Origin of the sequence: Roseovarius sp. E0-M6 (genome assembly GCF_037083845.1) — a bacterium.
Taxonomy (GTDB): Bacteria; Pseudomonadota; Alphaproteobacteria; order Rhodobacterales; family Rhodobacteraceae; genus Roseovarius.
Window position 1 is genome coordinate 1 of record NZ_JBAPLA010000002.1, and the last position, 113128, is coordinate 113128.

At 61.3% G+C, this 113128-nt stretch carries 113 protein-coding genes, 2 tRNA genes and 2 pseudogenes (1 of these 117 cut by a window edge); 64 read left to right on the forward strand and 53 right to left on the reverse strand.

The genetic code is table 11. The annotated features are described in order from the left end of the window. Both V8359_RS06360 and V8359_RS06365 read right to left on the reverse strand, forming a co-directional pair. A pseudogene (locus V8359_RS06360) lies at window positions 1-194 on the reverse strand (hypothetical protein); the annotation flags it as partial. Window positions 195-738: 544 nt separating this feature from the next. Then, a complete protein-coding gene (locus tag V8359_RS06365) occupies window positions 739-933 on the reverse strand; it encodes a hypothetical protein (RefSeq protein ID WP_336427938.1) in 195 nt (64 codons plus the stop codon). Between the two features lie 318 nt (window positions 934-1251). Here V8359_RS06365 and phnC point away from each other — a divergent pair, with 318 nt between their 5' ends. The 5 genes from phnC (at window position 1252) to V8359_RS06390 (ending at window position 5956) form a co-directional block, all read left to right on the forward strand. Further along, window positions 1252-2076 carry a phosphonate ABC transporter ATP-binding protein gene (phnC, locus tag V8359_RS06370; protein WP_336427939.1) on the forward strand — a complete coding sequence of 275 codons (825 nt, stop codon included), beginning with the start codon at window positions 1252-1254 and terminating at the stop codon, window positions 2074-2076. 56 nt (window positions 2077-2132) lie between these two features. Continuing rightward, a complete protein-coding gene (phnD, locus tag V8359_RS06375) occupies window positions 2133-3035 on the forward strand; it encodes a phosphonate ABC transporter substrate-binding protein (protein ID WP_336427940.1) in 903 nt (300 codons plus the stop codon). An 81-nt stretch (window positions 3036-3116) separates the two neighbouring features. Next, the gene (gene phnE, locus V8359_RS06380) at window positions 3117-3992 is read left to right on the forward strand and encodes a phosphonate ABC transporter, permease protein PhnE (RefSeq protein WP_336427941.1); all 876 of its coding nucleotides are present in this window, start codon (window positions 3117-3119) and stop codon (window positions 3990-3992) included. 3 nt (window positions 3993-3995) lie between these two features. After that, the gene (phnE, locus tag V8359_RS06385) at window positions 3996-5339 is read left to right on the forward strand and encodes a phosphonate ABC transporter, permease protein PhnE (RefSeq protein WP_442970332.1); all 1344 of its coding nucleotides are present in this window, start codon (window positions 3996-3998) and stop codon (window positions 5337-5339) included. Further along, window positions 5339-5956, forward strand: coding sequence for a DapH/DapD/GlmU-related protein (locus tag V8359_RS06390; RefSeq protein ID WP_336427942.1), 618 nt, complete (start codon window positions 5339-5341; stop codon window positions 5954-5956). The genes phnE (V8359_RS06385) and V8359_RS06390 overlap by 1 nt, the downstream gene beginning before the upstream one ends. Before the next feature lie 329 nt (window positions 5957-6285). Here V8359_RS06390 and phnF read toward each other — a convergent pair whose 3' ends face one another. Further along, window positions 6286-7005, reverse strand: a complete 720-nt coding sequence (gene phnF, locus V8359_RS06395; protein WP_336427943.1) for a phosphonate metabolism transcriptional regulator PhnF — start codon at window positions 7003-7005, stop codon at window positions 6286-6288. An 81-nt stretch (window positions 7006-7086) separates the two neighbouring features. On the opposite strand from phnF, the gene phnG reads away from it, so the two are divergent. From phnG to V8359_RS06445, 10 genes are all read left to right on the forward strand, one after another. Beyond that, on the forward strand, window positions 7087-7542 hold the full coding sequence (phnG, locus tag V8359_RS06400) for a phosphonate C-P lyase system protein PhnG (RefSeq protein WP_336427944.1): 456 nt from the start codon (window positions 7087-7089) through the stop codon (window positions 7540-7542). Further along, window positions 7542-8105, forward strand: a complete 564-nt coding sequence (gene phnH / locus V8359_RS06405) for a phosphonate C-P lyase system protein PhnH (RefSeq protein WP_336427945.1) — start codon at window positions 7542-7544, stop codon at window positions 8103-8105. The genes phnG and phnH overlap by 1 nt, the downstream gene beginning before the upstream one ends. After that, a complete protein-coding gene (locus V8359_RS06410) occupies window positions 8105-9193 on the forward strand; it encodes a carbon-phosphorus lyase complex subunit PhnI (RefSeq protein ID WP_336427946.1) in 1089 nt (362 codons plus the stop codon). Before phnH ends, V8359_RS06410 begins: the two co-directional genes overlap by 1 nt. Then, entirely contained in the window at window positions 9190-10041 is an 852-nt protein-coding gene (locus tag V8359_RS06415) for an alpha-D-ribose 1-methylphosphonate 5-phosphate C-P-lyase PhnJ (RefSeq protein WP_336427947.1), read from the forward strand. Before V8359_RS06410 ends, V8359_RS06415 begins: the two co-directional genes overlap by 4 nt. Further along, window positions 10038-10808, forward strand: coding sequence for a phosphonate C-P lyase system protein PhnK (gene phnK / locus V8359_RS06420; RefSeq protein ID WP_336427948.1), 771 nt, complete (start codon window positions 10038-10040; stop codon window positions 10806-10808). The genes V8359_RS06415 and phnK overlap by 4 nt, the downstream gene beginning before the upstream one ends. Before the next feature lie 3 nt (window positions 10809-10811). Beyond that, the gene (phnL, locus tag V8359_RS06425) at window positions 10812-11495 is read left to right on the forward strand and encodes a phosphonate C-P lyase system protein PhnL (RefSeq protein ID WP_336427949.1); all 684 of its coding nucleotides are present in this window, start codon (window positions 10812-10814) and stop codon (window positions 11493-11495) included. Beyond that, window positions 11492-12103 (forward strand): phosphonate metabolism protein/1,5-bisphosphokinase (PRPP-forming) PhnN, encoded by a 612-nt coding sequence (gene phnN, locus V8359_RS06430; protein WP_336427950.1) that lies wholly within the window; start codon window positions 11492-11494, stop codon window positions 12101-12103. Before phnL ends, phnN begins: the two co-directional genes overlap by 4 nt. Continuing rightward, a complete protein-coding gene (locus V8359_RS06435; RefSeq protein WP_336427951.1) occupies window positions 12100-13293 on the forward strand; it encodes an alpha-D-ribose 1-methylphosphonate 5-triphosphate diphosphatase in 1194 nt (397 codons plus the stop codon). The genes phnN and V8359_RS06435 overlap by 4 nt, the downstream gene beginning before the upstream one ends. Before the next feature lie 532 nt (window positions 13294-13825). Then, the gene (locus V8359_RS06440) at window positions 13826-15091 is read left to right on the forward strand and encodes a hypothetical protein (protein ID WP_336427952.1); all 1266 of its coding nucleotides are present in this window, start codon (window positions 13826-13828) and stop codon (window positions 15089-15091) included. After that, window positions 15070-15273 carry a hypothetical protein gene (locus tag V8359_RS06445; protein ID WP_336427953.1) on the forward strand — a complete coding sequence of 68 codons (204 nt, stop codon included), beginning with the start codon at window positions 15070-15072 and terminating at the stop codon, window positions 15271-15273. The genes V8359_RS06440 and V8359_RS06445 overlap by 22 nt, the downstream gene beginning before the upstream one ends. A gap of 464 nt (window positions 15274-15737) precedes the next feature. On the opposite strand, the gene V8359_RS06450 is transcribed toward V8359_RS06445, so the two are convergent. After that, window positions 15738-17237: a di-heme oxidoreductase family protein gene (locus tag V8359_RS06450; RefSeq protein WP_336428589.1), complete on the reverse strand. Its 1500-nt coding sequence runs from the start codon at window positions 17235-17237 to the stop codon at window positions 15738-15740. A 110-nt stretch (window positions 17238-17347) separates the two neighbouring features. Continuing rightward, the gene (locus V8359_RS06455) at window positions 17348-18610 is read right to left on the reverse strand and encodes an imelysin family protein (RefSeq protein ID WP_336427954.1); all 1263 of its coding nucleotides are present in this window, start codon (window positions 18608-18610) and stop codon (window positions 17348-17350) included. Between the two features lie 871 nt (window positions 18611-19481). Between V8359_RS06455 and V8359_RS06460 the strand changes: the two genes are divergently transcribed. The 4 genes from V8359_RS06460 to V8359_RS19315 all read left to right on the forward strand — a co-directional run bounded on the left by V8359_RS06460 (window position 19482) and on the right by V8359_RS19315 (window position 23125). Beyond that, entirely contained in the window at window positions 19482-20261 is a 780-nt protein-coding gene (locus tag V8359_RS06460; protein WP_336427955.1) for an alpha/beta hydrolase, read from the forward strand. A 542-nt stretch (window positions 20262-20803) separates the two neighbouring features. Then, window positions 20804-21064 (forward strand): helix-turn-helix domain-containing protein, encoded by a 261-nt coding sequence (locus V8359_RS06465; RefSeq protein WP_336427956.1) that lies wholly within the window; start codon window positions 20804-20806, stop codon window positions 21062-21064. 76 nt (window positions 21065-21140) lie between these two features. After that, complete coding sequence (locus V8359_RS06470; RefSeq protein ID WP_336427957.1) at window positions 21141-22862, forward strand: SulP family inorganic anion transporter; 1722 nt, start codon at window positions 21141-21143, stop codon at window positions 22860-22862. After that, window positions 22862-23125, forward strand: coding sequence for a winged helix-turn-helix transcriptional regulator (locus V8359_RS19315; protein ID WP_442970333.1), 264 nt, complete (start codon window positions 22862-22864; stop codon window positions 23123-23125). Before V8359_RS06470 ends, V8359_RS19315 begins: the two co-directional genes overlap by 1 nt. A 415-nt stretch (window positions 23126-23540) precedes the next feature. Here the strand turns inward: V8359_RS19315 and V8359_RS06475 are convergent, their stop codons facing one another. The 7 genes from V8359_RS06475 to V8359_RS06505 form a co-directional block, all read right to left on the reverse strand. Beyond that, window positions 23541-24599, reverse strand: a complete 1059-nt coding sequence (locus V8359_RS06475; RefSeq protein WP_336427958.1) for an extracellular solute-binding protein — start codon at window positions 24597-24599, stop codon at window positions 23541-23543. After that, complete coding sequence (locus tag V8359_RS06480; protein WP_336427959.1) at window positions 24586-26319, reverse strand: chloride channel protein; 1734 nt, start codon at window positions 26317-26319, stop codon at window positions 24586-24588. The genes V8359_RS06475 and V8359_RS06480 overlap by 14 nt, the downstream gene beginning before the upstream one ends. Window positions 26320-26703: 384 nt before the next feature. Further along, window positions 26704-27693, reverse strand: coding sequence for a hypothetical protein (locus V8359_RS06485; protein WP_336427960.1), 990 nt, complete (start codon window positions 27691-27693; stop codon window positions 26704-26706). A gap of 544 nt (window positions 27694-28237) precedes the next feature. Continuing rightward, window positions 28238-28849, reverse strand: a complete 612-nt coding sequence (locus tag V8359_RS06490; protein ID WP_336427961.1) for a pyridoxamine 5'-phosphate oxidase family protein — start codon at window positions 28847-28849, stop codon at window positions 28238-28240. Then, window positions 28827-29567 carry a lysophospholipid acyltransferase family protein gene (locus V8359_RS06495; protein WP_336427962.1) on the reverse strand — a complete coding sequence of 247 codons (741 nt, stop codon included), beginning with the start codon at window positions 29565-29567 and terminating at the stop codon, window positions 28827-28829. Before V8359_RS06495 ends, V8359_RS06490 begins: the two co-directional genes overlap by 23 nt. Next, the gene (locus V8359_RS06500) at window positions 29564-30331 is read right to left on the reverse strand and encodes a cell division protein FtsX (protein WP_336427963.1); all 768 of its coding nucleotides are present in this window, start codon (window positions 30329-30331) and stop codon (window positions 29564-29566) included. Before V8359_RS06500 ends, V8359_RS06495 begins: the two co-directional genes overlap by 4 nt. A 146-nt stretch (window positions 30332-30477) precedes the next feature. Beyond that, a complete protein-coding gene (locus V8359_RS06505) occupies window positions 30478-31155 on the reverse strand; it encodes a cell division ATP-binding protein FtsE (RefSeq protein WP_336428590.1) in 678 nt (225 codons plus the stop codon). A gap of 173 nt (window positions 31156-31328) precedes the next feature. Between V8359_RS06505 and V8359_RS06510 the strand changes: the two genes are divergently transcribed. After that, window positions 31329-32219, forward strand: a complete 891-nt coding sequence (locus V8359_RS06510; RefSeq protein WP_336427964.1) for a zinc-ribbon domain-containing protein — start codon at window positions 31329-31331, stop codon at window positions 32217-32219. Window positions 32220-32230: 11 nt separating this feature from the next. Beyond that, entirely contained in the window at window positions 32231-33127 is an 897-nt protein-coding gene (locus V8359_RS06515) for a DMT family transporter (protein WP_336427965.1), read from the forward strand. A gap of 1 nt (window position 33128) precedes the next feature. Here V8359_RS06515 and V8359_RS06520 read toward each other — a convergent pair. Next, window positions 33129-33545: pseudogene (locus tag V8359_RS06520) on the reverse strand (group III truncated hemoglobin). Window positions 33546-33829: 284 nt separating this feature from the next. Between V8359_RS06520 and ileS the strand changes: the two are divergent. Continuing rightward, window positions 33830-36826, forward strand: coding sequence for an isoleucine--tRNA ligase (gene ileS, locus V8359_RS06525; RefSeq protein ID WP_336427966.1), 2997 nt, complete (start codon window positions 33830-33832; stop codon window positions 36824-36826). Window positions 36827-36930: 104 nt separating this feature from the next. Here the strand turns inward: ileS and V8359_RS06530 are convergent, their stop codons facing one another. Next, a complete protein-coding gene (locus tag V8359_RS06530) occupies window positions 36931-38820 on the reverse strand; it encodes an acyl-CoA synthetase (RefSeq protein ID WP_336427967.1) in 1890 nt (629 codons plus the stop codon). Window positions 38821-39032: 212 nt separating this feature from the next. Here V8359_RS06530 and V8359_RS06535 point away from each other — a divergent pair, with 212 nt between their 5' ends. Next, the gene (locus V8359_RS06535; protein WP_442970334.1) at window positions 39033-40058 is read left to right on the forward strand and encodes an extracellular solute-binding protein; all 1026 of its coding nucleotides are present in this window, start codon (window positions 39033-39035) and stop codon (window positions 40056-40058) included. A 58-nt stretch (window positions 40059-40116) separates the two neighbouring features. Here V8359_RS06535 and V8359_RS06540 read toward each other — a convergent pair whose 3' ends face one another. Then, the gene (locus V8359_RS06540) at window positions 40117-41535 is read right to left on the reverse strand and encodes an FAD-binding oxidoreductase (RefSeq protein ID WP_336427968.1); all 1419 of its coding nucleotides are present in this window, start codon (window positions 41533-41535) and stop codon (window positions 40117-40119) included. A gap of 540 nt (window positions 41536-42075) precedes the next feature. On the opposite strand from V8359_RS06540, the gene V8359_RS06545 reads away from it, so the two are divergent. The 16 genes from V8359_RS06545 (at window position 42076) to V8359_RS06620 (ending at window position 55889) form a co-directional block, all read left to right on the forward strand. Further along, a complete protein-coding gene (locus V8359_RS06545) occupies window positions 42076-43419 on the forward strand; it encodes a DNA-packaging protein (RefSeq protein WP_442970345.1) in 1344 nt (447 codons plus the stop codon). An 81-nt stretch (window positions 43420-43500) separates the two neighbouring features. Then, on the forward strand, window positions 43501-44685 hold the full coding sequence (locus V8359_RS06550; protein WP_336427969.1) for a phage portal protein: 1185 nt from the start codon (window positions 43501-43503) through the stop codon (window positions 44683-44685). Beyond that, entirely contained in the window at window positions 44682-44984 is a 303-nt protein-coding gene (locus V8359_RS06555; protein ID WP_336427970.1) for a hypothetical protein, read from the forward strand. Before V8359_RS06550 ends, V8359_RS06555 begins: the two co-directional genes overlap by 4 nt. 61 nt (window positions 44985-45045) lie before the next feature. Next, on the forward strand, window positions 45046-45600 hold the full coding sequence (locus tag V8359_RS06560) for an HK97 family phage prohead protease (RefSeq protein WP_336427971.1): 555 nt from the start codon (window positions 45046-45048) through the stop codon (window positions 45598-45600). 38 nt (window positions 45601-45638) lie between these two features. After that, the gene (locus V8359_RS06565) at window positions 45639-46820 is read left to right on the forward strand and encodes a phage major capsid protein (protein ID WP_336427972.1); all 1182 of its coding nucleotides are present in this window, start codon (window positions 45639-45641) and stop codon (window positions 46818-46820) included. 103 nt (window positions 46821-46923) lie between these two features. Then, a complete protein-coding gene (locus V8359_RS06570) occupies window positions 46924-47523 on the forward strand; it encodes a head-tail connector protein (RefSeq protein ID WP_336427973.1) in 600 nt (199 codons plus the stop codon). Then, window positions 47523-47864 carry a head-tail adaptor protein gene (locus V8359_RS06575; protein WP_336427974.1) on the forward strand — a complete coding sequence of 114 codons (342 nt, stop codon included), beginning with the start codon at window positions 47523-47525 and terminating at the stop codon, window positions 47862-47864. Before V8359_RS06570 ends, V8359_RS06575 begins: the two co-directional genes overlap by 1 nt. Next, the gene (locus V8359_RS06580; protein ID WP_336427975.1) at window positions 47861-48274 is read left to right on the forward strand and encodes a DUF3168 domain-containing protein; all 414 of its coding nucleotides are present in this window, start codon (window positions 47861-47863) and stop codon (window positions 48272-48274) included. Before V8359_RS06575 ends, V8359_RS06580 begins: the two co-directional genes overlap by 4 nt. Window positions 48275-48298: 24 nt before the next feature. Further along, window positions 48299-48712, forward strand: coding sequence for a phage major tail protein, TP901-1 family (locus V8359_RS06585; RefSeq protein WP_336427976.1), 414 nt, complete (start codon window positions 48299-48301; stop codon window positions 48710-48712). A gap of 4 nt (window positions 48713-48716) precedes the next feature. Next, entirely contained in the window at window positions 48717-49037 is a 321-nt protein-coding gene (locus V8359_RS06590; protein WP_336427977.1) for a gene transfer agent family protein, read from the forward strand. Then, window positions 49034-49237 (forward strand): rcc01693 family protein, encoded by a 204-nt coding sequence (locus V8359_RS06595; protein WP_336427978.1) that lies wholly within the window; start codon window positions 49034-49036, stop codon window positions 49235-49237. The genes V8359_RS06590 and V8359_RS06595 overlap by 4 nt, the downstream gene beginning before the upstream one ends. Further along, the gene (locus V8359_RS06600) at window positions 49230-49892 is read left to right on the forward strand and encodes a phage tail tape measure protein (protein WP_336427979.1); all 663 of its coding nucleotides are present in this window, start codon (window positions 49230-49232) and stop codon (window positions 49890-49892) included. Before V8359_RS06595 ends, V8359_RS06600 begins: the two co-directional genes overlap by 8 nt. Window positions 49893-49910: 18 nt before the next feature. Then, complete coding sequence (locus tag V8359_RS06605; protein WP_336427980.1) at window positions 49911-50543, forward strand: DUF2460 domain-containing protein; 633 nt, start codon at window positions 49911-49913, stop codon at window positions 50541-50543. After that, window positions 50540-51430, forward strand: coding sequence for a DUF2163 domain-containing protein (locus V8359_RS06610; RefSeq protein WP_336427981.1), 891 nt, complete (start codon window positions 50540-50542; stop codon window positions 51428-51430). Before V8359_RS06605 ends, V8359_RS06610 begins: the two co-directional genes overlap by 4 nt. After that, the gene (locus tag V8359_RS06615) at window positions 51427-51873 is read left to right on the forward strand and encodes an NlpC/P60 family protein (protein ID WP_336427982.1); all 447 of its coding nucleotides are present in this window, start codon (window positions 51427-51429) and stop codon (window positions 51871-51873) included. Before V8359_RS06610 ends, V8359_RS06615 begins: the two co-directional genes overlap by 4 nt. Next, window positions 51873-55889 (forward strand): baseplate multidomain protein megatron, encoded by a 4017-nt coding sequence (locus V8359_RS06620; protein WP_336427983.1) that lies wholly within the window; start codon window positions 51873-51875, stop codon window positions 55887-55889. Before V8359_RS06615 ends, V8359_RS06620 begins: the two co-directional genes overlap by 1 nt. 3 nt (window positions 55890-55892) lie before the next feature. On the opposite strand, the gene V8359_RS06625 is transcribed toward V8359_RS06620, so the two are convergent. Beyond that, window positions 55893-56231, reverse strand: coding sequence for a TraR/DksA family transcriptional regulator (locus V8359_RS06625; RefSeq protein WP_336427984.1), 339 nt, complete (start codon window positions 56229-56231; stop codon window positions 55893-55895). 85 nt (window positions 56232-56316) lie between these two features. On the opposite strand from V8359_RS06625, the gene cysE reads away from it, so the two are divergent. Beyond that, a complete protein-coding gene (gene cysE / locus V8359_RS06630; RefSeq protein WP_336427985.1) occupies window positions 56317-57123 on the forward strand; it encodes a serine O-acetyltransferase in 807 nt (268 codons plus the stop codon). Between the two features lie 392 nt (window positions 57124-57515). On the opposite strand, the gene V8359_RS06635 is transcribed toward cysE, so the two are convergent. The 5 genes from V8359_RS06635 to V8359_RS06655 form a co-directional block, all read right to left on the reverse strand. Next, window positions 57516-58871 carry a pyruvate dehydrogenase complex dihydrolipoamide acetyltransferase gene (locus V8359_RS06635; protein ID WP_336427986.1) on the reverse strand — a complete coding sequence of 452 codons (1356 nt, stop codon included), beginning with the start codon at window positions 58869-58871 and terminating at the stop codon, window positions 57516-57518. Next, window positions 58871-59125, reverse strand: a complete 255-nt coding sequence (locus tag V8359_RS06640; RefSeq protein ID WP_336427987.1) for a hypothetical protein — start codon at window positions 59123-59125, stop codon at window positions 58871-58873. Before V8359_RS06640 ends, V8359_RS06635 begins: the two co-directional genes overlap by 1 nt. Next, window positions 59122-60534, reverse strand: a complete 1413-nt coding sequence (locus V8359_RS06645) for a pyruvate dehydrogenase complex E1 component subunit beta (protein ID WP_336427988.1) — start codon at window positions 60532-60534, stop codon at window positions 59122-59124. Before V8359_RS06645 ends, V8359_RS06640 begins: the two co-directional genes overlap by 4 nt. A gap of 16 nt (window positions 60535-60550) precedes the next feature. Beyond that, window positions 60551-61546 (reverse strand): pyruvate dehydrogenase (acetyl-transferring) E1 component subunit alpha, encoded by a 996-nt coding sequence (pdhA, locus tag V8359_RS06650; RefSeq protein ID WP_336427989.1) that lies wholly within the window; start codon window positions 61544-61546, stop codon window positions 60551-60553. Between the two features lie 99 nt (window positions 61547-61645). Next, entirely contained in the window at window positions 61646-62647 is a 1002-nt protein-coding gene (locus tag V8359_RS06655) for a type I glyceraldehyde-3-phosphate dehydrogenase (protein WP_336427990.1), read from the reverse strand. A 114-nt stretch (window positions 62648-62761) separates the two neighbouring features. Here V8359_RS06655 and ttcA point away from each other — a divergent pair, with 114 nt between their 5' ends. The 5 genes from ttcA to yihA all read left to right on the forward strand — a co-directional run bounded on the left by ttcA (window position 62762) and on the right by yihA (window position 68648). Next, complete coding sequence (ttcA, locus tag V8359_RS06660; protein WP_336428595.1) at window positions 62762-63646, forward strand: tRNA 2-thiocytidine(32) synthetase TtcA; 885 nt, start codon at window positions 62762-62764, stop codon at window positions 63644-63646. A gap of 208 nt (window positions 63647-63854) precedes the next feature. Then, window positions 63855-65246: a putative bifunctional diguanylate cyclase/phosphodiesterase gene (locus V8359_RS06665; RefSeq protein WP_336427991.1), complete on the forward strand. Its 1392-nt coding sequence runs from the start codon at window positions 63855-63857 to the stop codon at window positions 65244-65246. Window positions 65247-65386: 140 nt separating this feature from the next. Further along, entirely contained in the window at window positions 65387-67246 is a 1860-nt protein-coding gene (yidC, locus tag V8359_RS06670) for a membrane protein insertase YidC (RefSeq protein WP_336427992.1), read from the forward strand. Continuing rightward, on the forward strand, window positions 67243-67995 hold the full coding sequence (locus V8359_RS06675; protein WP_336427993.1) for an MOSC domain-containing protein: 753 nt from the start codon (window positions 67243-67245) through the stop codon (window positions 67993-67995). The genes yidC and V8359_RS06675 overlap by 4 nt, the downstream gene beginning before the upstream one ends. Window positions 67996-67997: 2 nt before the next feature. Next, the gene (yihA, locus tag V8359_RS06680; protein ID WP_336427994.1) at window positions 67998-68648 is read left to right on the forward strand and encodes a ribosome biogenesis GTP-binding protein YihA/YsxC; all 651 of its coding nucleotides are present in this window, start codon (window positions 67998-68000) and stop codon (window positions 68646-68648) included. An 85-nt stretch (window positions 68649-68733) separates the two neighbouring features. Here yihA and V8359_RS06685 read toward each other — a convergent pair whose 3' ends face one another. Next, window positions 68734-69711 (reverse strand): zinc-binding dehydrogenase, encoded by a 978-nt coding sequence (locus V8359_RS06685; RefSeq protein ID WP_336427995.1) that lies wholly within the window; start codon window positions 69709-69711, stop codon window positions 68734-68736. 328 nt (window positions 69712-70039) lie between these two features. Here V8359_RS06685 and argB point away from each other — a divergent pair, with 328 nt between their 5' ends. From argB to V8359_RS06705, 4 genes are read left to right on the forward strand one after another with little or no spacing between them, the layout of a single operon-like run. Beyond that, window positions 70040-70903: an acetylglutamate kinase gene (argB, locus tag V8359_RS06690; RefSeq protein WP_336427996.1), complete on the forward strand. Its 864-nt coding sequence runs from the start codon at window positions 70040-70042 to the stop codon at window positions 70901-70903. Window positions 70904-70948: 45 nt separating this feature from the next. Beyond that, entirely contained in the window at window positions 70949-71743 is a 795-nt protein-coding gene (locus V8359_RS06695) for a sterol desaturase family protein (RefSeq protein WP_336427997.1), read from the forward strand. After that, window positions 71719-72372, forward strand: a complete 654-nt coding sequence (locus V8359_RS06700; protein WP_336427998.1) for a ferredoxin — start codon at window positions 71719-71721, stop codon at window positions 72370-72372. Before V8359_RS06695 ends, V8359_RS06700 begins: the two co-directional genes overlap by 25 nt. Window positions 72373-72389: 17 nt before the next feature. Beyond that, a complete protein-coding gene (locus V8359_RS06705; RefSeq protein ID WP_336428596.1) occupies window positions 72390-72863 on the forward strand; it encodes a SixA phosphatase family protein in 474 nt (157 codons plus the stop codon). A 99-nt stretch (window positions 72864-72962) separates the two neighbouring features. Here the strand turns inward: V8359_RS06705 and V8359_RS06710 are convergent, their stop codons facing one another. The 8 genes from V8359_RS06710 to crcB form a co-directional block, all read right to left on the reverse strand. Next, window positions 72963-73733 carry an amino acid ABC transporter ATP-binding protein gene (locus V8359_RS06710; protein WP_336427999.1) on the reverse strand — a complete coding sequence of 257 codons (771 nt, stop codon included), beginning with the start codon at window positions 73731-73733 and terminating at the stop codon, window positions 72963-72965. 16 nt (window positions 73734-73749) lie between these two features. Further along, a complete protein-coding gene (locus V8359_RS06715; RefSeq protein WP_336428000.1) occupies window positions 73750-75054 on the reverse strand; it encodes an amino acid ABC transporter permease in 1305 nt (434 codons plus the stop codon). A 1-nt stretch (window position 75055) separates the two neighbouring features. Next, the gene (locus tag V8359_RS06720) at window positions 75056-76270 is read right to left on the reverse strand and encodes an amino acid ABC transporter permease (RefSeq protein ID WP_336428001.1); all 1215 of its coding nucleotides are present in this window, start codon (window positions 76268-76270) and stop codon (window positions 75056-75058) included. 124 nt (window positions 76271-76394) lie between these two features. Beyond that, window positions 76395-77414: an amino acid ABC transporter substrate-binding protein gene (locus V8359_RS06725; RefSeq protein ID WP_336428002.1), complete on the reverse strand. Its 1020-nt coding sequence runs from the start codon at window positions 77412-77414 to the stop codon at window positions 76395-76397. A gap of 203 nt (window positions 77415-77617) precedes the next feature. After that, on the reverse strand, window positions 77618-78331 hold the full coding sequence (locus V8359_RS06730) for an ATP12 family chaperone protein (protein WP_336428003.1): 714 nt from the start codon (window positions 78329-78331) through the stop codon (window positions 77618-77620). Then, complete coding sequence (locus V8359_RS06735; RefSeq protein ID WP_442970335.1) at window positions 78328-79014, reverse strand: HAD-IA family hydrolase; 687 nt, start codon at window positions 79012-79014, stop codon at window positions 78328-78330. The genes V8359_RS06730 and V8359_RS06735 overlap by 4 nt, the downstream gene beginning before the upstream one ends. Beyond that, window positions 79011-80057 (reverse strand): RluA family pseudouridine synthase, encoded by a 1047-nt coding sequence (locus V8359_RS06740; protein WP_336428005.1) that lies wholly within the window; start codon window positions 80055-80057, stop codon window positions 79011-79013. Before V8359_RS06740 ends, V8359_RS06735 begins: the two co-directional genes overlap by 4 nt. Then, window positions 80054-80431, reverse strand: coding sequence for a fluoride efflux transporter CrcB (crcB, locus tag V8359_RS06745; RefSeq protein ID WP_336428006.1), 378 nt, complete (start codon window positions 80429-80431; stop codon window positions 80054-80056). Before crcB ends, V8359_RS06740 begins: the two co-directional genes overlap by 4 nt. 127 nt (window positions 80432-80558) lie before the next feature. Here crcB and V8359_RS06750 point away from each other — a divergent pair, with 127 nt between their 5' ends. Further along, a complete protein-coding gene (locus V8359_RS06750; RefSeq protein ID WP_336428007.1) occupies window positions 80559-81833 on the forward strand; it encodes a glycerate kinase type-2 family protein in 1275 nt (424 codons plus the stop codon). Between the two features lie 60 nt (window positions 81834-81893). After that, window positions 81894-82271, forward strand: coding sequence for a hypothetical protein (locus tag V8359_RS06755; protein WP_336428008.1), 378 nt, complete (start codon window positions 81894-81896; stop codon window positions 82269-82271). On the opposite strand, the gene rsmD is transcribed toward V8359_RS06755, so the two are convergent. Both rsmD and V8359_RS06765 read right to left on the reverse strand, forming a co-directional pair. Then, window positions 82256-82819 (reverse strand): 16S rRNA (guanine(966)-N(2))-methyltransferase RsmD, encoded by a 564-nt coding sequence (gene rsmD / locus V8359_RS06760; protein ID WP_336428009.1) that lies wholly within the window; start codon window positions 82817-82819, stop codon window positions 82256-82258. The genes V8359_RS06755 and rsmD overlap by 16 nt on opposite strands. Next, complete coding sequence (locus tag V8359_RS06765) at window positions 82816-84027, reverse strand: NAD(P)/FAD-dependent oxidoreductase (RefSeq protein ID WP_336428010.1); 1212 nt, start codon at window positions 84025-84027, stop codon at window positions 82816-82818. Before V8359_RS06765 ends, rsmD begins: the two co-directional genes overlap by 4 nt. Before the next feature lie 86 nt (window positions 84028-84113). Here V8359_RS06765 and V8359_RS06770 point away from each other — a divergent pair, with 86 nt between their 5' ends. Further along, window positions 84114-84602 (forward strand): peroxiredoxin, encoded by a 489-nt coding sequence (locus tag V8359_RS06770; protein WP_336428011.1) that lies wholly within the window; start codon window positions 84114-84116, stop codon window positions 84600-84602. Between the two features lie 84 nt (window positions 84603-84686). Here the strand turns inward: V8359_RS06770 and V8359_RS06775 are convergent. Both V8359_RS06775 and V8359_RS06780 read right to left on the reverse strand, forming a co-directional pair. Next, window positions 84687-84760, reverse strand: a tRNA-Gly gene (locus V8359_RS06775). Window positions 84761-84797: 37 nt separating this feature from the next. Continuing rightward, entirely contained in the window at window positions 84798-86018 is a 1221-nt protein-coding gene (locus V8359_RS06780) for a bifunctional alpha/beta hydrolase/OsmC family protein (protein ID WP_336428012.1), read from the reverse strand. A 398-nt stretch (window positions 86019-86416) separates the two neighbouring features. On the opposite strand from V8359_RS06780, the gene V8359_RS06785 reads away from it, so the two are divergent. Together V8359_RS06785 and V8359_RS06790 are read left to right on the forward strand one after the other, a co-directional pair. Further along, window positions 86417-86983: a hypothetical protein gene (locus tag V8359_RS06785; protein WP_336428013.1), complete on the forward strand. Its 567-nt coding sequence runs from the start codon at window positions 86417-86419 to the stop codon at window positions 86981-86983. Further along, the gene (locus V8359_RS06790; RefSeq protein WP_336428014.1) at window positions 86980-88053 is read left to right on the forward strand and encodes a CsgG/HfaB family protein; all 1074 of its coding nucleotides are present in this window, start codon (window positions 86980-86982) and stop codon (window positions 88051-88053) included. The genes V8359_RS06785 and V8359_RS06790 overlap by 4 nt, the downstream gene beginning before the upstream one ends. 17 nt (window positions 88054-88070) lie before the next feature. On the opposite strand, the gene dddP is transcribed toward V8359_RS06790, so the two are convergent. Beyond that, the gene (dddP, locus tag V8359_RS06795) at window positions 88071-89411 is read right to left on the reverse strand and encodes a dimethylsulfonioproprionate lyase DddP (RefSeq protein WP_336428015.1); all 1341 of its coding nucleotides are present in this window, start codon (window positions 89409-89411) and stop codon (window positions 88071-88073) included. A gap of 149 nt (window positions 89412-89560) precedes the next feature. Here dddP and V8359_RS06800 point away from each other — a divergent pair, with 149 nt between their 5' ends. Continuing rightward, window positions 89561-90289 (forward strand): heme-dependent oxidative N-demethylase family protein, encoded by a 729-nt coding sequence (locus tag V8359_RS06800; RefSeq protein ID WP_336428016.1) that lies wholly within the window; start codon window positions 89561-89563, stop codon window positions 90287-90289. 9 nt (window positions 90290-90298) lie between these two features. On the opposite strand, the gene V8359_RS06805 is transcribed toward V8359_RS06800, so the two are convergent. Both V8359_RS06805 and V8359_RS06810 read right to left on the reverse strand, forming a co-directional pair. Continuing rightward, a complete protein-coding gene (locus V8359_RS06805) occupies window positions 90299-90988 on the reverse strand; it encodes a hypothetical protein (RefSeq protein WP_336428017.1) in 690 nt (229 codons plus the stop codon). 26 nt (window positions 90989-91014) lie between these two features. Further along, the gene (locus tag V8359_RS06810) at window positions 91015-91515 is read right to left on the reverse strand and encodes a hypothetical protein (protein WP_336428018.1); all 501 of its coding nucleotides are present in this window, start codon (window positions 91513-91515) and stop codon (window positions 91015-91017) included. A 320-nt stretch (window positions 91516-91835) separates the two neighbouring features. Between V8359_RS06810 and V8359_RS06815 the strand changes: the two genes are divergently transcribed. Further along, complete coding sequence (locus V8359_RS06815) at window positions 91836-92456, forward strand: SH3 domain-containing protein (RefSeq protein WP_336428019.1); 621 nt, start codon at window positions 91836-91838, stop codon at window positions 92454-92456. Window positions 92457-92480: 24 nt separating this feature from the next. Here V8359_RS06815 and V8359_RS06820 read toward each other — a convergent pair whose 3' ends face one another. From V8359_RS06820 to V8359_RS06830, 3 genes are all read right to left on the reverse strand, one after another. Then, window positions 92481-93305: a lytic murein transglycosylase gene (locus tag V8359_RS06820; protein ID WP_336428020.1), complete on the reverse strand. Its 825-nt coding sequence runs from the start codon at window positions 93303-93305 to the stop codon at window positions 92481-92483. Between the two features lie 140 nt (window positions 93306-93445). After that, window positions 93446-94852 carry a type I glutamate--ammonia ligase gene (gene glnA, locus V8359_RS06825; RefSeq protein ID WP_336428021.1) on the reverse strand — a complete coding sequence of 469 codons (1407 nt, stop codon included), beginning with the start codon at window positions 94850-94852 and terminating at the stop codon, window positions 93446-93448. Between the two features lie 107 nt (window positions 94853-94959). Next, on the reverse strand, window positions 94960-95298 hold the full coding sequence (locus V8359_RS06830; RefSeq protein ID WP_336428022.1) for a P-II family nitrogen regulator: 339 nt from the start codon (window positions 95296-95298) through the stop codon (window positions 94960-94962). 170 nt (window positions 95299-95468) lie between these two features. Here V8359_RS06830 and V8359_RS06835 point away from each other — a divergent pair, with 170 nt between their 5' ends. Beyond that, complete coding sequence (locus tag V8359_RS06835; RefSeq protein WP_336428023.1) at window positions 95469-97025, forward strand: NAD(P)H-hydrate dehydratase; 1557 nt, start codon at window positions 95469-95471, stop codon at window positions 97023-97025. 18 nt (window positions 97026-97043) lie between these two features. Here V8359_RS06835 and V8359_RS06840 read toward each other — a convergent pair whose 3' ends face one another. Further along, window positions 97044-97541: a Hint domain-containing protein gene (locus tag V8359_RS06840; protein WP_336428024.1), complete on the reverse strand. Its 498-nt coding sequence runs from the start codon at window positions 97539-97541 to the stop codon at window positions 97044-97046. A gap of 146 nt (window positions 97542-97687) precedes the next feature. On the opposite strand from V8359_RS06840, the gene V8359_RS06845 reads away from it, so the two are divergent. Next, window positions 97688-97771 (forward strand) — tRNA-Leu (locus tag V8359_RS06845). 25 nt (window positions 97772-97796) lie between these two features. Here the strand turns inward: V8359_RS06845 and rfbA are convergent. The 6 genes from rfbA to V8359_RS06875 form a co-directional block, all read right to left on the reverse strand. Then, window positions 97797-98672, reverse strand: a complete 876-nt coding sequence (rfbA, locus tag V8359_RS06850; protein ID WP_336428025.1) for a glucose-1-phosphate thymidylyltransferase RfbA — start codon at window positions 98670-98672, stop codon at window positions 97797-97799. 139 nt (window positions 98673-98811) lie between these two features. Continuing rightward, window positions 98812-99666, reverse strand: a complete 855-nt coding sequence (gene rfbD / locus V8359_RS06855; protein ID WP_336428026.1) for a dTDP-4-dehydrorhamnose reductase — start codon at window positions 99664-99666, stop codon at window positions 98812-98814. A gap of 12 nt (window positions 99667-99678) precedes the next feature. Then, window positions 99679-100716, reverse strand: coding sequence for a dTDP-glucose 4,6-dehydratase (rfbB, locus tag V8359_RS06860; protein WP_336428027.1), 1038 nt, complete (start codon window positions 100714-100716; stop codon window positions 99679-99681). Beyond that, window positions 100713-101282 (reverse strand): dTDP-4-dehydrorhamnose 3,5-epimerase, encoded by a 570-nt coding sequence (rfbC, locus tag V8359_RS06865; protein ID WP_336428028.1) that lies wholly within the window; start codon window positions 101280-101282, stop codon window positions 100713-100715. Before rfbC ends, rfbB begins: the two co-directional genes overlap by 4 nt. Window positions 101283-101386: 104 nt before the next feature. Next, complete coding sequence (cobO, locus tag V8359_RS06870; protein WP_336428029.1) at window positions 101387-101998, reverse strand: cob(I)yrinic acid a,c-diamide adenosyltransferase; 612 nt, start codon at window positions 101996-101998, stop codon at window positions 101387-101389. 100 nt (window positions 101999-102098) lie between these two features. Then, window positions 102099-102935, reverse strand: a complete 837-nt coding sequence (locus V8359_RS06875; protein ID WP_336428030.1) for an FAS1-like dehydratase domain-containing protein — start codon at window positions 102933-102935, stop codon at window positions 102099-102101. Window positions 102936-103244: 309 nt separating this feature from the next. On the opposite strand from V8359_RS06875, the gene V8359_RS06880 reads away from it, so the two are divergent. Then, window positions 103245-104186, forward strand: coding sequence for a Hint domain-containing protein (locus V8359_RS06880; protein ID WP_336428031.1), 942 nt, complete (start codon window positions 103245-103247; stop codon window positions 104184-104186). A gap of 121 nt (window positions 104187-104307) precedes the next feature. Here the strand turns inward: V8359_RS06880 and V8359_RS06885 are convergent, their stop codons facing one another. The 5 genes from V8359_RS06885 to V8359_RS06905 form a co-directional block, all read right to left on the reverse strand. Then, a complete protein-coding gene (locus V8359_RS06885; RefSeq protein ID WP_336428032.1) occupies window positions 104308-105273 on the reverse strand; it encodes a Hint domain-containing protein in 966 nt (321 codons plus the stop codon). A 3-nt stretch (window positions 105274-105276) separates the two neighbouring features. Next, window positions 105277-105870: a toxin-activating lysine-acyltransferase gene (locus tag V8359_RS06890; RefSeq protein WP_336428033.1), complete on the reverse strand. Its 594-nt coding sequence runs from the start codon at window positions 105868-105870 to the stop codon at window positions 105277-105279. Between the two features lie 200 nt (window positions 105871-106070). Further along, a complete protein-coding gene (locus V8359_RS06895; RefSeq protein ID WP_336428034.1) occupies window positions 106071-106820 on the reverse strand; it encodes a formylglycine-generating enzyme family protein in 750 nt (249 codons plus the stop codon). Window positions 106821-106841: 21 nt separating this feature from the next. Beyond that, entirely contained in the window at window positions 106842-108065 is a 1224-nt protein-coding gene (gene nirK / locus V8359_RS06900) for a copper-containing nitrite reductase (RefSeq protein ID WP_336428035.1), read from the reverse strand. Between the two features lie 68 nt (window positions 108066-108133). Continuing rightward, the gene (locus V8359_RS06905; RefSeq protein WP_336428036.1) at window positions 108134-108565 is read right to left on the reverse strand and encodes a pseudoazurin; all 432 of its coding nucleotides are present in this window, start codon (window positions 108563-108565) and stop codon (window positions 108134-108136) included. 158 nt (window positions 108566-108723) lie between these two features. On the opposite strand from V8359_RS06905, the gene V8359_RS06910 reads away from it, so the two are divergent. After that, the gene (locus V8359_RS06910) at window positions 108724-109440 is read left to right on the forward strand and encodes a Crp/Fnr family transcriptional regulator (protein WP_336428037.1); all 717 of its coding nucleotides are present in this window, start codon (window positions 108724-108726) and stop codon (window positions 109438-109440) included. A 21-nt stretch (window positions 109441-109461) separates the two neighbouring features. On the opposite strand, the gene V8359_RS06915 is transcribed toward V8359_RS06910, so the two are convergent. Then, a complete protein-coding gene (locus V8359_RS06915; RefSeq protein WP_336428038.1) occupies window positions 109462-109677 on the reverse strand; it encodes a DUF1858 domain-containing protein in 216 nt (71 codons plus the stop codon). Window positions 109678-109799: 122 nt separating this feature from the next. On the opposite strand from V8359_RS06915, the gene V8359_RS06920 reads away from it, so the two are divergent. The 4 genes in view from V8359_RS06920 to V8359_RS06935 are tightly spaced (at most 13 nt apart) and all read left to right on the forward strand, a layout consistent with a single transcriptional unit that may run on beyond the window. Continuing rightward, window positions 109800-110252: a c-type cytochrome gene (locus V8359_RS06920; RefSeq protein ID WP_336428039.1), complete on the forward strand. Its 453-nt coding sequence runs from the start codon at window positions 109800-109802 to the stop codon at window positions 110250-110252. A 13-nt stretch (window positions 110253-110265) separates the two neighbouring features. Continuing rightward, the gene (locus V8359_RS06925; protein WP_336428040.1) at window positions 110266-111615 is read left to right on the forward strand and encodes a cbb3-type cytochrome c oxidase subunit I; all 1350 of its coding nucleotides are present in this window, start codon (window positions 110266-110268) and stop codon (window positions 111613-111615) included. 4 nt (window positions 111616-111619) lie between these two features. Continuing rightward, a complete protein-coding gene (locus V8359_RS06930; protein WP_336428041.1) occupies window positions 111620-112414 on the forward strand; it encodes a CbbQ/NirQ/NorQ/GpvN family protein in 795 nt (264 codons plus the stop codon). Between the two features lie 5 nt (window positions 112415-112419). Next, on the forward strand, window positions 112420-113128 hold the 5' end (the start) of the coding sequence (locus V8359_RS06935; protein ID WP_336428042.1) for a nitric oxide reductase activation protein NorD. 1178 nt of this gene lie beyond the right edge of the window; 709 of the gene's 1887 nt are visible here — the first part of the coding sequence; it begins with the start codon at window positions 112420-112422; the stop codon falls past the right edge of the window.

Below are 113128 nucleotides of genomic sequence, written 5' to 3' on the forward strand. Positions count from 1 at the left end.
CGCGAAAAACCTGAATCACAGATTTGCGCGAAACGCAGCGCAACATTCAGGCGTTGCACGCGTTTCGCCTTTCGCTGATGTCTCAGGTTAAAGGCGAAACGCTTGAGTTTGCGGAGGAACCGGCCGATCGCATCGGGGTGCGCCTGCACACCGGTTGCATCAACCAAAGCTCCGGCCAGTTCGGGCATGGTCATGTCGCCGTCCTGATCTATCAGCTCAATCAAAAAGGAACGATGCGGATCAAGCTTGCCCTTGCCGCAAGGCCGACCCTGAGGCGCGGCCCTTGCCTGACCCGTCCGCCGGATCGCGAGCCCCCAACGCGCCCCGGTGGCCGGCGAAAGTTTCAGGCGCAACGCTGCCGCCCGCCCGCTTAACCCTTCCTCAATCAACTGCTGAAACCGCGCCCGCAGCGCATCCGGCAAAGGTGCTGACATGATCCATCCTCCCAAACAGGATGAATCACAGATCAGCGCTCAAGGGAATCCCAACGATTCAGGTTTCGAGTCGGGCGCTTTAGGGTCAGCAACGCGGTGCCGAATAAACCCCACTGGCATTTAAAGCTTTTCGCGAAAAACTTGAATTACAAATTTTCCCGAAACGCTCTAAGCGAACCATCCCGGATCGCGCCGATACAGAACCTCTCGGGCCACAGCAGACATTCGCTCCGCATCCAGAAAACGTCCACTGCCCGACGGGACGCGTGGTAACGGCAAGAAGATGCGGCTGTGTGCCGAAACGTCAGGCTGGGCCCGAAAGCTCAGCTTCCCAGTGTTCGCCCATGGCAACAATGCAGGACGTGCCGTTCGCGTAACTGTGCACGATTATCCAGTCACCGCTGCTGCTGGTGACCCAGACCTCCAGCATCGTTTCGGGATCGCGCAGGCCCATGCTCTGACGCTCGGCACCAAGGACCTGTGTCAATGTCCGCGTCATGCGCGCCTTATCATCGCAGCTGACATCGGACATCTGTGCCAATGCCAACACCGGCAAAAAAAGACAGACCGACAAGGCGAATGCAAAGCGATAAATCATACCCGAAATCGTAACATCCCAAGCATGCTGTGTAACGGTTTTATGACATTTCGGGAACAAAAATACTGGATGTACCGAATGCGCTACATTGGATAGCACAGCCCGCATGCCCGGAGCGGACCATCACATTACTGTCGTGAAGTTGTATTAAATCTGAATCAAAAGCGTCACTCCGCTGTAATCTTGACCCTCTATCCGACTCTCAAAGATGGGGGCGATATGCTGCAAATTGACAAGCTGACCAAGCGGTTCGGTGACAAGGCGGCCGTAGACGCGGTCAGCATCTCAGTGGACAAGCCAACCATGATCGGGATCATCGGCCGTTCCGGCGCAGGCAAGTCCACACTGTTGCGCATGGTGAACCGTCTCAGCGATGCGACAACCGGGTCGATCACCTTTGCCGGCGAAGAGATCACCGCACTGCGCGGCGCAGCCCGGAGAGACTGGCAATCGCGCTGTGCGATGATCTTTCAGCAATTCAACCTCGTGCCGCGGATGGATGTGGTGTCGAACGTGCTGCATGGCACGCTGAACAAGCGCTCGACCCTTGCCACGATGTTCAACCTCTATCCGCAGGCGGACATCCACAAAGCGATCGAAATTCTTGATCGTCTGGGCATTGCCGAGCAGGCCCCGAAACGTGCCGAGGATTTGTCCGGCGGTCAGCAACAACGCGTGGCGATTGCGCGGGCGTTGATGCAGGACCCCAAAATCATTCTGGCCGACGAGCCCATAGCCTCACTTGATCCGATGAACGCGCAGGTCGTCATGCAGGCGTTGCGCACCATCCACGAAGAAGATGGCCGTATGATCATCGCCAATTTGCACACGCTGGACACCGCGCGGCGCTATTGCGACCGCGTGATCGGCATGCGTGACGGCCGGATCGTTTTTGACGGCACGCCGGAGCAACTGACGACCGGCGCGGCACGCGAAATTTACGGGGCCGATGCAAGCTTTTCCGAGGAAAGCACATCGACCTCCATCGAGACGCTGGACCGGGGCAACCTGCGCGCGCTGCGCGAGGCCGAAGCCGCGGTTTGACGACCCCCTGGCCCGCCGGGGGGTGGCGGGCCGACAACCCAACCGGAGAGAGACACATGACCAAACTGTTTGCTGCCATCTTGGCCACCACCGCTCTCGTCAGCCCCGCGCTGGCGCAGGACAAGATCGACGAATTCCGCATCGGCGTGCTGGGCGGCGAGAACGCCCAGGATCGTATGACATCCAACGAGTGCTACCGCGCCGCAGCCGAAGAGCTGCTGGGCGTTCCGGTCAAGCTTTTCACCCCCGCCGACTACGATGGTGTGATCCAAGGGCTTCTGGGCGGCAGCATCGACATGGCATGGCTGGGCGCTTCTGCCTATGCCAAGGCCTACCTCACAGACCCCGACGCCGTCGAGCCGGTGATGGTCAAGACCAACATGGACAAGTCCTACGGCTATTACTCGGTGGGCTTTGCCCGCAAGGACAGCGGGGTCACCTCGCTTGAAGACATGGAGGGCAAAGTCTTTGCCTTTGGCGATCCCAACTCCACCTCAGGCTATCTGATCCCCTCCATCGAAATTCCCGAAGAGATCGGCGCGACGATGGAATCGGGCGACTATTTCGGCGAGGTGAAGTTCGTGGGCGGCCACGAGCAGACCATCGTTGCCGTGGCCAATGGCGACGTAGAAGCCGGTGTGACTTGGGCCGACGGCATGGGCGCATGGGAAGACGGCTATAACTCCGGCGCTCTGCGCAAGGCCGCCGATGCGGGCCTCGTGGACATGAACCAGATGGTCGAAATCTGGAAGTCGAAGCCGATCCCCGAAGGCCCGATCGTGCTGCGCAAGGCGCTGCCCGAGCGCGTCAAGCTGGACATCACCACGCTGACCGCGTCGCTGCCCTATATGGACGCCGATTGCGCCTATAACTTCATGGCCGGTGAGGCGCTTGGATTCCAGCCGATCAACCACGACGCCTATATCTCGATCATCGAGGCGCGCAAGTCCAAGATGTAAGCCCCAACGGCACATCGCAAGGCCGGCCTCGACCGGGGCCGGCCCCTTCTTTTCCAGACTTCCAAACGAAGGCAGAGCCGCATGACCGACAGCACGCTGGGCCACTCCGTCGGCGCTCAGGGCACGGCCGACATCCAGAACGCCTACATGGCCATGGCGCGCACCAAGCGCATGTATGGCGGCATCATCCTGATCGTTTTCATCGCACTGATGGTGTCGGGCTTCATGCTGGCCGACAGCCGCAACGCGGGTGGTTTCTGGGATGGAATCCTCAACATTTTCCAGTTCCCCGGCGAGGTGCTGGCCGAGGCCAGCGAGAAAGCCGCGCTTATTCCCGCGCTGATGTGGAAATTCCTGCCCTCGATGATCGAAACGATCAACATCGCCGCCGCCGCCACCCTTGTCGGCGGGCTCATGGCGATCGTGCTGTCGCTGCTGTCCACCCGTGGTCTGGCGCGATTTCCCCGGCTGATCGGCCCCTTTCGCCGCGTGATGGACGTCTTGCGCGCGGTGCCGGAGATCGTCGTGGCGCTGGTGCTGATCTTCATACTTGGTGGCGGCCCGGTGCCCGCGATGATCGCCATCGCGCTGCACACCGCCGGCGCGCTTGGCAAGCTGTTTTCCGAAGTCAACGAGAATGCCAGCCTGAAACCGCTGGAGGGTCTTGAGTCCGTGGGCGCGACATGGGGGCAGCGCATGCTTCTGGGCGTCGTCCCGCAGGTCGCGCCGAACTGGCTGAGCTATGCGCTCTTGCGGTTCGAGATCAACATCCGCGCCTCCGCGATCCTCGGCTTCGTCGGTTCGGGCGGGATCGGTTACGACCTCAAGAACGCCTTCAGCTGGGGACAGGGCCGTTATGACGAGGTCGCGGCGATCTTCATCCTGCTGTTTCTGACCATCGTGTTCTTTGACCAGCTCTCCAGCCATTACCGCAACAAGCTTATCGGAAAGGCCTGAACCATGACCGTGACCGCAGACATGCCGCAGGCCACCGACCTCAAGCAGACCGCGACCGCGCTCATGGCGCGCAAGCGGCTGGTTGCGATCCTCACGCCCATCATGCTTCTGGGCTATTTCATCTATCTTTTCTTTGCCTTCGACATTCCCGGTCTGGCCGAGCGCGCGCGCATGGACAATGCCAAGATCCTTATTGCGGATAGTTACAGCTACAAGACCCATGTCACCCATGACAATCGCACCGGCGGGCTGGTCTATGCGATCGAAGGCGAAAACAAGGGCACCTATCCCGAAGGCATGATCCCCGATTTCGTCACGCCGATGGGTGAGAACGCCGTGCGCATCGCCCTGGACGCCGGCGAAACCGCCGAGATCGAAGGCTCTACCCTGCGCTATACGGTGCCCGACTACGGTACGGTGACCGTCACCGTGCAGGGCCGTGATATTGTTCTGGACACACCCGACGGCCAGACGCCCAACTGGATCAGCGCCAGCGGCGCACGCGTCAACATCACCAGTGAGGGCGGGCGCGCCACGGTCACCCGCGCGCGCACCGAGGTCTATAACTATTCCTTCGGCTGGGAGTTGTTCTGGTTCACCCTCGACAGCCCGTTCTACGGCAAAAGCTTTGGCGAGCTGGTGATGCTGGCGGTTTCGGGCGACCGGGTTGTCGCCGACAAGAGCAACTTCGCCGCGATGGTGCATGATTTCTGGAACAACCCCATGTGGCGGCACAAGGACGTGATCTGGGCCATATTCGAAACGATCCTGATGGCCTTTCTTGGCACGATGGGGGCCGCGCTCGTGGCCCTGCCATTCGCCTTTCTGGCGGCGCGCAACTTTACCCGCCTGATGAGCATCCGGTTCGCCGTGCGCCGTTTTTTCGACTTCGTGCGCGGCGTGGACGGGCTGATCTGGACGATCATCCTCAGCCGTGCCTTCGGCCCCGGCCCTCTGACCGGCGCGCTGGCGATCCTGATCACCGACACCGGCAGTTTCGGCAAGATGTTCTCCGAGGCGCTCGAAAACGTGGACAACAAGCAGATCGAGGGTGTCGCCTCCACCGGGGCCAAGCGTTTGCAGCGCTACCGCTTCGGGGTCATCCCGCAGATCACGCCGGTTCTGCTTAGCCAGGTGCTCTACTACCTTGAATCCAACACGCGCAGCGCGACCGTGATCGGCGCGATCACAGGTGGCGGTATCGGGCTTTTACTGACGCAGGCGATCATCACCCAGAAGGACTGGGAAGAGGTGAGCTATTACATCGTGCTGGTGATCCTGATGGTGATCGCGATGGACTGGTTCTCGGGCTGGCTGCGCGGCAAGCTGATCGGGCGCAAGGCGTGATGGTACGCCTGTCGCCTAACGAACCGTTTATCCATCCCGAGTGCGATATCACCGACAGCACGTTCGGAGCCTATGTCGAAATCGGGCGCGGCAGCCGCGTCGCGCATTCGGTGTTTGACGATTACAGCTACTGTGATCGCTACGCCGACATCGCCAACGCACGGATCGGCAAATTCGTCAATATCGCCGCCTTATCCCGCATCGGTGCGTCAGACCATCCGCTGCATACCGCCACGTGTCACCATTTCCTCTATCGCTCGGACGATTATTGGGATGATGCCGCGCGTGATGAAGCGTTTTTCGCCCACCGCAAATCCCGCATCACCCATATCGGCCACGATACCTGGATTGGCGCAGGTGCGATGGTGAAACCCGAAGTCACGCTGGGTCATGGGGCGGTTGTCGCGGCCGGGGCGGTCGTGACAAAAGACGCGGACCCTTACACCATCGTCTCCGGCACCCCCGCCACGCCCCTGCGTTTGCGCCAACCACGCGAGATCGCGGACCGGCTCATCGCGCTGGCTTGGTGGGACTGGCCCCATGCGACGTTGCGCATGGCGCTGGACGATTTCCGGTCACTGACGGCAGAGGCCTTTTTGGAACGGTATGAAGAGTAGGGCCCGTCACTATCTTATGTTACCGGCCTAAAAGGCGTCGGTTTGAGCCCGTGAGGCCCCAGCGCTGCATTCGCCAGCACAGACTGGTATTATGCTCGACCGGGTAAGAGACGCTGCGGAGTAAAGCGTTTCGCCTTCAATCTGAGACATCAGCGACAGGTGAAACGCGGGCAACGCCTGTATGTCACGCTGCGTTTGGCGGCAATCCGCGATTCAGGTTTTTCGCGAAACGCGTCAGGCCCAAAAACATTAAAAACAAAACAGAACTTCGCCATTCGACACCTCGATGCCGTTCACCCCCGCCAAGCGGACCTCATGCAATGTTCCGATTACCCCTCCAACGTCAGCGTCACACGATCCCCTGCGAACCATGTCCTGCCATATTCCACCGGCTCACCTGTCCCGGCCACGTTGACCCCTGAGGATCGAAGCAGCGGGTCGCCCTCGGTCACTTGCAGGTGAAGCGCTTGAGTGGCCGTCGCGCGCACCGCTGTCAGGCGGGTGGAGGCGCGGGTGTAGTCGGGCACACCCACCGCGCTCAGCGCCTCTGTCACGCTGCTCGTCTCTGATAAAGCAGAGGCGATGCCAGTAAGGCGCGCAAGTGGAAACAGGCTCTCGAACACGGCAATTGGCTGACCATCAGCGAGGGAAAGCCCATGATAAGCAAAGACCGGATCGCCGGGTGCAAGGTCCAGTGCCTTGGCCTCTCCTGTCGTCGCGGCGCGCTCTTCCAAAGCCAAAACGCGCTTCTCGGGACGGCGGCCTGCGGCGATCAGGTTTTCATGAAACCGCACGCGCCTGCCAATGGCATAGTCGGTGGGCGTGCCAGCCACAAAAGCCCCCGCCCCACGGCGCGTTCGGATCAGCCCCTCTTCAACAAGGGCAGACACACCATGGCGCACAGTGTGGCGATTCACCCCGAAGCGCTCCGCCAGCGCGGCTTCGGTCGGCAGCTTGTCGCCAGGCACATAGCGCCCCTCGGCCAGATCACTGCGCAGGGCATCCGCGATGGCCTTCCAAATCGGTGTTTTACCAGAGGTTTCACGCAAGTTTCACAAATCTCCACTGTCCCCAGCAGACATTTCTGCTAAGATATGTATAGTTGTATAGTAATTGGAAAAGTTGTCGAGATGAAAGACGCGTCCGGCGAAAGAAATCCCCGCAAGGCTTGGATGAGCCTGCTGGCCAAGGCCCCCGAGGGACGGGTGGCCGCGCTGCTGGATGCGGCCATGACCCGCCCCGCGTTCACATGGCTGCGCGCACCCGAAATCGGCAGCGCCATGGTGCGCGCCCGTGCAGGCGGAACCGGCGCACCGTTCAATCTGGGCGAGACGACGGTCACACGCTGTGCGCTGACACTGAAAAGCGGCGAAGTCGGCCATGCCTATATCCAAGGCAGACGCAAGACCGATGCCGAGGCGGCCGCGCTACTTGACGCGCTGATGCAAACGGAGGCCGCGGACATGCTGCGCGCAACTGTGTTGGGCCCGCTTGAGGACGAACTGGCGGCCACGAAAGCGGCGCGCGCAGCCAAGGCGGCGGCGACGAAGGTCGATTTCTTCACCATGGTCCGAGGAGAGGATTGATGCAGGCAGACACGCTTTCCGGCGGCTTTGCAGATCCGGCGATCCAATCGGCATATGCCTTTCGCAGCGTGATGGAGGCAATGGCGCGTCCCGGCACTCTCCACGACATTGCCGGCGCAGAACCACCTGCGCCACTGTCCCCCGCGGCGGGCGCGGTCCTGTTGACGCTCTGCGACACGGAAACGCCGGTTTGTCTGGCAGGTGCTGTGAATTGCGACGCCGTTCGTGCATGGCTCGCCTTTCACACCGGCGCACCGCAGACGGGCCCGTCGCATTGCATGTTCGCAGTTGGCACATGGGAGGCGCTCGCGCCCCTGTCGTCCTACCCTATCGGCACCTCTGATTACCCGGACCGCTCTTCCACACTCATCGTCGAATGCCCGAAACTTGTCGCATCCGGCATGACGCTAAGTGGCCCCGGCATCAAGGAAAACGCGGCCTTGTTGTTGCCGGAAACGCAGGCTTTTGCAACCAACCGCGGGCTCTTCCCGCTGGGTCTCGACTTCATCTTCACCAGCGGCAGCCAACTCGCGGCGCTGCCCAGAACAACGGAAGTGTGCTGATGTATGTTGCTGTCAAAGGCGGAGAGCGGGCCATTGAAAACGCCCATGCCTGGCTAGCCGAAGAGCGCCGCGGAGATACGGAAGTTACCGAACTGAGCGTCGCGCAGATCCGCGAACAACTAAGCCTCGCGGTCAATCGCGTCATGGCCGAAGGCTCGCTCTATGATCCGGACCTCGCGGCGCTGGCGATCAAGCAGGCGCGCGGCGACCTGATCGAGGCGATCTTCCTGATCCGCGCCTACCGCACCACATTGCCCCGTTTCGGGTCGTCCGAACCGGTCGACACCGGGGCCATGGCTTGTGATCGTCGGATTTCGGCCACCTTCAAAGACCTGCCGGGCGGACAGGTGTTGGGGCCGACCTTTGATTACACGCACCGTTTGCTGGATTTCAAGCTAGCGGCGGACGGGGACATTCCCGAAGCGCCTATGCGCGAGGCGGAGCCGGGCGATGTCCCGCATGTTACGGACTTTCTCAACCGCGAGGGCCTGATCGAGGAGGCCCCGCAAGACGACACTCCACCACCGGACCTGACCCGCGAACCGCTGGAGATGCCCGCCAACCGCGCCCTGCGCCTGCAATCTCTGGCCCGCGCCGATGAGGGGTTCACTCTCGGCCTCGCCTATTCCACACAGCGCGGATACGCCCGCAATCACGCCTTTGTAGGCGAGTTGCGCATTGGCACAGTGCCGGTGGAAATGGAGATCCCGGAGTTGGGATTCTCCATCGAGATCGGCGACGTGACGCTGACCGAATGTGAAACCGTCAATCAGTTCAAAGGCTCCAAGACAGAGCCGCCGCAATTCACGCGCGGCTATGGGTTGGTCTTTGGACAGAGCGAGCGCAAGGCAATATCCATGGCTCTTGTCGAACGCGCATTGCGGTGGGAAGAACTGGGAGAGGATTTCGAGGGCGCCCCCGCGCAGGACGCCGAATTTGTTCTTTATCACGCGGACAACATTCAGGCGACGGGCTTTCTCGAACATATCAAACTGCCCCACTACGTCGATTTCCAGTCCGAGCTGGAACTGATCCGCAAGCTGCGCCACGAGGCGGGCGCCGATCAGGGTCAGGAGGCAGCGGAATGAGCGACTACAACTTCGCCTATCTCGACGAACAGACCAAGCGGATGATCCGGCGCGCCATCCTCAAGGGGCTGGCCATCCCGGGCTATCAGGTGCCGTTCGCCAGCCGTGAGATGCCCATGCCCTACGGCTGGGGCACCGGAGGTGTGCAGGTCTCCGCGGCGGTGCTGACGCCGGACGACACCTTCAAGGTGATCGATCAGGGCGCGGATGACACGACCAACGCGGTCTCGATTCGCAGCTTCTTTGAGCGCACCGCAGGGGTGGAGACAACCACCGCGACCACGAAGGCCTCTGTCATCCAGACCCGCCACCGCATCCCCGAGGCCCCCCTGAGCGAGGGTCAGATTCTCGTCTATCAGGTGCCCATCCCCGAGCCGCTTCGCTTTCTGGAGCCGCGCGAAAGTGAAACGCGCAAGATGCATGAGCTGGAGGAATACGGGCTGATGCATGTGAAACTCTACGAGGATATCAGTCGTCACGGACATATCGCGACCTCATATGCCTATCCGGTCAAGGTGGAAGGGCGCTACGTGATGGACCCGTCGCCCATCCCGAAATTCGACAACCCGAAACTTGGCGGCATGGCGGCGATCCAACTCTTTGGCGCGGGCCGGGAACAACGCATCTATGCGCTGCCGCCCTATACCCGGGTGATCAGCCTTGATTTCGAAGACCACCCGTTCGAGCCGTCCAAGGCCGATCATCCTTGCGGCATGTGCGGGGCCGAGGACAGCTATCTAGACGAAGTGATCGTGGACGACGCGGGCGGGCGGATGTTCGTCTGTTCCGACACCGATTATTGCGAGGCGCGACAGGCGTCGGGCTTCAAGGGAAATGACGCGGCATGACACCTTTGCTTTCTGTTCAGGGCATCACCAAACGCTATGGCACGCATATCGGCTGCGCGGATGTCTCCTTTGACCTCTACCCGGGCGAAGTGATGGGGATTGTCGGGGAGTCGGGTTCGGGCAAATCCACCTTGCTCAACTGTATGGCCGGACACCTAAGCCCGGATGCGGGACGCGTGGTCTTTGATACGCGCACGGACGGCCCTCGCGACACGGTCACCATGTCCGAGCCGGAACGCCGAATGCTCAGCCGCACCGACTGGGCCTTTGTCCATCAGCACGCCCGCGACGGCCTGCGCATGGGCGTCTCTGCGGGTGGCAATGTCGGCGAGCGGTTGATGGCCATCGGGGCGCGCCACTATGGCGATATCCGGGGCAAGGCAACCGATTGGCTCGCGCGAGTAGAGATTGACGAAACTCGCGTCGATGACCGCCCGACAACCTTTTCCGGCGGCATGCAGCAACGCTTGCAAATCGCCCGCAATCTGGTGACCGGGCCGCGGCTGGTGTTCATGGATGAGCCCACGGGCGGTTTGGACGTATCCGTGCAGGCACGCCTGCTGGACCTGCTGCGCGGGTTGGTGCGCGATATGGGGCTGTCGGCGATCATCGTAACTCATGACCTTGCCGTGGTCCGCCTGCTGGCGGACCGGCTGATGGTGATGAAATCGGGCCGCGTGGTCGAGGCGGGGCTGACCGATCAGGTGCTCGACGACCCTCAGCACGCCTATAGCCAACTTCTTGTCAGTTCCGTTTTGCAAGTGTGAGCCATGATCGAACTTAACAACGTCTCAAAAACCTTCACCCTGCACAATCAGGGCGGCGCCGTGATCGAGGTTATCAGCGATGTGTCCTTTGCGGTCGCCAAAGGCGAATGCGTGGCGCTGACCGGCGCCTCGGGGGCCGGCAAATCGACGCTGATGCGGATGATCTATGGTAACTACCTCACACAGTCCGGCGAAATCCGCATAGGCGACGTGGACCTTGTGCAGGCCGAACCGCGTGATGTGATCGCCTTGCGACGCGACGTATTGGGCTATGTCAGTCAGTTCCTGCGCGTCGTTCCGAGGGTTCCAACGGTGGATGTGGTCGCCGAGCCGCTTCGCGGTGTCGGCGTCAGCGCCACTGAGGCTGAAGGCCGGGCCAAGGCACTGCTGAGCCGGCTTAACATTCCTGAACGGCTTTGGGGCCTCTCGCCCACCACCTTTTCAGGCGGGGAACAGCAGCGCGTGAACATCGCCCGCGGCTTTGCCCACACCTATCCCGCCATGCTGCTGGACGAACCCACAGCCAGCCTTGACGCGGCAAACCGCGAGGTGGTCTTGGAGCTTATCAATGAGGCGAAGGCGCGCGGGGCCGCGATCATCGGGATATTTCATGACAGCTCGGCGCGCGCGCGCGTCTGTGACCGGGACATCGACGTCAGCCGCTTCACGCCCGGGATGGTCGCATGACACAAGGGCGCCTCATCGCAGTGGTCGGCCCTTCGGGCGTGGGCAAGGACAGCGTGATCGCAGGTATCCATGACGCAAACCCCGCCATGCATCTGGTCCGCCGCGTCATCACCCGCGCGCCAGAGCTTGGCGGAGAGGATTACGATGCGGTGTCGGTTTCCGAATTCGAGGCCATGATACAAAACGGCGCTTTCACAGTGCATTGGGGGGCCCATGGGCTTCACTATGGCGTGCCAGTAACCGTAAAGTATCAACTGAACAAAGGCACCGATTGCCTCGTGAACTTCTCGCGCCAGGCTCTGACAAAAGCGGCGAATGTCTTTCCCCGCTTGTTGGTTTTGAACATCACGGCCAAGCCCGAAACGCTGGCCCGCCGTCTCGCTGAACGGGGGCGCGAAACCGAGGACGAGATTGTCGGGCGGCTGGCACAGGCGGACAAACCGCTGCCGGACGGGCTGAATGTGATCCATCTCTCCAACGATGGTCCGCTATCTGAGACACTTGCCCGGGCCACCGCGCTCCTGTCGTCATTGGACAGATCATGTGAGGTATCCGAAACACGCGCCTCCGCTGCGCCCGTCGCCGCGCACAGAAAGACACCACAATGACCGCCTTACACGATACCAACCGCCTGCACACTGGGGCCGGTCACGCGCCGCGGGATGACCTCTGCCTGGCCAATGCGCGGTTGGTGCTCCCGGATCAGGTGATCACGGGCGCGGTGACCATCGAGGCGGGCGTGATCAGCGGGATTACCGAAGGCGATCGGGTCACCGAGGGCGCGATTGATTGCACCGGCGATTTCGTCCTTCCGGGCCTGATCGAACTGCACACCGACAATGTCGAGCGCCATATCGAGCCGCGCCCCAAGGTTGATTGGCCGCATCTGCCCGCCCTGATCGCCCATGATGCCGAACTGGCCTCGACCGGCATCACCACCGTCTTTGACGCGATGCGCGCGGGCTCCATTCATGACAGCAAGGCGCGGTATGTCGACTATGCCCGCAAACTGGTGGATGAGTTGTTGGCCGCACGGGCCCAAGGACTGTTCAAAATAAGCCACTTCCTACATTTGCGGGCCGAGATCTGCTCGGAGACTCTGCTGGACGAGTTGGCCGCCTTCGGACCCAAAGACCGCGTCGGCATCGTCAGCTTGATGGATCACACGCCGGGCCAACGTCAATTCCGCGATCTGACGGCGCTAAAGACCTATGTGGCCAAGAAGCGTGGCATGAATGACGCCGAGTTCGCCGAGCACGTGGACAACCTGCTCGGCCTTCAGAGGCGCTTCGGCACCAAGCACGAGCGCGGCGCGGTGGCCGAAGCTGCCCGCCTTGGTGCGGTGCTGGCCAGCCATGATGACACCACAGCCGAACATGTTGCCATATCGGCGCGAAACGGCGTCGGCTTCGCGGAGTTTCCAACCACGGTTGAGGCCGCCGAAGCCTGCCGCGCCCACGGCATTCCTGTCATGATGGGCGCCCCGAACCTTATCCGGGGCGGCTCACACTCCGGCAATGTCGCGGCAGAAACACTCGCGAGATCGGACCTTCTGGACATCGTTTCGTCGGATTACGTGCCGTCGGCTCTGCTTTTGTCGGCTTTCCACTTGGCCCGGATCTGGGATGACCTGCCCCGCGCCGTCGCCACCGTGACGACCACCCCCGCCAAGGCCGCGCGCCTGACGGATCGTGGCGCTCTGAAAACCGGCCTTCGTGGCGATGTCCTGCGTGTCCGCACATCGGGTCAAACCCCCTTGTTGCGCGGCGTTTGGAGCCAGGGCAGTAAAGTCAGCTAAGCCCATGCGGCCAACATCAGGCCCGTCCATGCCGGTGACGGAGATGCCAAGCTGCACGCCGACAAGACCCCCGACCACAGTCGCGGCTCTCACATCATCGGGCCGGCGGCGGACGATCTCGGTCACGACGTCCGCGCCCCGATGGACTTCCGCACCCCGCCAAAACCCTCACCCTCACCCGCATCCCACCGTCTCCGAAGCGGTGCGGGTGGAGATTGACGAGTGCAGTCGGCTCGGGAGTGGACGTGGTTCCAGTGGTCATCGCACTTGCAGCATTTTTCAAAGAGGGCGGGAGGGGGAGTTTGCTGCAGATGCGTCAGGTACTCATGAAAGTTGTGCAAGCGGACTTTCAGACGATCTTTGGAAAGGCCAAGCTGCCTCGTAAGTAAATGACGTCACTGCCCAACTCGCATTGCGCGTACAGGTCGCCTACACTAAGGTGCGCGATACACCGCCTCGCTAAGTCTTTGGAACGCAATAATTAATGCTTAACAGCTTTCTCACTGAAATAATGCTTCTAGCGGGTCTTGGGGTGCTGCTCGATAGCGTGTTCATTACCGAAAAGGAGCGGGAGAAGATCGCCGCTTACCTCGAAAGCGACACCGACGACCTTACTCTGTCGCAACGGTTTTCAAATTTCTTGGCGAGGGCGCATTCCGTAATTTTCGGGCGGTTCTTCTCGGCTCGACTATTCTCGCGCGAATTCTTCTTTTCCGCCGCTGTTATTTCCGTCTGCTCGTTTTGCCTCGTCCTCGGCACTCAAGTGTACCTGTTTCCAGAGCAGTTCTCGCAATTACGATACGACACCAAGCAGCTAGTGCTCTTTCTCGTTTTCATTCTTTTCAATATCTCCTTCGACTACGCGACGATCATCCAGACGAAAATCTTCATTGAGACCGCGCTGAAGGTGAACAGCATCTTCCGGGCGCTTGTTCTGATCGTCTCCGACCTGATCGTGACGATGAACACTTTCATCCTCAGTTACGCGCTCTTTGTGCTCATCGTTGTGCAGGCATTCGTCGCCTCCCCCGAACCCGCCAGCCTTATTGCCACAGACAGCACGCCTGACGCCGAGGTCGAGCCTCGGACTGACCGGCAGGCTTTCGATGGTCTCGAGGAGCGTGAGTTCGCAGAACGGCTTGTCTACTCAGGCAACCTGACTGCTGCTCTGCTTTCGCGGGATGATGAGCAAGAGGCGGACGACATCCTCTTGCCGTATCTCTCGACATTCGATCCGCGAATGGCCGAAACGAAGGTGTATGTGTTCACCAGCTTGGCCCGCCTGAACATCAGCGACATCGACGCTTCGGTGATAGAGGGCGAAGCGGAACGCGAGGCGTATTTCGCCGCCCTCGACGAGTTGAAGTCCGACCTCCAAAGGCAACTGGACGGAGAACCTGACGGCGAGACGGGACTGGTGAGGCTGAACTTCTCCATCGACGCCTCCGTATTCGGAGGAGGCTCGCTGTCCGGCGCATACACGGCGGCGTTTTTCCTGACAGACCAGCTTGAAGATGGCTTCCCTGCCTCAGTGGCCGGTCCGATGGAATTGCCCCAACTTTCGACGTTAATAAAGAACGCCGTTGCCGCGCCGACCTCGCAGCACGCAACGGTCCTCTGCTTCAAGGACGGACTGCCGACGGCGCGCTTCAAATTGACCCCAGCCACCGTGGAGGTTCTGGGGAAGTGCAGCGACTTTATGGTCGTCGATTTTTCTGGGCCAACCAGGTCGACGGGGACTTCGCGCTTGTCGGCAGGGACACCGATGGCTACCGGGTGCCGTTCACCACCCTGCTGATTACCAGCATACTTCCGACAGCATTCTTCTATCTGGCGATCATCCTTCTCGCCATCGTCGCGGTGTGCTTCTCAAAGGTTGTACGAGGAACGAGCCGCATCAAGAAGTTCTTTCTCCGCGCCCCCTTTGCGATCTCCGGTGCGCTGCTGGGGGCGGTCATGTCTCTCGTCGGCCTGATCTAGTTTCCGAACTATGCAGAAGCCTGATCAGGCATGCTTCTTCTTCGGGAACATCTGGACCACGTTGTCCGCTGCTTCGACCATCGCGCTGTCGGTGAGGTGGGCGTGGACGCTGCACGCCCGACCTCTGGTCGCACAAAGTCCTGTGTAAGATATTAATGGCCGCTTCGGTGAAGCTGTGATGCGGCGTGCGATCTGGCGGCCAAGGTCCGCTCCGCCCCGGGAGCGTCGTAAAGAGCCACCATGGTTCGCAGTCTCGCCCCCCTGCGCATTACCGCCCTCCATGCATACCCCCTCGACCGCCCCCTTCCCGCGTCTCTCAGCAGATGCTCCACGGCCTGCCAGAGCCGCAGCGCTTGTGGCAAAGCCCTCGAAACTTGGCAGGATATGGCGGTTCAGGGCCGCTTCGACGCCTGCAATGGCTGGAGTCGCAAGGCCAAAGGCCAGGGCCATGGTGGGCAACAGTCTCATAGGCTCTCCAAGTAACGGATCAGGGCCTCGCAGTCCTCGGGCGGCATCTCGACCACGCGGTTGCGGGCGGCTTCGGCCTCGCCACCGTGCCAGAGCACCGCCTCCAGCAGTGACCGGGCGCGACCGTCATGCAGGAAATAGGTATGACCCGACACGGTTTCCGTCATGCCGATCCCCCAGAGCGGCGCGGTGCGCCATTCGCGCCCCGAGGCGCGGCCCTCGGGCCGGTTGTCGGCCAGCCCCGGCCCCATGTCGTGCAGCAGCATGTCGGTATAGGGCCAGATCAGCTGAAAACTGGCCGGATCGTTGCCCTCCAGCCGGTGGGTGACATAGTTGGGGCGATGACAATCGGCGCAGCCGGTCTTGAAAAAGACCTCGCGCCCTCGCAGAACGTCTGGGTCGCCCACATCGCGCCGGGCCGGAACCGCAAGGGTCTGGCTGTAGAAGGTCACGAGGCCAAGGCCGACCTGGTCTATCTCGAACCCGCCCTGTTCCGCGTCGCCGCCATGCAGCGCGGCAGTGCAGTCGGTTTGCGCGTCGGTGCATTCGCCCGAGCCTGCGGTGTGGATCGGGTTGGAAATCCCGATATCGCCCGCAAAGGCACTTGCGGTTTGTTCCTGAATGGTCGGGTTTCCGGCCTTGTGGCCGAAGCGGCCCAGCATCGGCTGGTCATAAACGTCCGACCAGACGATCTGCGGGGTCCCGGAAATCCCGTCGCCATCCGCATCCTCCGGGTCGGCCCAGGCCAGAATATCCTCGGTGGGGATGGCCTCCAACAAGCCCATCCCGATCATCTGCGGCGCCACGCGGGGGCTGAGCATCGCGCCCGGGTGCAGGGGGCCATAGCCAAGGTCGGCGGCGGTATAGGTCGGCTCTCGCAGGGTGACGGTCTCGCCGCCCGAAAGGGCCACCTCCACCTCCTCATAGTCGATCTGAAGCCGGTATTCGGGGGCATGACCCGGCAGGCTGAAATCTTGCAACTGTGTGCCATAGGTAGGGTCAGGGGCCGTCGGATGGGTGCCAGCGATATAGGCTTCCATCGCCTCGGTATCGGCCTGCTGCGTCGGAACCGAGACACGCAGGAACATCGAAACGGCGCTGTCCTCGGGGCCTTCGGGCGGGTGGCCGCGGCCGTCCTTGAGGTGGCACCGCTGGCAGGAGCGCGCATTGTAAAGCGGCCCCAGCCCGTCGGAGGCCAGTGTCGAGGCCGGGGCCGAGACCCAGACCCGCTCGAACATCCCGTTACCCAGTCGGAAATCCATCTCCTGCTCGAACGTCAGGTTCTTGGCGGGTTGGGAAAAGGCATCGGCAGTATCGCGCGCGCGCACGGTCTGACCGCCTGCGGGGTTCTTCTCGAAGGCCCAGGCCGAGGTGAAATCCCTCGGCGGCGCGGTCACATCGGCAATGCGGACGCGCTCTTCGTCGGTGCGAGTGATAATGTCGAGATGATAGTCCTCGAGCCCGGCCCAGGGCGGCCCTGCGGCGTCTTGCGCCATGGCTGAAACGGCGAATGCCGCGACAAGCGGCAGCTGGGCAATTAAGATCTTGTGCATGGGGCTCACGCTCGGTGGCGGGGGCGCGACCGGACCGCGCCCCTCTTTCGTGGTTACTGGAACACGGCGCCGGGATTGTCGAGGCTGTCGGAGCCTTCGATCTCGATCCCACCGAGGTCCAGGGCTGCGACGACCCGCTCGATGGACCGGGTCTGGTCGATCAACCCGTTCACGCCGCCCATGATCAGCGCCTCGCCGCCGTCATTGCCACGCGCCAGCATCTCATCATAGGCAAAACCCGCTTCTGCGGCCGTCTTGATCTGACCCAGCTTCATGATAGCGTGGGTAAGACGGGTGCGCATCTCCTTGTCGAGCTCGGGGTTCTCCGCAGCCACCATATCGGACAGGGACGGGCCGCTGACCGTGGTGCCGTCGGTGCGCACATAGCGGCCGAGATAGATGCTCTGGATGCCGATGCCGTTGTAGTAATGGTCGTTGTGGGTGTTGTCGGCAAAGCAGGACTGTTCTTCCTCCGGGTCGTTCAGCATCAGGCCGAGGCGCATCCGCTCTCCGGCCGTCTCGCCGTAGGACAGGCTGCCCATGCCCGTGAGGATCGCCGTCAGCCCGGCCTGTTCGTCGGTCATGAGGTTCTCGCGGGCATCGCCGCCTTCGGTCCATTGCGCGGTTATCCACTCCAGGTCCGAGATCAAAAGATCCGTCGCCGCGGAAAGATATTCGGCCCGGCGGTCACAATTGCCGTTCGTGCAATCCTCGCCCTGCGCATAGTCGGTCCAAGGGCGGTTGCCCGCGCCATCGCCATGGCCGTTCAGATCCTGCCCCCAGAGCAGGAACTCGATGGCGTGATAGCCGGTGGCCACGTTCGCCTCGATCCCGTCCGCCTCGTGCAGCTTTTCTTCCAGAAGCGCCGGGGTAATCTCGGTCGCGTCGATCTCCTCGCCCGACAGGGTGAAACTCGGGTTGGCGATCACGTTCAGCGCGGCCAGCTGGTTGGCGTCGGTCGGACCGCCATAGGCGCCATCGACATAGTCGATCAGGCCCTCGTCCAGCGGCCAGGCGTTTACCTTACCTTCCCAGTCGTCGACGATCGGATTGCCGAAGCGGTAAACCTCGGTCTGCTGGTAGGGCACGCGCGCCTCCAGCCAGGCTTCGCGGGCGGCGGCCATCGCATCGGCCGAAGGGCTGTCGATCAGGGCGTTGACCGCCTCTTGCAGTACGCGGGCCGCGTCAAGGCTGTCGCCGTAGTTCGCTTCTGCGATATCGGCGTAGGTGTTAAGCACCTCGGTGGCAGTCTGCGCCTGCGCGGTGCCAGCCAGAGCTGTCGCCACGGCGGTGGTGGTCAATACGGTGCGGAGCATCTCTCTGTCCTGTTCTGTGGTCTAAATTCGCGTGGATCGACAGGACCAAGTGCCCCGGTTCCGCCACACGATCCAACAGCCGCTCGACGGACAGATCTGGCCAGGCCACGCCATCGAAAGCCCGCTGCAGCAGCTCGCACCGACGGATGTCACCGGTCTCCGAAAGCCTGTCAGTCATCCTGCATCCTGCCTGAATCGGTCACGCTCGCCAGAAGGCTGACGGAAATAGTCGGAAATAGCAATACCTGAGTTTTGGCGCGGATATTAGCCCGCATTCGTCTTTTTTTGTCGCTGAGAATGCCATGCGACCCAAAGCCAAAGAGCCGCTAAGGCGAGCCACGTTGCAGCGTCGGATGCCGGCACCGAGTGCCGCGCAAAAGCCGTCCGTGAAGATGGCCCAGTTCTTTAGATCTCGATCACTTCGGCGATAGCCAACGCATCTTCAAGCTCAACACCCAGATACCTGACCGTGGCTGCATGTCACAGGATGCTGCGCTGCACCTGAGGTCTGCTTAGAGCCCAGTATGACCAGCGCTACGGCTATCTAAGTTCGCGCGTGCGGCCCCCACCGGAGGAGTGCCCTTTGCATTTCGTGGTGCAGCTTCAGGCCAGACTCCTTGTGAACGTGACGTCATATCCCATTTTGGTTTCCGAGGAAATCTTCGGGACTCGTCTATCCTGGAAGTCTGCTTGGCGGACAAAGCTGCCGATGGACGAAGGACCGCTTTCGGGGGCTCGTTCAGAGTTCGTGATTTTTGCACGCTCTAGCATGAACTCAAAGAGCCGGGACCGACGCGAACGTCGCGTTCAGGCGGCCAGAATGCCAAGGCTGGATTGACTAGACATACTGGTGACGGCTAGCCTTACCAAGTTGGCACAATTTCTCGATGTTACGCAGGGAAAAACGATCTTCATGAAAAGGGACGTCCTGTTCATTCATGGCTGGTGGGCTTCTGATTGGGTCTGGTCCCAGGTTGCGGATCAGTTTTTATCGGCGGGTTTCAATGCGCATGTCGTCACACTTCCTGGTCCAGAAAGCGATCGGTCAAGATTTTCCGACAATCTGGAATACGCACTCGAGGCCGCTCGATCGCTCGGCAATCCGATCCTTGTAGGACACAGTGCTGGAGGTCTTCTGGCAATGAAGATGTGTGAAACCATCAGTCCACCGGCCTGCATCGCCATCACGCCTGCGGCTCCGGCAGGCGTGATGCCGCGTCCAAGTTGGCTGTTGCTTCGGTTTTTGGTCGCGGCGTTGCCGTCGATCGCGTTTGGCCGCGAGTTTCTTCCGCGCTCGCTGCTACGCCAGATCGACCTCAATCTCCTCTCGGCGGCGGAACAGGATGATATCCTTGAGAAGATGCGTCCGGTTTCGGCGTCTCAGGTCCGCATGATCGTACCCTCGCTGATCGGTGTTGACCGCAGCCGGATTCACTCACCGTTGCTGATCGTGGGTGCTTCCGAGGATCGTTTGACACCGGCGGCGCAAACCCGAGCTATTGCTCGCCGTTATGGTGCTGACTATCGGGAGTATCCGAACGCAGCGCACTATATCCTTCGCGAACCAGCCTGGTCTGATATGACGTCCGACGTGATCGATTGGCTCAATGAGCAACAGACCGGATCATTGCAGCAGCTTCAGGCCCAGTAGTCGCGGCAGCGGCGGCATCTCGTGATTTCTGCACGCACTTTGAAGTCGTTTCGGATCAACCCATCAAACCGCGACAGGTCCATTATGCTGCTGAGCAAGAATGAAACAAGCCGGATCAAACAACTTAATCGATCACGGATCACCAAAGACCGGATAGCCGATGCTGGCATCGAACTCATGAGCCAACCGGACGCGCAGAAATCTTGATTTTGCACGCCAACTTGGAGGAAGAAGACCTTCGCCGCATACTGCCGAATGAGCAATTTGGGCTCAAAGCGGCCGTCGCGTTCCGAGCCCTAGCATAGCTCACCTGTACCGCGAAATGCAAAGGTTCCCCCACCGGAGGAGTGCCTCTTCCGACGGTTCGATACAACAAGATGAAGGTCAGTTCCCGGACTCCTTGGAGATTTTGGTCTGGCGGTTGCTTTCTAATGGCATGGACTGACTTTCGAGACTTTCAAGCATCGGGTCGCTGCAAGAAGATGTTTGAAATATCATAAATAATCTTCTAGATATCTCTTATAACATTTCAGATAGGCACTATGATCACAGGCCCACAGATGCGTGCGGCGCGCGCCCTTCTCGGCATTGACCAGAAGACACTGGCCCAACTGGCGGGACTTTCCGTCCCGACGATCCAGCGCATGGAGGCCGGCAGCGGCAATGTGCGCGGCGTCGTGGACAGCTTGACCAAGGTCGTCGCGGCACTCGAGCGCGCTGGCATCGAACTGATCGGAGAAGGCTCCGTCAGCACGGCAAGCGGGCGCGGTGTGCGTCTGAAAGCTCCTCCACCAGAACCCTGATCCCTCTACCCGCGACGGCGACCGCCGACACCAAGCCGACGATCCCGCCGCTTCCTTCCCTAAGGTGCGGCCACATATGAAAGACATGACAACCGGGCAGAGCGACGCCCCCAGGTTCTCCGAACTGTTCAGCCCCAAGCTCGTCAGCGTCCTGCGCGAAGGCTATGGCCCGGTGCAGTTACGAGCCGATGCGATTGCCGGACTGACCGTGGCCATCGTTGCGCTGCCGCTCTCGATGGCCATCGCCATAGCCTCGGGCGCGAGCCCGGCACAGGGGCTCTACACAGCCATTGTCGGTGGCTTCCTGGTCTCGCTGCTGGGTGGATCGCGGTTCCAGGTCGGTGGGCCGGCCGGTGCCTTCATCGTGCTGGTTGCCGCGACCGTGGCCGAGCATGGGATGGAAGGGCTGATCCTCGCCACCTTCCTCTCAGGGCTGATGATGGCCGCCGCCGGCTTCCTGAGGCTTGGCGCCTTCATCAAGTTCATCCCCTATCCGGTCACTGTCGGCTTCACCGCCGGGATCGCTGTGATCATCTTCGCCAGCCAGGTGAGAGAGATCTTCGGCCTGGCACTGGAGAATGAACCGGGCGACCTGCTGGCAAAAGTCCCGGCTCTCTGGGGCGCACGAGCGAGCCTGACGCCAGCTGCTTTCGGCGTTTCCGCTGCGACGGTCGCCGTTATCCTTGGTCTGCGACGCTGGCGCCCGCACTGGCCGGGAATGCTGGTCGCCGTCGGGTTTGCCGCCGCCGCGACTGCCATGCTCTCGTTGCCGGTGCAGACCATTGGAACAAGATTCGGCGGCATCCCGTCGACACTTCCGGCGCCCAGCCTGCCTACGCTCTCGATGGAGACCATCCTCGCGGTCCTGCCGGCCGCGATCTCCTTCACCTTGCTGGGTGCCATCGAGTCGTTGCTGTCTGCCGTCGTAGCGGACGGCATGACCGGCCGCCGCCACCGGTCGAATTGCGAACTCGTGGCACAGGGTGCGGCTAACATCGGATCGTCCCTCTTCGGCGGCATCTGCGTGACCGGAACGATCGCGCGGACCGCGACCAATGTCCGATCCGGCGCGCATGGCCCGGTGGCTGGCATGCTGCACGCCGCGTTCCTGCTCCTGTTCATGCTGGTCGCCGCGCCGCTCGCCTCATACATCCCGCTGGCCGCGCTCGCCGGCGTGCTGGCCGTCGTTGCCTGGAACATGATCGAGAAAACGGCCATCACGATCCTTATCCGCTCGGGATGGGGGGAGGCGACGGTACTGGGCGTCACTTTCTTCCTGACCATTTTCCGCGATCTGACCGAGGCCATCATGGTCGGGTTCGCCCTTGGCTCGGTCCTCTTCATTCATCGCATGAGCCGCACGACAGATGTTGAGGCAGACAGCGCATTCGTAGGTCGCGACGAGGCCGATACCGCCCACCCGCGCGGCGACTACGATGAAGAGCAGGCCCAGAACCCCGACCTCGTCATCTATCGGATCACCGGTGCGCTGTTCTTTGGCGCGACCGCCTCCATCGGCTCCGTGCTCGATCGGATTCAGGATACCCATAGGGCGCTGATCGTCGATTTCTCGTCCGTGCCTTTCCTCGATTCGACCGGCGCCCACATGATCGAGGGGCTGGCCCACAAGGCGCACAAGCGGGGTGTCGCGCTGTGGTTAACTGGGGCAAGCCGGGAGATCCAGCGTGTCTTCGCCACCCACGGTCTGGAGCCCCCGGTGGTCCACTACGCCACAACTGTAGACGAGGCCGTTGCGGAGGTGCGCGATGCCGCCGCCACTCAGCGGGAGGTGGCCTGATGCCCGAAACCGGCAGGGGAGCACGTCGACCGGCACGGCGCCGGAACGGCCCGGCCGAGGCCCGGTGGCGCTATGTTCTGAAGGCTCTCGTGCGCCCGCGAACCCAGGCGGAGTTGCGGGATGCGCTCGGGATGAGCAACAGCGGGATCCTCCATCTTCTGCGGCGGATGGAGCGCGACGGACTGGTTCGCCCCGCCGAACGGGTCGCGTGGACACGGATTTGGGAGCGCGTGGTCACGTCGACAACGGGTAGACGTCGATGAGGCCAGAAGCTGAGCTTTGCCCGGCTGAGAACATTGGCTCGCTATGCACTATCCGGCACTACGGGCTCGGACGGGAGATACGGTCATCCCACAGGTCAGGGCTCGCGCGGGGTTCGCGATGAGTATGGCCGCATTGAACTGGGGAGCGGTCATTCGAGAGGCCTCGTTTGAATGTCTCCTTCGGGCCGACTTCTACGGCAACTTGTCCGAGCTGGAGGCTTGGGTGCCGCGGTGCCGCATGACACCTCTGAGACCGACGTCCCGAATGCCGCGTCATGCTCAGACGACGGCACGGCACAAGACGCCGCCGCGACATGGCCACAGAGGCCGGAATAGGGGGCCTGGAAGTAGGCAACGCAGTCGATCGATAGGACAAGTCAATGACGCCCTGGATCAATAGACAAACGCGATCGGATCACTCTTCCGCGTCAAGCCAGGTTTGAAACCGGCGCTGGCGCAGTTCTTCGGTGTTCGCGTACCAACTGCTGTCCTGAACGAGCGCCCGGCCACCATGCTGAGGAGCGTTCGGCAGGTAGGCGCGCATTGGCACGCCCGTATCCGGGTTGAGACCGATCCGGTCGAAGGCGGACCGGCGGGTCGGACCATAGGGGATACGGGCGGCGAAGCGCGCCATGCTGGCCGCCTCGGTGGCGTGGGTGATGAATTCTCGGGCGGCATCGGGCGCATCGGGCGCGGCGGCAATCGCCCAGACCTCGATGCCGATTATGCGGCCATCCCAGACGATATCGATGGGAACCCGGCCGTTTTGTGCCATGTCGAAGAACCGGCCGTTGAAGCCGGCCGCCATGACAGCCCGGCCATCGCGCAGCATCTCGGCGGGTTCGGCCGGGTCGTCCCACCAGACGATGTCGTCCCGGATGGTATCGAGCTTGCGGAACGCCAGCCGCAGCCCGCGATCGGTGCTCAGAAGGCCATAGACCTGTTCGGGGGGCACGCCCTCGGCCAGCAGGGCCCATTCGAGAATGCCATCCGGACTGCGCTGAATCGCGCGCGGACCGGGAAACCGCGTCGTGTCGAAGAAATCCTCGATGCGTGTCGGCTTGACCCCCGGAAATGCGCGGTCATCGAATGCCATCACGCGGGCATAGGCGTTCTGCGGCACGGCGCACCGGTCCGGGCCGACCGGTGTGAAATCCTGTAGCGCCTCCGGAGAGAAGAGCGCGCGCGAGTCGATCTCCAGCAAAAGGCCGCGCGCGCAGGCGACGCGAGCTTGGTCGGCCAGCATATCGATCACGTCCCAGCCCTCGGCCGGTCCGCGCTCGGCCAGGGCGGTCCAGGTTCCATCGTAGACGTCCACCTCGATATCGTGACCGCTGTTCTCTGCGAAGGGCGCGATGATGGCCTGTCGTTGCGCGGCCTCATAGGCCCCGCCCCATGACACGATCGTCAACTCGTCCGCGGCCAAAGGGGCCGCGCTCAGCGCACAGGCCAAACAGAGATCAGATAGACGCATTCTCTTCCTTTCGCAGACGCGCCGATTCATCGAGCCAGGCCGAAATGAGATCCGCCTCCGATACCGCGCCAAGGTATTTCCCGCTTTCGCCCGACACGACGGGCACCGCATCACCGACGAAACCACGCAGGCGCTCCATCGCTTCAGCAAGATCGGTGGTATCTTGAAAGATCAACCTGGCCGCTACGGTGCCTGCCTCGACATCGCCGATATCGCCATGGGCGGCGGGCGTGAATACGCCGAGCAGTGCGCCGTCCCGGTCCAGAACGAAAGCTTCGCGCCATCCGTGCTCATGCAAACGGGTCGTCACATCTGACGGTGTATCATCCTCAGTGGCAGTCACCGCATGGGCTTGCAGGTAGTCAGCAACCTTCAGCGCCGCGAGATGCGCGTGATCCCGCCCCTGCGAGAAATCGATGCCGCGGCGGGCCAGTTGCACGTCGAACAGGGACCGGCCGAAAGCGCGATGCGACACAAGGTTGGAAAACACGACGGCGACCATCGCAGCGATGGTGACATCGTAATTTCGGGTCAATTCGAACACGATCAGGATGCAGGTCAACGGCGCCCCGATCACCGCACTGGCAAACCCCATCATGCCACAGATCGCATAGATCGCCGCACCGGAACTTGGCACGCCCGCAACACCCGACGCCATGGTCCAGAAGAACACGCCGATCAGGCTCCCGATCAGAAGGGACGGGCTGAACGCGCCACCTGAGAAGCCAGCGCCGATGCAGAGCGCGGTCAGCACGGTCTTGGCGACGATCAACACGATCACTTCGCCCAACCCGAAGGCACCGTCGATGGTGGCGAAGCGCAATGTCGATGTGCCGATGCCCAGCACATCCGGCAGGGCCAACGCCGTCAGACCGACCGCGAGGCCCGCCATGGCGGTGCGCAACTCGGGCCGCTTGATCCACCGTGCCAGCGAGGGTCCGATTGCCATAAGCAGGTGCATGAAGACGATGGCCCCCAATGCCACGAGAAGACCCAGAGCCGCGACAAGAGCGAATTCAAAGCCATGTGCGATGCCGGGAGACTCGATCCGGAACAAGGCGGGCCGCTCGAAGATCACATTGGCGACGACATAGCCAGTGACCGACGCGACCGTCACCGGCGCAAAGGCGCGGGTGGCGTAATGGCGCAAGACGACCTCATGCGCGAAGAGAACACCCGCAATCGGAGCGTTGAACGCAGTCGATATCGCGGCAGCCACGCCGCAGCCAATCGCGATACTGGCCAGATTCGGCACGCCGAGGCGCAGACGCCGCGCAAAGCCGCCGAAGATCGCGCCGAGATAGACCATCGGCCCGTACTGGCCAACCGAGGCGCCCGCGCCCAGCGACAGAGCGGCGGTTCCGGTCGAGATCAAGCCGCTGCGAAGGCCCGGAAGCGGTTTGTGGAACTGCACGGCCTCGATCACGTCCGGCGGGCCCAGCGGCCGCCCGGCCGGTGACAGGTGACGATGCACCAGCCCCACGATGAGCCCGCCCAACGTCGGCACAAGGACCGTGACCGTGGCCACGAGCCAGGGAAGGCTTTCCCATTGCACCCGCGCCTTGGGGGCGACCAACAGACCGGTGTTCAGCAGCGCAACCAGCTCAACCAATGCGACGGCCGCCAGCGAGGCCGCACCCCCGACGACAAGGGCAATTCCGGTAAGAACGAGCACGCGCCATAGCAGCGGCGCCGTTTCGGTGTTTGGGTCTGCGATCATCCAGAGTGAGGTTGACCCAGTTGAGAGAACGACGCAAGGCCGCCCAAAATCGTTATGAATGCCGACGGTGCGACCGTCCGGAAAGGTCAATGGCCATCATCGAAACAAGAAACCCCAGCGATTGCACCACCGATGGACGTAGGCATAGGCCAAAGCCAGGAAAATGCACCTGCAGCGAAAGTCCGGTCTGACGGAACGCACCGCAGCGGAGCGAAGGCACGGTATATGTCCGCAAAGGGCCGAAAGCGGAAGTTTTCCGCGCATCGCACCGACGGCAGCAATGCGCAGGGAGCGGGGTTTGCAAAGTCGAGCCTACTTTCCGAAAGCCGCCATCTAAGTCAAGCGCAGAACATGACAAAGTCCGGGGAATCTTCGCAGAAATTTCTATGACTGACTGTGTTTATAGATTTTAATTTGCTCTAAGTCTGCGAACCTAGGCTTTTTGACTAAGAATCCTCCATTGAGAATTCTGATCTCTCTTTCGAAAAGCTCGGTAACGTCTCGAATATATTGTAGAGTTAATTTATAGAGATCAAAGGCTTTTTCTAAATCAGCATCTGTTCCTAAACTGTATCTGCGGCTTACATTTTCCCGCCAGCGAGGAAACTTCTTGAGGGAATTTCGATCGAGTGACGCTGACACGTCGCTTAAGTCATCATATAGCGCAAACAAGTCATGAGTCGGCAGAAACTCCCCGCGTTGCTGAATTGACAAGGACTTTAGAGCCCTTTCAAGTGCCATCTGCATAGACCAGATAGAAGACTGTATCGAACTGAAAGTATTGGCGACCAGGCTCTTGGCTGCGGCCTCCAGCTCGTCCAGAATGCCCTTTGAAAGGCTTGAAAATTCCGAGTTCGGGCTTTTGCAAGTATTAACGAAAACAGTAATCTGTCGCAAACAGGAAGCCACCTTCACCATATCGACCGCAAGAGCTTCAGTCTCTGCCTGAGTAAGTCTGTCAAGGTTAGGTGGATTTACCAACCACTTCTCTGGATTCTCGTCGTCGTCAATCTTTGACGGGAATGTCAACCAAGATGACTCGCCCTCGACCTCCGCTTTAGATTTGGTTTTGGGAACCTGAAACCCAGTTGGGATTCTTCGGATACGTATCGCTCCCGTTATTCCACTCGTTCCGTTGGTCCAAGCCTTGCCGTATGTATCTTCATACCATTCTCGAACATGATGATAGATTATGGCAAACCAAGGTTCCTCAATGGGATCCTCCTTGTTTCCATGAGAGACCTCTGCAATGAAATATTTGACGAATATCAATGCGGCGGAGAGCGGCCTAGTCTTCAGCGGGGCCTCCTCCTCAGCAAGGATCGGGTCAATTACCGCCATTGCATCAAAGATGTGTTTCTCTTGCTCAAGCATGTGCGCCCCAGATTAGACTTATCCTTCATGACTTCAACACAGCCGATGTCGATTTGAAAAGCGCTTTTGACTTTACCTCGCTTTCCGTCGGGTTCGCGTGTGCTCAACCAAATTCTTGGTCACCGAACATGCTGTTATCAAGGTCCGCTTCTGCCGCCGCAGTTAGAAGCGTTGATGACCGTTTCGGGCTGCGACCGGTCATCAGCTCCGCCTGGCGCTAATGACGGCTTCGGGCCGAAAGCGGCGTGAAGAGCCACCATGGTTCGCAGTCTCGCCCCCCGCATTACCGCTCTTTGTGTATAACGCCACGACCGCCCCCTTCCCGCGTCTCTCAGCAGATGCTCCACGGTCTGCAAAGGCCCCGGCACATCGGCGGCTTTGTTGTTTGTTGGGGGCCGAGACAGGCCGATATCACCGCTACAGAAGGGTTACCGAACGCTCGGTTTACCGGTCGGACGAGTCACTCAACACCGACATTACTACCGACGTGATACCGACGTAATACCGACGTCCGGTTCGGCGCGTTAACCTTTGCGGTCAGGCATCACCACATCGTCTCGGCGGCGCGGGTCTGCCAAGCGTCATCATAGGTCTTGCCACCTTCTTCGCCACCGGTCTGTTCAGCAAGGATATCGCCCACCGTGGGCAGGTCCGCGCTGTCGTTCCGGTGCCACAGGTCCGCCCGCATCGGGGCGCGGGCGCATTGGATGTAAATCTCTGAAATATCTATGACAATTACGGATTTCGGCGGCTTTACCCGGTCCGCAAAGCGGATGCGGAGCGCCTCGTCCATCGTGACCCGCGCCCGCCCGTTCACCCGGACAACCGAGTTCGATCCGGGCACCATGAACATCAGCGAGACACGCCCATCCGTCACGATATTCCGAAGGCTGTCCATCCGGTTGTTCCCGCGCCAGTCCGGCATCGCCAGCGTCCGCGCATCCAACTCCGTCACCACCGGCCCATCCTCCCCCCGCGGACTGCCATCAGTGCCCTCCGGCCCGACCGTTGTGAGCACGCAAAACCGTGCTGTCATGATCCACTTTCGATAGAGTGGAGTCAGCCGTGTGGCGACCTTGCGAAGCGATGGTGCGCCCGGAGCGCCGTAAACGGCCTCAAGCTCGGCAATATCCTCAACCCATTGAAGTTGTTTCAAAACCCGCCTCCTTCATCAGCTTGTCCGAGGCGGTCTCGATCACCTCTTCCAGTTCAGACATGAACTCGGCCTTGGATTTGCCGGGCATGATCGGGGGCAGGAATTCCACCACGGCAAGGCCCGGCTTTCGATAGATTCCCCTCTTGGGCCAGAAGAGACCCACGTTGGTCGCCACCGGGACACATGGCTGACCCAGTTCCTGATAAAGGATGCCGGTGCCCACCTTGTAGGGCGCCTTGACCCCCGGCGCGATGCGCGTGCCCTGCGGATAGATGATGAGCTGACCAGCGGCCAACCGCCCTTTTTCCACATCCTCGACCATTTTCTTGATAGCCTGGCTGCGTTTGCCACGATCCACCGGCACACACCCGAGTTTGAGCGCATATTGCCCGATAATCGGCGCATACATCAGCTCGCGCTTCATGATGAACTTACCCGCCGGAATGGATTTGAAGATGAGAATGATATCGAGAAAGGATTGATGCTTTGATGCGATGACCACTTCGTTCGTCGGAGGCGTGCCGCGCACCTCGGTGCGTATCCCAACCATCCAGCGGGCCGACCAAACCGCCCAGCGCGACCAGGTCTTGCAAGCCATGATCGCGCCACGCCGATCCAGAAGCGCCCAAGGAAGAAATGCGAGCCCGATGGGCAGCATCGCGAAATAAAGCTGCCCGACGTAGACCAGCGACCTGAGCCATTGAACCGCATATCTCATGACATGCTCCTCAAGGTGCGCCGCGCGGCCGCGCGGGTTGAGAGGAACGCGACGACCGCCGCCATCACCGGAATGAGCAAAGGCCAAAGCCAGTGCCACCCGACAAATCCCAGCCCGGTCAGGAAACCGCCGGCAATATCCGTCGAAGGCAGGGTGAGCGTGGCAAGGCAGCCAGCCACCGTGCCCACCGTCGCACCAACCAGTCCGCGCAGCGTAAACCGCCGCACGAAAGCTTGCGCTATGTATGCGTCCTGCGCGCCCACAAGGCGCAGCACCGTGATCACCTGGGCGTTTGCCGCCAGCGCCGCGTTCGCCGCCAGCGTTATCATCGCCGCCATCGCCCCCCCGATCAGCACCAGCGCAAGCCAGCCCAGAAGGCGCAAACGCGAAGCCGCCTTGACCAATGGTCGCCGCCAGCGGGTGTGATCATCAAGCACAGCCCCCGGGGCCTCTGCGGCCAGCCGTAGACGCAACCCCTCGGCATCGAACCCGTCACCGTCTTCGATGATCTCGATCAGACGCGGAATGGGAAGTCTTTCAACCGGAAGATCAGGACCGAACCATGGCTCCAGAAGGGTGCGCTGCTCATCATCACTCAGAGCACGGGCCGAGGCGATGCCAGGCGTTGTCTCAAGAACCCTGAGCGCCGCTTCGGTCTGGGCCTGAATTTGACCCTGCGGCGCGGAAATGCGCAAGGTCGAGGAGCGGGCCAACTCCTCTCCCCACCGATCGGCAAGCCTGTCTGTGGCAAGGGAAAGCGCCATGGTGAACACCGCCAGAAACGCCATCGCACCCGCGCTGAAAAGCGTGAGCCACGCCGTGAAACCGGTTGGTGGAACAACGCGGTCCGCTTGCGTATCTCCAACCGCAATAGATTGAAATCTCTCTGTTATACTGAATATCGCCGCTTTCACAGATCCGCCCCCGCCAACTGAATTCGCCGGTTGGAGATGCGCAGCACCCGTGCCTGCACATGCGATTTCGCCGCGCGGATCAGGGCAAGGTCATGGGTCGCGATCATGATCGTCTTACCCATGCGGTTAAGTTCGATCAGAAGCCGCATGAGCCGCTGTGACATATCCCAATCCACGTTGCCCGTCGGCTCGTCGGCAAGGATGACATCAGGCGACATGATCACCGCCCGGGCCAGCGCCGCGCGTTGACGTTCGCCGCCCGAAAGTTCCGGTGGCAGCGCGTCGGCCCGCGACTTGAGCCCGACCCAGCCCATCAGCTCGCGCAGGTTCGCCACCTCGTTCAGAGTGTCGCGCCCAGAGACCGCCAGCGGAAGCGCGATATTGTCGGCCACGCTCAGATGATCGAGGAACTGACAGTCCTGATGCACAACGCCGATACGCCGCCGCATAAGTGCCACGTCATCCCGCTCCAGAGTGCGCACATCCGTGTCGAACAGGCGTGCATGCCCGGCGGTCGGTATGAGCGCGCCATAACACAGCTTGAGAAGCGTCGTCTTGCCCGCCCCCGAAGGCCCTGTCAGGAAATGGAAAGATCCCGGCTGAAGCCGCAGGGAGATATCGCTGAGAAGCTCTCCTCCGCCATAGCTGTAGGCCACATTTTCAAGCTCGATCACGGCCACCCTTTCCGATCCTGCCCGTTTCCTAAATGCCTCAGAGGCGCACGTCATGCAATCGCACCACAGCAAATACGTTGCTCTTTTCCGCCAATCCTTTACAGCATAGACTAAACCACGATGACCAAGCGTCCGACAAACGGACCCGGTGAGAGGCACAGACAGGTGTTTGCATGCGACTGACCTGCCCCAATTGCGAGGCTCAGTACGAGGTCCCCGACGAAGTGATACCCGAAGCGGGCCGCGACGTGCAGTGCTCGAATTGTGGCGATACGTGGTTTCAGTATCATCCCGACCATATCCCCGACACCGAGCGCGAAACGATCGAGGACGAAGACCCCGAGAATCCGGCCAACTGGCAGGACATGCCCGACGCGGCGTCCGAGACGCCAGACATGGCCGAAGATCACGACCTTGCCGATCAGGCCACTGATTGGGACGCGCATGAGACCGGAACCGAAGCGCAAGCCCCGACCCCAGAGGCGACCCGAAGCGAACTCGATCCGGGTGTGCGCGACATTCTTCAGGAAGAGGCCAGACGCGAGGCCGAAGCCCGCGCCGCCGATCGCGGCGGTGTCGAGACCCAGCCAGATCTTGGGCTTGGCGCGGGAACCGATGACGAGGCCGCCCGCCGGTCGCGCGAGGCACGGTCGCGCGTGGCGCGCCTGCGAGGGGAACCCGATCCGGCAGAAGACGATGTGGATGACGCAATCGACCCGTCATCGCGGCGCGACCTGCTTCCCGATATCGACGAGATCAATTCCTCACTGCGCTCGGAGAACAACGGCGCGACCGAGGATTATGCCGATGCCGGATACCAGGAGGCCGAAACCGGGCCCCGCCGCAGAAGCGGCTTTAGGCGGGGTTTCCTTCTTGTCGTGCTCCTCGCGGTCATTGCCCTTCTGGTCTATGTCTACGCCGCCGAGATAACCGAGCTGGTGCCCGCCGCGGGCGATATGCTCGAGGCCTATGTCGCACAGGTCGATCAGTTGCGCCTCTGGCTTGACGGACAGGTCCGCGCCCTTCTGCTCTGGCTTGACAGCCAGTCTTCTGCATCGGGCTGATCACCGGAACCATGTCACGCCTCAATTCCCCCTTGGCGCCGATCTTCATGACGGCAATCGCGGCAATGGCATGGGGCGTGTGGTGGATTCCCGTGCGTTACCTGACCGGTGGTGGCATGAATGGCCCACAGGCCGGGGTCTTGCTCAATATCGGGGCCGCATTGGGGGCGCTGATCTGTTTGCTGGTCCTGCGGCAGACCCCGCGCATCGGCCCGCGCGCGTTGCTGGGCGGGGCCCTCGTTGGGGTGGCGCTTTCGACGTATTCGATCGCCTTCGCCTATAGCGATGTCGTCCGGGTCATCCTGCTATTCTATCTCGCTCCGGCCTGGAGCAAGATCATCGAATGGGCCTTTATGGGGCAGCGGTGGCGGTGGGCCTCCACGCTTACTGTGGCCGCCTCTCTCACCGGGGCTGTGCTGATTCTGGGCGGGCGCATTTCCATGGCCGCGCTGAGCGTGGGCGATCTTTTGGCCGTGGGCTCCGGCATCGCGTGGGCGGTGGGTGCGACGCTCATTTTCACCGGTCGAAAATCTACCGCGCTTACCCTGACTTTCGTCACCATGATCGCGGGAACCTTTGTCGCGGCAGGTGTCGGGTTTCTTCTTGGTGTCGCGGTGATTCCCGTGGCGTCGCCCGGCATTTTGACCATTGGTGCCTTGCTCGGCGCTGCATTTGCGCTGCCATGCCTTTTTGCGACCCTGTGGAGTGCGCAGCGCCTTGCCCCCGCGCTTCTCACGTTTCTTTTTACACTGGAAATCTGCGCCGGCGTTGCCTCGGGCGCGATACTTCTTGATGAGCCGTTCGGCCTGATCCAGATGGCCGGCACGGTTCTTATCGTCGGAGCGGCGCTGATCGAGGTGGTGTTCGCCCTGCGCGCAAGCCGTACGGCAAGCGCGACCAACCCCTGAGCTAGCGCAGAACCGGCGGCGCGTCGCGCGGTTGACGCATCTGGGTCAACCCAAACACAAACCCGTTTCCGATCCGATGTGCGAGCGCGGAAAAGGCCTGAGCCGTCTCTGGCGGAAGCTCTTGGTCCAGCACCTCGTCGAAAAGCCCAAGCCATATGGGAAAATGTTCGGGCTGCACGTCACGCGCCTGCATGTGAACCCGCATAGGATTGCCGGAATAAGACCCCTCGCGCAGGATTGCGTTGCGCCAGAAACGCATGATTTTTTCCTCGTGCCCGGGTCAGTCGTCATTGGCGATATGCGCAGCGAAGATGGGGCCGAGGTCGGGGTGAACCCTGACACGCCCATAGAACGCCCGGACGACACGGGCGATCTGATCCGGTGTGATGTCGAACAGGCGTAATGGGCTGGGAGGCATGGTTGAATCCTTGTTTCCCCGCGAAGAGTGTCACCGCCGAAACCCTGCCGACATCCGCCAAATTGCCGCAGCGCGCCGCGCGGTCGTCTGAGATGAAACCCGCTCTGGACGGCGCGGCGCACGCGGCCTATAACCCGGGCCATGGCGCAGATATTCGCGATCATCATTCGAATTACGTGCCCGGCGCTCTGACATATTCGAGCCGCCGGGACAATGGCGTCGGCCCTGCCCGCGCCGCCCCACACCCAAAAGATCGAAATGACCAGTGACAAAGGACGTCACATATGTGCTCTGATACGCCCGATTACAAAGAAACGCTGAACCTGCCGAAGACCGATTTTCCGATGCGCGCGGGCCTTCCCAAGCGCGAGCCGGAATGGCTTGCCCGGTGGGAAGAGATCGGCATCTATGACCGCCTGCGCGAGCGCAACGAGGGCCGCGCGCCGTTTACCCTTCATGACGGCCCGCCCTACGCCAACGGCCACCTTCATATCGGCCACGCGCTCAACAAGATCCTCAAGGACATGGTTGTGCGCAGCCAGCAGATGATGGGACGCGACGCGCGCTATATCCCCGGGTGGGATTGCCACGGCCTACCCATCGAATGGAAGATCGAGGAACAGTATCGCGCCAAGGGTCTGGACAAGGACAAGGTCGATGTCGTGGACTTCCGGCAGGAATGCCGCAAGTTCGCCGAAGGCTGGATCGACGTGCAGCGCGATGAATTCAAACGTCTTGGCATCACGGGAAAATGGGAAAAGCCATACCTGACGATGGATTACCGTGCCGAGCGGATCATCGCGGAGGAGTTCCAGAAATTCCTGATGTCCGGCGTGCTCTATCAGGGCTCCAAGCCGGTGATGTGGTCGCCCATCGAAAAGACCGCACTCGCCGAGGCGGAGGTGGAGTATCACGACAAGGAAAGCTTTACGGTTTGGGTGAAGTTTGAGGTTGTCGAAGTTGAACATTCAGATGCTTATTGGCAATCTGATGATGCGGACAAAGCACAAGAAAAACGAGAACAGCGTTCCACGGAATTGCGAGTGAGAGCTGATGACTTGCTCGGGGCTCATGTCGTCATCTGGACCACCACCCCCTGGACCATCCCATCTAATAAGGCCGTGGTCTATGGAGAGGACATCGCTTACGGCCTCTACGAGGTGACCGACACACCCGGCGAATGCTGGGTCAATGTAGGCGACCGCTTCCTGCTGGCCGACAAGCTGGCAGGTGATGTCATGGCGCACGCCCGGCTGGAAGACAGCATGTGGAAACGCGTCCGCGACGTGAGCACCAATGAGCTTGCTGGTCTTTCACTCCAACACCCGCTCCACGGCGCCAAAGGCTCCAAAGGCGAATGGGATGACCTGCGCGATTTCCGCGCCGCTGATTTCGTCACCGATGAGGAGGGCACCGGCTTTGTCCATTGCGCGCCGAGCCACGGGATGGAGGAGTTCGAGCTCTACCGCAGTCTCGGGATGCTGGAACAGGTCATCACCTACAACGTGATGGAAGACGGCTCTTTTCGCGAAGATCTGCCCTTCTTCGGCGGCAAGCACATCCTCGACCGCAAGGGCAAGGAGGGCACCGCCAACAAGGCGATCATCGACAAGCTCGTAGAGGTCGGCGGCCTCTTGGCGCGGGGCAAGATCAAGCACAGCTATCCGCATAGCTGGCGCTCCAGGGCGCCGGTCATCTACCGCAACACCCCGCAATGGTTCGCCGCCATCGACCGTCCCGTAGGCGACGGGCAGGACACCTATGGCAAAACGATCCGCGAACGCGCGCTGCGCTCCATCGACGAGCTTGTGACCTGGACGCCCAAGACCGGGCGCAACCGTCTCCACTCAATGATCGAGGCGCGGCCCGACTGGGTGCTTTCGCGCCAACGCGCATGGGGTGTGCCGCTCACTTGCTTTGTGAAAAAAGGTGCGATGCCGACCGATCCCGATTACCTGCTGCGCGACGAAAAGGTCAACGCCCGCGTGCTCGAGGCGTTTGAAACCGAAGGCGCGGATGCGTGGTACAAAGACGGAGCCAAGGCGCGTTTTTTGGGCAACGACTATGACCCGGATGAATGGAGCAAAGTCGATGATATCCTCGACGTCTGGTTCGATTCTGGTTCGACCCATGCCTTCGTGCTGCGCGACCGCGAGGATGGATCAGAGGACGGCATGGCCGATCTCTATCTCGAGGGCACGGATCAGCATCGGGGCTGGTTCCATTCCTCGATGCTGCAATCCTGCGGCACGCGGGGACACGCGCCCTATCGCGGCGTGTTGACCCATGGCTTCACACTTGATGGCAAGGGCAACAAGATGTCCAAGAGCCTCGGCAACACCATCGTGCCCGAGGAAGTCGTCAAACAATATGGCGCCGATATCCTGCGCCTCTGGGTGGCCCAAACCGACTATACCAACGATCAGAGGATTGGTCCGGAGATCCTGAAAGGGACGGCAGACAGCTATCGTCGGCTGCGCAACACGATGCGTTTCATGCTTGGCGCGCTCGCCCATGTGAGCGAGGACGACCACATAGATGTCGAGGCGATGCCCGAACTTGAGCGGTGGGTGCTGAACCGTCTGGCCGAACTCGATGCGCGGGTCCGTAGCGGCTATGCGGTGTATGACTTTCAGGGCGTGTTTCAGGCCCTGTTCCAGTTCTGCACCGTTGATTTGTCCGCGTTCTACTTCGACATCCGAAAGGACGTGCTCTATTGCGATGGCGACAGCACCGAGCGACGCGCAGCGCGGACGGTTCTCGACCTGCTTTTCCATCGTCTGACCACGTGGCTCGCCCCGGTACTCGCGTTCACCATGGAGGAGGTCTGGCTTGAACGGTTCCCCGGTGACCAAAGCTCGGTTCACCTTGAGGACATGCCCGAAACTCCCGTTGGCTGGCTCAATCCGGATCTGGCTGAGAAGTGGGCGAAGGTGCGGCGCGCACGGCGCGCGGTGACCGCCGCACTCGAGGTGCAACGCACCGAGAAGGTCATCGGCTCATCGCTCGAAGCCGCACCGGTGGTGCATGTTCAGGAACCTGAAATGCTCGAGGTGCTGAAATCGGTGGCGTTCGAGGATGTCTGCATCACATCCGACATTGTCCTGACCAGTGATCCCGGCCCCGCCGAAGCGTTCCGCCTGCCCGAGGCCGATGGCGTTTCGGTTGTTTTCGAAAAGGCGCAAGGGCAGAAATGTCAGCGGTGCTGGAAAATTCTTCCGGATGTGGGCACGCATAAGCACCCCGAGACCTGCAAGCGCTGTTCCGACGCATTGGGCTAGGACGGTTCGCCAAAACCTGTGTCACGGATTTTCGCCGAATGACTGAATGCAAAACCCCGCCGCACAGGATGTGGCGGGGGTTTTCCATCAAAGCCCAGTCGGCGTCAGGCCTCGGCGGACCAATCCCACGGGCGGGTGAATGACCCGAGAGCCGTGCTCACCGACGCGTCATCCGTTTCACCCGTTTTCTCGAGCTTGGCGACAAGACCGCGCTTCTTGTCATCGACGACCGTGATGACGCGGGCATTCACGTCCGCCGCCTCAAGCGCCGCGTTGTAGATGCGTTTGATCGCGCTTTTGCGCAAGTCCGGCTTAAAGACCTTTCCCACCGCCGTTTTCGGCAGTTCATCCATGATCTCGATATACTTGGGCTGCGCCGCACGCTCGTGGATGTGGTCCTTGCAATAGGCCATCAGTTCCTCTTGGGACACCGAACCACCATCGACCAGTTCGACATAGGCGCAGGGGATTTCGCCCGAATGCGCGTCCGGCTGCCCGATCGCGCCGGCCATGGCCACCTGATCGTGACCCATGAGCGCCTCTTCGATTTCGGCGGGGTCGATGTTGTGACCCCCCCGGATAATCAAATCCTTGGCGCGCCCCGTGATCCACAAATATCCATCGCCATCGACACGACCCAGATCGCCAGTGCGCAGGTATTCGTTGAAGTAGTAGAGATCGGCATTCTTGGCCGGATCGGTATAGGTATGTCCGGCATAGACGCCGGGGTTTGAAATACAAATCTCGCCCACCTCGTCCACTTCGCATTCAACAGGGCCGTTATTGGTATTTTTAACGATCTTGATGCGGGTGTACGGGAAAGGCACACCGACCGAGCCAACCTTCTTTTCACCCTCGGGCGGGTTGCACGAGACAAGGCACGTCGCCTCGGTCAGGCCGTATCCTTCGATCACGGTCATGCCGGCCGCCTTTTCGAAACGCTTGAAGAGTTCGAGCGGCATCGGCGCGCTACCGGAAAAGGCGTTCTTGACGGTTGAAAGGTCAGCATCCACGGGCCGCTGCATAAGCGCCGAGGTGGCTGTGGGCACGGTGATGACAAACGTGATCTTCCATCGCTCGCACAGCTTCCAGAAGTTATCGAACACGCCGTCGCCGCGATAGCCCGCAGGCGTCGGAAAAACGACCCGCGCTCCAGACTTGATCATCGCCATAAGGATCACGTGACAGGCGAAAACATGAAAGAGCGGCAGCGGACACATAACGCTGTCTTCTTCTGTAAAAAGGAGCTTATGCCCCAGCCAGCCATTATAGACCATGCCGGAATAGCGGTGCTGCGCCACCTTGGGCATACCGGTCGTGCCGCCGGTATGAAAATAGGCGGCAACGCGATCCCCGGCACTATCCGCGAAATCAAGCGTGGCAGACTGTTTGCCCAACTCTTTGTTGAAATCGCGAATGTCGCCATGTCGCGGACCAGACACCTTCGGCCGGATCAGCGGGACGATCCAGCTTTTTGGCGGGGTGAGATACCTGTTGAGGTCGATCTCGAGGATGGTGGACACGTCGGGGGCCTCACGCACCGCCTCGGCTGTTTTCTGTGCGATGTCGGTCTTGGGAAATCCGCGCAGTGTGACAACCACCTTCGCCCCCGTCTCGCGCAAAATCGCACCGATCTGCTCGGGCTCAAGCAAGGGGTTAATCGGATTGACGATACCCGCGATCGCACCCCCGATCGTGGCCACGGCAGTTTCGACACAGTTGGGCAGGACAAGCGCGACAACGTCCTTCTCACCTATGCCCAGATTACGAAACAGGTTGGCCGCACGACAGACTTGCTCGTGAAACTCGGACCATGTCAGCGTGACAGACGGATCGGTCGGACCAGAGAAAAGCTGATAGGTGATCGCGGGTCGCTTCGGGAACGCCTCTGTGGTATCGCTCAGCATCTGGTAAAGCGTTGCGGGCTTCTCAAGCTCCTCCCAAGAGGATTCGCCCTCGATATCGAGCACGTCCTGACGCGTTTTGAAACTCATAGTTATCTCCTCCCTCGCGCGGCTTCACCCACGCCTATTTCGTCGAACAACCATGAAAGGCTTTGGCTTGTCACGCAAGTTTTACGCAGCGTTTAAAGCGACGCTGCGGCAGGCAAAGCGATGGCTCGATGGGGTTCGAAAATTGACTTGACTATTTTTATCAGAAACTTCACTTATTGCCGAGTAATTCTGTCAGAAAAGCGAGGACCACGATGACATTCACTAACTTCGCACGTGCGACCGGAGCCGCGCTCGCACTTACCACGTTGGGGACCGCCGCCATGGCGCAGGAGGTCAACATCTATTCCAGCCGGCACTATGATTCGGACGATGCGCTTTATTCCAAGTTCACGGAAGAGACCGGCATCACGGTCAACCGCATCGAAGGCAAGGCGGATGAGCTTATCGCGCGGCTGAAAGCCGAAGGCGAAAACAGCCCTGCAGACGTGTTCATCACCGTCGACATCGGGCGGATGGGCCGCGCCGAAGAAGCCGGCGTGCTTCAAGCAGTCGACTCGGACGTCATAGAAAATGCTGTGCCCGCACACCTGCGCGACCCCGAGAACATGTGGTTCGGCGTCTCGCAGCGGGCGCGCATCATCTTTTATGCCAAGGATCGCGTTGATAACCCACCCCGCACCTATGAGGCGCTGGCAGATGAGGACATGAAAGGTAAAATTTGCATTCGCTCCTCGAAAAACATTTACAATCAATCGCTTCTGGCCTCGATCATCGAAGCCAACGGCGAAGAGGCGGCCAAGGACTGGGCCGAGGGCATCGTGGCCAACATGGCACGCGACCCCGAAGGTGGCGACACTGATCAGCTTCGTGGCCTCGTGTCGGGCGAATGCGATATCGCAGTGGCGAACCACTACTATTTCCTGCGCGGGTTCGACAGTGACGTGGATGGCCTGACGTCGGGCATCGACAACATCGGCTGGGTCTGGCCGAACCAAAGCGACCGCGGTGCGCACCTCAACCTCGCTGCGGCGGGCATGGTCCAAGGCGCACCGAATCCGGATGCCGCCAAAACCTTTCTCGAGTTTCTGACAAGCGAATTTGCCCAGCAGCATTTCGCCAATCAGAACAATGAATATCCGGCAGTGCCCGGGATCGGGCTCGATGAAGACACTGCACGGCTTGGCTTCTTCATTGCCGACAATGAAACGATGACCGCATCGTTCGGCGAGAATGCTGGCAAAGCTCAGAAAATCTTCAACGAAGTCGGCTGGAAGTAACCACGACGGCATCGCTGTTTACAAAGGCGCCGGGGCCCGCTCCGGCGCCTTTCTCGTTTTAAATCGGACGCAAAACCGCCCCCGGATTCATGATCCCGTGAGGGTCCAGCGCGGCCTTGATCGCGCGCATCGCCGCAAGTTTGGTTGGATCGCCGTAGCGTTCCAGATCATCCACCTTGAGGCGTCCGATCCCGTGTTCCGCACTGACCGAGCCGCCCATCTCATGCACGAGGTCATGGATCGCTCGCTTGATCCGGTCCCTAGCCTCCTGATGGTCCTGCCGTGTCTCCCCGTGGGGTGGAAAGACATTGTAATGCAGATTGCCGTCGCCAAGATGCCCGAAACAGTTGATCCGAAACTCGCCAATCGCGGCCACGACCTCGCGGCCCCGCGCGATAAAGCCCGGCACCTCGCCAAGCGGCAGGGAAATATCGTGCGAACTGACCGACCCGATGCGCCGATTCGCTTCGGGGATATGTTCCCGCACATCCCAAAGTTCGGCCCTTTGCGCCTGTGACTGGGCAATGATCCCGTCGCTCACGAGACCCGCTTCGAACCCCGCTTCGAACAAGGTCTCAAGCATGGTAGACGGATCAAGCCCGTCGGGCAGACCAGTTTCGACAAGAACCATCCATTCGGGTGGCTCGTCGAAAGGACGTCGGATATCCGGAAGCGTTTCTTTCAGGAAATCCAGCCCCTGACGATGCATGAGTTCGAATGCACTTATGCCGCCACCCGTCAGTTTCTGAGCCATGTGCAGAAGGCTCAACGCGGCCTCGGGACTGGCCACCGACAAAAGTGCGGTTCCTTCGCCCGCAGGCTGAGGCACAAGCCGCAACGCCGCAGCCGTGATAACCCCCAGCGTCCCTTCGGACCCGATAAGCAGGTTCCGAAGGTCATAGCCGGTATTGTCTTTTCGAAGGCGCTTGAGGCCGCGCCATATCTGTCCATCCGGCAACACGGCCTCAAGCCCCAAGCACAGGTCACGCGCGTTTCCGTATCTCAGAACATTGACCCCGCCCGCATTGGTGGCGAGCAGGCCGCCAATCCGCGCGGTGCCCTTGGCCGCGATACTTAGCGGAAAAAGACGGTCTTGCTGTGCCGCCGCATCATGGATGTCGGACAGAATCGCACCGGCCTCGACGATCATGACATTCTCACTGGCATGAATGTCGCGAACCTTGGTCATTCGCTCCAGACTAAGCAGCACGGGGGCCGGGGCATTCGGGGACAGTTGCCCGCCAACAAGGCCCGTGCCCCCGCCATAGGGAATCACCGGGACATGCGCAGCATTGGCCATGGAGATCAGCGTTGCCACATCCTCCACGCAATCCGGCGCAACGACCGCACCTGCGACGCCTGTCCAGCGGCCTCGCGGCTCCTCGAGATAGCGTGGCTCAACCAAGCGGAACGCGGCCTCGGGCAGCGCGCCTTTGAGAGATCTGACAAAACTGTCATCAGCGGGGAAAAGTGTCATGAGCGCGACCCTAAAGCGTTTTGCGAAGAACCTGAATCACAGATTTTCGCGAAACGCCTTAGCGCGCCGGGCACGGAGGGTGAAGGTTAAGAATGCCTGAGACCTGCGTCCGTGGCGCATTTTGACAGAGCGCACGATATCACGTATAGGTTGTGTCACATTGGAGGAAACGTCTGAACGGTCCGGGTCATGCCCGCGGCCGTTTTTTTCGTGCCTCTCGTGCGCAGGGAGTTTCATCAACCCGCATGAGGCAATGAGCAAGCATGACATCAGATACGCGCGGCAGCAAACCGCACGGGCTGAGTACCTCGGTCGTCAGGCTGCAGCAGCAGCTTTGTGACATGACACTCGAACTTGAAACCATTCAGCGACAGCTGAGCCGCGGCACGCCAGGCGTGCTGGGCAATTCGGGGCGACTGATCGCGGATATCCGACAGTGGCTCAAAATCGCAATGGAAGCGGAGGCAGACCTTGAGAGACGTGGAAAAGAAACCAACCATTCATCGGTCGGATACGACCTTGACCTCGACGCGGCAAAGCATTCGATCGGGTGCCGATTGGATCGTCTCAGGCGGTCCAGAGATACAGGACGCCTTCCTGAATGATCTCAGCGACCGAGAGCTTTTGGCGCTGCCCTATCTGTTCGAGTTCTGGGCGCTTGAGCATCAGTTACCCCCAGCCGAAGATTGGAAAACCTGGGTCATCATGGGCGGACGCGGCGCGGGCAAGACACGCGCCGGCGCGGAATGGGTGCGAACACGGGTCGAGGGTGCGGGGCCGCTTGATCCCGGCCCCTGCCGCCGACTCGCCCTTGTGGGCGAAACCGTGGATCAGGTGCGCGAGGTCATGGTGTTTGGCGAAAGCGGTATCATGGCCTGTTCACCCCCGGACAGGAAGCCGGATTGGCAAGCCTCGCGAAAAACCCTTGTTTGGCCCAACGGCGCCGAAGCACAGGTTTTTTCGGCGCACGAGCCTGAAGCCCTGCGCGGACCGCAATTCGACGCGGCATGGCTGGATGAACTGGCAAAATGGAAAAAGGCACAGGACACGTGGGATATGCTGCAATTCGCCCTGCGGCTGGGGGACGATCCGAGGATCTGCATCACCACGACACCGCGCAATGTGGGGGTGTTGAAGGATATACTCACGGCCGCCACGACGGTGGCCACCCACGCCCCCACAGAAGCCAATCGTGCCAACCTTGCCGATAGTTTCCTCGAAGAGGTCAGGGCCAGGTATGCCGGCACCCGGCTGGGACGACAGGAACTGGACGGTGTTCTTCTGGACGAGACCGAAGGCGCGCTCTGGACCCTGCCAATGCTGGACACGGCCCGCGTGAACAGCCCCCCCGACCTCGACAGGATCGTCGTGGCGGTTGACCCGCCGGTCACGGGACACGCAGGTTCGGACGAATGCGGTATCATTGTCGCCGGCGTGGTCTGCAAGGGGGCGGTTCAGGAATGGCGTGGCCATGTCCTTGCTGACCGGAGCGTGACCGGAGAAAGCCCGTCTGGCTGGGCCGGGGCCGCAGTCCGCGCGATGGAAGAATTCGGCGCGGACAAACTTGTCGCCGAAGTCAATCAGGGGGGCGACCTGGTCGAGACGGTCATACGCCAGATCGACCCCTTGATACCGTTCAAATCCGTTCACGCCAGCCGCGGCAAAACGGCCCGAGCAGAGCCCGTTGCCGCACTCTATGAGCAGGGGCGGATTTCACATGGGTCAAATCTGGAACGTCTGGAGGACCAGATGCGCGCAATGACGGCAATGGGCTATGAGGGCCGCGGCAGCCCTGATCGGTTGGACGCGCTTGTCTGGGCTCTGCACGAATTGATTATCGAGCCATCCGCCAAATGGCGCCGTCCGAGCGTGCGCGCGGTGTGATTCAGATTTCTTAAACTTTTCAGGCTGGAATGCTTTCAAACGGGTCAGGCACCCAGTGACATTCATCAGGAGTAGCAGCGCATGATCCTCGACTTCTTTCGCCAGACTTCCGCAGAGGCTATTACGCCGGAAGCCAAGGCCAGCGCGGCGGGGCCTGTCATGGCGTGGCACGGCGTGGGCCGCGTCGCGTGGACCCCTCGCGACACGGCCAGCCTCACGCGGAATGCCTTCAGCGGAAATCCCGTGGGCTTTCGGTGTGTCAAGATGATCGCCGAGGCTGCCGCAGCCCTTCCACTGGTGCTTCAGGATCGAACCCAACGCTATAGTGAGCATCCTCTCATTTCATTGCTGCGTCGCCCCAATCCGGCGCAGGGCCGCGCCGAACTTCTTGAGGCGCTTTACGGGCAAATCCTGCTGACCGGCAATGGATACGTGGAAGCGGTTGGACAGGAAGCGGGCTTTCCCGTCGAGCTTCACATTCTCCGCTCGGACCGGATGAGCGTGATCCCCGGCGCGGACGGATGGCCGATGGGCTATGAATACAACGTCAGTGGCCGAAAGCATCGGTTTGACGTGAGCCAAGGCCACCCAAGCGTCTGCCATCTGAAAAGCTTTCATCCTCAGGACGATCACTATGGTCTTTCCCCGCTTCAATCGGCGGCACAGGCGGTCGATGTACACAACAGCGCAAGCAAATGGTCCAAGGCGTTGCTCGACAATGCGGCGCGCCCGTCGGGCGCGATCGTCTATCGCGGCACCGACGGTCAAGGCAGCCTGAGTTCGGATCAATACGACCGCCTTGTAAGCGAGATGGAAAGCCACCATCAGGGCGCCCGAAATGCAGGCCGGCCAATGCTGCTGGAAGGCGGGCTCGACTGGAAGCCAATGGGGTTCAGCCCATCAGACATGGAGTTTCAGAAGACCAAAGAGAACGCGGCACGCGAGATCGCCTTGGCCTTTGGTGTGCCTCCGATGCTTCTGGGTGTTCCGGGCGACGCGACCTATGCCAACTATCAGGAAGCAAATCGCGCGTTCTATCGCCTGACGATCCTGCCGTTGGCCGCGCGCGTCAGCGCCACTTTGTCGGACTGGCTCTCCGGATTTTCGGTCGATGCACTCGAGCTTTCTCCCGACCTCGATCAGGTTCCGGCGCTTGCCGCTGAACGCGATGCACAATGGAATCGCGTTGTCGCCGCAGATTTTCTGACGCGGGCGGAAAAACGAACGATCCTTGGCCTTCCAACCGAGGCGGAGGATGCCGAGTGACGGACAATACAACCACCCTTGGCGACAAGCCGCCCTATGTGCCGTTCGAAAGCACGCAGGCGATGTTCCGGCACCTCGAAAAGCGGCTTTCTGCCGTTGAAACACATCTCGGCGCCATCGAAACGGACCGGGCCGTGAGCGAGGAAAAACGCAAATTCATGGGGGCACGGTTCAACGAGATCGACCGTCGCCTGGACAAGATCGACGGACATATTTCACGGCTTGTCTGGCTGATCATCGCGGCGATCCTGGGCGGGTTCATGTCCTTCGTCATGCAAGGGAGCGTCTTGAATGGATAATCAGCCGAACAGGGGCTTGGTGTCGGTGCCCGACGATCCCCCTCTCTCAAGGAGTTGCGCAATGACCCCACACAGCGGACTTGAACAAAAATTCTGCACATTCGGAGACGGCCTGACAGTTGCCGAAGGCACGATTATCGAAGGCTACGCAAGCCTGTTCGGCGACGAAGACAAGGGGGGCGACATCGTCGAGCCGGGCGCATATGCCAAGTCTCTCGTCGCACTCGGGAATAGCGGGCGGCAGGTCAAGATGCTCTGGCAACATGACCCCGCGCAGCCGATTGGCGTATGGGATGAAGTGCGCGAGGACGGGCGTGGCCTTTATGTGAAAGGCCGCCTCCTTGAAACGGTCGCCCGTGCGCGCGAGGCAGCGGCATTGATCGCGGCGAACGCGATTGACGGGCTCAGCATCGGATACCGGACCGTCAAGGCGGTCAAGAATGACAAGGGCCAGCGGCTCTTGAAGGAACTGGAGCTGTGGGAAGTGTCACTCGTGACGTTCCCGATGCTTCCCAGTGCGCGGATCGGGGCGAAGGGCGAATTGGCCGACGCTACGGACCTGCGTGAACTGGCGGCGACCATAAAGGCCGCACGCCGGGAGTTGGCGCAGATGTAGCGCCTGGGACGATCTCAGAACCAATACAGGATCATGTGATGAGCAATACCGAGGAAACCTCTCGGACCGGGGAAGATGTGTCTCCGGTGGCCGAGGTGAAATCCGCGATGGCGGGGTTCATGACCGACTTCAAAGGCTTTCGGGCCGACATCGACACGAGACTCCAAAATCAGGAAGAGAAAATGAAAATGATCGAACGCAAGACCTTTGCACCAGCTCGCCCCACGCTCGCGGCAAATCCGGACGCGGGCGCACCGCATCAAAAAGCTTTCAATGCCTATTTGCGGTCGGGGGACGATGACGCGCTTCGGGGTCTCGAACTCGAGGAAAAGGCGCTGTCTGGTTCGGTTGCGGCTGATGGCGGATACCTCGTGGATCCCCAAACCGCCAATACGATCAAAACGACGCTTTCTGCGACCGCATCGATCCGGTCCATCGCAAATGTCGTCAGCGTCGAGGCCACGTCGTTCGATGTGCTGATCGACCACACGGATCTCGGTCACGGTTGGGCCAGTGAAACCGCCGCTGTCACCGAAACGGGCACACCCGCCATAGACCGCATCACAATCCCACTTCATGAACTGAGCGCGCTACCAAAGGCCTCTCAGCGCCTTCTGGACGACAGTGCGTTCGACATCGAAGGCTGGCTTGCGACGCGCATCGCCGACAAGTTTGCGCGGGCCGAGGCGTCGGCATTTGTCAATGGTGACGGCGTGGACAAACCCACGGGTTTCCTGACCAAGACGGCCGTGGACAATGATGTCTGGGCGTGGGGTAATCTTGGCTATGTGCCAACCGGCGCAGACGGCGATTTCAACGGTGCGGACGCCATCATTGATCTGGTCTATGCCCTTGGCACCGAATACCGCGCACATGCGACCTTCGTGATGAATTCCAAGACCGCAGGCGCCGTGCGCAAGATGAAGGATGCCGATGGCCGCTTCTTGTGGTCCGACGGTCTCGCTGCGGGTGAACCGGCGCGACTGATGGGGTATCCCGTGGTTGTCGCCGAGGACATGCCGGATATCGCGAGTGATGCGACGGCGATCGCCTTCGGAGATTTTTCGTCGGGCTATACGGTGGCGGAACGTCCTGATCTGCGTGTTCTGCGCGATCCCTTCAGCGCCAAACCGCACGTGCTCTTCTACGCGACCAAGCGCGTGGGCGGTGACGTGAGCGACTTTGCCGCGATCAAGCTGCTGAAGTTCGCCACCTCCTGATCCAACCATCAACGGGCGGGGCTTGCCCCGCCCAAGACGCTCATCCAACGGCCAAACCAGTTGCCGAGCGTCCCGATGGTGTCGACTATTTCGGAGTAAATCCATGATTCTTATCGAAGAAACTGCTGTCCCCCAGGCTGCGTTGCCTGTCGTCCAGCTCAAGGCCCATCTGCGCCTTGGCACAGGTTTTTCTGACGATGACGTGCAGGATGCTGTTCTGGAGAGTTTTCTTCGAGCCGCGTTTGCCACGATCGAAGCCCGCACCGGCAAAATCCTGATCGAACGCGAGTTTTCCTGGGAGCTCACACGCTGGCAGACTCCATGTGAACAGGCGATGCCGGTTGCGCCGATCTCTCTGATCATCAGCTTTGGACTCCGCAACAGGATGGACGACACAGAGATTGTCGATCCTTCGGAGTACAAGCTTCTGCCGGATATGCAGCGCCCTGTCATGCGTTCAACTGGCGTGAACCTGCCCGTCATTCCAAAGGGCGGCGCAGCGGATATCAGGTTTATCGCGGGCTTTGGCTCCACTTGGGGCGCTCTCCCTGCGGATCTGGGACAGGCGGTCTTGCTGCTTGCGGCGCATTTCTACGAACATCGCAACGAAACGGCGATGTCCGACGGCAACATACCTTTCGGAGTATCGAGCCTGATCGAACGCTATCGCACCGTTAGGCTTTTGGGCGGAGGACGTGATTGATGCGACGCTCTGTTCAACTCAACCGCCGCCTGACACTCGAAACCCCGCAACGACAGCCAGACAGCGCCGGGGGTTATCAGGAAACCTGGATCGCGGCCGGGCACATCTGGGCCCAAGTTGCGGCCCGCACGGGGCGCGAAACGGCCGGTGGCGGTGCCGTCCTGTCGACAACCGCCTATCGGATCACGGTTCGCTCCGCTCCGTTCGGCGCGCCCTCACGGCCCTCTCCCAATCAACGGTTTCGCGACGGCGACCGGCTGTTTCGGATCGTGTCCGTCGCAGACCGCGACACCGATGCGCGCTTTCTGGTCTGCTATTGCGAAGAGGAGGTGGCCGTATGAGTTATGGCATGTCATCCGCCCTGCAATCGGCCATCTTTCAGCACCTGAAAGATGACGCCGCACTCACCACGCTCGTCGGCTCGGCCATCTATGATGCTCTGCCCGCCGGTCCGCTCCCCTCTCTTTATGTCGTGCTTGGCCCCGAGAATGTGCGGCCTGCCACAGATCAGAGCGGCGGCGGAGCATGGCACCGCATCACCCTTTCGGTGATCACGGATGGGGCCGGATTTCAGGCCGCCAAGGATGCTGCCGGGGCGCTAAGCGATGCCTTGTGCAACGCATCGCTTGCGCTGTCGCGTGGGCGGCTTTCGGCGCTTAATTTCTACAAAGCCCGCGCCCGACGCGAAGGCAGCAGCGAGATACGACGCATCGACATCACTTTCCGCGCTCGCGTGGAAGACACGCACTGATCCCATATTTACGGAGATACGAGAATGGCTGTTCAAAATGGTAAGGACCTGTTGATCAAGGTCGATCTGACGGGCGATGGAAATTTCCAATCGGTGGCGGGGCTTCGCGCCACGCGCATCAGTTTCAATGCCGAAAGCGTCGACGTGACAAGCCTTGAAAGCCAAGGCGGCTGGCGGGAATTGCTGTCGGGCGCGGGCGTGAAAACCGCCGCCATCAGCGGCTCGGGCATCTTTCGCGACGAGGCATCGGATGAACGCGTGCGGCAGATATTCTTCGATGGAGAGACCCCGGATTTTCAGGTGATCATCCCTGATTTCGGCACGGTGACCGGCGCCTTTCAGGTCGCCTCAATAGATTATGCAGGCACCCATGACGGCGAGGCGACTTACGAATTGTCACTGTCATCGGCAGGCCAGATCACTTTCACGGCGGCATGAAGCGATGGCGAATCCATGGGCAGGAGAAGTCGCACTGATAATGGATGGCGAACGCCGGGTGCTCAAGCTGACGCTAGGGGCTCTGGCGGAACTCGAGGCCACGCTTGGCTCGGGGTCGCTGATCGCCCTTGTGGAACGGTTCGAGAACACTGAGTTTTCAACGCGTGATGTTCTGGCGCTTGTGACGGCGGGGCTTCGCGGTGGCGGATGGACAGGCCAAGGTTCCGACCTTCTGTCCGCCGACATCGAAGGAGGGCCGGTGCAGGCCGCCCGCGTCGCCGCCGAGTTGTTGGCGCGGGCCTTTACCCTACCGGAGGAAACATGACGCGGTTCGACTGGCCCGAGCTTCTGCGCGCAGGGTTGTGCCGCCTTGGGCTGCAACCCGGTCAATTCTGGGCGCTCACCCCTGTCGAGCTTTCGATGATGCTTGGTCAGGGAAACGGCGTTGTCGCGTTGGACCGTGACCGGCTCGAACACCTCATGCACGCCTATCCCGATCAAACTGGAGACACCGAAAATGGATGACCTGGAAAGGCTGGATGACCTCGATAGCCAGCTCGACTCACTCGAAACGGGCATGTCAGGCGCGGCGGATGTGGCCGCGGCCTTCAATTCCGAAATGGCCCGTGTCCGTAACTCGTTCGAACGCACGGGGCGCGATGTCGCCACGCTTGAACGCGGCATGAGCACCGGCCTGCGCCGCGCGATCAAGGGCGCCGTGGTGGATGGCGACAGCCTCTCTTCGTCACTCCGGTCTCTGGCGAGCACGATGATCAACACCGCGTTCAATGCCGCGGTGCGACCCGTCACGGATCATATCGGTGGGGTTCTGGCGAAAGGGGTCGGCAACCTCGTTGGTGGGCTTTTCAAGTTCGAACAGGGCGGAAGCTTTGCTCAGGGGCGGGTCATGCCCTTTGCCAATGGTGGGGTCGTCAACGGCCCCGTCACCTTTCCGATGCGGCGCGGCACGGGGCTCATGGGCGAAGCGGGGCCCGAAGCGATCATGCCGTTGGCGCGCGGCCCGGATGGCAAGCTCGGAGTGCGCAGTGCCAGCGCGGGCGCGCCTGTGAACGTGGTCATGAACATCACCACCCCGGATGTCGGAGGCTTTCAACGAAGCCAAGGGCAGATCGCCGCGCAGTTGGGCCGCGCCATCGGGCGCGGTCAGCGCAACAGGTAAGACAAAGGGAGACGGATCATGGGATTCCACGAGATACGCTTTCCCGCCAATCTGAGCTTTGGCTCGATCGGCGGGCCGGAACGGCACACCGATGTGGTCACACTTGCGAACGGGTTCGAAGAGCGCAACACGCCGTGGGCGCATTCGCGCCGTCGCTATGATGCGGGCGTGGCGATGCGTGGTCTCGATGACATCGAGACCCTCATCGCGTTTTTCGAAGCCCGTCAGGGGCAGGTTTTCGGCTTTCGCTGGAAAGACTGGTCAGATTACAAATCGGGGTCTGCGCTGGCCGAGCCGGACTACCGGGATCAAATCATCGCCATCGGGGATGACCTGACCGCGTCTTTCCCCCTGACCAAGACATACCGATCAGGTGATCACAGCTATTATCGCCCGATCACCAAACCCGTTCAGGGCACCGTCAAGGTCGGCCTTTCCGAAGAACAGCAACAGGAAGGTATTCATTTTGAAGTCGACACCGCCACCGGCATCGTGACCTTCGCCCACCCCCCCAATACCGGCCTTGAGATCACGGCGGGGTTCGAATTCGACGTGCCGGTGCGCTTTGATACGGATCGCATTCAGACAAGCATGGCCAGCTTTCAGGCCGGCGATGTGCCCAATGTGCCTGTGGTGGAGATCCGGGTATGAGCGGGTTTGATGCAGGCTTGCAGGCCCACCTCGAAACGGGATTCACCACGACCTGCCGCTGTTGGGCGCTGACCCGCCCTGATGGCACCGTTCTGGGCTTCACCGACCATGACTGCCAGCTTGAGTTCGACGGGATCAAATTCAAGGCGAATACCGGGCTGAGCGCACTCGCCTTGCAGCAATCGACCGGCCTGTCGGTCGATAACACCGAAGCGATCGGCGCCCTGACCGATGCGGCCATCACGGAAACCGATGTCGAGGCCGGCCGCTATGACGGGGCCGAGATCCGCGCCTGGCTCGTCAACTGGACCGACGTCGCACAACGGCACCTTCAGTTTCGCGGCACAATCGGAGAGCTGCGCCGAAGCGGCGGTGCCTTTGACGCAGAGCTGCGCGGGCTGACCGATGCGCTGAACCGTCCCTTGGGCCGCGTCTATCAGAAACCATGCACCGCGGTTCTTGGCGATCGCGATTGCGGCGTCGCGCTTGGGTCACCCGGCTATAGCGTCGAATTGATGCCTGTCTCGGTCGAAGAGCGGCGCATCTTTCGATTCGAGCCTCTTGCCGGGTTCGAACCCGGCTGGTTTCAGCACGGTATCCTGAAGGCCCAAACCGGCAGGGCCAAGGGCCTCAGCGGGTCGATAAAACGGGATTACGCCGAACACGATGTGCGAGTGATCGAGCTTTGGCACCCGATCCGCGACACGCTCGACGCCTCGGACCGGGTCATGTTGCGCGCCGGCTGCGACAAGCGTTCTGCAACCTGCCGCGCAAAATTCAACAACCTGCTTAACTTTCAGGGGTTTCCCGACATCCCCGGCGATGACTGGACCCTCACGGACCCGGCCAAGGCAGGTGATCTATCAGGAGGCAGCCGTAGAAAATGAGCGATCTGACTGACAAGGTTGTCACCGCCGCCCGTGGCTGGATCGGGACGCCATATCGACATCAGGCCGCGATAAAGGGCGCTGGCGCCGATTGTCTGGGCCTGCTTCGCGGTGTCTGGCGCGAGGTGCTGGGAAAAGAACCCGAAACGCCACCCGCCTATTCGATGGATTGGTCCGAACCGTCGCGCGATGAGGTTCTCTGGGCGGCGGCACGGCGACACCTGCACCCCAAGCCTCTGTTGTCCGAAGCACCGGGAGATGTGCTCTTGTTTCGGATGCGTGATGGGTCTGTGGCCAAACATCTGGGTATCGCGGGCCGTATCGGCAAACAGGCAAGCTTTATTCATGCCTATTCAGGTCACGCGGTCGTTGAAAGCCCGCTGAGCCCGCCATGGCACCGGCGCGTCGTAGCGCGCTTTTCATTCCCCGAGGAGGTTCTCTGATGGCGACTATCGTTCTTTCGGCTGTCGGGGCCGCGGTCGGCGGCTCTATCGGTGGCTCTGTGCTGGGTCTTTCCGCTGCTGCCATCGGCCGTTTTGCTGGGGGGGTCATCGGCCGGTCAATTGATCAAAGGCTCCTGGGTCAAGGCTCGGAAGTCGTGGAAACCGGACGTGCCAACCGCCTGCGCCTTACAGGTGCGGGCGAGGGCGACACCGTAGCACAGGTCTATGGCCGGATGCGCATCGCCGGACAGATCATCTGGGCCACCGAGTTCCGTCAGGACGTCACCGTGACCGGTGGCGGCGGCGGCGGCGGCGGCAAAGGAAGGCCGCGCCCGCCGCAACCCACCACGCGCAACTACAGCTACTCGGTGAGTCTGGCCATCGCGATCTGCGAAGGCGAAATCACAAATCTGGGCCGGGTCTGGGCCGACGGCACGGAGATCGCACCCGGCAGTCTCGCCATGCGCATTTACAAGGGCACACACGATCAGCTCCCCGACCCCCGCATCGAAGCAGTCGAGGGGGCAGGCACGGTGCCGGCCTACCGGGGCACCGCCTATGTGGTGATCGAGGATCTGGACCTTGGAAGCTACGGCAACCGTGTGCCCCAATTCACGTTTGAAGTGACACGTCCCGCACAACCCCATCAGCAAAACGGCTCAGATGATCCCGTTCACGCCTTACGCGCGGTCGCGCTTCTTCCCGGCAGTGGTGAATACACTCTCGCCACCACGCCCGTGACCATGAATTTCGGGGCGGGGTCATCCGGCTTGGCCAACGTCAACTCTCCGTCTGGCAAGTCTGATTTCGCCACCGCGCTCGACGCGTTGACGGGCGAACTCCCCAACTGCGGGGCCACATCTCTTATCGTAAGCTGGTTCGGGGATGACTTGCGCTGTGACAGCTGCACAATCCGACCCAAGGTTGAGCAGCAGCAATACGACGCCTCGAACATGCCATGGCAGGTCACCGGCCTGACCCGAGCAACGGCACAGCCGGTTCCCGAAGATAGCAGCGGCAGCATCGTCTATGGAGGAACGCCCGCAGACGCGGCGGTGATAGAAGCCATTCTGGGGCTTCAGCAGTCAGGTCAGGAGGTGATGTTCTATCCGTTCATCCTCATGGATCAAACGGCGGGTAATACCCTGCCCGACCCCTATAGCGAAGCCCTGTCTCAACCCGTGCTGCCATGGCGCGGGCGCATCACCCTGCCTGTCGCACCCGCGCGCACCAACAGCGACGACGGCACACCGGCCGCAGTGACCCACGTCGCCACCTTCTTCGGAACGGCCACCGCAGTGGATTTCACCATTTCTCCGGTCAGCACGTCCGCGCCCACCCAATCCAACGGAGCCAAAGACCTGCTAAGCTATGGCGGCGTGGTCAAGCACAGCCCAGTGACCTATACAGGCCCCGAGGAATGGGGCTATCGCCGCTTCATATTGCATAACGCCGCGCTTTGTGCCGCCGCCGGCGGCGTCGAAAGTTTCTGTATCGGCTCCGAAATGCCCGGCCTGACGCAGATTCGTGGGCCCGGCAACAGCTTTCCCGCCGTGGATCAGTTGATCGCGCTGGCCGCCGAAGTTCGCATGATCCTCGGCCCCGATACAAAGATAAGCTATGCTGCAGATTGGTCCGAATATTGGGGCTATCAGCCAAAGGACAGCCCGGGTGATCGTTTCTTTCACCTCGATCCGCTCTGGGCTGATCCCAACATCGACTTCATCGGTATCGACAACTACATGCCGCTTTCCGATTGGCGCGACGGCACTGATCACCTCGATGCCAGCGTCGGCTCGATCTATGATCCCGGCTATCTCAAATCCAACATCGAAGGCGGCGAAGGCTATGACTGGTTCTATCACTCGGACGAGGCCCGCTCGGCCCAGATCCGAACCCCCATCACAGACAAGGCCGAATCCGAGCCTTGGGTATGGCGCTACAAGGACATCCGCAACTGGTGGTCAAACGGTCATCATGACCGTGTGAACGGCGTCCGGCTCGAGGTTGCATCGCCCTGGATTCCAAAATCCAAACCCATCCGCTTTACCGAGTTTGGCTGCGCGGCCATCGACAAGGGGACGAACCAGCCCAACAAGTTCGTTGACCCGAAATCCTCGGAATCCTCACTGCCCTATTTTTCCTCGGGCCGCCGGGACGATCTGATGCAGGTGCAATACCTGCGTGCCATGACCGAATACTGGTCCACCCCTGAAAACAATCCCCTGTCCCCAGAGTATGACGGGCGGATGATCGACATGGAGCGCGCCTATGTTTGGGCATGGGATGCGCGTCCCTTTCCGTTCTTTCCCAACAATCAGACACGTTGGGCAGACGGCGCGAATTATGCTCGCGGCCACTGGATCAGCGGCCGTATATCGGGCCGAACGCTCGCCAATGTGGTGGATGAGATCGTTAGCCGCGCAGGGATGCGTCATCACGATGTTTCGGGCCTGCACGGATTTGTCCGTGGCTATTCGGTCGAGCAGGTCGGCGAGGCGCGCGCGGCGCTGCAACCGCTGATGCTGCGCTACGGCTTCGATGCGATTGAACGTGATGGCAAACTTCTGTTCCGAATGCGCGATGGCCTTCCTGATGCCGTGATAGACCCCGCACACCTTGTCCGCGATCCTCAATCCGGTCAGACCCTTGAGGAAACCCGCGCCAGCATGACCGAAATTGCCGGCCGCGTGCGATTGCGCTTCGTCGAAGCGGACGCCGATTTCGAGGTGATCGCCGAAGAGGCCATCCTGCCCGATGACGCGACACATGCCGTTTCAACCTCCGAAATGCCCCTCGCGATGACCCGCGCCGAAGGGCGTGCCACGGTCGAGCGCTGGTTGTCCGAGGCACGCGTGGCAACAGACAGCTTGCAACTCACCCTGCCCCCGTCATCGCTTGGATTGGGGGCAGGTGATGTGATCGCACTTGCCGAAGCGGGCGGTAGCGGCCATTTCCGAATCGATCGCGTCGAACAGATGGGCACCGCCCAAAGCATCGAGGCCGTGCGGATCGAACCTGAATCCTATCGCCCCGTGGACATCACCGAGGAGCCCCCCGCAACGCGGCCCTTCATCTCGCCCGTTCCGGTCTTTCCCTTGTTTCTCGACCTTCCCCTCATGACAGGGGCCGAGGTTCCGCATGCACCGCATATCGCACTGGGCGGGACACCTTGGCCCGGGTCCGCCGCGATTTATGCCTCTGACGCGGATGCCAACTACCGCCTGAACAGCGTGGTCGACATCCGGTCGCGCATCGGCATCACACAGACCCCGCTCCTCGCGGCGGCACCAGGCCTTTTGGATCGTGGCGAAGGGCTCGCCGTCAGCATGCTGCATGGTCAGCTCGAAAGCATTTCCACGGACGATTTACTCGCCGGGGGCAATCTCTGTGCCATCGGCGACGGGACACCCGATGGATGGGAGATCATGCAGTTCCGCGACGCTGAACTGGTAGATCAGGACACCTATTTCCTGCACACCCGCCTGCGCGGACAGCTTGGAACCGACGCCCTGATGCCCGCCGAATGGCCGAGCGGAAGCTATATTGTCATGCTCGATGGCATACCCGAGCAAATCCAGCTTGCCGATGCACAGCGCCGCCGCGCGCGGCACTACCGGATCGGCCCCACCGGCAGACCGGTTGACGACCCATCCTACCAACACGCGGTGATCGCGTTCGAAGGGGTCGGCCTGCGACCCTTTGCTCCCGTGCATCTCACGGCGCGCGACACGGGCGGCGGCATTACCCTCTCATGGGTGCGTCGCACGCGTATCGACGGTGACCGCTGGGAAACCCCTGACGTGCCGCTCGGAGAGGAGCGCGAACTCTACCTCGTCCAGGTCAGTCAGAACGGCTCCGTTTTGCGCGAACAGATCGTTGAGACGCCCAACTGGACCTACAGCGCCGCAAACCGTGCATCGGATGGACTGACCGGGGGGATCACGCTCGCGGTCGCACAAATCTCCGGTCTCTTCGGTCCCGGTGCCTTCGCAAGCCTCGAGATCACGGCCTGACCGTCACCCTTTGGCACATTGCACGCATCTCTGCGAGGCCGGATCAAGGTTCAGCCGCGCATGAGCAATCTCGTCACCGCAATCTTCACAATATCCGTATTCGCCCTCATCAATGCGTCCAAAAGCGGCTTTGAGCCTCCGTCGCTCTATATCGCGGCGGGTTGCGCTTGCCTTGGCCATGGCTTGGTTCTGCAATGCGTCCATGCGTGACAGGCGCCCAACGGACTGCTGGTCAAGTTCTACCGTTGCCTGCCCTTCGCTGCCCAGTTCGTCCTCGTGCGCCAAGGCATCAAGACGCGCCGCAATGATTTCGCGAAATCTGTTCAGTTCGGCATCATTCATTCTGCTGATCCTCCCGATCACGCCTTTGCATTTTCCCTCCGGTTCTTATCTGGTATACTGACGCCCGAGTTCTAGGAGCAGCCCGATGGCAAACACACATGCGAAACTGGCCGAATTCGACCCGGTTTGGAAGCGGATTACCGAAGAGGCCAAGGACACCATCACGCAAGAGCCGCTGATGGGTGGCCTCGTCCATTCTTCGATCCTGCACCATAAAACCATCGAATCGGCCCTTGCCTATCGAATCTCGCTCAAGCTCGCGTCCAGCGAAATGCCCGAGCAGATCCTGCGCGAGATTTGTGATTGGGCCATGGCCAACGACCCCGACATATCACTCGCCGCGCGGGCCGATATCGTTGCGGTCACCGATCGCGATCCGGCCTGCGACCGCTTCCTGCTGCCGATGCTGTTCTTCAAGGGCTTTCAGGCCATTCAGGCCTACCGCATCGCCCATTGGCTTTGGGACAATGACCGCAAGGACATGGCGCGCTTCTTTCAAATGCGCTGCTCCGAGGTGTTCGGCGTGGATATCCACCCGGCCGCCCGCGTTGGCAAAGGCATCATGATCGATCACGCTCATTCCATCGTGATCGGTGAAACCGCCGTGGTGGGCGACAACGTGTCGATGTTGCACTCGGTCACCCTCGGCGGCACCGGCAAGGAAGAAGAGGACCGCCACCCTAAGATCGGCGACGGCGTTCTCATCGGCGCGGGCGCCAAGGTGCTGGGCAATATCAAGGTCGGATACTGCTCACGCATCGCAGCCGGCTCCGTGGTTCTCGAAGAAGTGCCGCCCTGCAAAACGGTGGCAGGCGTTCCCGCCAAAATCGTCGGCGAGGCAGGCTGCGCACAGCCATCGGTAGCAATGGATCAGCTTTTGGGCGTGCGCTAAAGCGCGTGGCCCAAGACGGGCTCGGCCTTTTGCCCCTCGAACATGCGCAAAGATAAAGCGTTTTGCGAAAAACCCAGACCACAGATTTTTGCGAAACGCGGCGCGACATTCAGGCGTTGCACGCGTTACTACCCCTGTTCAAGACGCTCGACAGAGACAGGTGAGGGAGCGTCCAGTTGGTGAACTTCCTCCACTTGGATGCTTGACCATTGCCATGGGGCAAGGGCCATCAATGCAACGGTCGCTGTTATCGTCAGTGCCTTTGTCATGTTCACCTCCATCTTTTCGCGCGATGAAATCTGCACGACAAAGATGAACAATCCGTATGTGCTATACAAAAACAGCCCGCACGCGGCGGGCTGTTATCCGATAACAAATCTCAATTTCGAGCATTACGCCAGCATCACCATCGGGTTTTCGAGGTTCTGCACGATCTGCTCAAGAAGCTCGGCCCCCAGCGCGCCGTCAATGACCCGGTGATCAACCGAAAGCGTCACCGACATCACCGTCGCCACGGTAAGTTCACCATCCGCGCCGACCACCGGCTTTTTGACCCCGGCCCCGACGGCAAGGATCGCGCCATGCGGCGGATTGATGACGGCATCGAAATTGTCGATCCCGAACATGCCAAGGTTCGACACCGCAAAGCTTCCGCCCTGATATTCATGCGGTGCAAGCTTCCGGTCGCGCGCACGGCCGGCAAGGTCTTTCATCTCCGCACTCAGCGCCGAAAGCGATTTCATTTCGGCGTCCTTGAGCACCGGCGTAAAGAGCCCGCCCTCGATCGTCACGGCCACGGCCACATCCGACGGGCGCAACTTGAGCAGCCGGTCACCGGCCCAGACGGCATTGGCATCCGGCACCGACTGAAGCGCCAGGGCGCAGGCCTTGATGATGAAATCATTCACCGAAAGCTTCACATCCCGGCCTTCCAACTGCTTGTTCAGCTGGCTGCGGAACTTCAAAAGCGCATCAAGCTTGATGTCCCGGCGAAGATAGAAATGCGGGATCGATTGCTTTGCCTCGGTAAGACGCGCCGCGATTGTCTTGCGCATCCCGTCGAGCGTGACTTCCTCATAGTCGCGCCCTTCATACATGGCGGCGACCTGACTGGCCGACGGTCCGGACGGTGCGGCTGCTTTCGGCGCCTCGTCGGCTTTCTTGGCCGGGGCCTCCCCGGTCTTGGCCTTGCCCGGTTGCGCCGCTTCCACGTCGACTTTGACGATCCGTCCGCGCGGGCCCGATCCTTCGATCTGGCTCAGGTCAAGTCCCTTGTCCGCGGCGATCCTCCGTGCCAGAGGCGACGCGAAGATACGCTTGCCATCCGCATCCTGAGGCGCTGCGGGTGCTTTGGTGTCGGAGGCCGGGGCGCCCGATTTCGGCGCCGCCTCCTCACCCGAATAACCACCGGCGGCAGGCTCTTGCTCGGGGCCGGGCTGCGTTCCGCTGCCCTCCTCTGCGGGCTTCGGCTCGGCGCTGACCTCGCCGATGTCATCGGCGCTCTCACCTTCCTCGAGCAGCACGGCGATGGGCGTATTGACCTTCACCCCTTCGCTGCCTTCCTCGATAAGGATCTTGCCGATGGTGCCTTCGTCCACGGCCTCGAACTCCATCGTGGCCTTGTCGGTCTCGATCTCGGCCAGAAGGTCGCCGGAATTGACCTCGTCACCCTCCTTGACCAACCATTTGGCAAGTGTGCCCTCTTCCATCGTGGGCGAAAGGGCGGGCATCAGAATTTCTGTCGGCATCACTCAATCTCCTCGACAAGAACGCGGTCCCATGGGGCCTTGACCCAACCACCGTCGATCCGGGCGGTATAGGCCCCAAGGATATGCGGCAGATTATCGATCAGCCACGCATGACGCTGATCATCGCTCGCACCTTCTTCCAATTCGTCGTCCACGAACTCGCGCGGCACGACAATGCGATAGCGCCCGTCGCCCGAAGGCCCCTCGAGGACATAGGCATCGCGGCTGCTGTTGAACTCGAACCCATCACTCATCTGTAGGTCACTTTGTTCACCGCCTCGATCACCTCGGCGGTCGATGTCAGGGCCAGTTTCTCAAGGTTCGCGGCATAGGGCATCGGGACATCCTTGCCCGTGCAATTGATCACCGGCGCATCGAGATAGTCAAATGCCCGCTCCATCAGTGTCGCAGAGATATGGTTGCCGATGCTCGCCACCGGGAATCCCTCTTCGACGGTGACACAGCGGTTTGTCTTCATCACCGACGCGATCACCGTGTCATAGTCGAGCGGGCGCAGCGTGCGCAGGTCGATCACCTCGGCGCTCACGCCGTCCTCGGCCAGCTTCTCGGCGGCCTCAAGCGCATAGGTCATGCCGATGCCAAAGCTCACGATGGTCACGTCTGTGCCCTCGCGCCAGATGCGCGCCTTGCCGAAAGGCACGGTGAAGTCGTCGATCGCGGGCACCTCGAAGGACTTGCCATAGAGAATCTCGTTCTCAAGAAAGATGACCGGGTTCGGGTCGCGGATCGCGCTTTTCAAAAGACCCTTGGCATCCGAGGCCGAGTAGGGCTGAACCACCTTGAGCCCCGGAATATGCGAATACCATGCCGCATAATCCTGACTGTGCTGCGCGCCCACGCGTGCGGCGGCACCGTTCGGACCACGGAACACGATATGCGTGCCAAGCTGACCGCCCGACATGTAATTCGTCTTGGCTGCCGAGTTAATGATCTGGTCGATCGCCTGCATGGCGAAGTTCCACGTCATGAATTCCACGATAGGCTTGAGTCCGCCCCACGCCGCACCAACGCCAACCCCGGCAAAGCCATGCTCGGTGATCGGGGTGTCGATGACGCGCTTGGCGCCGAATTCATCAAGAAGGTTCTGAGTGATCTTGTAGGCACCCTCATACTCGGCCACCTCCTCGCCCATGATGAAAACATCCTCATCGGCGCGCATCTCTTCGGCCATCGCCGAATTGATCGCTTCGCGCACCGTCATGGATTTCATCTCGGTGCCCTCGGGCCAGTCGGGCTCGGTGTTGGGCGAAAGGTTCTCTGCCTCCGCCGGGCCGGTATCGGGCTTTACCTCGGCAGGAAGCGGTTTGCCCATGGCGTCACCGTCGCCGTCATCCTCTCTGTCCGTTTCGGGTGCGCTCTGACCCGAAGAAGAGGCGTCTTCGATATCGTCGGCGCTTTCGCCTTCCTCGAGCAGCACGGCAATGGGCGTATTGACCTTCACCCCTTCGCTGCCTTCCTCGATAAGGATCTTGCCGATGGTGCCTTCGTCCACGGCCTCGAACTCCATCGTGGCCTTGTCGGTCTCGATCTCGGCGAGGATATCGCCGGAATTGACTTCGTCACCTTCCTTCACCAGCCACTTGGCCAGTGTGCCCTCTTCCATCGTGGGGCTCAGGGCGGGCATGAGAATCTCTGTCGGCATTGTCTGTCCCTCCCTCTCAGGCTTCCACGTAGATGTCTGTCCAAAGCTCGGCCACATCCGGCTCGGCGCTTTCCTTGGCGAATTCGGCGCTGTCGTTCACGACGCTCTTGATCTCCTTGTCGATCGCCTTGAGATCATCCTCGCTAGCATGCTTGCCCTGCAGGAGAAGATCGCGCACATGCTCGATACAGTCCTTCTCCTCACGGATTTTCTGCACCTCTTCGCGGGTCCGGTATTTCGCCGGGTCCGACATCGAGTGTCCGCGATAGCGATAGGTCTTCACCTCAAGGATATAAGGCCCCTTGCCTTCGCGACAGTGCGCGACGGCCTTGTCGCCGGCATTCTTAACCGCAAGCACGTCCATGCCGTCCACCGCTTCGCCGGGGATGCCGAACGCCTCGCCGCGGGTAAAGATATCGGGGGTCGAGGTGGACCGCTTCTGCGAAGTGCCCATCGCGTATTGGTTGTTCTCGATCACGAAAACCACCGGAAGCGACCAGAGCGCGGCCATGTTGAACGTCTCGTAGACCTGCCCTTGGTTCGCCGCGCCGTCACCAAAATAGGTGAAGGTCACGTTGTCATTACCCTTGTATTTGTCCGCAAAAGCGAGGCCCGCCCCCAGCGGCACATTGGCGCCCACGATGCCGTGTCCGCCATAGAAATCCTTCTCCTTGGAGAACATGTGCATCGAGCCGCCCTTGCCCTTGGAATATCCGTCCTCGCGGCCCGTCAGCTCGGCCATGACACCCTTGGGGTCCATCCCACACGCCAGCATGTGACCGTGGTCGCGATAGGTGGTGATGCGCTTGTCGCCCTCCTTGGCTGCGGCCTCGAGCCCGACAACAACGGCTTCCTGTCCGATATAAAGATGACAGAAACCGCCGATCAGGCCCATGCCATAAAGCTGACCGGCCTTTTCCTCGAATCGTCGGATCAGAAGCATGTCGCCGTAATACGACTTCAGTTCCTCAGCGGATACATTTGGCTTGTTTGACTTTTTCGGGGCTGCCATCGGTGGTCGTCTCCCTTTATGCACACATAGTTTAGTATTAAACTATCTAATACACGATCCCGCGCCAAGATGCGAGACCGAATTGACGCAAGGTCCGTTTCACGCAGACCTTCGCGCGATGATCCGCGCCATATCAAGCATGCGGCACGAAAACCCCCATTCGTTGTCATACCAGCCGAACACCCTGAGCAACCCGCCCGCGCTGACCGAGGTTTCATGCCCGCACATCACCACGGATTCAGACCGCCCGCGCAGGTCACTCGACACGAGCGGCTGCTCGGTCCAGCCAAAGATCGGCCCCTCAGACGCCGCCGCGCGCAGCATCGCGTTCACCGTCTTTACATCAACGTCGCGCCCGGTCTGCACGGTCAGGTCGATGGCCGATACGCTCGCTGTCGGCACCCGGATGGCCCGCGCCTCGATCCGCCCCCTGAGCTTGGGCAGAACCAGCCCGGTCTGATGCTGCGCGCTCGTGGTCGTTGGCACCATCGACAGCGCGGCGGCGCGGCTCCGCTCGGGCGCGCCGCGCGGCTTGTCGACCGTAGGCTGTGACCCGGTATAGCAATGCACCGTCGTCATCTGCCCGCTCACGATCCCGAACGCCTCGTCCAGACGCCGCGCCAGCGGCGCCAATGCGTTCGTCGTGCAAGACGCGTTCGAGATGATCCGCTCATCGCGCAGATCGCCCTCGTTTGCCCCGAGGACCAGCGTGATATCGGCCTCCTTCGATGGCCCCGAGACCAGAACCGCCGCCGCCCCCGCGGCAAGCCCGCGCTCGGCCACGGCGCGCGCGCCCGCCATGCCCGTGCATTCCAGAACGACGTCCACACCAGAGAGGTCCAGCTCACTCAGATCCGATGCCGCCCGGAACGGAATCGCCCGGCCATCAACGACAAGCGCCTCGTCTTGCGTCTCGACCGTGCCGGGCCACGGGCCGAACACGCTGTCATATTGGAAAAGATAGGCACAGGTTTCCAGCGGCTCGATATCATTAATCAGGACCAGTTCCAGATCGTCACCATTGGCCATCAGGATACGCAGGATGGCCCGGCCGATACGGCCAAACCCGTTGATCGCGATGCGGATCGGGCGCTGTGCCATGACGATTCTCCTCACCTCACACCTGCATGGCTAGCCCAGTTGCAGAGCCAAGGCCACCCGCGCCGCGCTCTCACCCGTCTTGTCTCGGGTCTGCGCATCCTCTATGCCCCGCTCATGCTGGACGACACAGACGATATCCACCCGCTTTTCCATGGCGCCCCCCGCAGCACGGAGTTCCGCAAGCTGCGCAAACGGATCGTGCGCCAAACCCGCGAGGCGGTCGAGGATTTCGGCATGGTCGAACGCCCCACCGACGGGACCAAGCCAAAATGGCTGGTTTGCCTGTCCGGCGGCAAGGACAGCTATACCCTGCTGGCCGTTCTGCACGAACTGCAATGGCGTGGCCTGTTGCCGGTCGAAATTCTCGCCTGCAATCTGGATCAGGGACAGCCCGGCTTCCCGGCCACGGTGCTGCCGAAATTTCTTGAGGATATGCGCGTTCCCCACCGGGTCGAATATCAGGACACTTATTCCGTCGTCGTGGACAAGGTGCCGGCGGGCCGGACCTTTTGCGCGCTCTGCTCCCGGCTCCGGCGCGGGCACCTCTATCGCATCGCACGCGAGGAGGGGTGTTCGGCCGTGGTGCTTGGGCATCACCGTGATGATATCCTTGAGACCTTCTTCATGAACCTCTTTCACGGCGGGCGCCTCGCCACCATGCCGCCCAAGCTCGTCAACGAAGAAGGCGACCTCTTCGTCTATCGCCCGCTTGCCTATGTGGCCGAGGCCGATTGCGGCAAATTCGCCCGCGCGATGGACTATCCGATCATTCCCTGTGATCTCTGCGGCTCTCAGGACGGGCTGCAACGGCAACAGGTGAAACAGATACTCGACGGATGGGAGGCCAACAGCCCCGGTCGTCGTCAGGTCATGTTCCGGTCGCTGATGAACGCGCGGCCCTCGCACCTACTTGATCCGAAACTGTTCGATTTTCAGGGACTTGTCCGCCACTCTGGCGAAGTTGATGAAAATGCGCCGGAAATCCCGGTGCTGCGTTAAGCGGACATTCGCGGGCCTTCGATAGGGTCCGGGCAACGGTGTGGCAAAGGCCGCACAGCTTGCCGATCGCGGGGTCTGCCGATGTCACTTCGCCCAAAGGGCCTTATTATGAAATCCCGCGCCCTGCACCCCGCGTTTGGCGGTGTGATGGTCGCCTCTCTGCCCGCCTTGATGCTTCTCCTCTTCTGGCTGGGGGGGGGAGGCGGCGATGATCCTTCTCGCGCTGCTATTGCCTGCTGGCCTTGCGGTTGCGGCGATCGCGCGGGCCCGTCGCGGCGCCCAGGGCGCTGATGCATCACACGAAGACGATCTTCTCGATGTCATGAACAAACTCGTGACGCGCGCCCAGATATCTGAGCGTCAAACGGCATGCATTCTCGTCGCGCTTGACCGTGCGGCGGACCTCACCGACCGTTTCGGGGGCGCGGCACTGGATGACACCATGGCGCGGCTTCTCGCGCGGCTTGGGCGGTGCCTGCGCGAACAGGACCACCTTCAGATCGCGGACACCGCCACATTCTGTGTCGTGCTGTCACCCGTTCCGACCCTCTCGCCGGATGACGTCCTGCGGCTGGCTGACCGGCTTCAGGCCACGGTCGAGGGGGGCGTGACCGGAACACCGCCTGCGCACCTGACCGCGTCGGTCGGCGTTTCGCTTTCCGGGACACTGCGCCGCCGCTCCGCGACCGCGCTTCTTGATGCCGCGCAGATCGCGCTTGATGACGCACAACAGCATGGGCCTGCCGCCGTGCGTGTCCATTGTCACGACATGCGCGGCACGCCGAAAACTCCGCTCTGCCCCGAGATTGCGACCGCGCTCGACATCGGCGAAATCCGGCCATGGTATCAGCCCCAGATAAGCACCGAAACAGGCCACATCACCGGGGTCGAGGCACTGGCGCGGTGGTGCCACCCGGCACGCGGCATGATCGCGCCCGCAGGCTTCCTGCCCGCCCTCGAAGACGCGGGCAGGCTTGGGAAATTGGGGCGCATCATGCTCGATCACGCGCTCTCTGACCTGCGAAAATGGGATGCCGCCGGGCTTCACGTGCCCCATGTCAGCCTGAATTTCTCGGGCGAGGAATTGCGCAATCCGCGCCTCGCCGATCAGATCGGCTGGACGCTTGATCGCCACGGCATCGCACCGGATCGCCTGTGCATCGAGTTGCTGGAAACCGTTGTGGCCTCGGCGGCGGACGATGATATCGTCGCTCGCACAATCGGCCTGCTTGCGGCGATGGGCTGCCGGATCGACCTTGATGATTTTGGCACCGGCCACGCCTCAATCTCGACATTGCGGGGCGTCGATGTTCACCGGCTCAAGATCGACAGGTCTTTCGTCTCGCGCCTCGATCGGGAACCGCGTCAACAGCGGCTGGTCTCGGCCATCCTGCTCATGGCCGAACAGCTTGACCTCGACACGCTGGCCGAAGGCGTCGAAACCCCGGCCGAGCATGCGCTTCTGGCGCAGCTTGGCTGCCGCCACGTGCAGGGATTCGGTATTGCGCGGCCCATGCCCGCCGATCAATGCGCCGACTGGATTGCCGCGCATGCCGCCTCAATTCCGCCTCTCCCGCTCATCCAGCGCGGCATTGGCTGAACCCGACCCCGCCATCAGGCGTTTTCTTCTCGAAAACCCCCGCGTCACAAGGCCCGGTGCGGGGGAAATCCCTTGACCTTTGGTCGCGCACTCTGTTGAACCCCCGCAAAGCCCTTCAACGAGACGGATGAGCCGGCGTAATGGACGATCAGAACAAGAACCTACTTCTCGCGACCCTGCTCAGCCTGCTGGTAATCGTCGTCTGGCTTTACGTATTCCCCTCGCCGGAACCCGACCCCGCCCTTGATGCCGCCACTGACACCACGGCCGACACGACAACGGAGCCCGTCACCGGTGATACCGCCGTAACACCCGGCACCGCCGGTGATCCGGCCGCAACCGGCGACCCGGCCGCGGTGGCTGACGCCGACGCTGCAACCGCAGAGGATGCCACTCCCCGGATCAAGATCGAGACACCCGCCGTTGTCGGGTCGATCTCGCTGCGCGGTGGTCGGCTCGATGAACTGTCGCTGCGCAATTATCACGAAAGCCTCGATCCCGGCGCCGATATCGTTGATCTCCTGCGGCCGACGGGCGGCGCGAAACCATACTACGCGCTCTTTGGTTGGGCCCCCGGTGCGGGTCTCACACCTGACACGGTGCCCGGCGCCAACACCATCTGGTCCGCCGAAGAAGGCGCGACACTTGCCCCCGACAGCCCTGTTACCCTGACATGGGACAACGGCGCGGGCCTGACCTTCCGTCGCGAAATCTCTGTCGACGACAAATACATGTTCACCGTCACGCAGTCGGTTGAAAACACGAGCGGTGACGCGGCGACCCTTGCGCCCTACGGGATCATCGCCCGCCACGGCCTGCCCACCAACCTCAAGAACTTCTTCATTCTGCACGAAGGTGCCGTGCGGATGACCGATGGCGAACTGACCGAGACCGACTACGACGATTTCGAAACCGCAACCGCGCACGAAAATATCACGGTTTCCTCGCAGGGCTGGACCGGTTTCACCGATCACTACTGGATGACCACGCTTATCCCCGTGACCAATTCGGGCTTCACCATGAGCACGTTCCGCGACACGCGGCGCGACATTTACCAGACCACGGTGAAACAGCCCGCGCTTACCCTTGCGCCGGGCGAAAGCTCAGAGGTGACGACCCAGCTTTTCGCCGGTGCGAAGGAATGGGAAACCATCCGGGAATACCAAGAGGCCGGCGTTGACAAGTTCGACGATTCGATCGACTGGGGCTGGTTCTTCTTCTTGACAAAACCCATCTTCGCCCTGCTGCACTGGCTCAATTCCGTGATCGGCAACATGGGCTGGGCGATCATCGCGCTCACGCTGATCATCAAACTAGTGCTGCTGCCACTCGCTTATAAATCCTACGTCTCAATGGCCAAGATGAAAGAGCTTCAGCCCCAGATGGAAAAGATCAAGGAGCGTGCCGGCGATGACCGTCAGCAGCTTCAGAAAGAGATGATGGCGCTCTACAAGAAGGAAAAGGTCAACCCGGCCTCGGGCTGTCTGCCGATCCTTCTACAGATCCCGATCTTCTTCTCGCTCTACAAGGTGATCTTCGTGACACTCGAACTGCGTCACGCGCCTTGGTTCGGCTGGTTGCGCGACCTCTCGGCACCTGACCCATCGTCGCTCTTCAACCTCTTTGGCTTGCTGCCGTGGTCCGCGCCCGAACCGGGCACCATTCTCGCGCTCATCTTCATCGGGATCCTGCCCATCCTGCTCGGCATCTCCATGTGGCTTCAGCAGAAACTCAACCCCGCGCCCACGGACCCGACGCAAAAGATGATCTTTGCCTGGATGCCATGGGTCTTCATGTTCATGCTGGGCAGCTTCGCCAGCGGGCTCGTCGTCTACTGGATCGCGAACAACACGATCACCTTCACCCAGCAATACGCCATCATGCGTAGCCAAGGGTATAAGCCCGACGTCTTCGGCAACATCATGTCAAGCTTCAAGCGCCACACTGGCGGCGCCGACGATACCACCCAGAAGCCCAAGTCCGGCGACGACAAGTCTTGAGCAGCACCGCCCGCATTCGTGCCCTCTGGCGGCATCCGATCAAGGGGCACGGCCGCGAAACGCTTGAGTCCGTGACCCTTGCCGAAGGTCAGACGATGCCTTGGGACCGGCGTTGGGCCGTCACCCACGAAGCGACCCGGGCCGACGGTTCGGAGTGGGCACCCTGTGCGAATTTCACCCGCGGGGCCAAAGTGCCCGCACTCATGGCCATCACCTCACACACCGACGAGACGACGGGCACCGTCACCCTGTCGCATCCCGACCGCCCCGATCTTCACTTCGACCCCGAAACCCAAGAACAGGCGTTCCTTGACTGGATGCGCCCCCTCATGCCCGAAACTCGGGCACAGTCCACCGGGATCGTGCGCGCGCCCGACCGCGGCATGACCGATAGCGAATTTCCGTCGCTAAGCCTGATCAATCTCGCCTCGAACGCCGATCTTGCCATGTTTCTTGGCACCGACCTCTCGCCACAGCGGTGGCGCGGCAACATCATCTTCGATGGCGCACTCCCATGGGCCGAAGACGGCTGGATCGGTCACACACTGAGCATCGGCACCGCTCAGCTTCTGGTGCGCGAACCGATCATCCGCTGCCGCGCCACCACCGCCAATCCTGACACCGGCGCGCGCGACCTCGATACGCTCGGCGCGCTTGACCGGCTTCGCGGCAAACAGGAATTCGGAATCTATGCCGAGGTCACCCGCGCCGGCACCATTGCCATCGGCGACACGATCGAGCCCGTCTGACCATGCAGCTTCCCTTCCCTCTCACCCCGGAACCGGACCCACAGACGCTTGAGGCAGGGCGCAAGCTTCTCACCAGCGAGGTCGATTTCCTCAAGGGGGTCGTCGCCATGTCCGGCCTGCCGCCCTCCGACCGAGTCGAGGTGTGCTTTGCCGGGCGCTCGAACGTGGGCAAGTCGAGCCTGATCAACGCACTTACCGGGCGCCGGGCGCTGGCACGGGCCTCGAACACGCCGGGCCGCACACAAGAGATCAACTTCTTCACCCTCTCGGACAGTCATTATCTCGTGGACCTGCCCGGCTATGGCTATGCCAACGCCCCGCTCAAGGTCGTGGAAAAATGGCAGGCCCTGCTCAAGTCTTATCTCTCGGGCCGCGTCAACCTGCGCCGCGCCTTCGTGCTGATCGACGCGCGCCATGGCGTGAAACCCGTGGACGAAGAAATCATGTCGCTTCTAGACTCCTCGGCCGTGACGTTTCAAACCGTCCTGACCAAGGCCGACAAGGTCAAGGACAAGGACCGCGAGAAGATTCTCGATCAGGTCCGCACGCGGCTGGCCACCCATCCCGCGGCCTTTCCCGAACTCATGGTCACATCGAGCGAAAAGGGCTGGGGCATCCCGACGCTGCGGGCCACTATTGCGACATTGGATTGATGTCTGACCCTTTCAGGTAAACGCCGGGACAACCCCGCCCGTGGGGCGCCGCTCCCCTGATCTTTCGAGCCGCGCATTACTGCATTTACGGCTGCAACAGGATCTTCCCGCCGCGCCCCGGCTCCTGCGCTGCCTTCACCGCATCTGTCACCGCATCCAACGCAAAGGTATCGCCCACATCCAAAGGCAGGTCTCCTTTCATGGCAAGACGGACAAGCTCTTGGATCATCTCCATGCGCCGCTCATCGCTCAGGTGTTGGCTCATCCGCGCGGCCCAGAACCCCTTGACCGTGATCTGCTTCATGATCATCGGCCCGGATGCAACCGGCAAAGGCTCCCCGGTCGCGGTGCCGAAGACGACAAGCTCACCATTCTCGCCCAAAAGGTCCAAAAGCGCCGCACCCGTTTCACCCCCGACCGAGTCGATGGCCGACACCGCGCCCCCACCGGTCAGATCGCGCACCCGGTCCTTCCAACCGGCCTCGCTGGTGTTGATCACGTTCTCCGCCGCAACCTCCTGCATCTCCTCGACCGCGCCTTCGCGCCGGACAAGGTTCACAAGGTGAATGCCGCGCGACCGGGCCAGCGTCACCATGATCTTGCCCACCGCGCCGTTCGCCGCCGTCTGGATAATCCAGTCGCCCTCCTTCGCCTTGAGCGTCTCAAGCAACGCCAGCGCGCTCAGCGGCATCGCGATCAGTTGCGCACCGTCTGCGTCCGAAATCTCTTCAGGCAGGGGCAGCACGCTCTCGGCGGGCCCAGTGAAAAACTCCGCCCAAGCGCCATGCACCCCCGCGACCGTGACCCGTTTGCCGATCATTGCATCGTCCACATCTTCGCCCACGGCCTCGACATGGCCCATGCCCTCGGATCCGCCGATCGCACTGGGCAGATCGGGCTTATAGCCATAGGTGCCCCGCACGGTCCAAAGATCGTGATTGTGGATGGGCGACAGCTTCATCCTGATCCGAACCTTGCCCTGCCCCGGCTCGGGCGCGTCGGTGGTCCGGCATGACAGAACCTTTGCGGGCTCTCCGAATTCGTCGTGCATCGCTGCTTTCATCGGTCTTGATCCTTTCCGAGATGACGTGGTTGACGGGCTTGCGATCTCAGTTGTGCAACCCGCGCCGGACCAGATTGTTTCGCGGCCTCTCGCGGCATCTGCGCGGCCTTTGAATGTCACGTAATCGTCCGGGCGGAAATTGCGACGGGGCAGACCGTTGCGTGCGCGCCGTTTATGCACGGCGCGACTCACCTTCCACCGACGCGATACCGACGTGAATACCGACGTCGTACCGACGTGGGGCCCGGCCCGTTAACCTTTCCTATTCACGCGGCCCTTGCGCGGCTCGGTTCCACCGGCGATAACCGCTTGAACGAGGATAGTTAAGATGAAGACCCGCCCCATGAACCGCGATTGGATCGCCACCGCCCGCACCCTCTCCGAAGCCCTGCCCTACCTGCAGCGCTATGACGAGGCCATCGTCGTGATCAAGCTTGGCGGACACGCCATGGGAAGCGCCGAGGCCATGGAAACATTCGCCCGTGATGTCGTGCTTATGCAGCAGGTCGGGGTCAATCCCGTCATCGTCCACGGTGGCGGTCCCATGATTAACCAGATGCTTGAAAAGATTGGCATAAAATCCGATTTCATTGGGGGCAAGCGGATCACGGACGCCGCCACCATGGAGGTGGTCGAGATGGTGCTCTCGGGCACCGTGAACAAACGGATCGTGCAGGCCATCAACGCACAGGGCGGACGCGCGGTGGGTCTTTCGGGCAAGGATGCGAACCTTGTCACCTGCGATGCAGCCAACCCCGAATTGGGCCTTGTGGGCACCCCCTCCGAGGTTGATCCCGGCATTTTGCACACGCTTTTCCGCGACAACATGATCCCGGTCATCGCACCTCTGGGCGCGGGACGTGCGGGCGAGACATACAATATTAACGGAGATACCGCAGCGGGCGCCATCGCCGCCGCCCTCAAGGCCGACCGCCTCCTCCTGCTGACCGATACAGACGGCGTCCGTGACGCCGAGGGTCAGGTCATGACCGAGCTTACGGCCAATGAAATAAGGCGTCTGACCGATGATGGCACGATTGCCGGCGGGATGATCCCCAAAACCGAAACCGCCCTTGCCGCCATCGCTGGCGGGGTGCGTGCGGTGGTCATTCTTGACGGGCGCGCGCCCAATGCACCGCTCCTTGAGCTCTTCACCGATCACGGTGCGGGGTCAATTATTCGTGCGTCCTGACACGGCCCTCTTGCACGGCCCCGACAAGCGCCTAATCTCCTGATCATGGAGAACGAAGCCCTCATCCGACTGGCCATCTTTCTGGGCCTTTTCGCGCTACTGGCCGCGATCGAATCCTACGCACCCCGCCGCACCCGGCAGGAGCCGCGCGGACGGCGCTGGATCACCAACTGGGGGATCGTGATCCTCAGCACCCTCGCCCTGCGCGCTCTGGCCCTTGCCATGCCGCTTCTCGCGGTTGGTGCCGCTCTCGACGCTCAGGCACAAGGCTGGGGCCTCATGAACCGGCTCGACCTCTCTCTTTGGGTGACGATTCCCCTGACCGTTCTGATCTTTGATCTGGCCATCTGGGCACAGCATCTTGTGACCCATAAGGTGCCGATCTTGTGGCGTTTGCACCGCGTTCACCATGCCGACCGAGACATAGACGTCACCACCGCGATCCGCTTTCACCCGGTCGAGATCGCGCTGTCCATGCTGCTCAAGATCGGTCTGGTCTATCTTCTTGGCCCGCCCGCCATCGGCATCGTTGTGTTCGAGATTGTCCTGAACGGGACCGCCATGTTCAACCACGCCAATATCGCGCTGCCTCCCCGCGCCGATGCCCTTCTGCGCAAGCTGATCGTGACTCCTGACATGCACCGGGTCCATCACTCGGTCCACCGCGGCGAGCATGACACGAATTATGGCTTTGCTCTTTCGGTCTGGGACAGGTTATTTGGCACATATCTTGCACAGCCCAAAGACGGGCACGAGGCGATGACGATAGGACTGGAATGGCAGGACGAAAGACCCTCGAAACTCGGATGGAGCCTATGGCTGCCGTTTCAGAGGAAGTGACCTATGACGGCGTCCGTGCCCTCGTGGCGGGGGAATGCCTGATTATCCTCTGTGCCCTGCACGAAAAGGGCGACACCGTCCTTCTTCTTGGCCCCGGTGACGGCTTCTGGGAGATGTTCCGCGACACACCCGAGATGCAGGATGGTGCGCCCGACCCGATGGATCGCTGGTCCGAACGGGTGATCGGCCGGCTGGCCGACACGGTGGGCTCCGAGGCGGTGTTCCCCTTCGGCGGCCCGCCCTATCAACCCTTCCTCCGTTGGGCGCTCAGCTCGGGCCACGCCTGGTCAAGCCCGGTCGGAATGCTCGTTCATGGCACGGCGGGAATGATGGTCTCTTTTCGCGGCGCCTTGCGAATTAGGGGCGAATTGGATCTGCCACCCGCGCCAGAAACCTCCCCGTGCGACAGTTGCGAGGACAAACCCTGTCTCACAGCCTGCCCGGTCAATGCGCTTAGCGATGCGCATTTCTACAAGGTCGAGGACTGTCACAGCTATCTCGACACGCTGCCCGGTGCGATCTGCATGAAGGGCGGCTGCCTTGTCCGCCGCGCCTGTCCGATCAGCCAAAGCTTTGACCGAAGCCCGGCGCAATCGGCGCTGCACATGCGCTACTTTCATACAACATGACCCGCCGTCTCATCCTCATGCGACACGCGAAATCAAGTTGGAACCACCCCGGCATGATGGATCATGACCGCCCGCTGAACGATCGTGGTCGCCGCTCGGCCAAGGCGATGGGCAAATGGCTTCGCGACATTGGCGCGACGCCCGATCAGATCCTCAGTTCAACCGCAGAGCGCACGCGCGAAACCTGCGACTGTCTGGGGTTCGCCACCGAAGCCACGTTCACCCGCAAACTCTATCACGCTGGTCCTTATGATATGCTCTCGGTGCTGCGCGGCGCCACCGGGGGGAGCGTGCTCATGATCGGGCACAATCCCGGCATCGCGTGGTTTGCCGAGATGCTGCTCTCACAGCCGCCCAACCACACGCGGTTCGCGGACTATCCCACCTGTGCAACGCTGGTCGCAGAGTTTGCCATAGACCAATGGCCCGACCTAGGCGAAGAAACCGGCGAAGCCCTGCAATTCATGGTGCCGCGCGACCTGCTGAAATAGCAAAGGGCGGGGAAAATCCCGCCCTTTTCCGCTTTGATATAGACGATGCGCCAAGGGGTTTCGCAAAAACCGGCGCCGTAGGTTTTTCCCCGACCCGTTTTAATGTCCGAGGATCTGGCTGAGGAAAAGCTTGGTCCGGTCGCTCTGCGGGTTGTTGAAGAACTCTTCGGGCTCGTTCTGTTCGACGATCTGGCCTTGGTCCATGAAAATCACGCGGTTCGCCACCTGACGGGCAAAGCCCATCTCGTGGGTCACACAGATCATCGTCATGCCCTCCTCGGCCAAGCTGACCATCGTGTCGAGAACTTCCTTGATCATCTCGGGGTCAAGCGCCGAGGTCGGTTCATCAAAAAGCATGATCCGGGGCTTCATGCAAAGCGACCGCGCGATGGCGACCCGCTGTTGCTGCCCGCCCGAAAGCTGACCGGGATACTTATCGGCCTGTTCGGGAATCTTCACCTTTTCAAGGAAATGCATCGCCGTTTCCTCGGCCTCGCGCTTGGGCGTCTTGCGCACCCAGATCGGGGCCAGCGTGCAGTTTTCAAGGATCGTCAGATGCGGGAACAGGTTGAAGTGTTGAAACACCATCCCGACTTCCGACCGGATCTTGTCGATGTTCTTGATGTCCGAGCTGAGCACGGTGCCATCCACCTCGATGCGGCCCTGTTGATGCTCTTCCAGCGCGTTGATGCACCGGATAAGCGTGGACTTGCCCGAGCCTGAGGGCCCTGCAATCACGATCCGTTCCCCCCGGTGAACCGAAAGATTGATGTCACGCAGCACATGAAACGAACCAAACCACTTGTTCATGCTGTCGATCTGAATGGCGATCTCGTCCGAGACCTGCAACTTTTGTGCGGTTTCAGCCATTATCAGGCCCCTCCCCTTAACGGTGATCTGTGTTCAGCTCACGTTCGAGCCATTGTGAATATTGCGATATGCCGTAGCACACGACGAAAAACAGAAGCGCGGCAAAGCCCAGAAGCTCCCAATAGACCCCGTTCCATTCGGTCGAGGCAAGGATCGGGCCACGAATCATGCCCACGAGGTCGAACATCGAGATGACAGACACGAGCGTCGTATCCTTGAAGAGGCCCACGGCCACGTTCACGATGCCCGGGATCGAAATCTTGAGGGCCTGCGGCAGGATGATGAGACGCATGGACTGGGGATAATCCAGCCCGAGACTGTTGGCCGCCTCGTATTGCCCTGTCGGCAAGGCGGCAAGGCCGCCCCGGATCACCTCGGCGATATAGGCCGAGGCGAACATCGTGATCATGATGATCACCCGCAGGATCAGGTCGAATGTCGTCCCCGGCGGCAGGAAATAGGCCAGAACCACGTTAGCCACGAATAGCAACGTGATCAGCGGAACACCCCGGATGAACTCGATGAAGATCACGCAGATCCACTTGATGATCGGCATGCTCGACTGTCGGCCAAGCGCCAACGCGATCCCGATCGGGAGCGACAGCGACACACAGACGGTGCCAAGGATCAGGTTGAGCATGAAGCCCCCCATGTCCCGCGATTGCACCGCGATGAGCAGCGTATTCTCGGTTGCCATGGCGCCGGTGATCATGCCGCCGATCCACCATGTGACCACAGCCGCCGCGATCGAGCCAAAGAAAGCCCCCGCAAAGGACCGCTTCACCAGCACGGTCCACACGACATAGCCCGCGACAAAGCCCAGAAGGGCAAACACAGGCGTCAGGATCGTCCCGCCCCAGATCAGCCAATAGGCAAGGAACGGATAAAGCGCCGTGAAGAACAGCATAACCCGTGGTGTATATTTGTAGAACATCACCGGTGCCGCGGCGACGAACAGAAGCACGAAGGCCAGCGTGGGACGCCAATATTCCGTGTCTGGATATTTGAAGCCGAACAAGAGTTGGTTCCAGCGTTCGGTTAGAACCGCGAAGCAGCCCCCGACCTCACCCTGAAGAATTTCCCGGCAGGCACGAATCGACGGTGCATCCCATATCCCGTTGAGCAACCAAGGAAGGGTCGCTGTGAGGATAAGATAGACCGCGAGTATCGCGATGAGCGTCATTATGGCATTCGTGACGTTCGAGAACAGGTTCTCGCGCATCCATTTGACGATGCCACGCTCGGTCACCGGCGGCTCTTGCTCAGGGAGCATTTCGCGCCGGACATAAGCGTCAATCTGATGTTGCATCATGTCAGACATATCAACGCTCCTTCAGCCGGACGGCATTGTTATAGATGTTCATCACCGCCGAGATACCCAGTGAAATCGCAAGGTAGAACAGCATCAGCAGGAGCACCGCTTCGATGGCGCGGCCCGTCTGATTGAGCGTGATGCCACCAAGCGTGCCGGTAATGTCCATGTAGCCCACCGCGATGGCGAGCGAACTGTTCTTGGTGATGTTCAGGTAGTTCGAGATGAGCGGCGGGATGATGACCCTAAGCGCTTGCGGCAAAATCACCAGATTCATGATCCGCCGTGGACGAATACCCAGCGAGGCTGCGGCTTCGGTCTGTCCCTTCGACACCGATTGAATACCGGCGCGGACGTTTTCGGCGATGAAGGCGCCGGTGTAGATCGCCAACGCGAACCACAGCGCGATCAGCGATCCGCGCACTGTCCATCCCCCTGAGAAGTTGAAACCTTGAAGCGACGGATATTCGAGGGAAATCGGCTGCCCCATGATGAAATAGAACAGGATGCTGGGCAGGAACAGAATCCCCAGTGACGGCCAGAAGGTCGGCAGGAGTTTGCCCGTGTCGTAAAGAAGCTTTGTCGCGTAGCGGCGATACATAAAGACCCCAACGATCGACGCGAGAAACACCAACACGACAAGCCATGAACCGCTTTCGAACACCGGGCGCGGCAAATAAACCCCGCGGTTGGTGAAGGCGACACTGTCAAACACCATCGAGGCGGTCGCGTTGTCGCCCCGGAAGGCGTTCGGGCGCGGCAGCGTGGCCGTCATGATCGTGAAGATAATGATGATCCAGATCAGGACCGGCACATTGCGGAACGCTTCGACATAGAATGCCATGAGCTTGCGGATGAGCCAGTTATTCGACAGTCGCAGAACACCCGCGACAACGCCGAGGATCGTCGCCGTGATACAGGCGAGAAAGGCCACAAGCAGCGTGTTGAGAATACCCACGACCGATGCGCGCCAATGCGAACTTCGGCTGTCATATTCGATCAGGGTCTGGTTGATGTCGTAATTGGAAGGTTCGCCCAGAAAGCTCCAAGAGATGTTGAGGCCCGCGGCGCGAAGGTTCGCCATGAGGTTCGAACCGAGATATGCAATCGCGCCAATCAGAGCGAGCAGTGCGATGAACTGGAACGTGTAGGACCGATAGCGTTTGTCGTTCAACAGCATGGATAGCCGGAACGACTCCTTATGAGGGTCGGTCGATGCAGTCATTTGGATGTATCCCCGTGTTCCGGCCCTTTTGTTTTTTCCGCACTACGCAAGTGCAGCGGGTCCGGTTTCTTTGACTCTATAGGTGCCAAGGGCGCGGCTTTTGCCGCGCCCTTGATCTAGTATCTTAGCGGAACGGCGGCGAGTAGAGCAGCCCGCCATCGGTCCACTGGGCGTTCAGGCCACGTGAAAGACCGATCGGGGTGTTTTCACCGATGTGCTTCTCGAAAAGCTCACCATAGTTACCACCGGCCATGATGGCACGCTTGGCCCACTCCTTGTCGAGACCGAGCATCTCGCCGAGGTTGCCTTCGGTGCCGAGCAGGCGGTTGACTTCGGGGCTGTCGGTCGGCGAATTCGACATGTCACCGACATTGGCCGAGGTCACGCCATATTCTTCGGCGGCGATCAGGGCGTTCAGGGTCCAGCGGACCACATCACCCCATTCGTTGTCACCATGACGCACCAGCGGACCCAGCGGCTCTTTCGACACAACTTCCGGCAGGATCACGTGATCGCCCGGATTTTCGAACGCGGCACGTGTCGAGGCAAGGCCCGATGCGTCGGTCGTGTAGGCGTCGCAGGCACCAGCAAGGTATTGCTGCTGACCTTCGGCGTTAGTTTCGATCGGAACCGGCTCATAGTCCATGTTGTTCTTGCGGAAGAAGTCCGCGAGGTTGAGCTCGGTGGTCGTGCCGGTCTGGATACAGACGGTCGCGCCGTTCAGCTCCTTGGCCGAAGTCACGCCCAATGCCTTGGGAACCATGAAGCCCTGACCGTCATAGTAGTTGATGCCGGTGAATTCGAACTTCAGGTCGACGTCACGACTGAACGTCCATGTGGTGTTCCGGGCGAGCATGTCGATTTCGCCCGAAGCCAGTGCGGTGAAGCGGGTTTTGCCGGTTGTCGGCACGAACTCGATGGCGTCCTGGTCACCCAGAACAGCGGCGGCAACGGCACGGCAGACGCCGACATCGAAGCCTTCCCACCGGCCGTTTTCGTCCGGTGCAGCAAAGCCGACAAGGCCGGTGGTCACGCCACAGTTCAGCGTGCCGCGCGCTTTGACATCGTCAAGCGTAGCAGCAGCTGCGGCGCCGGCCGTCAAGCCAGCAACTGTCAACGCGCCAAGAAATACGGATTTTTTCATGTTTACCTCTTCCTGATTTTCCGCCCTCTCCCAAAGGCGTTTATGTCCGGCTCCTGGATGGGCCGGGGCGATACACGGAGGATTTTTCCCTCCAGCGAGGTCGAGTTTGGATGCATTCTTCGGAAAAGGTCAAGGGCTGCATGCCGAAAAACAATCTTTTACCACAGCCATTTACCTAGGGTCATCTAATTTTAATGCGATTATCACGAGGCGCGCGACAATTGGAAAAAGCGCGCGGCATGAAGAAACGAGTTCCGCTTGAGCGTTGCCAGAGCCGTCGCCTCTTCATCCTCACCCCATTGTTCTGTCTGCCAATCTTCGTCTATCCGGGAAACGCGCCAAAGCTCTTCCGGCGCCTCCCGGCCCCGCTGCGCGGCAAGTCCCAGAACAAGCGACCCCGACAGACTGACAAGGTCATGAAGCGCGGTAAGCGCGAAGTTATCCTGATCCGCCACCTGCCGGTGAAGCGCCGCAATCGCCTCGGGAGGTTGGGGCCGGTGCATGACCCCGATGATCACGTCGAGCCGCGCAGAAAGGTCCGATTCGGCCCAGTTCAGGTAAGAATCCCATTCTGCGGCCTCTTTCGCCGCCAATTCGGTCGGAGACTCCGCGCGGTAGCATAGAAGATCGTTTTCGCCATAGGCGGCGATCATGTCGACCACCTCGGTTTTCTGAGGCGCCACCTTGTCGAGCGCGGCATTCGCGCTTCGGGTGCATGGCATGGACTTTGGTGAGATTTCGCCCTCCTGCGCGTCCCATTCGGCGGCGATCTCGGAGGCAAGGGCATGTGTCGGCACCACAAGGGCGCGCTTGGCCGGGGTGCGCACCGGCCGCCCGTCAAGGCGCACGGTAAATCCGCCGTCCGTCTCCTCAACCGTGGCCTCCGCCCAGAATCGCTTGGCCTTCCACTCGCTCATATCCGTGTCCCCCACATCGCATTCAACCTGTCCGGCAGGTCATCGAAACGGTCGATCGACGCATCCGCACCCGCAAGTGCCTCGGGCGGGTGATACCCCCAACTCACAGCTATCATCCGAATGTCGGCGGCCTTGGCCATTTCCATATCAAAGACGGTATCGCCCACCATGACCGCGTCTTCGGGCGCGACGCCGGTTTCCGCAAGTGCGGCCTCGATCATGGAGGGGTGTGGTTTGGACGGGTGATGGTCACTCACCTGGCGGGTCACGAACATACCTTCAAGCGCATGTCCCTCGATCAACTTGTCCAGACCGCGACGCGACTTGCCCGTCGCCACCCCGAGAAGGAGTTCCGGAACCGCCTGCAACCGGTGCAGCATGTCGCGGGCGCCGGGATAAAAGGGCGAGGATTGCGCGACACCGGCCTTGGCGCGAAGGCTCATATAGGCATCCTTGTAGCCCGCCACCATCCGGGCACGCGCGTCATCGGCGCTCTGAGGTGCAAGGCGCAGCAACGCTTCGGGAAGCGAAAGGCCGACAATGCCCAGCACCGACGCCTTGTCGGGAACCGGAAGCCGCTCTTGCGCGAAGGCCTGCCCCATCGCGGCAAGGATGTCGGACTGACTGTCCACCAATGTGCCATCGACATCAAAGATAATCAGTCTGAGCCGCCCCACCGTCACGTCTCCGGGTCCTCGAACGGATCTTCCGGCACCTCGTTGGGCTGCCACTGAAACAGGTCCCAAGTGCGTATCATATGTTCGGGCATGGGCGCGGTCAGGTGCAGAACGGCACGCGTCACCGGATGTTCTATCGTCAGCGAGCGCGCGTGCAGATGAAGCTTACGGCTCACATCGCCGCCAAGTTGCGCGCCCCAACCGTCGCCAAGGTTCTCCTGACCCGACCCGCCGTATTTGCCATCGCCGACAATCGGATGCCCAAACTCGGCCATATGCGCCCGAAGCTGATGGGTGCGGCCCGTAACAGGCACCAACGCAACCCATGCGGTGCGCTGTCCCGCGTTTTCCAACACGGCATAATCGGAGGTGGCATGCTTGGCGCCGGGGGTTTGATCAACGTCGCGCGGGTGCAGGCAGAGCATCTTCTCACCCTCGCCCCCCTTGCCGTGGCCCGGCGCCTTGACCAGACCGTATTTCACTGTGCCCATCCGCGGCTGCGGCACGCCCGCGACGGCGGCCCAATAAATTTTGCGCGTGGCACGATGGCGGAATGCGGCCGTAAGCTTGGACGCGGCTGCCCGCGTGCGCGCCAAGAGCAGAACACCTGACGTGTCCTTGTCAAGGCGATGCACAAGGCGCGGATTTTCCTCAAGACCGAATCGCAGGGCCGCCGCAAGACCGTCCACATGCCGCGTCTGCTTCGATCCGCCCTGCACCGGAAGGCCCGGCGGCTTGTTCAACGCGATGACGTGATCATCGCGATAGATCACCGCTGCGCGGATCATGCGGGCATCGGCATCGGTGATGCGGGGCGTCACCGGCTGAGGGGTCGTGCCGGGGTCGGGGATCGGCGGCACACGCACGCTTTGGCCAGCCTCGAGCCGTGTCGCGGGTTTGACCCGGCCACCATCTATCCGCAGCTCTCCCTTGCGGCACATTTTCTCGATCCGGCCCTGACCGAGATGCGGAAACCGGCGCCGAAGCCAGCGGTCAAGGCGCTGATCGGCATCCTCCGACGCGATCACGATGGTCTGAACCCCGCTCATGCCCAGATCGCCCGGGCCATGGCCACGCCCGCAACCAGCGCACCAACAGAGAGCACGACCGAAAGGCTCACATAGAGCAAGGCCGAACCGTATTGTCCCCGTTCGAACAGTGTCACCGTCTCAAGCGAGAACGCCGAGAACGTGGTAAAGCCGCCAAGCACACCGGTCATGACAAACAGGTTCCAGTGTTCGACCCCGCGCAGGAATGACCACACCACGAAAACCCCCATAAGAAAGGACCCCAGAACATTGACCGTCAGGATCGTCACCGGGAATCCCGACTGCACATGACGCACGAGAGCAAGACCCGCCCCGTATCTGATCGTTGCGCCTATGGCTCCGCCTGCGGCGACCTGAAGAAATGACATGATCATGGGCGCGTCCATCGCGCGCGGGTGGGCCTTTGTCAAGTTGGGGCTGCTCAGGCCGGCACGAGACTTGACAGACCGCCCCCTCAGCGGTGATAGCGCAACCATAGGGCCAATTCACGGACCATGCATCATGACTGACATCAACGGCGACATTCCCGCTTTGCTTCGCGCACTCTTCGACCGCGCGGTCGAAGTCGCCGATCCGATACAAAGCCTTGGCGCGGCCCTTCCGCCACGGCCCGAGGGGCGCCTTCTCGTGGTGGGTGCGGGCAAGGCCTCGGCACGCATGGCCGAGGCGGTCGAAGCCATTTGGGGCCCTTGCGAAGGACTCGTCATCACGCGTTATGGCTATGCCCGTCCCTGCGAAGGTATCGAGATTGTCGAGGCCGCCCACCCCGTCCCCGACGAAGCGGGCGCACGCGCGACGGCCCGGATGCTTGATCTTTTGTCAGGGTTGGCCGAAGGCGATACCGCCCTTGCGCTGATTTCAGGTGGCGGATCGGCACTTTTGACCGCGCCCGCAGACGGTATCACGCTTGCCGAGAAACAGGCTCTGACCGATGCGCTTCTGGCCAGTGGCGCGCCGATTGGCGATATCAACGACATTCGCAAGCAGATCTCGGCGGTCAAGGGCGGCAAGCTCGCGGCGGCGGCCTATCCCGCGCGTATGATCAGCCTGATGATCTCGGACGTTCCGGGCGATGATCCCGGCGACATCGCAAGCGGACCGACCGTCGGAACCACCGGCGATGCCGCTGGGGCTTTGGCGGTGCTGGATCGCTGGGGCATCACGCCGCCCGCGTCGATCGCGGAGTTTCTTGGCCACGGAGGGAGCCCCCTTTCGCCTGATGATCCGCGGCTTAGCCGGGTCGAAAACGTGATTTATGCCGCACCGTCCCAATCGCTCGCCGCCGCCGCCGACCTCGCGCGTGAACGGGGGATCGATCCTGTCATCCTTGGCGATGCCATCGAAGGCGAGGCACGGGACATCGCAGCCGATCATGCCGCACTGGCCCTGAATGAACAGGCCGGGCTTGCCCCCGGTGCGCGCCCGATGCTGCTTTTGTCGGGCGGAGAGCTTACCGTGACACGCCGGGGCGATGGTGTGGGCGGGCCCAATGCCGAATATGCGCTCGCCCTTGCGCTCGCCCTGAACGAAGCGACCGGCATTCACGCCATTGCCTGCGATACCGACGGCGTCGATGGCGCTGCGGAAGTGGCGGGTGCGATCATCGGACCGGACAGCCTCACACAAGCAAAAGCCGTCGGCGAAGATCCTCGCGCCGCGCTTGATCGCAACGATGCCCACAGCTTCTTTGATCATATCGGCGCTCAGGTCGTGCCCGGCCCCACGCTCACCAATGTCAATGACTTCCGGGCGATTCTGGTGCTCCCGGCAACCTGAGTCGACCTCTTCGGCAAGATGTGCTTTGATCAATACCTCAAACAGTCAGAGGTGATCTTTGTGTTTCGTAGAACTTTTATCGCAGGCGTGGCGCTTGCCTCGCTGACAGCTACCGGCGCGGCATCCGAAGAGAAGATGACCGCCGAGGAAATCTTGGCGCTGCTGAACGGCAACACCATTATCGGCTCATGGTCCGGCACGGCCTATCGTTCGTATTATGGCGAAAGTGGCCTGACCGTCTATGCCCCGGAGGGCGGTCAGCCCGAGCGCGGGCGCTGGCGGGTGAATGAGGAGACCGACCAATACGAAAGCTGGTGGGAACATTCCGGCTGGACGCCCTATAGCGTGGTGCGCACCGACGACGGCGGATATGCGTGGCTCCATAGCGGAGAGTTACAGCCCTTTTCCGTGCTCGAAGGCCGTCAAATCTCGTTTTGACGCAGCACCGAGATCACCGTATCGCCATATCGACGCGCCTCAACAAGGCTCAGCGCCGCCGGCGGTGATATCTCGGCGCTTTCCTCCCAAACGACAAGACCGCCCGCAGCGATCCAGCCACCGGCAAGCGCCGCATCAAGGGCCGCCTCGCCAAGGGCCTTGCCATAGGGTGGGTCGAGAAAAACAAGGTCCGCCGCGCGCCCCTCGCAGTTACCAAGTCGGCGCGCGTCACGACGGATAAGGCGCGTGCGGCTCTGCGCACGGCAAAGCGCGATGTTTTCGGCAATCAGCCCCTGCGCGACACGCCCGCTCTCGACGAATGTGACATGTTCCGCACCGCGCGACAGCGCCTCGAGCCCAAGCGCGCCGGTTCCTGCAAAAAGATCAAGGACAACCGCCCCGGTCACCGGATCGTCATAGCCCGCGAAAAGCGCATTGAAGAGGCTTTCGCGAACCCGGTCCGCCGTCGGGCGCAGATGCGCGGCCATATCCCCCTTGCCCAGACTGGCAAGGCGGCGCCCACGATGGTCTCCCGCGATGATCCTCACGCTTTGAGCAAGGTCTTGAGGTCCGTGGCCGGGTCGACCACCGCCGCAGGATCGGGCGATTTACCCGCATCTATCAGGCGTTTTCCGACCATGTAGGCGCGCGGCTCGTTCATGGCATCCACGGCCAATAATGTATCGCCACGATAATACCAGAACGACGCGCTGTTACCCTCGTCTCCCGGACGGCTGACAATGCGGTCATACCCGGTGTTCAGGCCCGCGATCTGAAGCTTCACATCATACTGATCCGACCAGAACCAAGGCTTCGGCACATAGGTTTTTTCCGCGCCCATCAGGTTCTCGGCCACGCATTCGGCCATGTCGATGGCGTTTGGCACGCTTTCAAGCCGCAACCGGCCACCGCGATAAGGGAACGACGCGCAATCGCCGGCGGTCCATATATCCGGGTCCGATGTCTGGCCCCGCGCGTTGGCCGCGATGCCGTTGTCGATGTCGAGACCCGCAGCCTCGGCCAAGGCTGTTTCGGGCGCGATGCCAACCCCGACAATGACGAAATCAACGTCTATTTCGCTCCCGTCGCTCAGGCGTGCGCCGCTCACACGGTCATCCCCCAGCAGGGTTTCAAGCCCGACCGCCTCGCGAATGGTGACATCATGATCCGCGTGCAGACGGCGGAAAAAATCCGATGTTTCAGGCGCAGCCACACGTTGCAGGATGCGGTCGGCCATCTCGACAAGCGTGACGCGCAACCCCTTGCTGGCCGCAACAGCCGCCGCCTCAAGCCCGATATACCCGCCGCCCACGATCAGGACATGGGCCTCGTCTTGAAACTCGGGCGCCATGGCGTCGACATCGGCAAGGTCGCGCACGGTATAGACGCCGCGCAACGTGCCCCCGATGGCCGCCGGCAGGTGGCGCGGCGCGGACCCGGTGGTGAGCACAAGACGCCCGTAGGGCAAGCGTGCCTCGCCCATGACGACCTCTTTGGTGGCCCGATCAATGGCAGTGACCGTCGCATCGAGCCGCAGGTCAATCCCCTGCTCGGCATAGAAACTTTCGGGCCGTAGATAAAGCCGCTCAACCTCCATTTCGCCCAGAAGGTATTTCTTGGACAATGGCGGCCGCTGATAAGGGGGCGCGGGCTCGGCCCCGACAAGTGTCACCGATCCCTCGAACCCTTCGTTGCGAAGCTTGGCCACAAGTGAAGATCCGGCCTGCCCTGCCCCGATCACAACGATATCCGACATGTCCCCTCCGATTGTCATGGCCACGCGCACTGACCCGCTCTATATCTAGCGTGAATTTATGGACAAGAACCAGACAGGAACCGACAATGAGCATTTCCATCGGCGACAATATCCCCTCTTCGACGCTTTTGCGGCTTGGCTCGGACGGACCCGAACAGGTCGAGATCATGGATCTGGCCAAAGGCCGCAAGCTGGTCGTGTTCGCGGTTCCGGGGGCCTTTACGGGGGTTTGCCACAACGCTCACCTGCCCAGCTTCGTGCGCAACATGGACAGCATCCGCGACAAGGGCGTGGACGATGTTATCTGCATCAGCGTGAACGACCCCTTCGTGATGTCCGCATGGGCCGAGATCACCGGCGCGCAGGCGGCGGGGATCAAGATGCTCTCGGATGCGGAAAGCGAATTCACCAAGGCGATGGGGATGGATTTCACCGGCAAGCCTGCGGGTTTGATCGACCGGTCCAAGCGATACGCCATAATCGTTGAGGACGGAACCGTCACGGCGCTGGAAGTCGAGGACAACCCCGGCCAGTGCGACGTGTCATCAGGCGAGTCGATCCTCGAAAAGCTCTGATACCGGGCCCGGAACACACCATAAGACAAAGGCCGCCGCAGGGCGGTCTTTGTCGTCAAAAGGCCATGATATCAAGTGGTTTTATGGAGCGGGTAGCGGGAATCGAACCCGCACCTTAAGCTTGGAAGGCTCTTATGATACCATTTCACCATACCCGCTCAGCACCATGTGAATTAAGAGATGCGCGGCGCAGCGTCAAGCCGCCCGCGTCACGATAACCGAGGTTTTCTCAAGCGTTCTGTGAACCGGGCAGCGGTCGGCAATCTCAAGAAGGCGGCTGCGCTGATCCGCATCGAGATCACCCTCGAGCGTGATCACGCGGGTGAACTTGTCGGCCTTGGCATCCTTGGCGTCCTTGGCCATCTCGGCATCTTGCGCATGCACCTTATCGTGGCTCACATCGACACGCACATGAGATAGCGGCCAGCCCTTGCGACGGGCATACATACGGATCGTCATCGAGGTGCAAGCTCCAAGCCCCGCCGAGAGAAACCCATATGGGGACATGCCCCGATCCGTGCCGCCATAGGCCTCGGGCTCATCCGCGAGGGCATGATGCCGGGGGCCTGCGTTGATGTCCTGAAGAAAGCCTTCGGGATTGGCCTCGGACACCCGTACGACACCCTCGGGCGCGCCGGGGGGCGGGGCCGAGGGGCGCAGATCGAGATAGCGCGCTGCCCATGCCGCGATCACCTCGGCGGCGTATTCGGCATCGTCGCCCCCCGAGATCAGGTGATCGGCATCATCGAGCGTGACAAAGCTTTTGGGATGCTTGGCCGCCCCGAAGATTTCCGCGGCATTCTCGATCCCGACAACCTTGTCGCGCGGCGCGTGGAGAACCAGCAATGCCCTGTTAAGTTTAGATATTTCACCTTCCAGCCCTTCGGCCTGCACATCTTCGACGAAATCGCGACCGATACGTACGGGGCGCCCGCCAAGATTGACCTCGGCGGCGCCTTCGGTCTTGATCCGGTCAAGCGCATCTCCGAAATTCGCCGTGACATGGCCGGGATCAAACGGCGCGCCGATGGTGACGACTGCCTTCACACTGTCAAGGCTGCGCGCAGTGGCCAGCGCGGCGGCACCCCCTAGCGAGTGACCGACAAGCAAACTGGGCGCCATGCCGCGATCAGACAGCGCCTCGGCCGCGCGGCGCAGGTCATGGATATTGGAGGTGAAGGTCGTATTCTCGAACTCTCCGCCAGAGTGACCCAAGCCTGTGAAATCAAACCGCAAAACGGCAATACCCGCCCCCGCGAGACGGGCCGAGATGCGCCGCGCGGCGTGGATATCCTTTGAGCAGGTAAAGCAATGCGCAAAAAGCGCGGTCGCAAGGTGCTGCCCCTCGGGAAGGTCAAGTCGCGCGGCCAGTTCGGCACCGTCGTGACCGGCGAATGTGAAGCGTTCAGTTGGCATTGGCTCTCCTTTTCAGGGCGTCCTCAGATGGTAGTGGTCCGAGGCCGGCAAAACCAGAACCTTGAAAGGAACGTCACGGCAAGGTGAGCAGGCGCGCAGGGCAAAGCGGGCTGCGCACCCCGAATGTGAATGCTTTCCTGACGTGGCGAGCTCATCATCTGTGGGTCAAACCGCACGATATGGACGAATCACCTGTTAACACTGGCCAATCGGCACCGAACGCAATGTCGGTATACACGTCGGCATTCACATCGGTATCGCGTCGGTGCGATTGGCCGCATCCGGCGGCGTTAACCCGGCGGACGATGCGATGTCTGGGCAGCCCGTATTGCCACTGGACCAGATCGCAAATCAAATTGTAGGCTGACATCCGAGCCTTTCGGGAGAGCAGGACCATTTTGTCAGGTCATTCGGCAAAGATTGTAACCGTCACCATTTTCGGCGGTGCCGTGCTTGGCGCGGTTTATGACGGCGTGGGGCTGATTGATCGCTGGCGGGCGACAGGCTCCGTTTTCGGGACCGACCCGGCCACGACCGCGCCGGAGCCGGCCGCCATCGCCATCCCAGCACCGACAGCCGAAACGACCACCGATGCCGCGACCGTAGCACCGGCAGCCCAACCACCCGCTGAGGAGACGGACGGCAACCCGCTGCGCGCCCGGCTTGCCAACCGCCTGCGGCTTGAGCTTGAGCGTCTGGGCTGTGAGGGCATTACACTGGCCGCACTTGACCTGTCGCCAAGGTTCACACCGGCCGCCGAGGCGACATCGGGCTTCGACAGTCTTTACCTCGAGGCGCAGGTGACGCTCAGGGGCGGCGGAACGGTTGCCATGGTCGATCTTTCCGGATCGGGCAAGGGGCCGGGTCATGAGGCACGCGCCACCGACGCCGCCGCACACGGATTGTCACCGGCCCTGTCAGCAGAGGATTTTGGAGATTCATGCAGCAAATTGGAAAACGAATGATACGCAAACGCTTCACTACATTGTGCGCCGCCTTGGCCCTTGGATGGTCCGGCGGCTTTGTTCAGGCCGCGGGATCGGTCGATGGCAGCCTTGACGAGGTGGCCGAGCAGATCGTCGCGCGCACTGGCGCGGACGAGCCGCCCACCATCGGCATTTCAACCTTCACCCATGGCGACGGCACCTGTTCCGATCTGTCGAATTACGTAACCGAATTCATCGTGGACAGCCTTTTCAACGCCGGACAAGGACAGATCAACATCATCGAACGGTCCCAGCTCAGCGCCATATTCCGCGAGATGGAGCTGGTCTTTGACGGAACCATCGCGCCGGATGCGGCCAAACAGTTGGGCGAGATCGAGGGGGTGGACGCGGTCGTGACCGGCTCGCTTATCCAGTTCGGTGAGCAGGTGAAAATGCAGGCCCGGATGATCAGCACCGAGAACGGGCGGCTTTTCGCAACGGCAAGATCAAGTTTCCCCAGCGTGGGCAGCGTGGCCAAAATAATGACAACACGAAGCCGCGCACAATGCGGGTTTAGCGCGGGAACAGATGACGCAGCGCAGACCGGCAACGGCACACAAGTGGTCGTGATTGATCAGGGCACCGACAGTCAGGGCGGCGGGCTTACGGCGCCGTCAAAGAAGTTTTCCTCGAATGTCTATGATGCCCTGGTGAGCAGCCTGATCTATTCCAAGGACAGCGGCGACATGAGCGTGTCGATCCGGTTCAAGAACACAAGCGATGTGCCGATCGCGCTATCGTATGTGCGCGAGTCATTGTCGGTCTCGGACGGCAACGGCGGCTTTATGACCTACAAGGGCAACTGGTCGGGGCTGCGCATATGCAACAGCAGTTTTTACAACTGCACCTCGAGTTCGGCCTCGCGCATCACACTTCTGGCACCGGGCAAACTGGCGCAGCTCAACTTCCAGATGGAAGGCGAGAAGGCTCTCGACGCGCCGAAAATGTCACTGACAATGGAATTGGTGGTGACGCCGAACACCGAAGAAGCCGACACCTACGAAGTGCAATCGGTGGGGTTCTACGACATGGTGCCGACAGAGAAGTGACGCATTGAGGCCGCCTGTCATTCCCCCATCAGCGCGGCGTCGAACGGATACCGGCTCAGGTTCTCAAAGCCGTCTTCGGTGATGAGAACCTGATCCTCGAGCTTGATCGAGAAGTCAGCCCCCACCGCACCGACCGCCGCCTCGACACACAAGACCATGCCCGGCTCGAGCGGATAATCATAGGCCCCCGCGACCGCCTGATCAGGATAGGCCACGAGCGGCCATTCATCGCACAGCCCGACCCCGTGCATCAGGCAGCCGTATTTCTGGGCCTGAAACTGATCGTCCAGACGGTGACAGCTCGCTGTAAGCTCGGGGATCATGACACCGGGTTTGAGCATTTCCATGTTGGTCATGATGTGCTCATGCGCATGCCGCATCGCATAGATCATATCTGGGCGCGGCGCTTCGTCCCCCACCCACCAAGTGCGCGAAATGTCCACGCAGATGCCATAGCTTCCGATGAGGTCTGTATCGAAGGCGATAATCTCGTTGTTCTGCACGATCCGGGGGCCGCATTCCTGAAACCACGGGTTGGTGCGGGGACCGGATGACAGAAGGCGGGTCTCGATCCACTCACCACCGCGCTTGATGTTCTCGGCATGAAGTACGGCCCAGATATCGTCTTCCGAGGTGTTTCCCTGCGGCACCATTTCGCGCGCGAACCGCTCCATCGCCGCGACCGAGGTTTCGCAGGCGTGGCTGGCACAGCGCATGGCGCGGATCTCATCCGGGCCCTTGATGGCGCGGGTCTTCTCGGTGAGTTCCTCGCCCTCCATGATCTCAAAGCCTTGCGCCTCAAGCGCGCGCAGGCCGTGCAGCATGATCTTGTCCACGGCAAGCCGCATGTTGCCGCCGCCATGTTCGGCGATGAGGCTGCGCACCTCGTTCGAGAAGACATCGGCGGCGACATCCACCTTGTCGCCGCGGTCGAAATAAAACAGGTCAGCACCCGAGCGTTGCTCCCGCACCAGAGGGTTGAAGGTGCTGAGAAAGGGCGAATTCTTGTAATCCCAGATCACCATGTAGCCATCGGCACAGACAAGCACGGCGCGAAACGGGTTGTGCGTGTTCCAAAGCTGCATGTTGGTGCTGTCGGTGGCATAGCGGATATTGAGCGGGTCGAACATCAGCACCCCGCCATAGTCGCGATCCACCACCGCCTGTGTCAGACGCGTCCAGCGATATTCGCGCATGCGTTGCAGATCGGGTAGGTCCAACCCGGCAGCGGCCCATTCCCCGAATGCCAGCTGGCTCGGCCCGATCTCGATCCGGTCATTGTCGTTAGGGGTGTTATCCCCAAGCATGGCGCCACGGGCCGGATCGATCTTGCGGGTGTCGCGGTAGTGCTGGTTCATGGCGGTGCTCCCTTTGCGGATCAGAATGGGTGCCCGGCAACATCGCAGCTTGCCAGAAACCGACATCAATGGTCGCCGCTTTTCCTTTCGCGTGAGAGTGCGTAGAACCTGCACGACACCGCTTTAATCAAGTTTCGATCCGGATTCCGATGACTGAAATCCTGCAAGCCGCCCTGCCCGACGCCGCCCATGAGCGCCGCCCCCTGCCGAATGTGACGCCCATCGCGCTGGACGATTGGCTTGTCACCGATGAGGCGTTCGCGGCGCAGATGGCGCGGCGTGACACCCTTGTCACGACCCGGCGCGAAGCGGTCATCGCGCTTTTGCCCGAGGCGCACGACGCGGCGACGGAGCTTCTTGAGACTGTGCTGACGCAGCTTTCGGCGCAGGCGGATTACAAGGTGTCGGACACCGATGTCCTGAGGCCCGATGGTGTGAGGATCACGCTCAATTCGGCTGATCCGCTCGGCACGTTGGGAAGGTTGATACAGGAGGATCTGTGCCTGTTGCAGACGCGGGGGACAGAGCATGTCCTTGTCGGGGCGGTGCTCTGCTTTCCGGCAAGCTGGCGGCTCTCGGACAAGATCGGACGCCCGCTTACCACGATACACGCACCGATCACGGAATATGACACGGGCGTCGCCCGGCGGGTTCAGCGGCTTTTTGACGGTGTGCGTGAGGGGCGCCCTCTCAGGCGGCAAAACCTGCTGACCTATGCCGATCCCGAATTGCACCAACCCTATGAAAAGGCCCCGGTCACGGCGGAAGAGGCGCCCTATCTGCGTTCAGAGAGGCAGGTCGTTCTGCGCCTGCCGCGGACGCGCGCGGTGGTGTTCTCAATTCACAGCTATGTTGTCCGCAATCGCGACACCGCGTAACCAGCCCTGTCAGGCCGCAGTGGCGAATTCTTCGCGGAGCATCGTATAGACAAGCAGCGCCGCCCCCACCGGCGGGGCCTGAACCAGCATGGTGGCACCGAGCGCGTATATGCTCAGATGCATGGGCACTGTGATTTGTCTGTCGGCGTCCCGCTCTGCATGGGCACTCGGCGTGTAACCCGCACCTCTTGCGTCGGTGTTCGCGGCCCGCGTTTTGCCGGGACGGGCATCCGCGATTTCGGCCACAGGCGGCACCCATGGCTCATCATCGCAGGTCTGCGATCCAAGCGCTTGCAAGGCTTCGATCACCGAATCGATCAGGGTCGCATCCACGGCGCTGGAAACCGTTCCATGATAAACCGTATCAAAAGGCAGATAAGCCTTGGTCTTCCTGAGGATGTGCCGGGTCAGCCGGTTGCACAGGATATCGGTATCCGGCATCTCTGGGGCGTCCGGCCCCGGCCCGACCGCAAGCACCAGATACCACGCCCCTTCGTCATCGTCCGGCGCGAGCCATCCAAGACCGATCCGCAGGAAACCGCGATCCATCAAGGCGATGTCGTCACAATCCCATGTCAGGCTGCGCTTGAGGCCGTCCGGTTTGAAGGAAATGTCGAACTCCTCGACGATATCCGCGAAATCAAGCGGCGGCTTGGTGTTGAACTGTATGGCTGCGATCGCGCCTTTTGTGCAGGACATGAGAGTATCAACCTCGGGCGATGAGTTCAGGACAGGAAATGCGAGACGGCGTGAAGCGTGCTGGCCGTGGCCGCGTTGCCGTTAAGCGCGATGAAAGTTCCGGTGAGCGCGACGGACTGCGCCGCAAGCCTGAGGTTTGCCCCCTTGCGAAGCGAGATGATGGCCAGCGCGGTGGCCACGGGCAGGGCAATGACGGTCAGAATCCCACACAGGCCCCATGCAAGCCCACGGGCCCACGGCCCACCGTTCTGCTGCAGATCGTTCTGAGCCTGCGGTCGGCCCATCAAGGATCGGGGATCGCGCTCTGCCATCGCGGCCTCAAGCCGTTTGAACGTCTCCTCTACTGGCGGCAGGCGCGCCTCGCCCGCCTTGGCCGGGCCATGCAAGGAACCGTCGCGCATGTCAGGAAGACAGATCGGCGCGGAGAACGGTCGAGCTTTGACCGGGTGGCGACCCATGAACCGGGACCGTTGCACGCCGGTTTTCAGACTGAAATTCTGTATCTTTTTCGCATTTATTCTCGTCATGAGATCTATCCACATGCTGTTCAGATATTAATCATCCGTTAAGAAAGCGCAGGGAATAAGGTTCGATTATGGATTGTTTCTGAAAATACGATGCGAATGGAAACAATCTGAAAATCCGCGCACTCGATTGATATGACGTGTTATTTTCATGCGTCACAGAATGTAATCCATGCGATCTGCCTGAAAATTGCCATATAGCCGCATCCCGGCACGCCCAAACCAAGGCCCCGCCCCCGGCCGTCAACTGCGCCGCCGCGCTCGGGGCTGGTCAAATCCAAATGACTGACGCATCATGAGATCGCCACGGCCGGAGACGCTTCATGACATTTCGCCTATCTCATCTTGTTGTCGCTTGTGGGTTGACCGCCGGGGCCGCGTCCGCATCCGAGACAGTCGAGTTCAGATGCACAGCACTCGGAGATGGGGCCTATAGCGTCTATATCTCGCCCGAGACACCCGACACAGCGATTGCGGTCTATGTGCTGAGCGGCGGCCTTGGCGGGCGCAGCGGTGACATTGTACTTGACCGGGCCGTCACGGCCTCCGGCTTCGGCTATACCGGCGAAGGGCTTGAGTTTCGGGGCAAGGGCGACGTCGCCACCCTGACCGACAACGACCTTGAATCCACCTGTGTCGTCTATGATGCCGGCGGCGAGGACGGCATGGGCGAGGCGACGCAGGATGCCGCCGGGAGCCCCCTGCCGGCGCCCGCCATGGCGCTTGGTGGCAACATCCGAAGCGGGCCGGGCACCGAGAACGCACGGGTCGGCTCAATCTCGCAGGGCGCGCCGATCACGCTTGAGGAGAACACGGGCGTCATGCTGGATGGCTATCCATGGTTCTTCATCCGCGAAGAGAACGGGGATACCGGATATGTGTGGGGCGGCATCATCTGTGCGCCACAGGGGGGTGTGACGGGCGTCTACGAAAGCTGTAGCTGATACCGCTCTGCGGGCGGGACGGGGTTATCGCCCGATCCGCTCCGCGGCATATGCGATGGCGCGCTGATAGTTGCCGCTGTCGTTCCAGACTGACAAAACCCGGAAATTGCGCGTGCCCGGCCCAAAAGGCTTCCCCGGTCTCCAACCGTTGCGGCGCAGCATGTTGGCCGCCGAGGCGAGCGCGTCCACCGCGCTATAAGGATCGGCGCGCCCGTTGCCATCGGCATCAACGCCGTATTGCTCCCAATTTCCGGCAAGAAACTGCATATGTCCCAATTCCCCCGACGGCCCCCCGCGCGTGCCTGCCGAGATGACGCCCCGATCCACAAGGCGCAGTGCCGCGATGGCATGCGGTTCGAACCGGGGATATCGGCGGCAATAGGATGAGAGCGTTACCGCACCGCTGACGATGGGTGTGCCGCCGAGGTATCCGCCCCAGCTTGTCTCAAGGCCCCAGATCGTCGCGAGGATGCTGGCGGGGACGTCGTAATTGCGCTCGGTGGCGGCGAATGTGTTTCGGTTGCGCCCGATGCGCGCGCGAGTCTGAGAGATGAAGCGTTGCGCCGAACTGCCCGAGCGTTTGGCCAGAAAACGCGCAGGATCACCTTGGGACACGCCCGTCTGGCTTGAGGGGCTGGACTCGAACCGCCACGTGATGCCCGAAAGCGATGCACGGGCCAGCGCCTGCTGACCCCGCTTTCCGATGCCCGACGCGGCGGCGCGCTGTTGCAGGGTTTGTTTGTACTGACCGAACGCGCCCTTGGAAGTAATGCATTGGGCCGCAAGAGGCTGCGCGAGGAGCAGGCCCGAGATCAGCGTGGCGAGTGCGGCAAGGGGATAACGGGGCATGGCAATATCCGGTCTGACAACATCAACACAAAAGACAGTGTAGCGAAGCCGTCCGATCCTGCAAAGTGCGCTTCAAGACCGGACGCAAACCGAAAAGGGCGCCCCGGAAGGCGCCCTTTCTTATCGTGATCCGAACCGGATCAGCAGCTGTAATACATGCCGAACTCAACGGGGTGCGGCGTGTGTTCATAAAGCTCGATCTCTTCCATCTTGAGCGCGATGTAACCGGCGATCTGATCCTTGGTGAACACGTCGCCCGCAAGCAGGAATTCGTGATCGGCCGCCAGTGCTTCCATCGCCTCGCGAAGCGAGCCGCAGACCGTCGGAATACCCTCAAGCTCTTCGGCAGGCAGGTCGTAAAGGTTCTTGTCCATCGCCTCACCGGGGTCGACCTTGGACTTGATACCGTCAAGGCCGGCCATCAGCAGGGCCGAGAACGCCAGATAGGGGTTCGCGGCGGGATCGGGGAACCGCGCCTCGACGCGCTTGGCTTTGGGGCTTTCGGTCCACGGAATACGCACACAGCCCGAACGGTTACGCGCAGAATAAGCGCGCAGCACAGGCGCCTCAAAACCGGGAATCAGCCGCTTGTAGCTGTTGGTCGAGGGGTTGGTGAAGGCATTGAGCGTTTTCGCGTGCTTGAGGATGCCACCGATGAACCACAGCGCCTCTTGGCTCAGATCCGCATACTTGTCACCGGCGAAAAGCGGCTTGCCGTCTTTCCAGATCGACATATTGACATGCATGCCGGTGCCGTTGTCGCCATAGATCGGCTTGGGCATGAAGGTCGCGGATTTGCCGTATGCATGGGCCACGTTGTGGATCACATACTTGTATTTCTGAAGCTCGTCGGCCTGCTTGGTCAGAGTGTCGAAGATCAGGCCAAGCTCGTGCTGACACGAGGCGACCTCGTGGTGGTGCTTGTCCACCTTCATCCCGAGACGCTTCATCGTGCTGAGCATCTCCGAGCGGATGTCCTGACCGTCGTCAATGGGGTTCACGGGGAAATAGCCGCCCTTGACCCCCGGACGGTGGCCCATGTTGCCCATTTCATACTCGGTATCGGTGTTCCAAGACGCGTCCTGCGCATCGACCTCATACGAGACCTTGTTGATCGAGTTCGAGAAACGTACATCGTCGAAGATGAAGAATTCCGCCTCGGGGCCCACGAAGAAATCGTCACCGATGCCCGAGGACTTGAGATATGCCTCGGCCTTCTCGGCGGTGCCGCGCGGATCGCGGTCATAGGGTTCGCCGGTATCGGGCTCGACCACCGTGCAATGCACGCAAAGCGTTTTCTCGGCATAGAAGGGATCGACATAGGCGCTGGCGGTATCGACCATCAGCTTCATGTCCGAGGCTTCGATCGACTTCCAGCCGGCGATGCTTGATCCGTCGAACATGAAGCCCTCTTCGAGGAAATCATCATCGACCTGATCGGCCATCAGCGTCACGTGCTGAAGCTTGCCGCGCGGGTCGGTGAAACGGACGTCAACATAGGCGATGTCTTCGTCTTCAAGGGTCTTGAGCAAGTCTTGTGCGCTCATGATTAAAATCCTTCGTTCTTTGTGTCGCGCCCCGGATCTTGGTCCGGGGTCACTTGGTTGATCTCTGAAGCCCCGAGGTCAGGCCCGGGACCGGTCATGTGATGATGTCAAAGCGCGTCCGAGCCGGTTTCCCCGGTGCGGATGCGGACCGCCTGCTCGACCGGGCTGACGAAAATCTTGCCATCGCCGATCTTGTCGGTCTTGGCAGCCTCCGAGATGGCCTCGATCGCGGCATCGACCTGATCATCGTCAAGCACCACGTCGATTTTCACCTTGGGTAGGAAATCGACAACGTATTCGGCGCCGCGGTAAAGCTCGGTGTGGCCCTTCTGACGGCCGAAACCCTTGACCTCGATGACACTGAGGCCCTGAACGCCCACGTCCTGCAACGCTTCTTTCACTTCGTCGAGTTTGAAGGGCTTGATGATGGCTTCGATCTTTTTCATGACGGGCTCCTGTCCGAGGGTGTTGGGCGTTTTCGACCACTTCCCGGCGAGGGGCACAATCGTATAGGGTTTACCCGAATGCGGGTCCGCATAGCTGCACCGGCATATGCATAAAATTTAATCATGTTGCGCAATTATTGAGCATTAATGAATCCGCCGAGGCCACCACGATGACCGAACTGCTGACCGCCGCGCAAATGAGCGCCATCAAGACCGCCGCCATCGAGTCGGGCGCGGTGACCGGGCTTGAACTGATGGAGCGCGCCGGGCGCGGTGTGGTCGAGGCGGTATTCGAGGAATGGCCGGATTTGATCCGCACCCCGCAGCGCGCGGTGGTGCTCTGTGGTCCCGGCAACAATGGCGGCGACGGGTTTGTCGTGGCCAGGCTACTCACGGAGTGGGGCTGGGATGTTGACCTGCTGCTGTATGGCGATCCCGAGAAATTGCCGCCCGACGCCAGAACGAATTATGAGCGCTGGGCGACGCTGGGACACACCAAGGACATGTCCATGCCGAGTGCGCTCAGTGACCTCACAAGGCCGGATATTCTTGTGGATGGCCTATTCGGAACCGGGCTCGGGCGGCCTGTTGAAGGCGATTTGGCACAAATCCTTCAGGACGTGAACAGCTTGCGCGAGGGGGTGGGCACAAAAGTTGTCGCGATCGACCTGCCCTCGGGGCTCTGTTCGGATAGCGGCAAGCACCTTGGCGCATTCGCCACCGCGGACCTTACCGTCAGTTTCCATCGGGCCAAACTCGGTCACTATCTTGACCGGGGGCCGGCGCGCTGCGGCCGGTTGGTGGTCAAATCTATCGGCCTTGAACACGGCTCGGGAACGCCGCACGCGGCAGAACACACCCCCGTCACGCTGGCGGTTGCCGAAACACACCATTTGGCAAAGAAAGCGGACGCGCACAAATACGCCCACGGCCACGCCCTTATTCTTTCGGGCGGCGCGGTCACAACCGGCGCGGCGCGGCTCTCAGCGCTTGGGGCGCTGAGGGTGGGCGCGGGTCTGGTGACGGTGGGCGTGCCGGGATCGGCGCAAATGGAGGTGGCATGCCAGATTACCGCGCTTATGCTCAAGCGGGTGGAGGACGGCGAGGCTCTGCGCGAGGTGCTTGGGGACGACAGGATCAATGCCCTTGCCCTCGGGCCCGGGCTTGGCCTTGACCGGGCGCGCGCATTGGTGCCTGAGGCGTTGGGTGCAGAGCACACACCCTCCGTGGTTCTGGATGCCGATGCGCTGACGGCTTATGCCGAGGAGCCGGAAGGGTTGTTCGGTATGCTGCATGAGGCGTGTGTGCTCACACCCCATGCGGGCGAGTTCGCACGGTTGTTCCCCGACATCGCCGGGAAACTCACTGCCGCGCCCACCAAAGGCCCGGCCTATTCCAAGGTGGACGCAACGCGAGAGGCGGCGCAGCGGGCGGGGTGCGTGGTTCTGTTCAAGGGGCCCGACACGGTGATCGCCGCGCCCGACGGGCGGTGCAGCATCAATTCGGCACAGTATGACCGCGCGGCGCCGTGGCTGGCCACGGCCGGGTCGGGCGATGTGCTGTCGGGGTTCATCACCGGCCTGCTGGCGCGTGGGATTGCACCGATGCAGGCGGCGGAAACCGGCGCGTGGCTGCATGTGGAATGTGCGCTGTCCTTTGGCCCCGGCCTGATTGCCGAGGATCTGCCCGAACAGGTGCCAAAGGTGTTCCGCGACCTGGCGCTTTGACGCGCCGGGCGAACCGTTTCAGGCTGCGGCCCGGGCCGCCTCTCCCATCACATGACCGGCCACTTCAAGCCCGTCGACGTAAAGCACATGCGCCTCGTCGAAGACCAAAAGGATCACCTCAAGCTCGACCTCGCCCAGCGCGGTGATGTATTCCCCGTCAACAAGCGCACCGGCGCGCACCGTCGCCTCGCGCAGGCCGAAAAGTGCCTTGGCGCGCCAGTCGCGCACAAGGACCGGCTGTTCCTCGGGGAGGATGACATCGCAATCGGGGCGCGTGTCGCCCAAGCTTCCGGCAAGGATCTTGACCGCGCGGCATGTCACCTTGCGCCGCAGCACATTGCGCACGACGGCGGCCCCGGCATCGCGCGTGATCACGCGGTCCCCGGCCATAACATGTTCGACGGGGCTTTCGCCCGACATGGTGAGGATGATGGACCCGGCGGGCACACCACCCGTGATTTCGGAAGCGTCGGCATGGGCCTGACCATGCGAGCGCCTGACCGTGTTCGGTTTCATGGCGTCTCTTTCGTTTTGTCTGCTCGTTATTAAGCCGATAATAGCTTAATTCACGGTAAATGTCGCCTTATTTTCATAGTTTGATGCGCAGCTGTCTCATTTTCGCTCGCATCCCGCCGCGTGCCTTGCTAAAGACCCGCCCGGATGCGGGTGTGGCGGAATTGGTAGACGCACCAGATTTAGGTTCTGGCGCCTTTGGCGTGGGGGTTCGAGTCCCTTCACCCGCACCATGATTAAAGCGTTTCGCGAAATGCTTTATTCGCGCAGCAATCGCCCAAGATATGTGCCGTATTCGGTCTTGGAATATGTCTCGGCCAGCGCCCTGAGAGCGGCATCGTCGATCCAGCCCTGTTCATAGGCGATCTCTTCGGGGCACCCGGCCTGAAGGCCCTGTCGCGATTGCAAGGTCCGCACGAAATTGCCGGCATCCAGAAGGCTCGCATGTGTCCCGGTATCAAGCCAGGCATAGCCACGCCCCATCTGCTGAACGCTCAGCGTGCCATCCCTCAGATAACTTTGAAGCAGCGTCGTGATCTCAAGTTCGCCTCGGGCCGAAGGGGTGATCGCACGCGCCCGCTCAGGCGCGGTCGCATCAAGGAAATAAAGGCCCGTCACGGCATAGTTCGACGGCGGATCAGCAGGTTTTTCGATGATATCGGTGACAGTGCCGTCCCCGTCCATCGCCACGACCCCGTACCGTTGCGGATCGGACACCCGGTAGCCAAAAACGGTGCCGCCCTCCTCCTGTGCCAACGCGGACTTGAGCAGGAGCGGCAGACCGTGACCGAAGAAGATGTTGTCACCCAGCACCATCGCCGACGGGCAACCATCAAGGAACTCCTCGGTCAGCAGATAGGCCTGTGCCAGCCCCTCTGGCGCAGGCTGTTCGATATAGCTTAGCGACAGGCCCCATTGCGATCCGTCGCCAAGAAGGCGGCGAAACTGATCCTGATCTTCGGGGGTCGTGATGATCGCGATGTCGCGCAGCCCGGCCAGCATCAGGACCGACAGCGGAAAATAGATCATCGGCTTGTCATAGATCGGCATGAGCTGTTTGGACACCGCCGCGGTGATCGGGAAAAGCCGCGATCCGGTGCCCCCGGCGAGGATGATACCCTTGCGTTTGGTCATATGCGCCTTGGTCCTTTGGTCGATTAGGATCGGAATGGTCCCGTTCGGGTATCTCCGAAACGGGTTAACAGACCCTTGCATGGTTTCGCAGCCGTTTGGGTGGAAAAGTCACGGGCGCCGCGCCACAGGACGTTTTTCATCATCCCGTCACCCCCTCCGCCAGTTCGGACAGAACACGATCGAGGCCGGCACGCCAGTCAGGCCGCTGCACCCCGAAATCCCGTTCGATCGCCGCACAGTCAAGCCGCGAATTGGCCGGGCGTCTGGCGGGGGTCGGGTAGTCGGTGGTTGGAATGTCATACACCAGCATCGTGCGACCCGCGCGGTCGAATATCTCGCGGGCGAACCCGGCCCAGTTGATCGGCGGGGCGCCGGCGAAATGATATGTGCCCCCGGCGTGACCCGCGGCCATTGCTTCGGCCATGGTCACAAGCGCGCGGGCAATATCGTCGGCGGGTGTCGGACAGCCCCATTGATCCGCCACGACATTCAACGTGTCGCGCGTGTCCGATAATCTGAGCATCGTCTTGACGAAGTTGCCGCCATGGGCCGAAAACACCCATGCCGTGCGCAGGATCGCATGCCGGCCCCCTGCCGCGCGCACCGCGTTTTCACCCGCCAGTTTTGTGCGTCCATAAGCGCCAAGCGGGCTGGTTTCATCGGTTTCGCGCCACGCGGTCTCACCACTGCCGTCAAAGACATAGTCGGTCGAGACATGGACAAAGGGAATGCCCTGCGCCGCACAGGTTTCGGCCATCGCGCCCGGGGCCTCGGCATTCACCGCATGGGCGAGGGTTTCCTCCTCCTCGGCGCGGTCCACGGCGGTATAGGCGGCGGCGTTGATCACCGCACGCGGCGCGTGCGCCCTGATCGCCGCGCGAACCGCCGCGAGATCGGTCAGGTCGACTACCGCGCGGCTGAGTGCGGTCACCCCGCCGCACCGCTGCAATTCGAGGGCCACCTGTCCGGTGCTGCCAAAGACCAGAAATGTCATACCATGCTCACCTCATGCCTTGCCCAACCGGTCCCCGACCCCATCGCGATCCTGAAGCGCGCGCCACCAGTCTTCATGCGCGAGATACCACGCCACCGTGCGGCGCAGACCCTCATCCACCGTCACCGAGGGTCGCCAACCAAGTTCGGAGCGCATGCGCGCGGGATCAATGGCATACCGTGCATCATGGCCGGGCCGGTCGGTCACAAAGGTGATCAGCCTGTCATGCGGCGCGGTTTCGGGGCGCAGCTCGTCCAGTATGGCGCAGAGGCGGCGCACCAGCTCAAGATTGCTCAACTCGTTCTCGCCACCGATATTATAGCTGCGTCCCACCGTTCCACGGTCCAGCACCGTCAGAAGCGCGTCGGCGTGATCCTCGACATATAGCCAATCGCGCACATTCGACCCGTCACCATAAACCGGGATGGGCCGACCGGCGAGCGCGTTGAGGATCACCACCGGGATCAGCTTCTCTGGGAAATGATAGGGCCCGTAATTGTTCGAGCAGTTGGTCATCAGAATGGGCAGGCCGAATGTTTCGCCCCATGCACGGACGAGATGATCGCTCGCCGCCTTCGAGGCGGAATAGGGGCTGTTGGGCGCATAGGGCGTGTCTTCGGTGAATTGGCCGGTTTGGCCCAAGCTGCCGAACACCTCATCGGTTGAGACATGATGAAAGCGAAAACCCTCTGGGCGCCCCGCCCCCTCCCAGTAGCGGCGCGCGGCCTGAAGAAGGGTGTAGGTGCCCGTCACGTTGGTTTCGATGAACACACCCGGCGCGTCGATGGAGCGGTCAACGTGGCTTTCGGCGGCAAGGTGCAGAATCGCATCAGGCCGATGCTTGGCAAGTATCCTGTCCATGGCAGCGGCGTCGCGAATATCCGCATGCTCAAACACATAGCCCGGATGGTCCGCAACACTGGCCACGTTGGCAAGGCAGGCGGCATAGGTCAGCGCATCGAGATTGATGACCTCATGCCCCCGCGCGATGGCCAGCCGCACGACCGCGGACCCGATAAAACCCGCCCCGCCGGTCACCAGAAGCTTCATGGCGCGTCCCCAAAGGCAAAGGGCGTGCCGCACTCGCGCAGGCGCGGGGCCGTCGCGTCCTTTTCGGATAGATGCGCGTCGGACCGGGCCACCCCCCAATCCACGCCGATATCCGGGTCGTCGAACGCGATTGCCCGGTCGCATTCCGGCGCATAGGGGGTCGAGCATTTATAGATGATCTCAGTCTCCGGCAGGCGCGTCACGAACCCATGCGCGAACCCGACCGGCACCAGCAGCTGTCGACCGTTCTCAAAGCTGAGCTCGGCGCCCACCCATTGGCCGAAGGTCGGGCTGCCTTTGCGGATGTCGACCGCCACATCGAAAAGCGCGCCGCGCCCGCACCGAACCAGCTTGGCCTGCGGATGTGGAGGCGTCTGAAAATGCAGGCCGCGTATCGTGCCCACCCGCCCCGAGAGCGAATGATTGTCCTGCACAAAGTCGATTTCGATCCCGTGCGCGGCCAGTGTCGCACGGTTCCAGCTTTCGCTGAAAAAGCCGCGCGCATCGCCATGCCGCGCGGGTGTGAGAATAAGCACGCCGTCAAGCGCCGTTCGTTCGATCTGCATCGGGTTGCCGTCAGCCCCTCTCCGTTGCTTTACACCCGGCTTAGCAATTCGGCGCGGGTCTGTCACAACTTAGCTGCAAATTCTCTACGAAGGCTGAACAGCCGTCAGAATTCCACGCCCTCCTGCGCCTTGACGCCATCCTTGAACGGATGTTTGAGCAGCGACATCTCTGTCACGAGGTCCGCCGCCTCGATCAATTCGGGCTTGGCGCTGCGCCCGGTCAGGCAGACATGGGTCATATGCGGTTTCTCGGTCAGCAGGAAATCGACCACCTCGTCGATATCAAGGTAATCGTAGCGCAGTGCGATATTAATCTCGTCCAGCAGGACAAACCGGATTTCGGGATCGAGGATCTGCTCCCTGGCGATCTTCCATCCGTTTTGCGCCGCCGCGATGTCGCGCTCTCGGTCCTGTGTCTCCCATGTGAACCCCTCGCCCGAGACGAAAAACCGGCATTCCTCGCTGAACCGGTCGCGCAGAAAGGTCTTTTCGCCTGTCTCCCAGTTGCCCTTGATGAACTGCACCACGGCACAGGGGATGCCATGCCCGATACAGCGCATGATCATCCCGAACCCCGACGACGACTTGCCCTTGCCATTGCCGGTATGGACCATGATCAGGCCCTTTTCCTCGGTCTTGGTGGCCATGAGCTTGTCGCGTACCGCCTTGATCTTGCGCATCTTCTCGGTGTGGCGGGCGTTTTCGTCGTCTTCCATGGCGGTCACTCCTGCTTGGTGTCTGGGCCATCTATACAGATTGCGCCGCCGCATGCAGCCGGTTTCCGACACCCTTTGTCCGGCCCCGACGCGTGCGCCCTCAGAACACGGCTTCGGCGGTCATCGCCAAGGCCCCGTCCGCGCGCCGCGCCCAAAGCGTGATCGCCGCGCCCTCCCGACGGCCCTCGATCAGAAACGGGCGGAGCCCCGCGATCGGCGCCAGGCCCCGGAAGGTAAACCGCCGTGGCATGTCTCGGGTCTGTGTCATCGCCAGATCAAGCAGCAACGTCGCGGTCAGAGGCCCATGAAACACCAGCCCCTCATAGCCTTCGACGTCGCGGGCATAATCGGCATCATAGTGAATCCTGTGGCCATTGAAGGTCAGCGCCGAATAGCGAAACAGCAGCGCCTCATCGGGGGTGATCTCGCGCGCGAACTCGGCCCCTTGGGGGGCCTGACATGGCGTGGGCGCGGGCATGCCGGGTGCGGGGTCGTCGCGATAGACGATGTCGTGCTCCTCGGTCAGAAGGTCCAAACCCCCTTGGAACAACACGTGCCGCACCGTCACGAAACAAAGCGGCCCGGTGCTACCCTCTTTCTCCGAGATTGCCGTGATCGTTGAGCGCTTCTGCGTCTCGCGTCCAAGGACAAGCGGGCGGTCAAAGCTGAACCGCCCCCCCGCCCACATCCGGCGCGGCAACGGCACCGGAGGCAGGAAGCCGCCTTTCTTGGGGTGCGCGTCCCGTCCGAGATCGCGCGCCTTCGCCGCCTCGAGGAAATAAAGCCAGTGCCAGAGCGGCGGCAGGGCGTCACCGTCGGACAGGTCCGGCTCCCAGTCGAGCGTGGCCTGAAGGAACCGCGCGGGCTGTGGGCGCAAGACCTCCGTCATCACCTGCGACCGTCCGATCCAGCCCTCGAGATTGATGGAATTTGACATGGTGACATCCCCTTGCGGCAAAAGACCGGCTCACTCTCCGCCGCCCCGCCCGGATTGAACAGATACGTTATTCACCCAAGCGTTTCGCCCTGCGCTGATGTCTCAGGTTAAAGACGAAAAGTTTTAAAATTCGACCCATCTTTTTCCAGAAATTAAAGCAGACTAAAGAAACTTCAGGGCATGTCGGCGCGACCCATCAAAAATGCCGCGAGCCTGCCCATGCCGACTCATGTAACAGACCAGTTTTTTTCGTTCGATCCAGCCAACCCGCCCCCAGCCGGAACCGCGGTCAACGTAACGAAACACACGTTGACCGATCAGAATGACGATGGGGATATTGATGAATTCGATCAAGACGCAGCGAACGGTCTTGATGTAACCGCATCCTGGCCGAGCGACACCGTGACAATCAACGTGGCCGGCCAAGGCGACATCACATATTCCGGCACAACCCTCTACCTGAGTGACAATAGCGCCATTTTCACGCCGACAGATGGTCAGGTTCTCGAGCCGGGCGAATTCGTTTCCTCAACATTTGTAACCACGCAAGGGCCGCTCCTGCTCAAGGATTTGGGTCCACCCTGCTTTCTTCCCGGCACCCGGATTTCGACGCCAAGCGGGCAGCGCCCTGTTGAATGGCTCCGGCCGGGTGACCTGATCGACACTGTTGATCGCGGACCTGTCAGGTTGGCTTGGGTCAGGCGGCGCAAGATGTCGCGGGACCACTTGGTGGCACATCCGCGACACGCACCAATTGTCATCCCTGCGGGCGCATTCGGCCCGGGATTTCCCGACAATCCCCTCCGTGTCTCGCCTCAACATCGGATATTGTTATGCTCAAGGGTGATTTTTCGCATGTATGGCGTTTCAGAGGTGCTCTCACCCGCAGCACAACTCATAGGGTTCCAAGGCATCGAACGAGAAGACGTCACAGGCCCGGTTGAATATATTCACCTGCTTTTCGACCATCACGCACTTGTCCTTGCGAACCGATTGCCGACCGAAAGCCTGTATCTTGGGCGCAATGTGCGAAAAGACCTGAGCCGGGAGGAGTATATCGAATTCAAGTCGACATTTGGCGATGCGAACATCGCGGATATGAAACCTGCCCGACCATTTGCCTCGGGGAAAAAGCTGAAAAAACTGATTCAGCGTCACGTGAAAAACAACAGGCCACCGCTTGGCGATTGGCGGCACTCTCGCAACCTCGCTCATCGAAGGGATGCGAATGCCCTTACCATGTCAGGCTGAAGCGTTTCGGACCCACGTGCCGTTGACTGCCAAGCAACCCGCACCAACGCCCACCTGGCGCGCAAATAACCACGCACGCCAACCGTTGGCCCCCCGGACCGGCGTGCCATAGCGCCAGCGATCACAAAGAGATCGCACTCTCGCGGCTCACAAGGCTTTTGTCGTTTCTCATATGCCGGTCGATCAGTTGCTTTTGCAGTTTTTCGGGCGGAATCGCCCGGCTTGGAACCGGAGCATGGTCAAGCGCGGCAACCTCGGGCAGGAGCGACAGGATTTCCGTGCGCGCCGCAGCACTTATCACCTTGAGCGCCTCGGGGCCGGCAAACAGGCTCTCGGCCATGGCCCCTTCGGCAAAGATCACTTCGTGGCGGTCAAACAACAGGTGAAAATACGCCACCTCCTCGACACTCTCATCGACGAAGACCCCCGGAAGCCGAGACAGCTTGATCGCCGGGATCAGCACTTCGGGCGTTCCGAACATCCGCTCAGCGATCCGCGAGCATAAAAGAATGCGATGCTGCCGTGACACCAGCAAATCGCGCGTCGGGAGGCCCTCGCCCAGATGTCCTGCCATGATGCGCACCGGGTGTAGCTTGGGGTTGGCGCTCCGCTCGGAGCGGGGTATGTCGCGCCGACCAATCCAGCGGATAGGCTGTGGCCCGTGATCCAGCGTCAGGACCATGTCGCCCGCTTGCAAAGCCTCGATCGGGCGGGGGCCGTCGGGCGTTTCGATCAGGGTGCCCGCAACAAAACAAACCACGCCGTTGATCGTGATCGTCACATCGGCTGTATCCGACTGCCCGGCACCCGTCCCGGCGGTATCGAGCATGTTGACGGTAAAGATATCCGTCAGTGTCTCTCCGGGGCCAAGCCCGCTTACGGCGGGGTCGCTATTGTCAAGCGTATAGGTCCATTGGCCGGTGGACGCATTGATCGTGGCGGTTCCATAGGTTCCCGTCGCCGTGACAGTGAAGATGTCATCATCATTACCGGTCAACAGGCCGACATCATCAAAATCACCAGTGAGGCTGGTATCGCCCTCGTCGATCGTCCCGGTCAGATCGCCGCCTATGGTCGGGGTGCCCATCGCTCACACCTCTTGCGCAAGCAGCTTCGCGAACTGCCCTTCGCCATAGGAGGCGACCGAAATTTCACTGTCGGGGTTTTGCCGAGTCCATTCGATCACCCGCGCCCGCGTGCCCAGCTTGTTGTGCCAGAGCGTGCGCACGCGGTTGGTCTGCCGGTTCGCCGCCAGCATGGAAATGACCTGATCTATGTGACCAAAGGGCGCCGCCAGATCGACCACCCAAAGCGATGGCCCGGAATTCCACTGTTCCTTGCGAAGAGGCACATGATCGACCCCAAACCGCCGTTCGGCCGCATGGTCAAGGCCGGCCCATGTCACGAAGGCGCGCGGATGCCCGTCAGTTCGGAATATCCGGTATTGCCCAAGGCGCAGCGGGGGCTCGAGGCTCGCAAAGACCTGTGCCAATGGCCGCTGCCTGTGGAACTTGGACACAGACGTGAGAAAGACCATCGCCCCCAGATCGGCCAACTGCCGTTCGGGCAGGTCAAACCACCCCTCCGGGAACGGAACGGTTGATCCATCTTGCGCGTCTCGAAGGGCCGATAAGTGCCGAAGCGAAACGCGCAAGAACTTGTCCTGCTGCGCTGCGATGCTCAATTTCTGCCTCATTATATCGTCCACACCCAAATAGGCCCGGCGATTTTTTTGTCACCGTAACATAGTTTTCAATCCGGTCAGAGAAAATTGAACAGGTCCGCATATCTTGCGCCCCTGGGTTGTCAAACCGACACAGAAGCGGGCCTAGGGGTGCAAAGGGCGGCGTTTGCAGGTCGCACATCGCGACCGCGCCGCATCCCTCAGAACGGACTATCCGAAACAAGCCTTAGGCCCAGATGGGCGGGCGGTGTCCCCACCGCACAGCCGCCGCGCGCAGGGTCACGGACAAGATAAGACATCGCGGCAATATGCTCTCCGGCGACGAAATAGGCGGGGCACCGCGCCGGGTCCGTGCCGTCGCCCGAACCCGCATAGCAATCCTGTGTCCATTCCCAGACGCTCCCGTCGAGATCGGCCACGCCTTCGCCCGAGACCGAGAAACTGCCCCGAGGCCTGAGCGCGCGCGCCCCCAACCCTTCGGTCAGGTAGGCCGACGCCCATGTAAGCGACGGATCGGTAAAGATCGGATCGGCCGTTTCGGCCACGACCCCGCGCGCCATCTGCGACCATTCGGCCACCGTCGGAAGACGGAATGGATGACCAGTGGCCGCGCTTATCCACGCCACAAACTCACCCGCATCGACATGGCTCAGGCCGGTCGCGGGTGTCGCCTCCGGGGCCTGATCCGCTCGCGCCCGCAGATCGAGCGCGCAGGCCCCTTCCCCAACGCAGGCCGCCCAATCCGCCAGCGAAACCTCATACTTTTGCGCATAGAAAAGCGCACCGCCCGGCATCGCGACCGGGCTGTGCGCCATCTCGGGCATCTGCGCCAATTCAGGCTCGGACCCGCGCCCCAAAAGCGCGAGTCCGATGACCGCCGCCAACCCGAGAACCGCTGCCAGCCGAAGGGACACGGATGACAGTGCGGGTTTCAGGGCGGCGGCGGCCATGGCTTGGTCTCCTCTTTGGGGTCAGGTTGCGAAGGGCCGTGGCGCGACCACCTGTTCCATCAGGTTGTTGTCCCACTCACCCTTGACGATGAAATGCGCCGTGGCACCCAGCAGAGCCGCTTCGATCAGGTTGTGGTTCACATAGGCATAGACGCCCGGCTGCTCGAAGGTGTACATCGCCGCCGCCGCACATCCGCCCCGCACGAACCAGGTCTCCATCCCGGTATGCGGCGCGTCGGAAAAGGATGTCTCCCAGACATAATCTCCGTGCCCGCCGATAAGGTGCGGACGGGTGTCGCGGTTGGCCTGATTGTGGATCATCAGAACCGTTTCACCCACGTTGAAATGTAGCGCGCCTTCTCCGGTCAGGGCCCCGACCGCGCCGTTGAACACCGAATGGGTCGGCGTCAGGGTCCGCATCGCATCAAGGCTGTCGGCATAGTCGTCGCCCGCCGCCTCATAGAACTTGTAATCACCATTCTCATCGCGCGGCAGGTAGTAATCCTGCTCACCGATATAGGCGATCTTGTCATACTTGAGCGGATTGCCGTTTCCGTCCTTCAGCCCGTCACGCGGAAGCACCATCACCGCGCCGTTCATGCCGTGGGTCACGTGATACGGGATCATGGCCCCACCCGGCGCACAGTGATAGGTAAAGCATCCCGGCTTCGTCGCCTTCCAGCGCAGGACACATTCCTCGCCCGGATAGACATGGGTGAGACCACCACCGCCCAGTGCACCGGTGGATGCGTGGAAGTCGATATTGTGCTCCATCATGCTGTCTTCGGGATTGCGCAGCGTCAGCTCGATCATGTCGCCTTCGTGGCAGATGATCAGCGGACCGGGAACAGACCCGTTATAGGTCAGCGCCCAGACAGATGCGCCGGTATCCTCGTCGACCACCATCAGGCGTTCGGTCGTGTCCATCGTGATCTCGATAAGCTTCGGACCGCCGGTCGCCACCTGTTCATGCGGGGGGGCGAAGGGGGGCGCAACAAGCTCTTGCTTGACGCGGGTATAGCCCGACAGATCGGCGGGTTTCGCCGTGCTTTCGGCCTTTACCTCGCCTGCCGCCTTGTAAAGCTTGGCAGACGCGGCATCGGCCTTTCGGGGCATCGGCACATGCGTCCGCGACGCGGCCATCGCGCCCAGACCGCTCATCGCGGCCGCCCCCGCAAGGAACGAGCCCCGAAGGACATTGCGGCGGTTGGTTTTCATCAGACCTGGGTTAATGAACTTGGTCATTTTTTCCTCCTCGGATTTTAAACCGGGCGGCGGGACTTGGCCCGCCCGCCCGGGTGATGGCGTGTGGATCAAAGATTGCCGACTTGCGCCTCGAACCGCTCCTTGGCCTTGCGCGGCAAGCGGCCTTCAAGGAAATCCTCGGGCGCCTCGGCGTCTCCGACGGCAATGGTCATCACCATGCCCATCGCGAAGTGCGGCTTGCACATCACCCCATAGACCCCTTCGGAATCGAGAGTGATCTCGATCTCCTCGTTGATTTTGCCGGCAAAGCCTTCGGCCCCCTCGGGGATCATGCCCTTGACGATTTCGGCGTTGTGGCCCCGGTCAGTGGCGAGAAACTTGATCGTGTCGCCGGGGGCGGCCTGCACGAAGGCCGGTTCAAAGACCATGCGTTCGCCATCGCTCCCCTTGTTGAGCATCTGAACCTCGAACGTTTCTGCGAAAGCACCTGCGCTCATCACCGAGGCAAGCGCGAGGCCGGTTAGGAATGTCTTGATCATCTTTTCGTCCTTTTCTGATTGATCGCTTGGGTCCAATATTAGTGATCCGGCCGACACGAAGTTTGCGCAGGCGCAAGCTTTGGCGCGATTTCTCATCGGGGGCGCCGGCGACCCGTATGCAACTGGCATCACGCCCGCGCATATGGCAAAGAGGTGGCATGAAACCCGATGCCCACGGCAAGACCCTCCCCCGGCTCGATGAAAGCCTTTTGACGCATCTCCCGCCCTTTGCCCGGCTGGAGCGACGGAGCATCCGCACGATTCTCGATCAGGCAACATCCCGGCGCTATGAGGCCGGAACCGCCATCTTCAACGAAGGCGATCCGGCCGAACGGTTCTACATGCTGCTTGATGGGTATGTGCGGGTGATCCGCATCACGCCTCTGGGCGAACAGGTCACCGCGCTGCACATCCCTTCAGGTCAGCTTCTGGGCATTGCCCGCGCGCTCGGGCGTGACACTTATCCCGCCACCGCCATGACCGCCTCGGACGCCATCGCGCTAAGCTGGCCGACCCGGCTTTGGGATACGTTCGTCACCGAATACGAAAGTTTTGCCACCGAAACCTACAAGACACTCGGCCACCGTGTCGGTGAGATGAACAACCGCATCGTCGAACTGGCGACTCAGCAGGTCGAACAACGCGTCGCCAACGCGCTTCTGCGCCTCATAAATCAAACCGGGCGCAAGGTGAGCGACGGCATCGAGATTGATTTCCCGATCACCCGGCAGGATTTGTCGGAACTGACCGCCACGACTCTCCACACCGCGAGCAGACTTCTCAGCGGGTGGGAAAAACAAGGTCTCGTGCGGAGCAGGCGCAAACGGATCGTGGTGCTCGATCCACATGCCCTGATGCTTCTGAGTCAGGGCTAACGCCCCGCCCCTGAACAAGGGTCATCCATTCCCGGCCAATGCCCGGCGCAATTCATCGAGAAATTGCTCTTCGTCCAGATGATATTCGGCACAGGCATCCGTGACCGTGTGGAACGGCCCCACGAGGCATCCCACACATAGCATTCGGTGACGCATGAACACAGGTATTGTCTGCGGCCAAAGCGTCATCAGCTCGGACAGAGGCATATCGGGATCATCTATGCGAGGCTGACGCATGGCGGCGCTCCTTTCCCCGACCACCCTAGACAGACGAACCCCGCCAAAGGTTGCGCTGGCGCAAACTTCGCCACTGCGGACCGCGTTAGCACTGGCCATCCCGAGTTCAAGGAGGCCGCAACATGGCTGAAATTCTGACCAAATCGCGGGCGCGCAACGTGTTCTACGGCGGATCGATCTTTTTCGTCGTCGTTTTCGTGGCGATGACCGTTCACAGCCACCGCTATGTCGTGACCACCTCGACCGCTGGCATGGAGCTCTCCGAGGCGGTGGTCCTCGGAAAACATGTGTGGGAGCGTCATTCCTGCATCAACTGCCATTCGCTTCACGGCGAGGGGGCCTATTTCGCGCCCGAAGTCGGCAATGTGATGACCCGATGGGGCGTGCAGGACGATCCCGAAGGCGCCTATGAAATTCTCGACAGTTGGATGAACGCTCAGCCAAGCGGCATCGAAGGGCGCCGCCAGATGCCTCATTTCGAGATCACCGAAGAAGAGATGCGCGGACTGGCCGAGTTCCTGCGCTGGGCCGATCAGACCGACACGCAGGGCTGGCCGCCCACCGATGCCGGATAAGGAGACCATAACAATGAAATACCAATCACAAAAAGTCGCCCTTTATTATTTCGTCTGCGCCATCGCCCTCTTCGGCATTCAGGTACTGGGCGGGCTGCTGGCGGGCTGGGTCTATGTCTCGCCGAATTTTCTGGCCGAGATCCTGCCGTTCAACATCATCCGCATGATCCACACCAACGCCCTGATCGTCTGGCTGTTGCTGGGCTTTTTCGGAGCCGCCTATTTCCTCATCCCCGAGGAATCGGAGCGGGAGATATGGTCGCCGAAACTGGCCTATCTCCAGTTGATCATTCTTGTTGTCGGCACGCTCGGGGCGGTCGGCTCCTACCTCGTGGGCATCCACGGCGGGCGCGAGTTTCTCGAACAGCCCCTCTGGGTCAAGTTTGGCATTCTCGTTGCCGCACTGATCTTTCTGCTCAACATCTCCATGACGGTGCTGGCGGGCAAGAAGACCGCGATCACAAACGTCCTGCTGATGGGGATGTGGCTGTTGTCGCTGCTCTGGATCTTTGCCTTCATCAACCCCGACAACCTCAGCCTCGACAAGATGTATTGGTGGTTCGTCGTCCATCTCTGGGTCGAGGCGACCTGGGAACTGGTTATGGCGGCAATCCTTGCCTTCCTGCTCTTGAAGCTGACCGGGGTGGACCGCGAGGTGGTCGAGAAATGGCTTTATGTCATCGTCGCCACGGCGCTTTTCTCGGGCATCCTCGGGACCGGGCACCACTTCTACTGGATCGGTCTGCCGGGTTACTGGCAATGGGTCGGCTCGATCTTCTCGACCTTCGAGGTGATCCCGTTCTTCCTGATGATGTCCTTTGCCTTCGTCATGGTCTGGAAAGGCCGCAAGAACCATCCCAACAAGGCGGCACTCTTGTGGTCGCTGGGTTCCTCCACCGTCGCGTTCTTCGGCGCGGGCGTCTGGGGCTTTCTGCACACGCTGCACGGGGTGAACTTCTATAGCCACGGCACGCAAATCACCGCAGCCCACGGCCACCTTGCCTTCTACGGAGCCTACGTGGCGCTGAACCTCGCGATCTTCACCTATGCGATGCCGATGCTGCGGGGCCGCGCGCCCTATAATCAGGTGCTGAACATGGCGTCCTTCTGGCTGATGACCGGCGGCATGGCCTTCATGACCTTCGTGCTGACCTTCGCGGGCACCATCCAGACGCATATGCAGCGCGTGGTGGGCGACTACTACATGGACGTGCAGGACGGTCTTTCGGTCTTCTACCTGATGCGCTTTGGTGCGGGGGCGGCCGTGGTGATCGGCGCGCTGCTCTATATCTACGCGATACTGGTCGTCCGCCGCCGCGAGGTGATCAAACCGGGCGCGGCCAATCCCGTGGCAGGGGAGTGATCCGATGACCATAGCAACCCTGGCCCGCCTGCCGTTCTATCAGCCCACCGCACATGAATGCGCGCTGTTCGACACGGCCCACGAAAAAGGTCTGCCCCTTCTGCTGAAGGGGCCGACCGGCTGCGGCAAGACTCGCTTTGTCGAACACATGGCCGCACAACTGGGCAAGCCGCTCTATACCGTCGCCTGCCATGATGACCTAAGTGCCGCCGACCTGATCGGGCGTTACCTGCTCAAGGGGGGTGAGACCGTGTGGGTCGACGGGCCGCTGACCCGCGCGGTGCGCGAAGGCGGGATATGTTATCTCGACGAGGTGGTCGAGGCCCGCAAGGACGTGACGGTCGTGCTGCACCCGCTGACCGATACGCGCCGAACATTGATGATCGACCGCACCGGAGAAGAATTGATTGCCCCTCCCGGCTTCATGCTGGTGGCCTCGTACAATCCCGGCTACCAAAGCGTGCTGAAGCGGCTCAAACCCTCCACCCGGCAACGGTTTCTGGCGCTGGCATTCGACTTTCCCGAAGAAGAGACCGAGATCGCCGTCGTGGCGCGCGAGAGTGGTCTTGATGCCGGGCGTGTCGCGCCGCTGGTGCGGCTGGCGGCGCGTATCCGCTCCCTGTCGGGTATGGATCTCGAAGAAGGGGTCTCGACCCGGCTCCTGATCTATGCGGCCACGCTTATCGCGGGCGGCACCGGTGTCGATCAGGCACTGGAGACCGCGATCATCCAACCCCTCACAGACGAGCCCGATGTAGTCATGGCGCTGCGCGATCTCGTCTCGACAATCTACGGGTGACCGCGATGCGCCTCCTCGATCTCATAGAACCCGAGGAAACGGTCGGCAACCTCTGGCACGACATGGCCAGCGGCCTGGCCGCCGGCACACATCATGCCGAGGCGGGCGTGCCGCTCGCCTCGGTCCGGCCCAGCCTTGCGGTCCTCTTTCGCGCGCTTGGCGGTCAGGCGGGCATCGAACTCACCGAAGCCCCTGCCACCCTCGTCCGTCACCGGCGCCCGGTGCGCCACCGGTTGGGCGCCGAGCGTGACCGCGAATGGGTCGCCGCATTCGATGGCGAACGTCTGTCACTGCCCCCTGTTCTGGCGGCCTTTCCCGATGCACGCCTGAACCGCGCCGCCTATTTCTGGCTGACCGCCCTCGCGGCTGTGAGCGATCCGCGCGCCCTTGATCTGCCGCCCGAAGGCGCGGCCAACGATTGCGCCCAAATTCGTGCCAACGCCGCCGCCTGCGACCGCGCCTATGCGCTGTGTCCGGGCCTGCGCGATCCCTACATTCAGATGGCCAGCCTCTGTGCCGCGGCCCGCCCCGACCTTGGCCGCCCCGCACAGGAAGCCGCCCTTGAACGGGCCGTGAGGGATCAGCTTTGCGGCCAGACCCCGGTATCATTGACCACATCCAAGACGCGCGGCTATATGCCCGTTGCCCCTGTTCCCATTTGGCTACGCTTCAGCGCGCCCGGCACAGGCAACGCGGCCCCCGAAGAAGAGGCCG

Coding starts and splice junctions, on each gene's coding strand:
- V8359_RS06615 (WP_336427982.1), top strand. CDS start 51,427: ATGAGCGATCTGACTGACAAGGTTGTCACCGCCGCCCGTGGCTGGATC.
- V8359_RS06815 (WP_336428019.1), top strand. CDS start 91,836: ATGACATTTCGCCTATCTCATCTTGTTGTCGCTTGTGGGTTGACCGCC.
- V8359_RS06475 (WP_336427958.1), bottom strand. CDS start 24,599: ATGCGTCTATCTGATCTCTGTTTGGCCTGTGCGCTGAGCGCGGCCCCT.
- V8359_RS06550 (WP_336427969.1), top strand. CDS start 43,501: ATGATCCTCGACTTCTTTCGCCAGACTTCCGCAGAGGCTATTACGCCG.
- V8359_RS06450 (WP_336428589.1), bottom strand. CDS start 17,237: ATGGCGCAAGACGCCGCAGGGCCGCCCTGGGCCGGGCTCGAGGACTAT.
- V8359_RS06700 (WP_336427998.1), top strand. CDS start 71,719: ATGGCTGCCGTTTCAGAGGAAGTGACCTATGACGGCGTCCGTGCCCTC.
- nirK (WP_336428035.1), bottom strand. CDS start 108,065: ATGACCAAGTTCATTAACCCAGGTCTGATGAAAACCAACCGCCGCAAT.
- V8359_RS06685 (WP_336427995.1), bottom strand. CDS start 69,711: ATGAAAGCAGCGATGCACGACGAATTCGGAGAGCCCGCAAAGGTTCTG.
- V8359_RS06925 (WP_336428040.1), top strand. CDS start 110,266: ATGAAATACCAATCACAAAAAGTCGCCCTTTATTATTTCGTCTGCGCC.
- cobO (WP_336428029.1), bottom strand. CDS start 101,998: ATGGAAGACGACGAAAACGCCCGCCACACCGAGAAGATGCGCAAGATC.
- glnA (WP_336428021.1), bottom strand. CDS start 94,852: ATGAGCGCACAAGACTTGCTCAAGACCCTTGAAGACGAAGACATCGCC.
- ileS (WP_336427966.1), top strand. CDS start 33,830: ATGTGCTCTGATACGCCCGATTACAAAGAAACGCTGAACCTGCCGAAG.
- crcB (WP_336428006.1), bottom strand. CDS start 80,431: ATGATCATGTCATTTCTTCAGGTCGCCGCAGGCGGAGCCATAGGCGCA.
- V8359_RS06920 (WP_336428039.1), top strand. CDS start 109,800: ATGGCTGAAATTCTGACCAAATCGCGGGCGCGCAACGTGTTCTACGGC.
- V8359_RS06930 (WP_336428041.1), top strand. CDS start 111,620: ATGACCATAGCAACCCTGGCCCGCCTGCCGTTCTATCAGCCCACCGCA.
- V8359_RS06875 (WP_336428030.1), bottom strand. CDS start 102,935: ATGTCAAATTCCATCAATCTCGAGGGCTGGATCGGACGGTCGCAGGTG.
- V8359_RS06725 (WP_336428002.1), bottom strand. CDS start 77,414: ATGAAAAAATCCGTATTTCTTGGCGCGTTGACAGTTGCTGGCTTGACG.
- V8359_RS06455 (WP_336427954.1), bottom strand. CDS start 18,610: ATGCTCCGCACCGTATTGACCACCACCGCCGTGGCGACAGCTCTGGCT.
- V8359_RS06710 (WP_336427999.1), bottom strand. CDS start 73,733: ATGGCTGAAACCGCACAAAAGTTGCAGGTCTCGGACGAGATCGCCATT.
- V8359_RS06600 (WP_336427979.1), top strand. CDS start 49,230: ATGGATGACCTGGAAAGGCTGGATGACCTCGATAGCCAGCTCGACTCA.
- V8359_RS06645 (WP_336427988.1), bottom strand. CDS start 60,534: ATGCCGACAGAGATTCTCATGCCCGCCCTGAGCCCCACGATGGAAGAG.
- V8359_RS06365 (WP_336427938.1), bottom strand. CDS start 933: ATGACGCGGACATTGACACAGGTCCTTGGTGCCGAGCGTCAGAGCATG.
- V8359_RS06590 (WP_336427977.1), top strand. CDS start 48,717: ATGGCGAATCCATGGGCAGGAGAAGTCGCACTGATAATGGATGGCGAA.
- V8359_RS06485 (WP_336427960.1), bottom strand. CDS start 27,693: ATGCTTGAGCAAGAGAAACACATCTTTGATGCAATGGCGGTAATTGAC.
- V8359_RS06495 (WP_336427962.1), bottom strand. CDS start 29,567: ATGAGATATGCGGTTCAATGGCTCAGGTCGCTGGTCTACGTCGGGCAG.
- rfbD (WP_336428026.1), bottom strand. CDS start 99,666: ATGACATTTCTGGTCTTTGGCAGCACCGGACAGGTGGCCCTCGAATTG.
- V8359_RS06835 (WP_336428023.1), top strand. CDS start 95,469: ATGACCGAACTGCTGACCGCCGCGCAAATGAGCGCCATCAAGACCGCC.
- phnN (WP_336427950.1), top strand. CDS start 11,492: ATGACACAAGGGCGCCTCATCGCAGTGGTCGGCCCTTCGGGCGTGGGC.
- rfbA (WP_336428025.1), bottom strand. CDS start 98,672: ATGACCAAACGCAAGGGTATCATCCTCGCCGGGGGCACCGGATCGCGG.
- V8359_RS06715 (WP_336428000.1), bottom strand. CDS start 75,054: ATGTCTGACATGATGCAACATCAGATTGACGCTTATGTCCGGCGCGAA.
- phnC (WP_336427939.1), top strand. CDS start 1,252: ATGCTGCAAATTGACAAGCTGACCAAGCGGTTCGGTGACAAGGCGGCC.
- V8359_RS06820 (WP_336428020.1), bottom strand. CDS start 93,305: ATGCCCCGTTATCCCCTTGCCGCACTCGCCACGCTGATCTCGGGCCTG.
- cysE (WP_336427985.1), top strand. CDS start 56,317: ATGGCAAACACACATGCGAAACTGGCCGAATTCGACCCGGTTTGGAAG.
- yihA (WP_336427994.1), top strand. CDS start 67,998: ATGCAGCTTCCCTTCCCTCTCACCCCGGAACCGGACCCACAGACGCTT.
- V8359_RS06740 (WP_336428005.1), bottom strand. CDS start 80,057: ATGAGCGGGGTTCAGACCATCGTGATCGCGTCGGAGGATGCCGATCAG.
- V8359_RS06915 (WP_336428038.1), bottom strand. CDS start 109,677: ATGCGTCAGCCTCGCATAGATGATCCCGATATGCCTCTGTCCGAGCTG.
- V8359_RS06635 (WP_336427986.1), bottom strand. CDS start 58,871: ATGCCGACAGAAATTCTGATGCCCGCCCTTTCGCCCACGATGGAAGAG.
- V8359_RS06840 (WP_336428024.1), bottom strand. CDS start 97,541: ATGAAACCGAACACGGTCAGGCGCTCGCATGGTCAGGCCCATGCCGAC.
- V8359_RS06480 (WP_336427959.1), bottom strand. CDS start 26,319: ATGATCGCAGACCCAAACACCGAAACGGCGCCGCTGCTATGGCGCGTG.
- V8359_RS06390 (WP_336427942.1), top strand. CDS start 5,339: ATGGTACGCCTGTCGCCTAACGAACCGTTTATCCATCCCGAGTGCGAT.
- V8359_RS06625 (WP_336427984.1), bottom strand. CDS start 56,231: ATGAATGATGCCGAACTGAACAGATTTCGCGAAATCATTGCGGCGCGT.
- V8359_RS06695 (WP_336427997.1), top strand. CDS start 70,949: ATGGAGAACGAAGCCCTCATCCGACTGGCCATCTTTCTGGGCCTTTTC.
- V8359_RS06565 (WP_336427972.1), top strand. CDS start 45,639: ATGAGCAATACCGAGGAAACCTCTCGGACCGGGGAAGATGTGTCTCCG.
- phnL (WP_336427949.1), top strand. CDS start 10,812: ATGATCGAACTTAACAACGTCTCAAAAACCTTCACCCTGCACAATCAG.
- V8359_RS06530 (WP_336427967.1), bottom strand. CDS start 38,820: ATGAGTTTCAAAACGCGTCAGGACGTGCTCGATATCGAGGGCGAATCC.
- V8359_RS06800 (WP_336428016.1), top strand. CDS start 89,561: ATGACTGAAATCCTGCAAGCCGCCCTGCCCGACGCCGCCCATGAGCGC.
- V8359_RS06655 (WP_336427990.1), bottom strand. CDS start 62,647: ATGGCACAGCGCCCGATCCGCATCGCGATCAACGGGTTTGGCCGTATC.
- V8359_RS06535 (WP_442970334.1), top strand. CDS start 39,033: ATGACATTCACTAACTTCGCACGTGCGACCGGAGCCGCGCTCGCACTT.
- V8359_RS06470 (WP_336427957.1), top strand. CDS start 21,141: ATGAAAGACATGACAACCGGGCAGAGCGACGCCCCCAGGTTCTCCGAA.
- pdhA (WP_336427989.1), bottom strand. CDS start 61,546: ATGGCAGCCCCGAAAAAGTCAAACAAGCCAAATGTATCCGCTGAGGAA.
- V8359_RS06510 (WP_336427964.1), top strand. CDS start 31,329: ATGCGACTGACCTGCCCCAATTGCGAGGCTCAGTACGAGGTCCCCGAC.
- V8359_RS06720 (WP_336428001.1), bottom strand. CDS start 76,270: ATGACTGCATCGACCGACCCTCATAAGGAGTCGTTCCGGCTATCCATG.
- V8359_RS06435 (WP_336427951.1), top strand. CDS start 12,100: ATGACCGCCTTACACGATACCAACCGCCTGCACACTGGGGCCGGTCAC.
- V8359_RS06805 (WP_336428017.1), bottom strand. CDS start 90,988: ATGTCCTGCACAAAAGGCGCGATCGCAGCCATACAGTTCAACACCAAG.
- phnE (WP_336427941.1), top strand. CDS start 3,117: ATGACCGACAGCACGCTGGGCCACTCCGTCGGCGCTCAGGGCACGGCC.
- V8359_RS06770 (WP_336428011.1), top strand. CDS start 84,114: ATGAGCATTTCCATCGGCGACAATATCCCCTCTTCGACGCTTTTGCGG.
- V8359_RS19315 (WP_442970333.1), top strand. CDS start 22,862: ATGCCCGAAACCGGCAGGGGAGCACGTCGACCGGCACGGCGCCGGAAC.
- V8359_RS06605 (WP_336427980.1), top strand. CDS start 49,911: ATGGGATTCCACGAGATACGCTTTCCCGCCAATCTGAGCTTTGGCTCG.
- dddP (WP_336428015.1), bottom strand. CDS start 89,411: ATGAACCAGCACTACCGCGACACCCGCAAGATCGATCCGGCCCGTGGC.
- V8359_RS06780 (WP_336428012.1), bottom strand. CDS start 86,018: ATGCCAACTGAACGCTTCACATTCGCCGGTCACGACGGTGCCGAACTG.
- V8359_RS06730 (WP_336428003.1), bottom strand. CDS start 78,331: ATGAGCGAGTGGAAGGCCAAGCGATTCTGGGCGGAGGCCACGGTTGAG.
- V8359_RS06580 (WP_336427975.1), top strand. CDS start 47,861: ATGAGTTATGGCATGTCATCCGCCCTGCAATCGGCCATCTTTCAGCAC.
- V8359_RS06750 (WP_336428007.1), top strand. CDS start 80,559: ATGACTGACATCAACGGCGACATTCCCGCTTTGCTTCGCGCACTCTTC.
- V8359_RS06570 (WP_336427973.1), top strand. CDS start 46,924: ATGATTCTTATCGAAGAAACTGCTGTCCCCCAGGCTGCGTTGCCTGTC.
- V8359_RS06665 (WP_336427991.1), top strand. CDS start 63,855: ATGATCCTTCTCGCGCTGCTATTGCCTGCTGGCCTTGCGGTTGCGGCG.
- V8359_RS06415 (WP_336427947.1), top strand. CDS start 9,190: ATGAGCGACTACAACTTCGCCTATCTCGACGAACAGACCAAGCGGATG.
- V8359_RS06905 (WP_336428036.1), bottom strand. CDS start 108,565: ATGATCAAGACATTCCTAACCGGCCTCGCGCTTGCCTCGGTGATGAGC.
- V8359_RS06515 (WP_336427965.1), top strand. CDS start 32,231: ATGTCACGCCTCAATTCCCCCTTGGCGCCGATCTTCATGACGGCAATC.
- V8359_RS06620 (WP_336427983.1), top strand. CDS start 51,873: ATGGCGACTATCGTTCTTTCGGCTGTCGGGGCCGCGGTCGGCGGCTCT.
- phnG (WP_336427944.1), top strand. CDS start 7,087: ATGAAAGACGCGTCCGGCGAAAGAAATCCCCGCAAGGCTTGGATGAGC.
- argB (WP_336427996.1), top strand. CDS start 70,040: ATGAAGACCCGCCCCATGAACCGCGATTGGATCGCCACCGCCCGCACC.
- V8359_RS06830 (WP_336428022.1), bottom strand. CDS start 95,298: ATGAAAAAGATCGAAGCCATCATCAAGCCCTTCAAACTCGACGAAGTG.
- V8359_RS06610 (WP_336427981.1), top strand. CDS start 50,540: ATGAGCGGGTTTGATGCAGGCTTGCAGGCCCACCTCGAAACGGGATTC.
- V8359_RS06895 (WP_336428034.1), bottom strand. CDS start 106,820: ATGGCCGCCGCCGCCCTGAAACCCGCACTGTCATCCGTGTCCCTTCGG.
- V8359_RS06790 (WP_336428014.1), top strand. CDS start 86,980: ATGATACGCAAACGCTTCACTACATTGTGCGCCGCCTTGGCCCTTGGA.
- V8359_RS06595 (WP_336427978.1), top strand. CDS start 49,034: ATGACGCGGTTCGACTGGCCCGAGCTTCTGCGCGCAGGGTTGTGCCGC.
- V8359_RS06585 (WP_336427976.1), top strand. CDS start 48,299: ATGGCTGTTCAAAATGGTAAGGACCTGTTGATCAAGGTCGATCTGACG.
- V8359_RS06465 (WP_336427956.1), top strand. CDS start 20,804: ATGATCACAGGCCCACAGATGCGTGCGGCGCGCGCCCTTCTCGGCATT.
- V8359_RS06810 (WP_336428018.1), bottom strand. CDS start 91,515: ATGACGAGAATAAATGCGAAAAAGATACAGAATTTCAGTCTGAAAACC.
- phnH (WP_336427945.1), top strand. CDS start 7,542: ATGCAGGCAGACACGCTTTCCGGCGGCTTTGCAGATCCGGCGATCCAA.
- rfbC (WP_336428028.1), bottom strand. CDS start 101,282: ATGCAGATCGAACGAACGGCGCTTGACGGCGTGCTTATTCTCACACCC.
- V8359_RS06575 (WP_336427974.1), top strand. CDS start 47,523: ATGCGACGCTCTGTTCAACTCAACCGCCGCCTGACACTCGAAACCCCG.
- ttcA (WP_336428595.1), top strand. CDS start 62,762: ATGCTGGACGACACAGACGATATCCACCCGCTTTTCCATGGCGCCCCC.
- V8359_RS06500 (WP_336427963.1), bottom strand. CDS start 30,331: ATGGCGCTTTCCCTTGCCACAGACAGGCTTGCCGATCGGTGGGGAGAG.
- yidC (WP_336427992.1), top strand. CDS start 65,387: ATGGACGATCAGAACAAGAACCTACTTCTCGCGACCCTGCTCAGCCTG.
- rfbB (WP_336428027.1), bottom strand. CDS start 100,716: ATGAAGCTTCTGGTGACCGGCGGGGCGGGTTTTATCGGGTCCGCGGTC.
- phnK (WP_336427948.1), top strand. CDS start 10,038: ATGACACCTTTGCTTTCTGTTCAGGGCATCACCAAACGCTATGGCACG.
- V8359_RS06560 (WP_336427971.1), top strand. CDS start 45,046: ATGACCCCACACAGCGGACTTGAACAAAAATTCTGCACATTCGGAGAC.
- phnD (WP_336427940.1), top strand. CDS start 2,133: ATGACCAAACTGTTTGCTGCCATCTTGGCCACCACCGCTCTCGTCAGC.
- V8359_RS06410 (WP_336427946.1), top strand. CDS start 8,105: ATGTATGTTGCTGTCAAAGGCGGAGAGCGGGCCATTGAAAACGCCCAT.
- V8359_RS06540 (WP_336427968.1), bottom strand. CDS start 41,535: ATGACACTTTTCCCCGCTGATGACAGTTTTGTCAGATCTCTCAAAGGC.
- V8359_RS06640 (WP_336427987.1), bottom strand. CDS start 59,125: ATGAGTGATGGGTTCGAGTTCAACAGCAGCCGCGATGCCTATGTCCTC.
- V8359_RS06885 (WP_336428032.1), bottom strand. CDS start 105,273: ATGGGCACCCCGACCATAGGCGGCGATCTGACCGGGACGATCGACGAG.
- V8359_RS06705 (WP_336428596.1), top strand. CDS start 72,390: ATGCGACACGCGAAATCAAGTTGGAACCACCCCGGCATGATGGATCAT.
- V8359_RS06910 (WP_336428037.1), top strand. CDS start 108,724: ATGAAACCCGATGCCCACGGCAAGACCCTCCCCCGGCTCGATGAAAGC.
- V8359_RS06765 (WP_336428010.1), bottom strand. CDS start 84,027: ATGTCGGATATCGTTGTGATCGGGGCAGGGCAGGCCGGATCTTCACTT.
- phnE (WP_442970332.1), top strand. CDS start 3,996: ATGACCGTGACCGCAGACATGCCGCAGGCCACCGACCTCAAGCAGACC.